This is a genomic window from Polynucleobacter necessarius (genome assembly GCF_900095215.1).
Taxonomy (GTDB): Bacteria; Pseudomonadota; Gammaproteobacteria; order Burkholderiales; family Burkholderiaceae; genus Polynucleobacter; species Polynucleobacter necessarius_H.
Genome location: NZ_LT606949.1, coordinates 791,645 through 906,987 on the forward strand (window position 1 = coordinate 791,645; position 115,343 = coordinate 906,987).

99 protein-coding genes, 8 tRNA genes and 19 pseudogenes (1 of these 126 cut by a window edge) are annotated in these 115,343 nt (G+C 46.0%); 61 read left to right on the forward strand and 65 right to left on the reverse strand.

All coding sequences use genetic code 11. From position 1 onward, the window contains the following. The 6 genes and pseudogenes from DXE35_RS04335 to DXE35_RS04360 all read left to right on the forward strand — a co-directional run. Positions 1 to 456: pseudogene (locus DXE35_RS04335) on the forward strand (acyl-CoA carboxylase subunit beta) (its annotated part extends 450 nt beyond the left edge of the window); the annotation flags it as partial. 94 nt (positions 457 to 550) lie between these two features. Next, a complete protein-coding gene (locus tag DXE35_RS04340) occupies positions 551 to 742 on the forward strand; it encodes a biotin/lipoyl-containing protein (RefSeq protein ID WP_231970003.1) in 192 nt (63 codons plus the stop codon). A 14-nt stretch (positions 743 to 756) separates the two neighbouring features. Continuing rightward, positions 757 to 1,224, forward strand: coding sequence for a VOC family protein (locus DXE35_RS04345; RefSeq protein ID WP_114689681.1), 468 nt, complete (start codon positions 757 to 759; stop codon positions 1,222 to 1,224). 33 nt (positions 1,225 to 1,257) lie between these two features. Further along, complete coding sequence (gene tsaB, locus DXE35_RS04350) at positions 1,258 to 1,962, forward strand: tRNA (adenosine(37)-N6)-threonylcarbamoyltransferase complex dimerization subunit type 1 TsaB (protein WP_231970004.1); 705 nt, start codon at positions 1,258 to 1,260, stop codon at positions 1,960 to 1,962. Further along, complete coding sequence (locus DXE35_RS04355; protein ID WP_114689683.1) at positions 1,962 to 2,495, forward strand: GNAT family N-acetyltransferase; 534 nt, start codon at positions 1,962 to 1,964, stop codon at positions 2,493 to 2,495. Before tsaB ends, DXE35_RS04355 begins: the two co-directional genes overlap by 1 nt. Continuing rightward, positions 2,492 to 3,016: a uracil-DNA glycosylase family protein gene (locus tag DXE35_RS04360; protein WP_114689684.1), complete on the forward strand. Its 525-nt coding sequence runs from the start codon at positions 2,492 to 2,494 to the stop codon at positions 3,014 to 3,016. Before DXE35_RS04355 ends, DXE35_RS04360 begins: the two co-directional genes overlap by 4 nt. Before the next feature lie 19 nt (positions 3,017 to 3,035). On the opposite strand, the gene lplT is transcribed toward DXE35_RS04360, so the two are convergent. Continuing rightward, positions 3,036 to 4,355, reverse strand: a complete 1,320-nt coding sequence (lplT, locus tag DXE35_RS04365) for a lysophospholipid transporter LplT (protein WP_114689685.1) — start codon at positions 4,353 to 4,355, stop codon at positions 3,036 to 3,038. A gap of 74 nt (positions 4,356 to 4,429) precedes the next feature. On the opposite strand from lplT, the gene alr reads away from it, so the two are divergent. After that, complete coding sequence (alr, locus tag DXE35_RS04370) at positions 4,430 to 5,524, forward strand: alanine racemase (protein WP_162785016.1); 1,095 nt, start codon at positions 4,430 to 4,432, stop codon at positions 5,522 to 5,524. Between the two features lie 77 nt (positions 5,525 to 5,601). Here alr and DXE35_RS04375 read toward each other — a convergent pair whose 3' ends face one another. Then, positions 5,602 to 6,489 (reverse strand): outer membrane protein assembly factor BamD, encoded by an 888-nt coding sequence (locus DXE35_RS04375; protein WP_114689686.1) that lies wholly within the window; start codon positions 6,487 to 6,489, stop codon positions 5,602 to 5,604. 20 nt (positions 6,490 to 6,509) lie between these two features. Between DXE35_RS04375 and DXE35_RS04380 the strand changes: the two genes are divergently transcribed. The 9 genes and pseudogenes from DXE35_RS04380 to DXE35_RS04410 all read left to right on the forward strand — a co-directional run bounded on the left by DXE35_RS04380 (position 6,510) and on the right by DXE35_RS04410 (position 13,982). Then, positions 6,510 to 7,556 carry an RluA family pseudouridine synthase gene (locus DXE35_RS04380; RefSeq protein ID WP_197713967.1) on the forward strand — a complete coding sequence of 349 codons (1,047 nt, stop codon included), beginning with the start codon at positions 6,510 to 6,512 and terminating at the stop codon, positions 7,554 to 7,556. Positions 7,557 to 7,597: 41 nt separating this feature from the next. Beyond that, the gene (gene pgeF, locus DXE35_RS04385) at positions 7,598 to 8,308 is read left to right on the forward strand and encodes a peptidoglycan editing factor PgeF (RefSeq protein WP_231970005.1); all 711 of its coding nucleotides are present in this window, start codon (positions 7,598 to 7,600) and stop codon (positions 8,306 to 8,308) included. 167 nt (positions 8,309 to 8,475) lie between these two features. Then, positions 8,476 to 9,011 (forward strand): annotated as a pseudogene (locus tag DXE35_RS10355) (class I poly(R)-hydroxyalkanoic acid synthase); the annotation flags it as partial. A 57-nt stretch (positions 9,012 to 9,068) separates the two neighbouring features. Beyond that, positions 9,069 to 9,812, forward strand: coding sequence for an alpha/beta fold hydrolase (locus DXE35_RS10360; protein WP_231970150.1), 744 nt, complete (start codon positions 9,069 to 9,071; stop codon positions 9,810 to 9,812). Continuing rightward, positions 9,809 to 10,066: a hypothetical protein gene (locus tag DXE35_RS10365; RefSeq protein ID WP_231970006.1), complete on the forward strand. Its 258-nt coding sequence runs from the start codon at positions 9,809 to 9,811 to the stop codon at positions 10,064 to 10,066. The genes DXE35_RS10360 and DXE35_RS10365 overlap by 4 nt, the downstream gene beginning before the upstream one ends. A 25-nt stretch (positions 10,067 to 10,091) precedes the next feature. Further along, a pseudogene (gene phbB / locus DXE35_RS04395) lies at positions 10,092 to 10,832 on the forward strand (acetoacetyl-CoA reductase). A gap of 116 nt (positions 10,833 to 10,948) precedes the next feature. Further along, on the forward strand, positions 10,949 to 11,509 hold the full coding sequence (gene phaR, locus DXE35_RS04400; protein WP_114689688.1) for a polyhydroxyalkanoate synthesis repressor PhaR: 561 nt from the start codon (positions 10,949 to 10,951) through the stop codon (positions 11,507 to 11,509). 2 nt (positions 11,510 to 11,511) lie between these two features. Further along, on the forward strand, positions 11,512 to 12,870 hold the full coding sequence (gene rimO / locus DXE35_RS04405; RefSeq protein WP_114689689.1) for a 30S ribosomal protein S12 methylthiotransferase RimO: 1,359 nt from the start codon (positions 11,512 to 11,514) through the stop codon (positions 12,868 to 12,870). 80 nt (positions 12,871 to 12,950) lie between these two features. After that, positions 12,951 to 13,982: pseudogene (locus DXE35_RS04410) on the forward strand (acetyl-CoA C-acyltransferase). A 29-nt stretch (positions 13,983 to 14,011) separates the two neighbouring features. Here the strand turns inward: DXE35_RS04410 and serB are convergent. Further along, positions 14,012 to 14,902, reverse strand: a complete 891-nt coding sequence (gene serB / locus DXE35_RS04415; protein WP_114689690.1) for a phosphoserine phosphatase SerB — start codon at positions 14,900 to 14,902, stop codon at positions 14,012 to 14,014. Positions 14,903 to 14,923: 21 nt separating this feature from the next. Further along, positions 14,924 to 18,466: a transcription-repair coupling factor gene (gene mfd, locus DXE35_RS04420; protein ID WP_114689691.1), complete on the reverse strand. Its 3,543-nt coding sequence runs from the start codon at positions 18,464 to 18,466 to the stop codon at positions 14,924 to 14,926. Between the two features lie 23 nt (positions 18,467 to 18,489). Between mfd and ispD the strand changes: the two genes are divergently transcribed. The 9 genes from ispD (at position 18,490) to DXE35_RS04465 (ending at position 27,746) form a co-directional block, all read left to right on the forward strand. Beyond that, entirely contained in the window at positions 18,490 to 19,248 is a 759-nt protein-coding gene (gene ispD / locus DXE35_RS04425; protein ID WP_114690377.1) for a 2-C-methyl-D-erythritol 4-phosphate cytidylyltransferase, read from the forward strand. Between the two features lie 12 nt (positions 19,249 to 19,260). Further along, positions 19,261 to 19,764, forward strand: a complete 504-nt coding sequence (gene ispF / locus DXE35_RS04430; RefSeq protein ID WP_114689692.1) for a 2-C-methyl-D-erythritol 2,4-cyclodiphosphate synthase — start codon at positions 19,261 to 19,263, stop codon at positions 19,762 to 19,764. A gap of 78 nt (positions 19,765 to 19,842) precedes the next feature. Next, positions 19,843 to 19,929, forward strand: a tRNA-Leu gene (locus DXE35_RS04435). A 57-nt stretch (positions 19,930 to 19,986) separates the two neighbouring features. After that, the gene (gene tig, locus DXE35_RS04440; protein ID WP_114689693.1) at positions 19,987 to 21,324 is read left to right on the forward strand and encodes a trigger factor; all 1,338 of its coding nucleotides are present in this window, start codon (positions 19,987 to 19,989) and stop codon (positions 21,322 to 21,324) included. 31 nt (positions 21,325 to 21,355) lie between these two features. Continuing rightward, positions 21,356 to 21,985, forward strand: a complete 630-nt coding sequence (gene clpP / locus DXE35_RS04445; protein ID WP_114689694.1) for an ATP-dependent Clp endopeptidase proteolytic subunit ClpP — start codon at positions 21,356 to 21,358, stop codon at positions 21,983 to 21,985. Between the two features lie 30 nt (positions 21,986 to 22,015). Then, on the forward strand, positions 22,016 to 23,377 hold the full coding sequence (clpX, locus tag DXE35_RS04450; protein WP_114689695.1) for an ATP-dependent Clp protease ATP-binding subunit ClpX: 1,362 nt from the start codon (positions 22,016 to 22,018) through the stop codon (positions 23,375 to 23,377). A 271-nt stretch (positions 23,378 to 23,648) separates the two neighbouring features. Continuing rightward, positions 23,649 to 26,000 carry an endopeptidase La gene (gene lon, locus DXE35_RS04455; protein WP_415070290.1) on the forward strand — a complete coding sequence of 784 codons (2,352 nt, stop codon included), beginning with the start codon at positions 23,649 to 23,651 and terminating at the stop codon, positions 25,998 to 26,000. 106 nt (positions 26,001 to 26,106) lie between these two features. After that, positions 26,107 to 26,182: transfer RNA gene (locus DXE35_RS04460), tRNA-Val, on the forward strand. Positions 26,183 to 26,282: 100 nt separating this feature from the next. Further along, on the forward strand, positions 26,283 to 27,746 hold the full coding sequence (locus tag DXE35_RS04465; protein WP_114689697.1) for a peptidylprolyl isomerase: 1,464 nt from the start codon (positions 26,283 to 26,285) through the stop codon (positions 27,744 to 27,746). Between the two features lies 1 nt (position 27,747). Here the strand turns inward: DXE35_RS04465 and DXE35_RS10370 are convergent, their stop codons facing one another. Continuing rightward, positions 27,748 to 27,984, reverse strand: a complete 237-nt coding sequence (locus tag DXE35_RS10370) for an SGNH/GDSL hydrolase family protein (RefSeq protein WP_231970007.1) — start codon at positions 27,982 to 27,984, stop codon at positions 27,748 to 27,750. Between the two features lie 53 nt (positions 27,985 to 28,037). Further along, complete coding sequence (locus tag DXE35_RS10375; RefSeq protein WP_231970008.1) at positions 28,038 to 28,418, reverse strand: GDSL-type esterase/lipase family protein; 381 nt, start codon at positions 28,416 to 28,418, stop codon at positions 28,038 to 28,040. Positions 28,419 to 28,420: 2 nt separating this feature from the next. Between DXE35_RS10375 and DXE35_RS04475 the strand changes: the two are divergent. The 4 genes and pseudogenes from DXE35_RS04475 to DXE35_RS10385 all read left to right on the forward strand — a co-directional run bounded on the left by DXE35_RS04475 (position 28,421) and on the right by DXE35_RS10385 (position 33,926). Further along, positions 28,421 to 29,095 (forward strand): annotated as a pseudogene (locus DXE35_RS04475) (ABC transporter ATP-binding protein). 21 nt (positions 29,096 to 29,116) lie between these two features. Further along, entirely contained in the window at positions 29,117 to 33,154 is a 4,038-nt protein-coding gene (purL, locus tag DXE35_RS04480; protein WP_114689698.1) for a phosphoribosylformylglycinamidine synthase, read from the forward strand. A 1-nt stretch (position 33,155) separates the two neighbouring features. Beyond that, a complete protein-coding gene (locus DXE35_RS10380; protein ID WP_231970009.1) occupies positions 33,156 to 33,569 on the forward strand; it encodes a class I SAM-dependent methyltransferase in 414 nt (137 codons plus the stop codon). 84 nt (positions 33,570 to 33,653) lie between these two features. Further along, entirely contained in the window at positions 33,654 to 33,926 is a 273-nt protein-coding gene (locus tag DXE35_RS10385) for a class I SAM-dependent methyltransferase (protein WP_231970010.1), read from the forward strand. A gap of 87 nt (positions 33,927 to 34,013) precedes the next feature. Here the strand turns inward: DXE35_RS10385 and DXE35_RS04490 are convergent, their stop codons facing one another. Together DXE35_RS04490 and DXE35_RS11360 are read right to left on the reverse strand one after the other, a co-directional pair. Next, positions 34,014 to 36,599 carry a bifunctional aconitate hydratase 2/2-methylisocitrate dehydratase gene (locus tag DXE35_RS04490; protein WP_114689699.1) on the reverse strand — a complete coding sequence of 862 codons (2,586 nt, stop codon included), beginning with the start codon at positions 36,597 to 36,599 and terminating at the stop codon, positions 34,014 to 34,016. 89 nt (positions 36,600 to 36,688) lie between these two features. After that, on the reverse strand, positions 36,689 to 36,964 hold the full coding sequence (locus tag DXE35_RS11360) for a superinfection immunity protein (RefSeq protein WP_415069975.1): 276 nt from the start codon (positions 36,962 to 36,964) through the stop codon (positions 36,689 to 36,691). A gap of 104 nt (positions 36,965 to 37,068) precedes the next feature. On the opposite strand from DXE35_RS11360, the gene DXE35_RS04500 reads away from it, so the two are divergent. Genes DXE35_RS04500 through ftsB form a run of 4 tightly spaced genes read left to right on the forward strand, consistent with a single transcriptional unit; the run spans position 37,069 to position 41,256 of the window. After that, positions 37,069 to 38,730 (forward strand): CTP synthase, encoded by a 1,662-nt coding sequence (locus DXE35_RS04500; RefSeq protein ID WP_114689701.1) that lies wholly within the window; start codon positions 37,069 to 37,071, stop codon positions 38,728 to 38,730. Positions 38,731 to 38,739: 9 nt separating this feature from the next. Further along, the gene (gene kdsA / locus DXE35_RS04505; protein WP_114689702.1) at positions 38,740 to 39,603 is read left to right on the forward strand and encodes a 3-deoxy-8-phosphooctulonate synthase; all 864 of its coding nucleotides are present in this window, start codon (positions 38,740 to 38,742) and stop codon (positions 39,601 to 39,603) included. A 40-nt stretch (positions 39,604 to 39,643) separates the two neighbouring features. Beyond that, positions 39,644 to 40,930 (forward strand): phosphopyruvate hydratase, encoded by a 1,287-nt coding sequence (gene eno / locus DXE35_RS04510; protein WP_114689703.1) that lies wholly within the window; start codon positions 39,644 to 39,646, stop codon positions 40,928 to 40,930. Between the two features lie 20 nt (positions 40,931 to 40,950). Continuing rightward, entirely contained in the window at positions 40,951 to 41,256 is a 306-nt protein-coding gene (gene ftsB, locus DXE35_RS04515; protein ID WP_114689704.1) for a cell division protein FtsB, read from the forward strand. Positions 41,257 to 41,270: 14 nt separating this feature from the next. On the opposite strand, the gene hslO is transcribed toward ftsB, so the two are convergent. Beyond that, on the reverse strand, positions 41,271 to 42,236 hold the full coding sequence (gene hslO, locus DXE35_RS04520) for an Hsp33 family molecular chaperone HslO (protein WP_114689705.1): 966 nt from the start codon (positions 42,234 to 42,236) through the stop codon (positions 41,271 to 41,273). Positions 42,237 to 42,301: 65 nt separating this feature from the next. Between hslO and gltX the strand changes: the two genes are divergently transcribed. The 7 genes and pseudogenes from gltX (at position 42,302) to DXE35_RS10390 (ending at position 45,447) form a co-directional block, all read left to right on the forward strand. Then, on the forward strand, positions 42,302 to 43,699 hold the full coding sequence (gltX, locus tag DXE35_RS04525; protein WP_114689706.1) for a glutamate--tRNA ligase: 1,398 nt from the start codon (positions 42,302 to 42,304) through the stop codon (positions 43,697 to 43,699). 69 nt (positions 43,700 to 43,768) lie between these two features. Continuing rightward, positions 43,769 to 43,844 (forward strand) — tRNA-Ala (locus DXE35_RS04530). Between the two features lie 33 nt (positions 43,845 to 43,877). After that, a tRNA-Glu gene (locus DXE35_RS04535) sits at positions 43,878 to 43,953 on the forward strand. A 53-nt stretch (positions 43,954 to 44,006) separates the two neighbouring features. Further along, positions 44,007 to 44,083: transfer RNA gene (locus DXE35_RS04540), tRNA-Asp, on the forward strand. Positions 44,084 to 44,233: 150 nt separating this feature from the next. Further along, positions 44,234 to 44,413, forward strand: coding sequence for an acyl carrier protein (locus DXE35_RS04545; RefSeq protein WP_162784959.1), 180 nt, complete (start codon positions 44,234 to 44,236; stop codon positions 44,411 to 44,413). A gap of 5 nt (positions 44,414 to 44,418) precedes the next feature. Further along, positions 44,419 to 45,156, forward strand: a pseudogene (locus DXE35_RS04550) (beta-ketoacyl synthase N-terminal-like domain-containing protein); the annotation flags it as partial. 21 nt (positions 45,157 to 45,177) lie between these two features. Continuing rightward, positions 45,178 to 45,447, forward strand: coding sequence for a hypothetical protein (locus DXE35_RS10390; protein WP_231970151.1), 270 nt, complete (start codon positions 45,178 to 45,180; stop codon positions 45,445 to 45,447). A gap of 209 nt (positions 45,448 to 45,656) precedes the next feature. Here DXE35_RS10390 and DXE35_RS04565 read toward each other — a convergent pair whose 3' ends face one another. The 6 genes from DXE35_RS04565 to mltG form a co-directional block, all read right to left on the reverse strand. Then, a complete protein-coding gene (locus DXE35_RS04565; RefSeq protein ID WP_114689711.1) occupies positions 45,657 to 45,947 on the reverse strand; it encodes a hypothetical protein in 291 nt (96 codons plus the stop codon). A 74-nt stretch (positions 45,948 to 46,021) separates the two neighbouring features. Further along, the gene (locus DXE35_RS04570) at positions 46,022 to 46,696 is read right to left on the reverse strand and encodes an ankyrin repeat domain-containing protein (RefSeq protein WP_231970011.1); all 675 of its coding nucleotides are present in this window, start codon (positions 46,694 to 46,696) and stop codon (positions 46,022 to 46,024) included. A gap of 35 nt (positions 46,697 to 46,731) precedes the next feature. Then, complete coding sequence (locus tag DXE35_RS04575; protein ID WP_114689713.1) at positions 46,732 to 47,517, reverse strand: TatD family hydrolase; 786 nt, start codon at positions 47,515 to 47,517, stop codon at positions 46,732 to 46,734. A gap of 30 nt (positions 47,518 to 47,547) precedes the next feature. Further along, the gene (locus tag DXE35_RS04580) at positions 47,548 to 48,669 is read right to left on the reverse strand and encodes a DNA polymerase III subunit delta' (RefSeq protein WP_114689714.1); all 1,122 of its coding nucleotides are present in this window, start codon (positions 48,667 to 48,669) and stop codon (positions 47,548 to 47,550) included. Next, positions 48,666 to 49,307 (reverse strand): dTMP kinase, encoded by a 642-nt coding sequence (gene tmk, locus DXE35_RS04585; protein ID WP_114689715.1) that lies wholly within the window; start codon positions 49,305 to 49,307, stop codon positions 48,666 to 48,668. Before tmk ends, DXE35_RS04580 begins: the two co-directional genes overlap by 4 nt. After that, positions 49,304 to 50,383, reverse strand: a complete 1,080-nt coding sequence (gene mltG, locus DXE35_RS04590) for an endolytic transglycosylase MltG (RefSeq protein WP_114689716.1) — start codon at positions 50,381 to 50,383, stop codon at positions 49,304 to 49,306. The genes tmk and mltG overlap by 4 nt, the downstream gene beginning before the upstream one ends. Before the next feature lie 20 nt (positions 50,384 to 50,403). Here mltG and ygfZ point away from each other — a divergent pair, with 20 nt between their 5' ends. After that, complete coding sequence (ygfZ, locus tag DXE35_RS04595; RefSeq protein ID WP_114689717.1) at positions 50,404 to 51,411, forward strand: CAF17-like 4Fe-4S cluster assembly/insertion protein YgfZ; 1,008 nt, start codon at positions 50,404 to 50,406, stop codon at positions 51,409 to 51,411. A 9-nt stretch (positions 51,412 to 51,420) separates the two neighbouring features. Continuing rightward, a pseudogene (locus tag DXE35_RS11365) lies at positions 51,421 to 52,307 on the forward strand (NRDE family protein). A gap of 39 nt (positions 52,308 to 52,346) precedes the next feature. On the opposite strand, the gene DXE35_RS11200 reads toward DXE35_RS11365, so the two are convergent. After that, positions 52,347 to 52,655, reverse strand: coding sequence for a PaaI family thioesterase (locus tag DXE35_RS11200; RefSeq protein WP_197713968.1), 309 nt, complete (start codon positions 52,653 to 52,655; stop codon positions 52,347 to 52,349). Positions 52,656 to 52,818: 163 nt separating this feature from the next. Here DXE35_RS11200 and DXE35_RS10400 point away from each other — a divergent pair. From DXE35_RS10400 to DXE35_RS04630, 5 genes and pseudogenes are all read left to right on the forward strand, one after another. Further along, positions 52,819 to 54,045, forward strand: a pseudogene (locus DXE35_RS10400) (protein adenylyltransferase SelO family protein). Between the two features lie 189 nt (positions 54,046 to 54,234). Continuing rightward, positions 54,235 to 54,657, forward strand: a complete 423-nt coding sequence (msrB, locus tag DXE35_RS04615; RefSeq protein WP_174220958.1) for a peptide-methionine (R)-S-oxide reductase MsrB — start codon at positions 54,235 to 54,237, stop codon at positions 54,655 to 54,657. Between the two features lie 23 nt (positions 54,658 to 54,680). Further along, positions 54,681 to 55,229: a septation protein A gene (locus DXE35_RS04620; protein ID WP_114689719.1), complete on the forward strand. Its 549-nt coding sequence runs from the start codon at positions 54,681 to 54,683 to the stop codon at positions 55,227 to 55,229. After that, positions 55,226 to 55,510: a BolA family protein gene (locus DXE35_RS04625; protein WP_114689720.1), complete on the forward strand. Its 285-nt coding sequence runs from the start codon at positions 55,226 to 55,228 to the stop codon at positions 55,508 to 55,510. Before DXE35_RS04620 ends, DXE35_RS04625 begins: the two co-directional genes overlap by 4 nt. A gap of 197 nt (positions 55,511 to 55,707) precedes the next feature. Next, positions 55,708 to 56,319, forward strand: a complete 612-nt coding sequence (locus DXE35_RS04630) for a peptidylprolyl isomerase (RefSeq protein ID WP_231970012.1) — start codon at positions 55,708 to 55,710, stop codon at positions 56,317 to 56,319. Here the strand turns inward: DXE35_RS04630 and DXE35_RS10405 are convergent. From DXE35_RS10405 to DXE35_RS09660, 6 genes and pseudogenes are all read right to left on the reverse strand, one after another. Beyond that, positions 56,267 to 57,038 (reverse strand): annotated as a pseudogene (locus tag DXE35_RS10405) (MFS transporter). The gene DXE35_RS04630 and the pseudogene DXE35_RS10405 sit on opposite strands and share 53 nt — an antisense overlap. 166 nt (positions 57,039 to 57,204) lie before the next feature. Next, the gene (locus DXE35_RS11205) at positions 57,205 to 57,399 is read right to left on the reverse strand and encodes an MFS transporter (protein ID WP_331851935.1); all 195 of its coding nucleotides are present in this window, start codon (positions 57,397 to 57,399) and stop codon (positions 57,205 to 57,207) included. Between the two features lie 92 nt (positions 57,400 to 57,491). Then, the gene (aroC, locus tag DXE35_RS04640; protein ID WP_114689722.1) at positions 57,492 to 58,607 is read right to left on the reverse strand and encodes a chorismate synthase; all 1,116 of its coding nucleotides are present in this window, start codon (positions 58,605 to 58,607) and stop codon (positions 57,492 to 57,494) included. Positions 58,608 to 58,650: 43 nt separating this feature from the next. Further along, entirely contained in the window at positions 58,651 to 59,106 is a 456-nt protein-coding gene (locus tag DXE35_RS04645) for a CBS domain-containing protein (RefSeq protein WP_114689723.1), read from the reverse strand. Positions 59,107 to 59,185: 79 nt separating this feature from the next. Further along, the gene (locus tag DXE35_RS11210) at positions 59,186 to 59,287 is read right to left on the reverse strand and encodes a hypothetical protein (RefSeq protein WP_331851954.1); all 102 of its coding nucleotides are present in this window, start codon (positions 59,285 to 59,287) and stop codon (positions 59,186 to 59,188) included. 61 nt (positions 59,288 to 59,348) lie between these two features. Continuing rightward, on the reverse strand, positions 59,349 to 59,819 hold the full coding sequence (locus DXE35_RS09660) for a YihY/virulence factor BrkB family protein (RefSeq protein ID WP_197713972.1): 471 nt from the start codon (positions 59,817 to 59,819) through the stop codon (positions 59,349 to 59,351). Positions 59,820 to 60,061: 242 nt separating this feature from the next. On the opposite strand from DXE35_RS09660, the pseudogene wrbA reads away from it, so the two are divergent. From wrbA to DXE35_RS04665, 3 genes and pseudogenes are all read left to right on the forward strand, one after another. Beyond that, positions 60,062 to 60,678: pseudogene (gene wrbA / locus DXE35_RS04655) on the forward strand (NAD(P)H:quinone oxidoreductase). 16 nt (positions 60,679 to 60,694) lie between these two features. Continuing rightward, positions 60,695 to 61,093 (forward strand): DUF2069 domain-containing protein, encoded by a 399-nt coding sequence (locus tag DXE35_RS04660; RefSeq protein WP_114689724.1) that lies wholly within the window; start codon positions 60,695 to 60,697, stop codon positions 61,091 to 61,093. Between the two features lie 187 nt (positions 61,094 to 61,280). Then, positions 61,281 to 61,454, forward strand: coding sequence for a hypothetical protein (locus DXE35_RS04665; protein ID WP_162784961.1), 174 nt, complete (start codon positions 61,281 to 61,283; stop codon positions 61,452 to 61,454). 56 nt (positions 61,455 to 61,510) lie between these two features. Here the strand turns inward: DXE35_RS04665 and DXE35_RS04670 are convergent. The 6 genes and pseudogenes from DXE35_RS04670 to DXE35_RS04695 all read right to left on the reverse strand — a co-directional run bounded on the left by DXE35_RS04670 (position 61,511) and on the right by DXE35_RS04695 (position 64,065). After that, positions 61,511 to 62,416, reverse strand: a pseudogene (locus DXE35_RS04670) (alpha/beta hydrolase). Between the two features lie 52 nt (positions 62,417 to 62,468). Further along, positions 62,469 to 62,729: an EF-hand domain-containing protein gene (locus tag DXE35_RS04675; RefSeq protein ID WP_114689726.1), complete on the reverse strand. Its 261-nt coding sequence runs from the start codon at positions 62,727 to 62,729 to the stop codon at positions 62,469 to 62,471. 9 nt (positions 62,730 to 62,738) lie between these two features. Beyond that, positions 62,739 to 63,473: a DUF3313 domain-containing protein gene (locus DXE35_RS04680; protein ID WP_231970015.1), complete on the reverse strand. Its 735-nt coding sequence runs from the start codon at positions 63,471 to 63,473 to the stop codon at positions 62,739 to 62,741. A 12-nt stretch (positions 63,474 to 63,485) separates the two neighbouring features. Then, on the reverse strand, positions 63,486 to 63,617 hold the full coding sequence (locus DXE35_RS10965) for a hypothetical protein (protein ID WP_269459863.1): 132 nt from the start codon (positions 63,615 to 63,617) through the stop codon (positions 63,486 to 63,488). A 260-nt stretch (positions 63,618 to 63,877) separates the two neighbouring features. Next, a tRNA-Arg gene (locus DXE35_RS04690) sits at positions 63,878 to 63,954 on the reverse strand. Between the two features lie 34 nt (positions 63,955 to 63,988). Further along, a tRNA-Pro gene (locus DXE35_RS04695) sits at positions 63,989 to 64,065 on the reverse strand. Between the two features lie 496 nt (positions 64,066 to 64,561). Between DXE35_RS04695 and DXE35_RS09665 the strand changes: the two genes are divergently transcribed. Together DXE35_RS09665 and DXE35_RS10415 are read left to right on the forward strand one after the other, a co-directional pair. After that, a complete protein-coding gene (locus DXE35_RS09665) occupies positions 64,562 to 65,677 on the forward strand; it encodes a TonB-dependent receptor plug domain-containing protein (protein ID WP_197713973.1) in 1,116 nt (371 codons plus the stop codon). 7 nt (positions 65,678 to 65,684) lie between these two features. Beyond that, positions 65,685 to 66,434: pseudogene (locus tag DXE35_RS10415) on the forward strand (TonB-dependent receptor domain-containing protein). A gap of 219 nt (positions 66,435 to 66,653) precedes the next feature. Here the strand turns inward: DXE35_RS10415 and glmM are convergent. The 4 genes from glmM to DXE35_RS04725 form a co-directional block, all read right to left on the reverse strand. After that, positions 66,654 to 67,997, reverse strand: coding sequence for a phosphoglucosamine mutase (gene glmM, locus DXE35_RS04710; protein ID WP_114690379.1), 1,344 nt, complete (start codon positions 67,995 to 67,997; stop codon positions 66,654 to 66,656). A 17-nt stretch (positions 67,998 to 68,014) separates the two neighbouring features. Next, positions 68,015 to 68,890: a dihydropteroate synthase gene (gene folP, locus DXE35_RS04715; protein ID WP_114689729.1), complete on the reverse strand. Its 876-nt coding sequence runs from the start codon at positions 68,888 to 68,890 to the stop codon at positions 68,015 to 68,017. Positions 68,891 to 68,914: 24 nt separating this feature from the next. Continuing rightward, positions 68,915 to 70,792 (reverse strand): ATP-dependent zinc metalloprotease FtsH, encoded by a 1,878-nt coding sequence (ftsH, locus tag DXE35_RS04720; protein ID WP_174220941.1) that lies wholly within the window; start codon positions 70,790 to 70,792, stop codon positions 68,915 to 68,917. Between the two features lie 144 nt (positions 70,793 to 70,936). Then, positions 70,937 to 71,611, reverse strand: a complete 675-nt coding sequence (locus tag DXE35_RS04725; protein WP_114689731.1) for an RlmE family RNA methyltransferase — start codon at positions 71,609 to 71,611, stop codon at positions 70,937 to 70,939. A 126-nt stretch (positions 71,612 to 71,737) separates the two neighbouring features. Between DXE35_RS04725 and DXE35_RS11215 the strand changes: the two genes are divergently transcribed. Continuing rightward, a complete protein-coding gene (locus DXE35_RS11215; protein ID WP_114689732.1) occupies positions 71,738 to 72,364 on the forward strand; it encodes a YhbY family RNA-binding protein in 627 nt (208 codons plus the stop codon). 24 nt (positions 72,365 to 72,388) lie between these two features. Here DXE35_RS11215 and DXE35_RS04735 read toward each other — a convergent pair whose 3' ends face one another. From DXE35_RS04735 to gloB, 7 genes and pseudogenes are all read right to left on the reverse strand, one after another. Further along, positions 72,389 to 72,862, reverse strand: coding sequence for a DUF4149 domain-containing protein (locus tag DXE35_RS04735; protein WP_114689733.1), 474 nt, complete (start codon positions 72,860 to 72,862; stop codon positions 72,389 to 72,391). Next, on the reverse strand, positions 72,862 to 73,338 hold the full coding sequence (gene greA / locus DXE35_RS04740; protein ID WP_114689734.1) for a transcription elongation factor GreA: 477 nt from the start codon (positions 73,336 to 73,338) through the stop codon (positions 72,862 to 72,864). The genes DXE35_RS04735 and greA overlap by 1 nt, the downstream gene beginning before the upstream one ends. Positions 73,339 to 73,397: 59 nt before the next feature. Continuing rightward, on the reverse strand, positions 73,398 to 76,661 hold the full coding sequence (gene carB / locus DXE35_RS04745; RefSeq protein ID WP_114689735.1) for a carbamoyl-phosphate synthase large subunit: 3,264 nt from the start codon (positions 76,659 to 76,661) through the stop codon (positions 73,398 to 73,400). Then, positions 76,661 to 77,848, reverse strand: coding sequence for a glutamine-hydrolyzing carbamoyl-phosphate synthase small subunit (carA, locus tag DXE35_RS04750; protein ID WP_114690380.1), 1,188 nt, complete (start codon positions 77,846 to 77,848; stop codon positions 76,661 to 76,663). Before carA ends, carB begins: the two co-directional genes overlap by 1 nt. A gap of 244 nt (positions 77,849 to 78,092) precedes the next feature. After that, positions 78,093 to 79,948 (reverse strand): annotated as a pseudogene (locus DXE35_RS04755) (propionate--CoA ligase). A gap of 65 nt (positions 79,949 to 80,013) precedes the next feature. Then, positions 80,014 to 81,468, reverse strand: a complete 1,455-nt coding sequence (locus DXE35_RS04760; protein WP_231970016.1) for a transglycosylase SLT domain-containing protein — start codon at positions 81,466 to 81,468, stop codon at positions 80,014 to 80,016. After that, positions 81,450 to 82,253, reverse strand: a complete 804-nt coding sequence (gene gloB / locus DXE35_RS04765) for a hydroxyacylglutathione hydrolase (protein WP_114689737.1) — start codon at positions 82,251 to 82,253, stop codon at positions 81,450 to 81,452. The genes DXE35_RS04760 and gloB overlap by 19 nt, the downstream gene beginning before the upstream one ends. Positions 82,254 to 82,457: 204 nt before the next feature. Here gloB and DXE35_RS04770 point away from each other — a divergent pair, with 204 nt between their 5' ends. From DXE35_RS04770 to dnaQ, 6 genes and pseudogenes are all read left to right on the forward strand, one after another. Further along, the gene (locus tag DXE35_RS04770) at positions 82,458 to 83,078 is read left to right on the forward strand and encodes a class I SAM-dependent methyltransferase (RefSeq protein ID WP_231970017.1); all 621 of its coding nucleotides are present in this window, start codon (positions 82,458 to 82,460) and stop codon (positions 83,076 to 83,078) included. Between the two features lie 9 nt (positions 83,079 to 83,087). After that, entirely contained in the window at positions 83,088 to 83,540 is a 453-nt protein-coding gene (rnhA, locus tag DXE35_RS04775) for a ribonuclease HI (RefSeq protein WP_114689739.1), read from the forward strand. 235 nt (positions 83,541 to 83,775) lie between these two features. Beyond that, complete coding sequence (locus DXE35_RS09680) at positions 83,776 to 84,168, forward strand: efflux RND transporter periplasmic adaptor subunit (protein WP_197713974.1); 393 nt, start codon at positions 83,776 to 83,778, stop codon at positions 84,166 to 84,168. Further along, positions 84,162 to 84,563, forward strand: a complete 402-nt coding sequence (locus tag DXE35_RS09685) for an efflux RND transporter periplasmic adaptor subunit (RefSeq protein WP_197713975.1) — start codon at positions 84,162 to 84,164, stop codon at positions 84,561 to 84,563. The genes DXE35_RS09680 and DXE35_RS09685 overlap by 7 nt, the downstream gene beginning before the upstream one ends. Next, positions 84,560 to 87,538 (forward strand): annotated as a pseudogene (locus tag DXE35_RS04785) (efflux RND transporter permease subunit); the annotation flags it as partial. The gene DXE35_RS09685 and the pseudogene DXE35_RS04785, both read left to right, overlap by 4 nt. A 57-nt stretch (positions 87,539 to 87,595) precedes the next feature. After that, positions 87,596 to 88,306 (forward strand): DNA polymerase III subunit epsilon, encoded by a 711-nt coding sequence (gene dnaQ / locus DXE35_RS04790; protein WP_114689740.1) that lies wholly within the window; start codon positions 87,596 to 87,598, stop codon positions 88,304 to 88,306. Between the two features lie 5 nt (positions 88,307 to 88,311). Here dnaQ and DXE35_RS04795 read toward each other — a convergent pair. After that, positions 88,312 to 89,034, reverse strand: a pseudogene (locus tag DXE35_RS04795) (isocitrate/isopropylmalate family dehydrogenase); the annotation flags it as partial. Continuing rightward, positions 89,021 to 89,176: a hypothetical protein gene (locus tag DXE35_RS04800; RefSeq protein WP_197713976.1), complete on the reverse strand. Its 156-nt coding sequence runs from the start codon at positions 89,174 to 89,176 to the stop codon at positions 89,021 to 89,023. The gene DXE35_RS04800 and the pseudogene DXE35_RS04795, both read right to left, overlap by 14 nt. 229 nt (positions 89,177 to 89,405) lie before the next feature. On the opposite strand from DXE35_RS04800, the pseudogene DXE35_RS04810 reads away from it, so the two are divergent. Further along, positions 89,406 to 90,137, forward strand: a pseudogene (locus tag DXE35_RS04810) (amidase family protein); the annotation flags it as partial. A gap of 421 nt (positions 90,138 to 90,558) precedes the next feature. Here DXE35_RS04810 and DXE35_RS04820 read toward each other — a convergent pair. Continuing rightward, positions 90,559 to 91,517, reverse strand: a pseudogene (locus DXE35_RS04820) (Bug family tripartite tricarboxylate transporter substrate binding protein). A gap of 47 nt (positions 91,518 to 91,564) precedes the next feature. Beyond that, positions 91,565 to 92,482 (reverse strand): annotated as a pseudogene (locus tag DXE35_RS04825) (oxidoreductase). 198 nt (positions 92,483 to 92,680) lie between these two features. Between DXE35_RS04825 and DXE35_RS04830 the strand changes: the two are divergent. After that, positions 92,681 to 94,163 (forward strand): annotated as a pseudogene (locus DXE35_RS04830) (CoA-acylating methylmalonate-semialdehyde dehydrogenase). A 65-nt stretch (positions 94,164 to 94,228) separates the two neighbouring features. On the opposite strand, the gene DXE35_RS04835 reads toward DXE35_RS04830, so the two are convergent. From DXE35_RS04835 to rpsO, 22 genes are all read right to left on the reverse strand, one after another. Continuing rightward, the gene (locus DXE35_RS04835; RefSeq protein ID WP_114689744.1) at positions 94,229 to 94,720 is read right to left on the reverse strand and encodes a DUF1178 family protein; all 492 of its coding nucleotides are present in this window, start codon (positions 94,718 to 94,720) and stop codon (positions 94,229 to 94,231) included. Positions 94,721 to 94,786: 66 nt separating this feature from the next. Beyond that, positions 94,787 to 95,383 (reverse strand): NUDIX domain-containing protein, encoded by a 597-nt coding sequence (locus tag DXE35_RS04840; protein ID WP_114689745.1) that lies wholly within the window; start codon positions 95,381 to 95,383, stop codon positions 94,787 to 94,789. Between the two features lie 124 nt (positions 95,384 to 95,507). Further along, positions 95,508 to 97,007, reverse strand: coding sequence for an NADH-quinone oxidoreductase subunit NuoN (nuoN, locus tag DXE35_RS04845; protein ID WP_114689746.1), 1,500 nt, complete (start codon positions 97,005 to 97,007; stop codon positions 95,508 to 95,510). Positions 97,008 to 97,017: 10 nt separating this feature from the next. Continuing rightward, positions 97,018 to 98,484 (reverse strand): NADH-quinone oxidoreductase subunit M, encoded by a 1,467-nt coding sequence (locus DXE35_RS04850; protein WP_114689747.1) that lies wholly within the window; start codon positions 98,482 to 98,484, stop codon positions 97,018 to 97,020. 24 nt (positions 98,485 to 98,508) lie between these two features. Further along, entirely contained in the window at positions 98,509 to 100,569 is a 2,061-nt protein-coding gene (nuoL, locus tag DXE35_RS04855; RefSeq protein ID WP_114689748.1) for an NADH-quinone oxidoreductase subunit L, read from the reverse strand. A gap of 2 nt (positions 100,570 to 100,571) precedes the next feature. Continuing rightward, the gene (gene nuoK / locus DXE35_RS04860; RefSeq protein WP_114689749.1) at positions 100,572 to 100,880 is read right to left on the reverse strand and encodes an NADH-quinone oxidoreductase subunit NuoK; all 309 of its coding nucleotides are present in this window, start codon (positions 100,878 to 100,880) and stop codon (positions 100,572 to 100,574) included. Further along, positions 100,877 to 101,524 (reverse strand): NADH-quinone oxidoreductase subunit J, encoded by a 648-nt coding sequence (locus DXE35_RS04865; protein ID WP_114689750.1) that lies wholly within the window; start codon positions 101,522 to 101,524, stop codon positions 100,877 to 100,879. The genes nuoK and DXE35_RS04865 overlap by 4 nt, the downstream gene beginning before the upstream one ends. A 21-nt stretch (positions 101,525 to 101,545) precedes the next feature. Then, entirely contained in the window at positions 101,546 to 102,037 is a 492-nt protein-coding gene (gene nuoI / locus DXE35_RS04870) for an NADH-quinone oxidoreductase subunit NuoI (protein WP_114689751.1), read from the reverse strand. A gap of 11 nt (positions 102,038 to 102,048) precedes the next feature. Next, a complete protein-coding gene (gene nuoH, locus DXE35_RS04875) occupies positions 102,049 to 103,122 on the reverse strand; it encodes an NADH-quinone oxidoreductase subunit NuoH (protein ID WP_114689752.1) in 1,074 nt (357 codons plus the stop codon). Positions 103,123 to 103,130: 8 nt separating this feature from the next. After that, entirely contained in the window at positions 103,131 to 105,446 is a 2,316-nt protein-coding gene (nuoG, locus tag DXE35_RS04880) for an NADH-quinone oxidoreductase subunit NuoG (RefSeq protein ID WP_114689753.1), read from the reverse strand. A gap of 32 nt (positions 105,447 to 105,478) precedes the next feature. Continuing rightward, positions 105,479 to 106,777, reverse strand: a complete 1,299-nt coding sequence (nuoF, locus tag DXE35_RS04885; protein ID WP_114689754.1) for an NADH-quinone oxidoreductase subunit NuoF — start codon at positions 106,775 to 106,777, stop codon at positions 105,479 to 105,481. Continuing rightward, a complete protein-coding gene (gene nuoE, locus DXE35_RS04890; RefSeq protein ID WP_114689755.1) occupies positions 106,774 to 107,280 on the reverse strand; it encodes an NADH-quinone oxidoreductase subunit NuoE in 507 nt (168 codons plus the stop codon). Before nuoE ends, nuoF begins: the two co-directional genes overlap by 4 nt. A 25-nt stretch (positions 107,281 to 107,305) precedes the next feature. After that, on the reverse strand, positions 107,306 to 108,559 hold the full coding sequence (locus DXE35_RS04895) for an NADH-quinone oxidoreductase subunit D (RefSeq protein WP_114689756.1): 1,254 nt from the start codon (positions 108,557 to 108,559) through the stop codon (positions 107,306 to 107,308). A gap of 3 nt (positions 108,560 to 108,562) precedes the next feature. Continuing rightward, positions 108,563 to 109,162 carry an NADH-quinone oxidoreductase subunit C gene (locus DXE35_RS04900; protein ID WP_114689757.1) on the reverse strand — a complete coding sequence of 200 codons (600 nt, stop codon included), beginning with the start codon at positions 109,160 to 109,162 and terminating at the stop codon, positions 108,563 to 108,565. A 3-nt stretch (positions 109,163 to 109,165) separates the two neighbouring features. Next, positions 109,166 to 109,648, reverse strand: a complete 483-nt coding sequence (locus DXE35_RS04905) for a NuoB/complex I 20 kDa subunit family protein (protein ID WP_114690381.1) — start codon at positions 109,646 to 109,648, stop codon at positions 109,166 to 109,168. Between the two features lie 5 nt (positions 109,649 to 109,653). Further along, positions 109,654 to 110,016, reverse strand: coding sequence for an NADH-quinone oxidoreductase subunit A (locus tag DXE35_RS04910; RefSeq protein ID WP_114689758.1), 363 nt, complete (start codon positions 110,014 to 110,016; stop codon positions 109,654 to 109,656). A 107-nt stretch (positions 110,017 to 110,123) separates the two neighbouring features. Then, positions 110,124 to 110,208 (reverse strand) — tRNA-Leu (locus DXE35_RS04915). A gap of 86 nt (positions 110,209 to 110,294) precedes the next feature. Next, entirely contained in the window at positions 110,295 to 110,639 is a 345-nt protein-coding gene (gene secG / locus DXE35_RS04920) for a preprotein translocase subunit SecG (protein ID WP_114689759.1), read from the reverse strand. Positions 110,640 to 110,661: 22 nt separating this feature from the next. Then, positions 110,662 to 111,420: a triose-phosphate isomerase gene (tpiA, locus tag DXE35_RS04925; RefSeq protein WP_114689760.1), complete on the reverse strand. Its 759-nt coding sequence runs from the start codon at positions 111,418 to 111,420 to the stop codon at positions 110,662 to 110,664. A 17-nt stretch (positions 111,421 to 111,437) separates the two neighbouring features. Beyond that, positions 111,438 to 112,436: an NAD(P)H-quinone oxidoreductase gene (locus DXE35_RS04930; RefSeq protein WP_114689761.1), complete on the reverse strand. Its 999-nt coding sequence runs from the start codon at positions 112,434 to 112,436 to the stop codon at positions 111,438 to 111,440. Between the two features lie 24 nt (positions 112,437 to 112,460). After that, entirely contained in the window at positions 112,461 to 114,629 is a 2,169-nt protein-coding gene (gene pnp, locus DXE35_RS04935) for a polyribonucleotide nucleotidyltransferase (protein ID WP_114689762.1), read from the reverse strand. Positions 114,630 to 114,896: 267 nt separating this feature from the next. Further along, positions 114,897 to 115,166, reverse strand: coding sequence for a 30S ribosomal protein S15 (gene rpsO, locus DXE35_RS04940; protein WP_114689763.1), 270 nt, complete (start codon positions 115,164 to 115,166; stop codon positions 114,897 to 114,899). Positions 115,167 to 115,343: the final 177 nt, after the last annotated feature.

Genomic DNA, 115,343 nt, shown 5'->3' on the forward strand with positions numbered 1-115,343 from the left:
GTGACTGCTTCTGGCGTCATTCCACAAATTTCTTTGCTCATGGGTCCATCAGCTGGCGGCGCGGTTTACTCGCCAGCCCTGACAGACTTTATTTTCATGGTGAAAGACAGCTCTTACATGTTTGTAACAGGCCCAGAAGTGGTGAAAACCGTTACTCATGAAGATGTGACCGCTGAAGAGTTGGGTGGTGCAGTTACCCATTCAACAGTGTCTGGTGTTTGTGATTTGGCATTTGACAATGATGTTGATGCGATCATGATGTTGCGTCGTTTCTTTAATTACTTGCCACTCTCCAATCGTGAAAAACCACCCTTGATTAAAGGTGCCAATCGCACGGAAGAGCCTGATTTCTCATTGGATACATTAGCGCCATCTAACCCCAATCAACCTTATAACATGAAAGAGTTGATTGAAAAAATTGTCGACGATCGCGAATGCTTTGAGTTACAGCCTGATCGAATGTATGGTTTTGAGTCCGCTAGGCGCGGAACTACAACGTCGTATGTCTGTCAAACTAACACCAGATACCTCCAAATTGGTCGTGTCGCCAATGCCTGGTCTTTTAACGAAGATTGCCGTTAAGGTGGGTGAGGCTGTGACTGCTGGACAGAAGTTGGCGTCCATTGCGGCAATGAAGATGGAGAACACTTTATCCGCAATGCAAGATGGTGTAGTTGCTGAAATTTGTGCCAAAGAGGGTGATAGCTTGGCGGTTGAGCAACTGATTATTCGTTTTGAGTAAAAGGGTTAATGTCTATGAGCGCTAAGCCATTTAAGATTTTAGGTATTCAGCAAATTGCCATTGGTGGCAAAAACAAAGATCGACTTAAGAAATTATGGGTTGATATGTTGGGTTTTGAGTACAAGAGCACTTTTGTTTCTGAGCGTGAAAACGTAGATGAAGATATCTGCGCAATCGGTTCTGGTGCACATGAGATTGAAGTTGATCTCATGCAACCATTTGATATCGCAAAGAAACCGGCGGTTCACCAAATACCTTTAAACCACATAGGCCTATGGGTGGATGATTTGCCTAAGGCGGTTGAATGGCTTTCGGACAATGGTTTGCGTTTTGCCCCTGGCGGCATTCGTAAAGGCGCGGCAGGCTACGACATTACTTTTGTCCATCCTAATGGAAATGATGAATTTCCAATTAGTGGTGAAGGTGTCCTCATAGAGCTCGTTCAGGCTCCCCCAGAAGTTATCGCTGGATTGAGTTCATAATTTGGGCTATTACTAAGACAAATAGGGCTCAAATTGGCAAATATATTAGCCATAGACACCTCATCAGCCTGGTGCTCGGTGGCTTTATCTTTAGGTGATCAGGCGCCGCTGCTAAAGCATGAGGCTGTCTCAGCTGGTGCTATCCAATTGCTGCTGCCTCGGATTGCGTCGCTTTTAAGTGAGGCTCATCTGAATTTAAAAGATCTAGATGTAATCGCCATTGGGATTGGGCCAGGTGCATTTACTGGGGTGAGATTGGGTGTTGCGGTAGCGCAAGGATTAGCAATTTCTAAAAACATACCCGTAATTCCAGTGTGTAGTTTGGATGCGATAGCCGCCCAACTAACATCAGCCGACACATTTCGCAATCTCAATCTACAGCGATTCATGGTAGCTATTGATGCGCGGATGGAGGAGGTTTATTGGGCTTCCTATGAAATGTCGGAATATCCAATGCCAAAGCGTATAGGCAAGATTCATCTGACAAAGCCGGAGCAGTTAAATTTTGATGGCATACAACTTCTTGCGGGTAGCGCAATGAGTGCCTATGGCCAACATTTACCTGACTTTACTGGTGCACTTGAGTCAGAAATTTCGATATCGGCATTGGGGATTTTGAAATGTGCTCAGAATTTCATGCAGAAAGGTTTGCAATGCGATGTACGGGAGCTCGAGCCCTTGTATGTAAGGGATAAAGTGGCCTTTACCACTGCGGAACGTGAAGAAGCTAAAAAATAATGCCCACTAATTCATTATCGGTTAATGAGGTGGATGAGCTTTCGTTTATGCCAATGCAAGTTGTAGACCTGGATGAAGTGCTCGCAATTGAATCTGTCTCACATGTTCATCCCTGGACTAAAGGCAACTTCTCCGATTCGCTAGCTGCGGGACATTGGGCTTATTGCATTCGACCCCAAGTAGAGCAAGGGGTGCAGGGCATCTATCTTGATCCGGCTGTGCTTTGGGCTTACTGCATCTTATTCCCAGCGTTAGATGAGTTACATCTTTTGAATATTACAGTTTCACCTTACTTACGTCAGCTTGGGCTTGGAAAAAAAATGATGTTGGCGATTGAAGGTGTAGCTTTCCAGCAAAAAATGCCACGCATTATCTTGGAAGTTAGGCCAACGAATACCGCGGCTTTAGCGCTTTATCAGAAGTTGGGATATGAGCAAATTGGCGTACGCAAGAATTACTATCCGGCGAGTCCTGAGACGGGAAGTCGTGAAGATGCGCTGGTATTGGCTAAATCGATTAAGCTAGAGCCATGACCAATACGCATTCCACCTTCTTAAAAGAAATGGGCATTACCGAGTGGACTTCTCGTGATGCAATTCAGCCTACCCATGAGGTAACTGCTACGATGAGCCCGCAGGGAACCTCTCAAAAGGAGCAGTCTTCGCAAAAAGTAGCCCGTGGAATATGGTGGTTTTTTGGTAGCGAACCACAAGGTGATGCCAAAATCTTATTTCAAAATCTCATTCGAGTGCTCGGACTGTCTAAGAATGAATGGTCTTGGAAAAATGTCTCAGATAATTTGGGGCAGCTTTCGAGCCCTGAAACACCTATTGTTGCCTTTGCATTTGGTGTGTCGGTAGCGCAGAAAATTACCGGTGAAAGAGATCCGTTGGCACAATTGCGAGAAACAGTACTCGCATTAAATGCGGGTAACGAGGAGGAAATCCCAGTGATTGCCTCTTTTGAGTTAAATCATGTGCTGACGAAGCCAAAAGAGAAGGCTTTACTCTGGCAGGATTTATTAATGGCGCGATCGGTGTTGCAAAACATCTAAAGCAATTGGGCGAGCTAGTTTAGTGCTTGTGTTCGCCTATCAAATGCATAGAGTCATATTCCGCCTGATTTCTGGCGTGACGCTTAATAACGAGCCACATAATTAGACTTACAGTCACGCCAAATCCAATGATCACCGCTTGAATAGGAACATCTAGCCAAATTAGCAGTGAATAGATTAACAGCATCATCAAAACAGAAATGTTTTCATTAAAGTTTTGTACCGCAATCGAGTGACCAGCAGACATCAGAACATGGCCTCGGTGTTGTAAGAGCGCGTTCATGGGCACTACAAAATAGCCAGCTAGCCAACCAACCAAAATTAATAAGCAATATGCGGGCGGTAGGTTCAGCGAAACTTGTAGTTTGCCAATGGTCAAAATACTGGTATTTGGTAGTAGATCGGAGTTGTATATAGCCATGACACAAACTATCAGGCCCATAGCAATGCCGTATGGCAAGACATTCAAGGATTTGCGCAGAGGGATGCGCCAAGCGGCATAGACTGCGCCGCCAGCAACGCCCACCGCTGAAATGGCTTGCAGAATCGCCCCTTGGGATAGATTCATGTGCAGCGCAATTTGTGCCCACTTAATCACAATGAATTGCAGTGTGATACCAGCACCCCAGAACAAAGTGGTAACCGCCAGGGAAATTTGACCTAGGCGATCATTCCAAAGCGCTTTAAAGCAAATAACAAAGTCTTTTACCAGCTCGATGGGATTGGTTGTTTGGGAAACATAACGAGCGCCTGTATCAGGGATCTTTAAGTTAATGAGTGCGGCAACTACATAGATCATCATGATAATCAGAATGGCTGATTCCGCAGGCGTGTCGATGCCGATATCAAATGTCGGGAGATCTAACGCCAATAAACTTTGAGAAACGGTGCTGCTGATAAGGACGCCCCCCAATACAGTGCCTAGAATGATGGAGCAAACCGTTAGGCCTTCAACCCAGCCGTTGGCTGCAACAAGTTTTTCGGGGGGGAGTAGTTCGGTCAAAATGCCGTACTTTGCCGGTGAATAAGCGGCGGCGCCTAGGCCAACAATGGCATAAGACATTAATGGGTGACCGCCAAATAGCATTGCCACGCAGCCTATGAACTTAATCGTGTTCGTGATGAACATGACATTGCCTTTAGGCCTGGAATCAGCAAAGGCGCCAACAAAGGCGGCCAGCAGTACATAGGAAAGTACAAAGAATAATTTGAGCAAAGGAGTCATCCAGGCCGGAGCATGAAGCTGGGCCAGAAGGGCTATTGCCGCGATTAGGAGAGCATTATCAGCAAGCGAGGAAAAAAATTGCGCCGCCATAATGATGTAAAAGCTACGGTTCATTCGTACAATCTAGTCATTACTACAATTAAAACATGAAAGGAGAAGTGATTATGGGTGATTCAGCTAAGGGTCTGATTAATAGGCCAATTTTGGCATCCATTCATACGGCCGCCTTTCAGCATAATTTAGGTCGAGTCCGGGAGATGGCACCCAAATCCAAAATCTGGTCTGTGATCAAGGCCCGTGCCTATGGGCATGGCTTTGAGGCCGCCCTTAAGGGTTTGGCATCCACCGATGGTTTTGCTTTATTGGATATAGAGGATGCAGCATGGTTGCGTGAGCATGGATGGAAAGGTCGAATTTTGCTCTTGGAGGGTTTTTTTCATGAAAATGAATTAAGCCGGGCGGCAGAATTTGCTTGCGATTTAGTGGTCCATTGCGATGCTCAGGTGGACTGGTTGGAGGGTTTTAAATGGAAATACCATCAACCTTTTAATGTCTTTTTAAAGATGAACACCGGGATGAATCGTCTTGGGTTTAAACCCGAGGCATATCGCACTGCATTTCATCGCCTTCATGCTGCTGGTTATCACATGCATCACATGACCCATTTTTCAAACGCCGATCAAGTCGATCGATTGCCATCGGTTGCTAGTCAACAAGAATTATTTAACAAAACAATAGTCGGTTTAGAGGGCGTCACTTCATTGGCAAACTCGGCGGCCATTATGTGGCATCGAAATGCATTGGGTGATTGGGTGCGCCCAGGAATTATGCTGTATGGCGCCTCTCCAACCGGTCTTTATGCCGATATCCAGCATGCCAATCTTCAGGCGGTAATGCAGCTCGAAAGCGAAGTTATTGATGTTCAGGAGCTTGAAAAGGGTGATCGCATTGGTTACGGAGGGCGTTTTGAAGCGACAGGGCCTATGCGAGTAGGGATCGTCGCCTGTGGTTATGCCGATGGATATCCGCGTCATGCCAAGGACGGCACTCCTGTCTGGGTGGCCAACAACAAACAAGGTGTTATCTGCCCGCTGGTAGGTAGAGTTTCTATGAATATGTTGGCGATCGATTTGCGCAATGCGCCGGAGGCGGGCGTAGGTACTTCTGTGCAACTATGGGGTGACAAAGTGCCGGTTGATGATGTGGCAATGATGAGCGATACGATTGGCTATGAATTGCTATGTGCTATACGCCACGAGTACCTGTTGCTATTAAGTAATTGATAGCTGACAAGAGCAGCAAAGAGCTGCAAGTAAAAAATCCTCCGCTCTGGAGGATTGTTTATTAAATGTACATCAGTTTATTTATTCCAGAACTGCCACCAGCGACGTTCTTTTTTAACGCGTTGACCAGTAACCATCATCTCGCTATCCGGAAAGTTCAATTTAAATACGCGCGCAGAATCATTGCTTAACTGAACCATGTCTAACTTTTCATATGACTTAGTTAGGATATAGAGTGCTTCCTCAACAGCGGGAGCACGATCATAGTCGCGAATAACTAGTTGCGCGCGGTTTGCTGCGGCTAAATAGGCGCCGCGTTGATAGTAAAAGCGCGCTACGATGACATCCGCTTCTGCAAGCGAATTGACGATATAGCGCATACGGTCTAAGGAGTCTGACGCATACTTGCTATTAGGGAATCGCTCAACAACTACCTTGAAAGATTCAAAGGCTTCTTTAGCCGCTTTGGGATCGCGCTCACTTAAATCTTGACCGGTAAATTTACCCAACCAACCCAAGTCATCATTGAACGTAATGAGGCCCTTTAAGTAATAGGCATAGTCCAAGCTTGGACTACCTTGGTGTAATTTAATGAAGCGATCAATTGCTACCAATGCTTGAGTTTGTTCCTGGGCTTTCCAATAGCAATAGGCTGAATTAATTTGCGCCTGTTGAGAATAGGGGCTAAATGGAAAGCGCGCCTCTAACTTTTCAAAATATTTACCGCACTTAGCAAAGTCGGCATCATTCAGTTTGTCGGTGGCCTCTGAGTAGAGTTTTACTTCAGACAAAATGTCAGTGTCGTCTTTGGTGCCGTCACTACCAGCGCATCCACCTAAGAGCATTAATGCAATGATTATTGCCAAAAGCAAGGCAAATTGTGTGCCATTCAAAAAACGAGTCTTTTTTTTTGTGGAAGAATTCCCAGCAAGCCTTAAACTGGCGTCTGATATTACGTCGGACATAACTGAAAGGCTCTCTAAGCGTGGCATTGCCGCAAACTCCTGAATCGAATCCCATTGATTATATCGATGATGAGGATTTCATCTCCCTGGATATCCCCTTGGAGATGGCTGACGAACGCTTGGACAAGGTGCTAGCGGGCTCTTTGCCAGATTATTCGCGTAATCGTCTTAAGGCGTGGGTTGAAGCTGGGGCTGTAATAGTTGATGGAAAAGTCACAAAAGCCCGTTATTTGCTGCGCGGAGGGGAAAACATTAAGGTATTTCCTCAGGCAATGCCCGAACAATTTGCTTTTAGTTCTGAAGATATTCCATTGGATGTGGTTTATGAGGATGCCGATTTGATCGTTATTAATAAACCACCGGGCTTGGTGGTTCATCCGGCGGCAGGCAACTGGTCTGGAACCTTATTAAATGGGCTCTTATTTCGCTTTCCTGAGCTCAAAATGCTTCCGAGAGCCGGAATTGTGCATCGTCTAGATAAGGACACTTCGGGGTTGATGGTGGTGGCTAGAACATCTCACGCGCAAACCTTGTTAGTGCGCCAGCTTCAAGACAGAACCGTAGGTCGTCGCTATTTGGCTTTTGTTTGGGGTGATGCACCAAGTCAGGGCAAAGTTTTGGCTTCTGTTGGTCGAGATCAGCGTGACCGCCTAAAAATGACTGCAGGCAGCCCTCAAGGCAAGCCTGCTGCTACTTTATTTAGGCGGTTGACTAGAGGTCTGATTGGCGCATCTCCTGTTGCACTTCTTGAGTGCCGCCTGGAAACGGGGCGCACGCATCAAATTCGAGTGCATTTGGAATCCCTTGGCTTTCCCTTGATTGGAGATCCGGTGTATCGCAAGAAAACACCTGGCGCTGCCAAAAACTTGGAATTTCATCGTCAAGCTTTGCATGCCTATGCGTTAAGCCTTCAACACCCAAGCAAGAACGGGCTCATGACTTGGTTTCGCGTTCCCCCGCAGGATATATTGGATTTATTGCCCCAACTAGGAATGAGTGAAGAAGTGCTTCCTAATGAGGCGACGGTTCTAGCTTCTATGCAAAATGAATCGCAGACATGCACTTGATTAGACCAAATTGGCCATGCCCGCCATCCATAGGCTCATTAGTGAGTACGCGCGCAAATGGTGTGAGTAAAGCGCCATTTGATTCCCTGAATTTAGGGGATCATGTGGGAGATCAAATTGAAGATGTATTGGTCAACAGAGCCATCTTCACAAAGGCTTTGCCAGCGGAACCTTTATGGTTAAAGCAAACACACAGCACTATAGTGAGTACACCAGAAAGTCGCAGATTCACGCGGAATGTTCATATTGAGGCGGATGCCTCGGTAAGCAATATTCCTGGGGAGGTATTGGTCATCATGACGGCTGATTGTTTGCCTGTGCTATTCACCAATACACAAGGGACTGTTGTTGGCGCGGCCCATGCTGGCTGGAGGGGGCTTTGCTCCGGAGTTTTGGAGAACGCCATTGCTGAAATGCTCGCCATTTCTAACGAAACCTCCCCGGCGGAATTGATGTCTTGGTTTGGTCCCGCAATTGGGCCTCACTCATTTGAAGTTTGTGAAAATGTCGTTTGTGCTTTGAAAGAGGCGGACTTACCTTATTCGCCAGATGCATTTAAGCCGATACAACACAAGCCTAAAAAATTTATGGCTGATATATATCAGTTGGCAAAAGGGCGTCTTCAGGCTTGCGGACTACACTTAATATTTGGCGGTGAATATTGCACCGTGAGAGATCAAGGACAATTTTTTTCTTATCGTCGCGATGGGGAAACCGGAAGATTCGGTTCGGCTATCTGGATTTCAAAATAGTAGACGTATAAAAATATGAGGGTAATCACTAGATTGCCCTTAAGTCTAGGGTTATTGCGTATAACTCTATAGTGCTTAAGGGCGGAGAATGTCTCTAACTAAATGAAGGGAGTCTTATGTTTGCAGACATGAATACCGGTGCAACGCCATCCTTGGCGCCGCATCACATGGCGTTAATTCCGCCAGAGCGTTTATCTGAAATTCAAAAAGAATATTTCACGGAACTAGCCCACCTCGCGACCAATCCAGAGGCGATTGAGGTTAAAGATCGTCGCTTTTCTGGAAAGGCTTGGCACTCTTCATGGAGCAAAGTCATTGCTGCAACCTACTTGCTAAATTCCAAGCATTTAATGGCTTTGGCTAAGGCTGTTGAAACAGATGAAAGGTATAAGCAGAAAATTCTGTTTACAACTGAGCAGATAATTGACGCGCTATCGCCATCTAATTGCATCGCGACCAATCCAGAGGTTGTGGAAAGCATTATTAGCACTCAAGGCCAATCCATTCAAAAAGGGATTGTGAACTTACTGGGTGATATGAAAAAAGCAAGGTCTCGCAACCAGATGAATCCACCTTGGAGGTGGGAAAAAATATTGCAACCACGGAAGGTCATGTGGTATTGCGCAATGAGCTCTTTGAGTTAATTCAGTACACGCCACTAACAGAGCAAGTATTTGAGCGTCCTTATTTAAGGGTGCCGCCTTGCATCAATAAATATTACATTTTGGATTTGCAGCCAGACAATTCTGTAGTGCGCCATATGGTGAGCCAAGGTCATACCGTTTTCTTGGTATATTGGAAAAATCCCGACGCTTCTATGGCGCAAGTCAGCTGGGATGATTATGTTGGTAATGGTGTCATTAAAGCGATAGAAGTGGTTAAGGATATCGGTGACACTAAGCAAATTAATATTTTGGGATTTTGCGTGGGCGGCACATTAACAACCTCCGCGTTAGCTGTATTGGCGACAAGAGATAAGCATCCAGCCGCAAGTCTGACCTTATTCACCACGTTATTAGACTTCACCAATACTAGCATTCTTGATGTCTTCATAGATGAAGGCATGGTTGAAATGCGGGAGAACACCATTGGCGGCAAGGGTGGTAAGTACGGCATGATGTCTGGCTTGGATTTGGGAAATACTTTTTCTTTCCTGCGACCCAATGACCTTGTCTGGAATTACGTGGTCGAGAACTATCTCAAAGGTAATTCACCGCCTCCATTTGATTTGCTGTATTGGAACGGTGATTCCACTAATCTCCCTGGCGCGATGTATTGTTGGTACTTGCGCCATACCTATTTGCAAAATGATTTGGTTAAGTCGGGTAAAGTCAAAATTTGCGGCGAGAAGATCGATCTTGGCAAAATTAAGTGCCCAGCTTACTGTATGCTTCACAAAAGGATCACATCGTTCCTTGGCAATCCGCCTATGAGTCAACGCATATTCTTCAAAGCAAGAACCGTTTTGTGTTGGGTGCGTCTGGCCACATTGCAGGAGTTATGAATCCACCAGCAAAAAACAAACACTACTACTTTGAAAATAACAAGATTGCTCCAACGGCAGAGGAATGGTTGGAGGGTGCAAAGCAAATTCCGGGAAGTTGGTGGCCTGATTACACCAAGTGGCTAGAACAATTTGGTGGCGAGAAAAAGGCGGCAAGAATCACCTTTGGAAATTCCAAGTACAAAAAAAAATGGAAGCTGCTCCCGGCGTGTATGTCAAAGAAAAAGCAACACCTGAGCTCAATAAATAATTAACGAACGTTTTTAAAATGGGAAAGTAATGTCTCAAAAAGTCGCATATGTAACTGGGGGTATGGGTGGTATTGGTACCGCCATCTGTCAACGTCTTGCTAAAGATGGTTTTAAGGTGATTGCTGGCTGCGGTCCAAATTCACCACGTAAAGATCGCTGGATTGCTGAGCAAAAAGCGTTGGTATATGACTTTATCGCTTCCGAAGGCAACGTTTCCGATTGGGATCGTACGGTTGCCGCCTTTGATAAAGTGAAAGCTGAGGTCGGTCGTGTGGGTGTGTTGGTGAATAACGCTGGCATTACACGGGACAGTGTTTTCCGCAAAATGACTCCAGATGCTTGGAAAGCGGTTATTGATACCAATCTCAATTCTTTATTCAATGTAACAAAGCAAGTTATTGATGTCATGGTTGGTAATAATTGGGGTCGCATCATCAATATTTCATCAGTCAACTGACAAAAGGGTCAATTTGGTCAGGGCAACTACTCGACTACTAAAGCTGGTTTGCACGGTTTCACAATGGCTTTGGCTCAAGAGGTGGCAACCAAGGGTGTAACGGTAAATACGGTCTCTCCGGGCTATATCGGTACTAACATGGTGAAAGCGATTCGCGAGGATGTTCTCGAAAAGATTGTTGCAGGCATTCCGGTTAAACGTTTAGACACCCCAGAAGAGATTGCTTCTATTTGTTGTTGGATAGCGTCTGATGATGGTGGCTACGCTACGGGTGCGGATTTCTCATTGAATGGCGGCATCCATACTGGTTAATATTGCAATGCAGCAATTTAGCTGCATTTGCAGTGCGCAACACAGCGTATTTACCTTTAGATCAAACTAGAGATAAACTACGTTGATGTTGCGTTGCAGTAAAGAGTAAGGAAAAAATGGTTACCCGTACTAAACGAGCAGGTGAAGATCGGCTCATCAAGAAGTATCCAAATCGTCGTCTATACGATACACAGACAAGCACTTATGTCACGTTGTCTGATATTAAAAATCTCGTCATGGCGAATGAAGTATTCAAAGTGGTTGATGCTAAAACGGATGAGGATTTAACACGTAATATTTTGTTGCAAATTATTCTTGAAGAAGAGGCTGGTGGTGCGCCAGTATTTTCTTCGCAAATGCTTTCTCACATTATTCGTTTTTATGGAAACTCCATGCAAGGTTTGATGGGTAACTACCTTGAAAAGACCATGCAATCATTTGTGGATATTCATAACAAGCTGGGAGATCAAACTAAAGGTTTGGGCGCCGGCAGCACTCCTGAAGCCTGGTCGCAAATGATGAATTTGCAGAACCCCATCATGCAAGGTTTGATGGGTAACTACATGGAGCAAAGCAAGGACCTCTTCATCAAAATGCAGGAGCAACTGCAGGGTTCACAAAACATTTTTGGAAATTTCCCATTTACGCCTCAGCCTACTAAGACCGAAAAAGAATAGTTGTGGCTGGAAAAATTGGATTTGTATCCTTAGGATGCCCTAAGGCGCTAGTAGATTCTGAGCTAATTCTCACGCAACTCAGTGCCGAAGGGTATGAAACTGCCAACGATTATTCTGGCGCCGATCTTGTTGTAGTGAATACATGTGGTTTTATTGACTCCGCTGTTGAGGAAAGCCTTTCCGCAATCGGTGAGGCGCTAGCTGAAAATGGCCAGGTCATTGTGACTGGTTGTCTAGGCGCTAGAAAAAATGCTGACGGCTCTGATTTGATTCAGAGCATTCATCCTAAAGTCCTTGCTGTTACGGGGCCTCACGCTACCGATGAGGTGATGCAAGCAATTCATTTGCATCTACCTAAGCCACATGATCCTTTTACCGATTTGCTGCCTCCGGCTGGCGTCAAATTAACTCCGAAGCATTACGCATACCTCAAAATTAGTGAGGGCTGCAATCATCGTTGTACTTTTTGCATCATTCCCAATCTGCGCGGCGATTTAGTTTCAAGACCTATTTGCGAAGTTTTGCTTGAGGCTAAGCGTTTATTTGAATCAGGCGTCAAAGAGTTGCTCGTGGTATCGCAAGACACCAGCGCCTACGGCGTAGACATTCAATATCGCACTGGATTTTGGGATGGCAAGCCAATTAAAACCAAGATTTTTGATTTGGTGCACGCCTTAAATCAAATTGCTCGAGAGCATCAAGCATGGGTTAGGTTGCATTATGTTTACCCATATCCACACGTTGATGATGTTTTGCCGTTGATGGCGGAATTCTCTGAGCATGGTTATGGCGTTTTGCCTTATTTGGATATTCCATTGCAGCATGCTCATCCTGATGTTCTAAAACGAATGAAGCGTCCCGCTAGTGGCGAGAAGAATCTTGAGCGAATATTAGCCTGGAGAGAGGCGTGCCCTGAATTGGTTATTCGCAGCACCTTTATTGCGGGCTTCCCAGGCGAAACTGAAGAAGAGTTCGAATACTTGCTTAATTTCCTAGACGAGGCGCAAATTGATCGAGCTGGTTGTTTCGCCTATTCTCCTGTTGAAGGTGCTACTGCCAATCAGTTGGATAACCCAATTCCGGATGATGTTCTGGAGGATCGACGCGCTCGATTTATGGCAAAAGCCGAAGAAATCTCGATTAAACGAATTGCCAAAAAAATAGGCAAACGCGTCCAAATCATCATTGATCGAGTCGATGAATCAGGGGGAATTGGCAGAACAATTGGTGATGCCCCTGAAATTGATGGTCTGGCGAGGGTTTTGCCTCCCAGCAAACCCTCCAAGCGTTATCGCGTCGGGGAAATCATCAAGGCAACGGTGATTAGCTCCAAATGGCATGACCTAATAGCAGAAACTTGACGAATCGAATAAAACTGATCATTGGATTACTTTTTAGTACAAAGTTAGCCTAATAACTAGGCCTAGCAAAGAGGATTGATATGAGTCGTGATGTCGTTGTCTTAAGTGCAGTTCGTTCCGCAATTGGCGCCTTTCATGGTTCCCTGAGCAGATTTGAGCCTTCTGAGCTCGGCGGCCTTGTAATGAAGGAGGCGGTTGCACGCTCTGGTGTTGATCCAGCGTTAATTAATTAAGTCACTGTTAATACCATTCCAACAGATAGTCGCTATGGTGGTGTTGAAGTGATGTCACGCGGTATGTATGGTTCACCAGCAATGCGCAGCGGCGCACGTATGGGCGACACCAAAATGCTCGACTTGATGGTTTCTGTATTGGCTGATCCATTCGGCGTTGGTCATATGGGCGTCACAGCGGAAAACCTCGTTGCGAAATGGAAATTTACTCGCGAAGAGCAAGATGCTCCTGCGGTCGAATCCCATCGTCGCGCCGCTAATTCTATTAAAGAAGGTCGCTTTAAATCTCAAATCGTTCCAATCACTATCAAAACTCGCAATGGCGATGTGGTGTTTGATACTGATGAGCATTGCAAGCCTGACACTACGATGGAAACGCTTGCCAAAATGAAGGCAGTGTTCAAAAAAGAAGGTGGCTCCGTTACTGCTGGTAACGCCTCAGGCATTAACGATGGCGCTGCATTCTTTGTATTGGCTGATGCTGAAAGCGCCAAGAAGGCTGGGCATAAGCCGATCGCCCGTTTAGTGTCTTATGCGGTTGCTGGTGTACCGAACCACATCATGGGCGAAGGTCCAATTCCAGCAACTAAGCTCGCTCTTGAACGTGCCGGCCTCAAGCTAAATCAAATGGATGTCATTGAATCGAATGAAGCTTTTGCTGCTCAAGCATTGGCTGTTACTAAAGGCTTTGGTCTCGATCCAGCCAAGCCCAATGTAAATGGTGGCGCAATTGCATTAGGGCATCCAATTGGATGTTCTGGCGCTGCAATTGCAACGAAAGCGATTCATGAACGCCAACGCGTTCAGGGTAAATACGCTTTGGTAACGATGTGTATCGGCGGTGGTCAAGGTATTGCGACCATTTTTGAGCGCCTCTAATCGTATTGCGCTGATCCCTTAGGAAAGACTTAGGGGATTAGCAGTAAAGCAGCATCTAAGCCGACCTGGTCAAAAGCCGCGTCGGCTTTTTCTTTGACTACCGGCTTTGCTTGATAGGCAACACTGATGCCTGAGCCATTCATCATGATTAAATCATTGGCGCCATCGCCCATCGTAATGGCATTGGCTTTAGTGCAGCCAAGCTTTGCGCAGGTTGCGTCTAGGTAAGCTGCTTTTGCAGCGCCATCAACAATATCGCCCAGCACTTTGCCGGTGAGTTTGCCATCAATGATTTCAAGAGTATTGGCTTGAGTTTGTCTAAAACCCAATTCTTGGCGTAATTTTTCAGTGAAGAAAGTAAAGCCGCCGGATACCAAAAGTGTATATAGGCTGCGCTCCTGAGCACCAGCCAATAGCTGAACTGCGCCGGGGTTAGGGCGTAAGCGCTCACGATAAACCGATTCAAGCGCATCTGCATGGACACCTTCAAGTAAGGCAACACGTCTTCTCAAGCTTTCTTTAAAATCTTTGATCTCACCGCGCATAGTGGCTTCGGTAATTTCAGCGACGGCAGACTTTTGCCCTGTGAAATCTGCAATCTCATCAATACACTCAATGTTGATGAGTGTTGAGTCCATGTCCATTGCCAGTACACGAATATTTTGTGGCAATAGATCAGATTTTATGAAACAGAGGTCAGAGTTGAAGTTTCCCGCAAGCGTACGCAGTTGTTCGCGTTGCGCGGTTTCAATATGAGTGCTGGACTCAAATCGTTGAGAATAATAACGGCCGTTACTTGTTTGGCCGCCTGTTGAATGGAGTGTGATGCCAAATTGCAGTGCTTGGTCTTTTAGGGAAAAAACTAGCTTCTCAGAAATGGGTTCTCTAGAGAGAATCACAAGGGTTTGATGATTGGTCATAGCTTAGTCATAATTAGATTGCTAGCTTACTTTTGCAGAGTTCAGTACGGCTGACTCATTGAGGCGTCTCAGGATATTGCGAATGGCATCAAGGCGTTGTTCTAGTTTCTCAAATTCACGGTCTTTTTGGGGCAGAACCTTTAATTTATCTTGCCCGTTGAGTTGGATGTGTTTTGAAGATTGAATGAGTTGAAGAATCTTCATCGGATCAATGGGCGGATTCGGGATAAATTGAATTTGTATGGATGCGAGTGTCGCATCAATCTTTTTAATACCAAAACCTGTCATTTCGAGTCGTAAGCGATGGGTTTCATAAAAGGACTTCGCCTGATCTGGAAGGTCGCCGAAGCGATCAACCAACTCCTCACGCAAGCCCATCAATTCAGAAAAGTCATGAGTTCCAGCAAAGCGTTTATATAGAGAGAGGCGTTCATGAACATCGGGACAATAATCTTCTGGCAGTAGGGCGGGGACACCTAGATTGACGTCGGTGGTGGCCTGGAGTGGTGAAAGTAGATCTGGCTCTTTGCCGCTGCGTAAGGATTTCACGGCCCGATTGAGCATCTCGGTGTATAGCTGAAAGCCAATTTCATGAATTTCGCCAGATTGTTTGTCACCCAAAACTTCACCGGCACCTCGAATTTCCAAATCATGCATGGCCAAGTAGAATCCTGAGCCCAACTCTTCCATAGCTTGAATCGCATTTAGTCGTAACTGCGCTTGTTTGCTCAGCGCCTCAGGATCGGGTACCAATAAGTAGGCGTAAGCCTGATGATGGGAGCGTCCCACCCGGCCGCGCAATTGATGCAGTTGAGCTAGGCCAAACTTATCTGCGCGATGCATGATGATGGTATTGGCTGTGGGAACGTCAATCCCGGTTTCGATAATCGTAGTGCACAATAAAATATTAGTCCGCTGTGTCACGAATTCACGCATCACAGCCTCTAGCTCGCGCTCATGCATTTGTCCATGGGCAACGCTAATGCGCGCCTCGGGAATTAATTCTTGTAGCGCGTGCTTGCGGTTCTGAATGGTTTCTACTTCATTGTGCAAGAAATAGACTTGGCCTCCACGTTTCACTTCACGTAGAACAGCCTCGCGCATCACTCCATCACCTTCGCGACGGACAAAGGTCTTAATCGCTAGGCGTTTCTGTGGTGCGGTGGCGATAATGGAGAACTCGCGCAAACCTTCCATCGCCATACCCAAGGTTCTCGGTATCGGCGTGGCTGTTAGAGTCAGAATATCAACCTCGGCACGCAGGGCCTTAAGAGCATCTTTTTGTCGCACTCCAAAGCGATGCTCCTCATCAACGATGACTAAGCCCAAATTGGCAAATTGGGTTTCTTTGGAAAGTAGCTTGTGGGTGCCAATAATAATGTCAGCCTCACCTTTGGCTATGGCTTCTAGCGCGACATTGATTTCTTTAGTGGTTTTAAAACGCGAAAGCTCAACAATGCGGACTGGCCAATCCGCAAAGCGATCTTTCCAAGTGGCGACGTGCTGTTCGGCCAGTAGGGTGGTGGGGGCCAAAATAGCCACTTGTTTGCCGCCCATTACCGCTACAAAGCTCGCACGTAATGCCACCTCTGTTTTGCCAAAACCAACATCACCGCAAACTAATCGATCCATGGGCGTACCGCTAGTCATATCACCAATCACTGCTGCAATAGCGTTCGCCTGATCAGGCGTTTCTTCAAAACCAAAACTTTCCGCAAAGGCAGCGTAGTCATGAGCGGAAAACTCGAAAGCGTGACCTTTGCGAATCGCTCTAGCAGCATACAGGCCAAGTAATTCAGCGGCAGTATCTCGAATTTGTTGTGCAGCTTTGCGCTTGGCTTTATCCCATTGACCGGAGCCTAGTTGGTGAAGTGGGGCTGAATCAGGGTCTGAGCCCGCGTAGCGAGTCACCATTTGTAATTGCTGAACAGGCACATACAGGATAGCTTGTCCTGCATATTGCAAGTGGAGGAACTCCTCAAAGATGGGCGCTTCTTTTGGTGGAGCTAAATTGAGTAACACTAAGCCTTGATAGCGTCCAATACCATGCTCTGCGTGAACTACAGGATCTCCGATTTTGAGCTCGGACAAATCCTTGAACAACATGTCGGAGTCCGCGCTCTCACTTGCCTTGCCTTTGCGGCGTTGCCTTGCCGTTGTTGTAAATAATTCTGCTTCGGTAATGACAAGCAGATTTTCTGAAGGCCATGAAAATCCATTAAAAAGGGGTGCGGTAACCAAGCCAAATAAAGAGTTGTTCTTCACAAAGTCAGCAATGGTTTCAAAGCCTTCGGGCTTTAGATGGTATAGCGGTTTCCCATCCAGCCCTGCAACAGAATTACTTTCTTCAAAAAGCTGTCGAATGGATTCCTTGCGACCAGCGCTATCGGCGCAAACCAAAACACGTATTTTTTCAGAGGCAACCAGGCTTCGTAAGCGACTAATGGGATCGGCATCTCGTCGATGTACGGCGATATCAGGCACTGCCAAAAATTGATTCCGCTCTTTGCCATCCGTTTCAAGCGATAAGCGTGCATACGATTTAGAGGTTGAGAAAAATTCATCGACATCTAAAAATAATTCTTTAGGCGGGAGAATCGGCCAATCTAAATCATGCTTGAGGAATTCATAGCGAGAAAGGGTGTCTTTCCAAAACCCCTTGATGGTTTCTTCTGCATCACCAATGTTGACAAGCCAAACGGGATCGCCAGATCTAGGAAAGTAATCAAATAGATTAGATTGCTCTTCAAAAAAGAGTGGTAAATACGATTCAATACCAGCGCTTGGTATACCCAAATTAGCATCTTTGTATATGGCACAGCGACTTGGATCGCCTTCAAATACTTCCCTCCAGCGCCCCCTAAAGGCCGTGCGGGAGGTATCATCAAATGGGAATTCATGTCCCGGGAGTAGTCGAACTTCTTTAACAGGGTAAAGACTGCGTTGAGTATCTGGATCAAACGCCCGTATTTGTTCAATTTCATCACCGAACAAATCCAAGCGGTAGGGCAGGTTCGATCCCATGGGAAACAAGTCAAATAGACCGCCACGAATACTATATTCACCTGGGCGCATAACAGCGCTCACAGGGTCATAGCCAGCTTGTTGTAGTTGTAGCTTTAAAGCTGTCTCATCAAGCCTGTCACCTTGCCTAAAAAAGAAAGTGTGCCCAGATAAAAAATTTGGAGGTCCCAGTCTTTGTAGTGCGGTAGTAACCGGGACTAAAACAATGTCGCAACTGCCATTCAGTAATTCATAAAGAGTGGCCAGTCGTTCAGATACCAAATCTTGATGCGGCGAAAAATGGTCGTAGGGAAGAATCTCCCAGTCTGGCAGAAGTCGCGTTTTCAGCTGTGGAGCAAAAGCAGGAATTTCCTCAAGGAGTCTCTGCGCTTCCTGGGCGTGCGCGCAAAAAATCACCATGACGGAGAATTGATTGCGATATTGAAGGGCCGTTTGAGCCAATAAAGCCGCATCTGCTGACCCTACCAGCCCTGAAAAGGTAAAGCGCTGCCCAGCCCGGGGTGCGGGTATGGGGGGTGCTAGATTTAATGCATCAGACATCTGAGCTCATTATAGAATCAGGCATGGGCTCAGGAAATCATTTAAACAAGAAATGTCATGTACTTTTGCCGACCGCAGGCACGGGATCTCGACTTGGCGGTGAGCTGCCTAAGCAATTTCAACGGCTAGCTGGAAGGCCCATGCTTTCTTATGCGGTGGAGGCGTTTTGCAACTCTCCTCAAATCGAGTCTATCTGGGTAGGGGTGAGCTCGGGGTTTGTTGATAATCCGATTCTGCAGATCATTTCTGAGTGCTCAAAAAACTACAAAGAAATTCGAGTTTTACCAACTGGTGGCCCAACTCGACAAGAAACAGTCCGCAATACTTTGGCCACGATGCGTAAGGCTGGCATCTCTGAAGATGATTGGGTGTTAGTTCACGACGCAGCAAGACCGGGGATTACACCCGCATTAATTGATAAGTTAATTAGTGCAGTAAAAGAATCAAATAGCGGTGGAATACTGGCCGTTCCTTTGGCGGACACCTTAAAGCAAGCTGATTTAGATTCGGTTATCGCTGGAAATATTCCACACTCCGAGCGAACCATCCCAAGAGACCATCTTTGGCAGGCGCAGACTCCGCAGATGTTTGGATTAAAACAATTGCATGATGCTTTTGAGAGCACCATTCGCCTTGAGGCTGACGTTACCGATGAGGCTGGTGCAATTGAGTTAAGTGGCAAGAAGCCCTTACTGATTGAAGGTGCCGCGCGCAACTTTAAGGTAACCTATCCTGCTGATTGGGAGCTAATGCAGCTGTTATTAAGCGCAGACTCTAAATAAAGATTTATTAATATGACTCAAAATAATCTCCATATTCCACAATTTCGTATTGGGCAAGGTTACGACGTTCACGCCTTGGTTGGCGATAGAAAGCTCATTTTGGGTGGGGTGCACGTACCTTATGAGAGGGGTTTATTAGGGTACTCAGATGCAGACGTGCTCTTGCATGCTCTAACCGATGCCTTATTGGGGGCGGCCGGTTTAAATGATATTGGGCAATTATTTCCAGAGACTGACCCTCAATTTAAAGATATGGATAGCCGCATTTTGCTTAGGGCAGCCCTGCAAAAGGTTCAAGCAGCCGGTTTTCAGGTTGGCAATGTGGATGCCACAATCATTTGCCAGAAACCCAAATTAGCGGAATTTTTACCAGACATGGTCAAGAATATTGCTGCTGATTTAGCTGTGACCCCCAGCCACCTTAACCTTAAAGCCAAGACTAATGAATCGCTGGGTCATTTAGGTAGGGGCGATGGCGTAGCTGTCCATGCGGTTGCTTTGCTCTATCAGGCCTAAAACAAGCTCTTAAAGCCTAGGCATTGTAGAATTACGGTCTTTAGAGTGAAGTCTCAGCTTGGCAGTTTACGGATATTCGCGAGGATGGCGAAATTGGTAGACGCACCAGGTTTAGGTCCTGACGCCAGAAATGGTGTGGGGGTTCGAGTCCCCCTCCTCGCACCACAAGATTGCTACTTGGCTTGGACTTCACATTTCCAGATCTTCAATTAAGAGACGAGAATGGCTGTGCAGATAGAAAATTTAGGTTCACTAGACCGCAAAATGACTTTGGAATTCGCTCGTGCCGATTTGACAAAAGCGCGTGAAGCCCGATTGGCAAAAGTTGGTAAGACCATGAAAATGGCGGGCTTTCGTCCAGGCAAAGTTCCAAAGAATCTCGTTGAAAAACAACATGGCATACAGGTGGACTTTGAACTCCAATTTGATAAAGCTGCCGAACTTTTTTATGAGCAAGCTAAAAAAGAGGGTGTAGCTTTAGCGGGTCAGCCTCGCCTAGAGCCTAAGAGTGAGCTTGATGCTGAGAAAGTGGTGTTTGATGCCTTCTTTGAAGTATTATCGGAAGTAAAGATTGGTGATTTTGCTAAGGCAGAAGTTACCAAGTACACCACTGATATCGGCGAAGCTGAAATCGATCGCGCTCTAGAGGTATTGCGTAAACAGCAAGTGCATTACCACCCGCGTGGCGAGGCTGGTGCTCATGGCGATGGTGGCTCTAATACTGCCGCACAAAATGGTGACCAAGTCGTGATTGACTTTGTAGGCAAGATTGATGGGGTTGAGTTCGCCGGTGGCAAGGCGGAGAACTTTGAATACGTATTGGGCGAAGGTCGCATGCTACCTGAGTTTGAAGCAGCGACTCTAGGGCTCAAAGCGGGTGAAAGCAAATCATTCCCATTGAGCTTCCCAGCGGATTACCACGGCAAAGATGTTGCAGGCAAAACATCTGAGTTCACTATTACTGTGAAATCCGTTAACTGGCCACATTTACCAGCGGTAGATGATGCATTTGCATTGTCATTGGGCGTTGCTGAAGGCGGAGTTGCAAAGATGCGCGCTGAAGTAAAGGAAAACTTAGATCGCGAAGTAAAGCGTCGCATTACCTCATTATTGAAAAATGAAGTAATGGATAAGTTGAATGACTTATGTGAACTCGATGTTCCTAAATCTTTGGTTGCTTCAGAGCAAGAGCGTTTGGTAGAAACCACCCGTCAAGATTTAATGCAGCGCGGTGTTCGTAACGCCAAAGATGCGCCAATTCCAGCGGAGATTTTTTCTGAGCAAGCCACTAAACGCGTTCGCCTTGGTCTGATCTTGAGTGAGTTAGTTAAAAAGCAAAACTTGGCAGCTACGGCCGATCAAATTAAGGCAGAAATTGATGAGCAGGCAGCCACTTATGAAGATCCAAAAGAGGTTGTGCGTTGGTTCTACAGCAATCCCATCCGTTTAAAGGATATTGAGAACCTTGTTTTGGAAGATAATGTCATTAAGTACTTCACATCCCAGGCTAAGGTAAGCGATAAGGCCGTAAGCTTTGAAGAACTCAGCAAACTAAACTAAGCCACCCATTTACCTTATAAGAGGTTTTAAAATGATCCACAACCATTCACAGTCTGAAAATCTAGAACCAAAAGGCTTGGGCTTGGTGCCTATGGTGATTGAAACCTCTGGTAGGGGCGAGCGTGCGTATGACATTTATTCAAGATTGTTGCGTGAGCGCGTGGTTTTCTTAGTTGGTGAAGTGAATGATCAAACTGCTAACTTAGTGATTGCGCAATTACTATTTCTTGAGAGCGAAAATCCAGATAAAGAAATATCTCTTTACATCAACTCTCCAGGTGGTTCAGTTTCAGCTGGTCTAGCGATCTACGATACGATGCAATTTATCAAACCCCATGTAAGCACTTTATGCATGGGCATGGCTGCCAGTATGGGCGCTTTCCTGTTATGCGCCGGCGAAAAAGGTAAGCGCTATGCGTTGCCTAACTCACGCGTCATGATTCATCAGCCTTTGGGTGGTGCGCGTGGCCAAGCCTCAGATATTGAGATTCACGCTCGTGAAATTTTGTACCTCCGTGAACGCTTAAATAAAATTTTGGCCGATCGTACTGGTCAATCTATAGAAACGATCGCTAAAGACACGGACCGAGATAACTTCATGTCCGCAGAGCAAGCCCGCGAGTATGGCTTGATCGATACAGTGATCGAGAAGCGCCCTTAATTTTCTTATTCAATCATTGCAGAGCCCATTTTGAGCGATACCAACATCACTAATTCATCGGATAAAGTTCTGTATTGTTCTTTCTGCGGTAAAAGTCAGCATGAAGTTAAAAAACTGATCGCTGGACCCTCCGTATTTATTTGCGATGAGTGCATAGATCTTTGCACCGATATTATTCAAGAAGAAATCGCCAAGCTTCCCAGGGAGGAGGGTGATGACTCCTTACCAACCCCTCACCAAATTCGTGAGAACTTGGATCAATATGTTATTGGCCAAGATCACGCCAAGAAAACGCTAGCGGTTGCTGTATACAACCATTACAAACGCTTGCAGTATTTGCCGAAGCCGAAAAAAGAGACGTTGGACAAAGATGGCAAGCCAGTAGAGGCGGCGGACAAGAAAGAGTCAAAAGTACCAGCTAAAGCAATGGTTGATGGCGTAGAGCTTGCAAAGAGCAATATTCTGTTAATCGGACTCACTGGCTCCGGCAAGACGCTTTTAGCTCAAACGCTTGCTCGCATGTTGGATGTTCCATTTGTAATGGCTGACGCAACGACACTCACTGAGGCTGGTTATGTTGGTGAAGACGTTGAAAACATCATTCAAAAATTGTTGCAAGCTTGCGATTACAACGTAGAAAAAGCCCAGCGTGGCATTGTCTATATTGATGAAATTGATAAGATTGCTCGTAAGTCAGATAACCCCTCAATTACTCGCGATGTATCGGGTGAGGGTGTTCAACAGGCATTGTTAAAGCTGGTTGATGGCACTATGGCTTCTGTGCCGCGACAAGGTGGTCGGAAGCACCCCAATCAAGACTTCTTTCAAGTAGACACTACGAATATTTTATTTATCTGTGGCGGCGCATTTGATGGTCTCGAGAAGATCATTCAACGGCGCACCGCTAAAACCGGTATTGGTTTTAATGCGGCCGTTCCAGGTAAAGATGATCGCGGTGTAAGCGATCTCTTTATTGAGGTTGAGCCAGAAGATCTTATCAAGTTCGGCTTAATCCCTGAATTAATAGGGCGATTGCCAGTGGTTGCCACTTTGGCTCAATTGGATGAAACGGCATTAATTCAGATTTTGACCGAGCCAAAAAATGCCTTGGTTAAGCAATATCAAGCACTGCTCACTATGGAAGGCTCCGAGCTTGAGGTGCGTCGCGAGGCCTTGTCAGCTATCGCCAAAAAGGCTATTGCCCGTAAAACAGGTGCTCGTGGCCTCAGATCTATTCTTGAGGGCTCATTGCTGGATGTAATGTACGATTTGCCATCCCTCAAGAACGTCCAAAAAGTTGTTATTGACGAAAATAGCATTGCTGAAGGTGGAAAGCCACTTTTGGTCTATAAACAGGATGCTGAGCAGACGGAAATAAGCAAAAAGGCTTAAATTCTGAGGGTTTTCGCTATTTTTTTGGCATTGTTGCCCCTTTTTTTACATTTTTACCCATTGTTTTTCTCTAATGTCCACCCATATAGGTAGTATGCTACTCATGAATAATGTCTCTATTTAGTGGCTATAGGATTAATTACCACTATTAGGGGCTTTTGAGGTTTGATTACTTTGGAGGATTTGCCCCATGCCTGACCACTTATTACTCCCCTCTGAACCAATTCAACTACCTTTGCTCCCATTAAGGGATGTAGTTGTGTTTCCTCATATGGTGATCCCATTGTTTGTGGGTCGCCCTAAATCCATTAAAGCCCTAGAGGCTGCCATGGAAACTGGCAAAAATGTTCTTTTAGTAGCTCAAAAAGCGGCCGCCAAGGATGAGCCTGTGATTGAGGACCTTTATGAGGTCGGTTGCATTGCTAATATTTTGCAAATGCTGAAGTTGCCTGATGGTACTGTAAAGGTGCTTGTTGAGGGCGTGCAACGTGCCGAGGTCAGTCAGATTGAAGATAGCCTTGGCTATTTCAATTGCGAGGCTACTCAAACAGCCAATAATGCAATTGACGCTCATGAGACTGAAGCCCTGCGTCGTGCCATCATGGCGCAGTTCGATCAATATGTAAAAGTCAATAAAAAAGTACCTCAAGAAATATTGTCTTCATTGGGTGACATTGATGACCCCAGTCGCTTGGCGGATACTATCTGCGCTCATTTACCGGTGAAGCTTGAGCAGAAACAACGCTTACTGGAAATGACGGATGTGGTTCAGCGTTTAGAAAGCTTGCTTGCTGATCTCGAAAGTGAAATTGATATTCTGCAAGTGGAAAAGCGCATTCGTGGACGTGTGAAGCGTCAAATGGAAAAGAGTCAGCGCGAGTACTACTTAAATGAACAAGTAAAAGCCATTCAGAAAGAATTGGGCGAAGGCGAAGAGGGTGCTGATCTAGAAGAGTTAGAGAAGCGCATTAAAGCTGCGCGTATGCCTAAAGAAGCGTTGAAAAAGACGGAGTCAGAACTCAAGAAGCTGAAGCTAATGTCGCCGATGTCTGCTGAGGCAACGGTTATTCGTAACTTTATTGATACCTTAGTAAATCTGCCTTGGAAGAAAAAAACCAAGATCAACAACGACCTCACTCATGCTGAAAAAGTATTGGATGAAGACCACTATGGCTTAGATAAAGTCAAAGAGCGTATACTGGAATACCTCGCGGTTCAACAGCGAGTTGATCGCGTAAAGGCCACGATTCTTTGTTTGGTTGGACCTCCTGGCGTTGGTAAAACATCGCTTGGACAATCCATCGCACGTGCTACCAATAGAAAATTTGTTCGTATGGCCTTAGGTGGTGTGCGTGATGAGTCCGAGATTCGTGGGCATCGCCGCACCTATATTGGCTCGATGCCGGGCAAGATTTTGACTAGTTTGACCAAGGTAGGGGTTCGCAATCCTTTATTCCTCTTGGATGAAGTTGACAAGATGGGTATGGATTTCCGCGGAGATCCAGCTAGCGCCTTGCTGGAGGTTCTGGATCCAGAGCAAAATCATACTTTCCAAGATCATTACGTTGAGGTCGATTTTGATCTGTCCGACGTCATGTTTGTTGCGACTTCGAATTCTTTGAATATTCCTGGTCCATTATTGGATCGTCTTGAGATCATTCGTTTGGCTGGCTATACAGACGATGAAAAAACCAGTATTGCCGTTAATTACTTGATTCCCAAGCAAGTCAAAAATAATGGTTTGAAAAAAGACGAACTCAAGATTGAAGATAGCGCAGTACGCAACATGATTCGCTATTACACGCGTGAGGCTGGTGTCCGATCTTTAGAGCGTGAAATTAGTAAGATTTGCCGTAAGGTGGTCAAGCTTTTGCTTCTGAAGAAGGAGGCTGCTCCTGTTGTTGTTAATGCAGAAAATTTAGAGAAGTTCCTCGCTGTGCGCATGTATGACTTTGGTTTGGCTGGCAAAGAAAATCAAGTGGGCCAAGTAACTGGTTTGGCGTGGACGGAAGTTGGCGGCGATCTACTGACTATTGAGGCTGCCGTGATGCCCGGTAAAGGCGTCATCACCCGAACTGGTTCTATCGGCGATGTTATGAAGGAATCCGTAGAGGCTGCTCGCACCGTAGTGCGATCAAGAGCAAAGCGTCTAGGTATCGCCGACGAGTCATTTGAGAAAAAGGATATTCATATTCACTTTCCAGATGGAGCCACCCCTAAGGATGGGCCGTCGGCTGGTATCGCCATTACAACTGCTTTGGTCTCTGTATTCACTGGCATTCCAATTCGCTCAGATGTAGCCATGACAGGTGAAATTACCTTGCGCGGTGAAGTGCTGCCTATTGGTGGATTGAAAGAGAAGTTATTGGCTGCTCATCGTGGCGGAATAAAGTTAGCCTTAATTCCAGAAGAGAATGTAAAGGATCTGATAGATATTCCTGACAACGTCAAAAATGCGATTGAGATAATTCCAGTGCGCTGGATTGATAAAGTGTTGGAATTGTCGCTAGAACGCATACCAGAAGCTTTACCCGACACAACGCCTGAAGAGTTGGCCAAAAAGGCGGCTGAGGCGAGTAAGGCAAGCGAAAAAAGTGCTTCGGCAGACGTACTGAAGCACTGAAAATAGGGCGATTTTTCGTAATATAGAGTTCCTCTTAAAGGGGCTGTATTGCGGAAAATCTACCTGAAACCTACGTTTAGGTTAAAATTTCACCTGTAATATTTTGGGGCGCTTAGCTCAGTGGGTAGAGCGTCTGCCTTACACGCAGAATGTCGGGAGTTCGAGCCTCTCAGCGCCCACCAAATTATTGCCATTCCTATAAAGGCTACTCGGGCATTTCAATACCTTTCCGCTTCACCCATGTAAACTCCTAGTATTCATTTTTTTACTAGCGAACTTTTCATGTTTGATACCGTCCGTAAGCACCAGCGAATTTTGCAGTTTGTATTAATGCTTCTAATCGTGCCATCTTTCGCATTTTTTGGCATTTCAAGCTATTCCAGTTTTTTGGACAAAGAAACTGATCTTGTCACAATTAATGGCAAGCCAATTACTGCGCAAGAAGTGGATTCTGCTGCCAAGCGTCAAGCGGAGCGTGTTGGCGGTAATGCGCAAATAGTGCAAAGCCTCCAATTTAGACAGGCCATTCTGAATGAGTTATTACAGCAACGTATTTTGGGATTCGCGGTTAGCGATCTGCGTTTGCAAGTTGGCAAGGAAGCTTTGGTAAAAAGCTTGCAAAATATTTCACAAATTCGCGCTTTATATAAACAAGATGGAAGTTTTGATGATGCTCGCTTCAAGCAATTATTGGCGAGCAATGGATTAAATGAAGAGCAGTTTTACGCCAGCCAAGCATTTGATTTGAAAATTGGACAGCTTGTTAACTCGGTAGCTCGTACTGAAATTGGTAGCCCAAAACTGTCAGAAATTGTTTCAACCCTGTATGAGACTGAGCGACAAGTACAGGCTATGTCGTTTGATGCAAAAGATTATTTATCTCAGGTCAATCCAACACAAGAGGAGCTTCAGGCTTTCTATAACGCGAATGCCAAGCTTTTTGAGAGTCCTGAATATGTTGACGTTGAGTACATCGTCCTCAAAGCTGATCCTAAAGAGGATGCAAAGGTTTTCAGTGAGAAAGCCGACCAGTTTGCGCATATGACTTATGACCAGTCAGATAGCCTCAAGCCTACCGCTAATAAATTAAAACTCAATGTTCAAACCCAGAAGGGTGTTACTCGCTCCGGTGTTGCTGGAGTTGCTAAAGATCATCCTCTGGCCAATCCAAAAGTAGTCCAATCTCTTTTTGGCGATGAGGCTGTTAAGAACAAGCGGAATACTGAAGCAGTTCAAACAGCTCCTGGTGTATTTGTTTCTGCGCGGGTGGTGACTTTTCATCCCGCCCAGATCTTGCCGTACAAAGATGTTGCTACAGAGGTAAGGCGTCACGTGAGTCAGCGCATGGCTGAAAAGTTGGCGACTAGTGCTGCTGCTGATCGCTACGCCGTGTTGCAAAAGGATCCTAAGGGTGCGACTGGATTTGCCAATCCAATTTGGGTCTCCAGGAATAAGCCTGGCAATTTAGTCGGCGACGCGCTTGACCAAGTTATGTCAGTTAACCCAGATCAATTCCCTGCATTAGTTTCTGTCAGCAATCCCGGGGTTGAAACTATCCTGTATCGCGTTAATCAAGTACGCCAGCCTACGGGTGTTGATGCTAAAGTGCAAAAGGCGCAATCCCAACAAATCCAAGCTCTAGCGGCTCAATCTGAGTTTGCTGGCTTTATGGCTTATTGGCGTGATGTAGCTGGGGTAAAGGTGATTAATCCGCTGAAACCAATGTCCTCCGGCCCTGGAAGCTAAGCTATTTACTCTTCAGTAGCGTTTGATATGGGGTCATAGCGCCCCATACATTTTTGTACAGAATGATTTGCGCTTTTTCATTTGGGTGAATACGATCTGTTTGAAATAAGGTGATGTCAGAGGCAACGCCGTTCAAAAAGAAGGGTAGTAATTGCACATTCTCTTGAATTGCCAGTTTTGCATAAAGATCCTTAAACTGTTTGGTGTATTCCTGCCCATAGTGAGATGGGATTTGCATTCCAAATAAAAGTACTTTTGCTCAAGTACTTTTGCTCAATTGAATCATCTTGCTTAAATTTTTTCTGTTTCTTGAATGGATAGACCGCGTAAAGCATCATTTTCTCCAAGCTCCAAAAGGACTATTCCAGGCCTCTTTTGTTCGAAGAGTTTCGGCAACCTTGTTAGGCCTCCAGAACTTGTTTCACCGCTGATGCTTGCATTCAATACTCTCCATGAACTAGCTTCCTTACGAAGTTGATCTTCTAGAAGTCTTACCCAGCCAGTTCCACGCGCCAAGCCATATTCTGCCGATAGGCTGTCGCCCATTAACAAAATGGTGGGGTTTGTTTGCGCATAGGCGCCAAAGGGAATTAGCAGGCAAAATAGGGCAAACGCCATGGATATGGCTGATCGTTTTTTACTCAAGAAGTTCAACCCAATCATTTGATTCATTGATGAGTATTCCAGTAAAGGTTCTTAAAGCGATACAACTAGGCAAGCAAGTTTTTTCTAGTGATGGATCGTTAACTATTTTGCACGACATTAGCTTTGATGTCCGTGAGGGTGAGAGCGTTGCCATAACAGGGGCATCAGGCTATGGAAAAAGTATCTTACTTGGACTTCTGGCTGGTTTAGATACGCCTACCAGTGGGCATGTTGAGCTAGCTTCGCATCACTTGAGTCAGCTAGACGGAGATGGAAGAGCCAAGATAAGAAGGCAAAAGGTTGGATGTGTATTTCAATCCTTTCAGTTGCTACCCCATTTAACAGCCATTGAAAATGTCATGCTTCCAGCGGAATTAAACGGCCTAAGCACCCCTAAAGAAAATGCTCTGATTTGCCTTGAGCAAGTGGGCTTGGCTGCTCGAGCCAACGATTTCCCTAAAACGCTTTCCGGGGGTGAACAACAGCGGGTGGCGTTAGCTAGAGCCTTCATCATGAAGCCTGCAATCTGATTTTCCGATGAGCCCACTGGCAGCTTGGATGAGATTAGCGGAAACCGGGTTATTGAGCTCCTTTTTGAGCTAAATAGGGAAAATAATTAGACCCTTATTCTTGTGACCAATGACCAAGCCTTGGCTGATCGATGTCAGCGGCAATTGCACCTTCCAGGCGGTCGCTTGCTGTAGGCAAAACCTTATAATCTAGAGATGTCTTTTTTCCACTTTTTGCCCGGCGCTGATGCGCTTTCCCCCTTCCGCCAACAGCGACTTTTAGCTACTTTGGCAGCTCAAGGGGTTGATCTTGAGTCCATCGAAGCTCAGTACCTTCATTTCATTTGGTCGACGACTGAACCTAGCCCAAAAAACCAAGAGGTCATGGCAAGCCTATTGACCTATGGCCAGCCATTTAGATCCAAAATCAATCAAGGTAAATCTTGGTTCGGCAATGGCAAGGCAGATACTCAAGGCGCGATTGTTATCCCAAGATTTGGAACGGTTTCTCCTTGGGCTAGTAAGGCAACGGATATCGCCCGTCAATGTGGATTAAATGTTTTGCGTCTTGAGCGCGGAGTTCAGTTTGCATGGAAGAGTAAAAAGCCGCTAACTCCAGCACCAGCACAATTGGTGCTTGCTGCTGTCCATGACAGAATGACAGAAGCGGTTATTGATTCAACAGATGCTGCCAATAGCTTATATCAATCGTTAGAGGATAAGCCTTTGGCGCGTATCCCCGTAATGACAGAAGGTAGGGTGGCTCTTGATAAAGCCAACCAAGATTTAGGTCTTGCCTTGTCTGATGATGAAGTGGCATATCTCGCTGATAACTTTACTAAGCTTAAGCGTAACCCCTCTGATGTTGAATTGATCATGTTTGCCCAGGCGAACAGCGAGCACTGTCGCCATAAGATATTTAATTCCAGCTGGACCATTGATGGTGATGATCAAGAGCGTTCTTTATTCGCCATGATTCGCAATACTCATCAATTGCAGCCACATGGAACGATTGTTGCCTACTCAGATAACTCTGCGGTGATGGTTGGTTGTGAAGCAGAAACTTGGGTGCCTCAAGGCGATAATCATCGTTACGAAAAAGAGACACGCTTAGTACATACCTTAATGAAGGTGGAGACTCATAATCATCCAACAGCGATTGCACCATTTCCTGGTGCATCTACCGGTGCTGGTGGTGAGATTCGTGATGAGGGTGCCACCGGTATTGGCGGTCGCCCTAGGGCGGGTCTGACGGGCTTCTCTGTTTCTAACCTCAATATCCCTGGTACGGATCTTCCATGGGAGGCTGAGAAATACGGCAAGCCTGAGCGTATCGCAACATCTTTGCAAATCATGATTGATGGCCCACTAGGTGGCGCTGCATTTAATAACGAATTCGGTAGGCCTATTCTTGGCGGATATTTCCGCGTCTTTGAACAAACCCTAGATGGCACTCGTCGTGGTTATCACAAGCCCATCATGATCGCTGGTGGTATTGGCAGCATTGATTCGATTCACACTGAGAAGAAGCCCATTCAAGCAGGACATCTGTTGATTCAACTGGGTGGCCCTGGAATGCGTATTGGTATGGGTGGTGCTACTGGCAGCTCTGTTGCAACTGGTACGAATACCGCTGATCTTGACTTTGACTCCGTTCAACGTGGTAATCCAGAAATGGAACGTCGCGCGCAAGAAGTGATAAACGCTTGCCGTGCGCTTGGTGAACACAATCCGATCGTTTCTATTCATGATGTCGGCGCAGGTGGCCTATCGAATGCATTCCCTGAGTTGGCTGATGGTGCTGGTTTGGGGGCTGCTTTTAAATTGCGTAGCGTACCGCTTGAAGAAAGCGGTATGAGTCCTGCAGAAATTTGGTGCAATGAATCTCAAGAGCGTTATGTATTGGCAATCGATAAAAAGGATTTAGAGCTCTTTAAATCGTTTTGTGAACGCGAGCGCTGTCCATTCGCCGTGGTTGGTGAGGCTACAGCAGAGCGCCAGCTTAAATTGAGTGATACCAAGCAAGCTCCTGGTGCTGATGACTCCTCGCCTATTGATATGCCGATGGAAGTTCTTTTCGGCAAGCCTCCTAAAATGCATCGCAATGTCACGAGAGTGACTCAAGAATTTAAAGAACTAGATGTTACCGATGCCGATCTCGCGCAATCGATTGCTTGGGTATTGCAGCAGCCTACCGTAGCAAGCAAAGCGTTCTTAATTACGATTGGCGATAGAACGGTTGGCGGTCTAAATGCACGCGATCAATTCGTGGGTCCATGGCAAGTTCCTGTGGCTGACTGCGCAGTCACGATGATGGATTACAAAGGCTACCGCGGCGAAGCTATGTCTATGGGCGAAAGAACCCCATTGGCAGTGATTGATGCACCTGCGGCTGCACGTATGGCAGTCGGCGAGGCAATTACGAATCTATTGGCTGCTGATATTGCCAGCCTTGATAGTGTAAAACTCTCCGCTAACTGGATGGCAGCCTGTGGCGCACCAGGCGAAGATGCAAAGTTATATGACTCTGTAAAAGCGATTGGCATGGAGCTCTGTCCTGCACTCGGAATTTCTATTCCAGTCGGCAAGGATTCTTTGTCTATGTCCACTGCGTGGCAAGACGGCGCTGAATCTAAAAAGGTGGTTGCTCCCGTTTCTTTGATCATTTCCGCCTTTGCTTCCGTAACAGATGTACGCAAAACATTAACGCCACTACTAAAACTTAAAAACCAGTCCGGATCCGCTTTTGATAGCGAGCTGCTTTTGATTGATTTAGGTCTAGGCAAAAATCGTATGGCGGGAAGCATCTTGGCTCAGGTTCTCGATCAATCAGGCAAAACTGCGCCAGATATTGATCACCCAGAAGATCTTAAAGCTTTGGCTGCAGCCATTATTGAGCTGCGCAAAGATCACAAGTTGTTGGCTTATCACGACCGTTCGGATGGCGGCTTGTTTGCTTGCGTTGCTGAAATGGCTTTTGCTTCTCATTGCGGTATTTCTATGAACGTCGATATGATTGCCATGGATGCAGGTCAAGAACCGGATTATGGGGATGCTAAGAATTGGGCGCAGCAAATTTCTGGTCGACGTCATGAGCAAACAATGCGCGCCTTATTCAATGAAGAGCTTGGTGCTGTAATTCAGATTCGTAAAGAAGATCGAGATGCTGTATTTGCAGTACTCAGAAATCTAGGTTTGAGTGCCTATAGTCATGTCATTGGTAAACCAAACAACAATGGACGCATTGAGATCTGGCGTGACGCAAAAAATATTTTTTCTGAACCTCGTGAAGTTCTGCAAAAAATGTGGGCCAACACTAGCTACCAGATTGCACGCCTACGTGATAATCCCGCTTGTGCGGACAGGGAGTTCGCTCTCTTGGATAACCCCGCTGATCCAGGCATGAGCCCAAAACTCATGTTTGATGCATCCGAAGATATTGCTGCCCCTTACATTGCTAAAAATGCGCGTCCTAAGGTTGCGATCTTGCGAGAGCAGGGCGTTAACTCCCACGTTGAAATGGCTTATTCAGTGAACTGGGCTGGGTTTGATAGTTATGACGTTCATATGTCGGATCTATTGAGCGGTAAAGCTAAGTTAGATGATTTCAGGGGCTTAATAGCCTGCGGTGGTTTTAGTTATGGCGATGTTTTAGGTGCCGGTGAAGGATGGGCCAAAACAATTCTATTTAATCAACAACTCCGCGATCAATTCTCCACATTCTTTAATCGTCAAGACAGCTTCGCCCTTGGCGTCTGTAATGGTTGTCAAATGATGGGCAATCTTTCAGGCATCATTCCTGGCGCAGAAGCTTGGCCTAAATTTACACGCAATCAATCCGAGCAATATGAGGCTCGATTGGTTATGGCCGAAGTAATGGCTTCACCATCGATATTCACGCAAGGCATGGAAGGTAGCCAGATTCCAATTGCGGTTGCGCACGGTGAAGGGTTTGCCAACTTCAGTCAGCAAGGCAATTTAGAGCAGATTCAAAAGCAGGGCTTAGCCGCATTCCGTTTTGTAGATCATCACGGTATGCCAACAGCAACTTATCCCATGAATCCCAATGGATCGCCAGACGGCTTAACAGGTGTGACTACACCGGATGGTCGCTTTATGGTGATGATGCCTCATCCAGAGCGAGTCTTTAGGGCTGCCCAGATGAGCTGGTGTCCACCAGAATGGTTGAATACACCAGATGGCGCAAGCCCATGGTTGCGTCTATTCCGAAACGCGCGTCGCTGGGCAAATTAAGTTGTCAACTACACACTTAATGGAGCCAGTCACTTTTTCAGAGAGTGGTGGCATTCCCTATCTTCATTTTGGAACAGAATTGATCCAGGGTGCGATGCGTATACGTGACCCTGATGAGATTTATCTTGAATACAACCAACAGATGATGGCTTGGCTACTGTTCTTAGAGACCAAACCAGAAATGCGTGTTGCTCAACTTGGCTTGGGCACTTGCGCCTTGACTAAATTTCAGCATCATTATTGTCCGGCCGTTAAAACAACTGTGGTTGAACTCAATCCCGCCGTCATAGTGTCTTCTCGATCTATGTTTTTCACTCCAGATGATGATCGCAAATTAGAAACACTGCAAACTGATACAAAACAGTTTGTGAAAGATAAAAAACAAGATAAATTTGATGCTGTCCCAGTAGATTGATATGATGCCATCTGCGATGGCCCTGCGGCAAGTTCATTGGATTTCTATAAGGGCTGCTTCAATATTCTTAAGGGGCCTGGCGCCATGACGGTAAATTTATTCTCACGTCATAAGAGCTTTGAGGTGAATTTAAAAAAGATCTGCGAAGCTTTTGGGAATAGGGTGCTCTTATTTCCAGAGTCTCATGATTGCAATGTGGTGGCTATTGCTTTTAAAGGCCCTAAGCTCAAGGCTGAATGGAAAGCTGTCTCCAAGCGCGCCAAATTGATTCTTGAGAAGACGGGATTGTCTACTAATAAATGGGTTTCCGGAATCAGTCGTGAAAATGCAAGGCAAGAGTTAAGACTTGCTATCTAATATGAGATGAGTTTTGAGATAACAAAAAAAGGTGATCAAATGATCGCCTTTTTTGCTTCTTAGTCCTTATTCAAGACTCTGGTCTTATTAAACCGTCACAGTATCTGCAACATCGCTAAATGACTTAAGTTTGTCAAAGCTCATGTACTTATAAACATCACCAGCTTTAGCATCGAGCGTCTTCACTTGCTCCAGGTACTCCGCAGGAGTAGGTAAGCGACCCAAGAGGGCTGCTACAGAAGCTAATTCAGCAGAAGCTAAATAAACGCGTGTATCAATGCCTAAACGGTTAGGGAAGTTTCTTGTAGAGGTTGATACTGCAGTTGAACCCTTTCGGATCTGAGCTTGGTTACCCATGCAAAGCGAGCAGCCAGGGCTTTCCATACGAGCACCAGCAGCGCCTAACATACCGTAGTAGCCTTCTTCCATCAATACCATGGCGTCCATCTTGGTTGGCGGAGCTACCCATAAACGAGTTGGCATATCTTTCTTGCCTTGCAATACCTGACCAGCTGCGCGGAAGTGACCGATATTGGTCATGCATGAACCAATAAATACTTCGTCAATCTTGTCACCAGCAACTTCAGACAATACTTTGACATCATCTGGATCGTTAGGGCATGCAAGAATTGGTTCTTTTATTTCATCGATATTGATTTCGATGATCTCTGCATAGTCAGCATTTGCATCAGCCTTGAGGAGTTGCGGATTAGCAATCCAGGCTTCCATGGCTTTAATGCGGCGACCAAGGGTACGCTTATCTTCATAACCATTGGCAATCATCCACTTCATCAAAGTGATATTGGATTGCATGTACTCAATGATCGGCTCTTTGTTCAAGTGAACAGTGCAGCCACCAGCGGAACGCTCAGCTGAAGCATCAGACAGCTCAAATGCTTGCTCAACCTTAAGGTCAGGCAGACCCTCGATTTCTAGAATGCGACCTGAGAAAATATTTTTCTTACCTTGTTTCTCGACGGTTAACAAACCCTTCTTAATTGCATACAAAGGAATCGCATTAACCAAGTCACGCAAGGTGATGCCAGGCTGCATCTTGCCTTTGAAGCGAACCAATACAGACTCAGGCATATCCAATGGCATCACGCCAGTAGCTGCCGCAAAAGCAACCAAGCCTGAACCGGCCGGGAATGAAATGCCGATTGGGAAACGAGTGTGACTGTCACCACCAGTACCGCAGGTATCTGGGAGGAGCAAACGATTTAACCAGCTGTGGATCACGCCATCACCTGGACGCAAGGCAACGCCACAACGATTGGTCATGAATGGTGGTAATTCATGTTGAGTGCGAATATCAACAGGCTTCGGATAGGCAGAAGTGTGGCAGAAGGACTGCATCACGAGATCGGATGAGAAACCAAGGCAAGCCAAGTCTTTCAATTCATCGCGAGTCATCGGGCCAGTAGTGTCTTGTGAGCCAACAGTAGTCATATGTGGCTCGCAGTATGCACCAGGGCGAACGCCTTGGCCTTCTGGCAAGCCGCATGCGCGACCAACGATCTTTTGAGCCAAACTGAAGCCCTTTTTGTTGTCCACTGGATTGACTGGCAGGCGGAACTCTGTAGAAGCAGGCAAGTCAAGCGCTGCACGCGCTTTAGCAGTTAAGCCGCGACCAATAATCAAAGGAATACGACCGCCAGCACGAACCTCATCCAGAATCACGGGCGACTTTAGTGAAAAGCTAGTGATTTCACTACCATTTTTGAATACTTTTCCTTCGTATGGGCGCAGCTCAATCTCATCACTCATGTTCATTTGAGAAACATCCAATTCAATTGGTAATGCGCCTGAATCTTCCATCGTATTGAAGAAGATAGGAGCAATGTTCCCACCAAGACAAACGCCACCAAAACGTTTGTTTGGAACAAATGGAATATCTTGGCCTGTCCACCAGAGAACAGAGTTTGTGGCAGATTTACGTGAAGAACCAGTACCTACAACGTCACCTACATAAGCAATTTGCTTGCCTGTTTTCTGTAGTGCTGCAATTTGTTTCATTGGGCCGCGAACACCAGCCTCATCAGGCTCAATGCCTGGACGTGGGTTCTTCAGCATGATCGTGGCATGCAATGGAATATCTGGACGACTCCATGCATCTGGCGCAGGGGAGAGGTCATCGGTATTAGTTTCGCCCGTTACTTTGAAGACTGTAAGCTTCATGCTTTCTGGAACAGCAGGGCGGCTAGTAAACCACTCGGCATTCGCCCAGCTTTGCATTACTGCTTTAGCGTTTGCATTGCCTTTTTCTGCCAACTCTTGAACATCATTGAAGTAATCAAACATCAAGAGTGTTTTCTTAAGTGCCTCCGCTGCTGCTGCGCCACATTCGGTGTCAGCAAGTAACTCTACTAATGGTTTGATGTTGTAGCCACCAAGCATGGTGCCCAATAATTCAGTGGCGCGTATGCGAGAAATTAAAAGGGATTCTTCTGTGCCTTTAGCGATCGCATCTAAAAATTCAGCTTTTACTTTTGCTGCCTCATCTACACCCGCAGGTACGCGATTCGTAATTAACTCTACAAGTTCAGCCTCTTTTCCAGCAGGTGGATTTTTTAACAATTGAACCAATTCAGCGGTTTGATCTTTGGTCAAAGGTAGGGCTGGGATGCCAAGGGCTGCGCGTTCGGCAACTTGGGCGTTATAGGCTTCTAACATTGTGTTTCCTATAAGGTAAAAGTGGTCAATAGAAAGGCCAAAATGGAATTTTCTCCCGATTGAGTCAATTATAGTTACTTATTTAAGTCTTATATAAGAGTTGAAATGCCCAATTTCGGCTTGAAATGGCTAAACAACTGAAAAATATGGGTTTTTACTCTGATATCTCTCAGTGAGGGGGACTGGAGCTGGGTTGATATTAAAGCAACCACCCAGCCTATGAGCGACCACCCCAGGAAGACATTAAGGGCAAAAATGGCGCCTGAATTAGCACTTTTTTTGTTGAATGCAATAGCAAAGGGCAGGAAGTAAAAAGAGCGAGAGAATGCTGAGGATGGCGGCAAAAAGAAGGCGCATAGGATCAATAAATGTGGTTGTGTGATGTAAGCAGCATCATATTAATGATTTTTAGTTTTGTAGGGGTTGATCCTCTATCGTTATAATTACTTTTTCCAACAGAGCTTAAGCGATGACCAAATACGTTTTTGTCACTGGTGGTGTGGTTTCTTCTTTAGGGAAAGGAATCGCAGCTGCCTCGCTTGCCGCGATTCTCGAATCCCGCGGCCTGAAAGCCACTCTCCTAAAATTAGACCCCTATATCAACGTTGACCCGGGCACTATGAGTCCGCTTCAACACGGTGAGGTTTTTGTAACTGAAGATGGCGCAGAGACCGACTTGGATTTGGGGCACTATGAGCGCTTCGTATCCGCGAAGATGCGTAAAAGCAATCACTTCACTACCGGTCAGATTTATGAGTCTGTTATTAGTAAAGAACGTCGCGGTGAATACCTAGGAAAAACGGTTCAAGTTATTCCGCATATTACGAATGAAATTCAGGCATTCGTGGAACGTGGCGCCAAAGCAAGTCATGACGGCAAAGCAGATGTTGCTATTTGCGAAATTGGCGGCACCGTGGGTGACATCGAATCACTCCCATTCTTGGAGGCTGCTAGGCAGATGAGTTTGCGTTTTCCAGCTCATGACTGCGCATTCGTTCATTTGACATTAGTGCCTTATATCAATAGTGCTGGAGAGTTGAAAACCAAACCTACTCAACACTCCGTTCAAAAGCTGCGTGAAATTGGCATCATGCCAACCGTATTGCTTTGTCGCGCTGATAGGCCAATCCCAGAGGATGAGCGTGCAAAGATTTCACTCTTTTCTAATGTTCGTGAAGAAGCAGTTATTTCAGTTTGGGATGTAGACACCATCTATAAGATTCCTGAAATGCTACATGCACAAGGAATGGATGATTTAATTTGCCGAGAGCTTGAGCTGAAGGCTAAGCCCGCAGATCTTTCCGTTTGGGCAAATTTAGTTTACGAAATGGCAAATCCGCAACATGAAGTGACTCTTGGGATGGTCGGCAAGTATGTCGAGCTAACAGAGTCCTACAAGTCGCTGATTGAAGCATTGCGTCATGCAGGCATTCACACGCATACGCGTGTGAACATTAACTACATTGACTCTGAAGACATTGAGAAAGATGGCATTGCTTGCTTGCAGGATTTGGATGCCATATTGGTTCCCGGGGGATTTGGTAAGCGCGGTACAGAAGGAAAGATTGCCGCTATTCGTTATGCTCGCGAAAACAATGTGCCGTACCTAGGTATTTGTTTGGGTATGCAATTGGCTGTAATTGAATTCGCACGCCATGTTGCCAATTTAAGCAAAGCAAATAGCACTGAATTTGATGCGCAGGCTGAACAGCCTGTCGTAGCCATGATTACCGAATGGCTCGATAGAGAAGGGCGTGTTGAGAAGCGTACAAATGATTCTGATCTTGGCGGAACTATGCGTCTAGGATCACAGCGCTGTCCTGTAAAAGCGGGCACGTTGGCGCATCGTATATATGGACCAGAGGTAAATGAGCGCCATCGCCATCGCTATGAAGTAAACAATACCTACGTTCCTCAGCTAGAGCAGTCTGGACTGATTATTTCGGCCCGCACTCCAAATGAAGAGTTGCCTGAGATGATGGAGTTACCTTCTTCAATGCACCCATGGTTCTTTGGTGTGCAGTTTCATCCAGAATTTACTTCTACCCCACGAGATGGTCATCCATTGTTCTCTGCCTTCATCAGTGCTGCGCTTGAACATCAAAAGCTTGCTGAAAAGCAAGCTGCATAGAGGATAAATATGAGCGCATTTAAGCTGTGTGGTTTTGATGTAGGTTTAGACCGCCGTTTCTTTTTGATTGCTGGCCCTTGCGTGATTGAGTCTGAGCAATCAGCGATTGACATTGCAGGTCAATTGCAAGAAATTACCTCTGCATTAAAGATCCCATTTATCTACAAATCCTCATTCGATAAAGCCAATCGCTCATCCGGAACCTCTTTCCGTGGTCTAGGAATGGAAAAGGGTTTGGAGATTTTGTCTGAAGTCAAAAAACAGGTAGGCGTTTCAGTGCTTACGGATGTCCATGACATCAGTGAGATTGCTGACGTAGCTAGCGTTGTGGATGTTCTGCAAACCCCGGCATTTCTATGTAGACAAACTGATTTTATTCGCGCTTGTGCGCAAAGTGGCAAGCCCGTGAATTTTAAGAAGGGTCAATTTCTCTCGCCGCATGAGATGCTGAATGTAATTGAAAAAGCTCGTGCTGCCGCATTAGAAAAAAATCTACCCGATCAATTTATGGTCTGTGAACGTGGCGCCTCTTTTGGCTATAACAATCTTGTTTCTGATATGCGTAGCTTGTCTATCCTGCGTGAATCCAAAGCGCCTGTGGTTTTTGATGCGACTCATTCAGTTCAATTGCCTGGTGGTCAAGGTAGCTCGAGCGGGGGTCAGCGTGAATTTGTGCCGGTGTTGGCGCGTTCAGCAGTAGCGGTGGGTATCAGCGGCCTATTTATGGAAACTCATTCAGACCCTGCTAAGGCTTTGTCTGACGGGCCTAATGCAGTGCCCTTAAATCGCATGAAGGATTTGCTCGCATCGCTAGGTGCAATTGATGATGTTGTCAAAACAGGCGGAACATTTTTAGAAGACAGTTTTAAGTAATTATTTCAACCCATTTCATATTGTTTTAAGGAGAAGGTGCATGAGCGCCATTGTTGACATCATCGGAAGAGAAGTTCTAGATTCACGCGGCAACCCAACGGTTGAATGCGATGTTTTGCTTGAATCTGGCGTCATGGGTCGAGCAGCGGTTCCTTCGGGCGCCTCCACAGGATCACGCGAAGCGATTGAATTGCGTGATGGCGACAAAGCGCGTTACTTAGGCAAGGGCGTCCTCAAAGCAGTTCAAAACATTAATATTGAAATTGCTGAATCTATTCTGGGGCTAGATGCAAGCGAACAGGCTTTTTTGGATCGCACCCTAATTGAATTGGATGGTACGCATAACAAAGCACGCTTAGGCGCTAACGCTACATTGGCTGTTTCTATGGCTGTTGCTAGAGCTGCGGCTGAAGAAGCGGGCTTGCCTTTGTATCGTTACTTTGGTGGGTCAGGCGGCATGCAATTACCTGTCCAGATGATGAATATTGTTAATGGCGGGGCGCATGCCAACAACAGCCTAGACATTCAAGAGTTCATGGTGATGCCGGTTGGCGCTGAAAACTTCCGCGATGCATTGCGCTGTGGCGCCGAGATCTTCCATGAGTTAAAAAAAATTTTGGGTGCGCAAGGTATGCCAACCACTGTTGGTGATGAGGGCGGTTTTGCACCAAACTTTAAGAGCAATCATGAGTGCTTGCAGACTATTATGAAAGCCATTGAAGGCGCAGGTTATCAGGCTGGAGAAGATGTTCTCTTGGCGCTTGATTGCGCTGCTAGCGAGTTTTACAAAGATGGTAAATATCATCTATCCGGCGAAGGATTGCAGTTGAGCGCAAGCGAGTTCTCCGATTACCTTGGCAACCTGGCAGATCAATTCCCAATCGTATCGATTGAGGATGGCATACACGAAGGCGATTGGGATGGCTGGGCTGATATCACCAAGAAGCTTGGCAAAAAAATTCAGTTGGTTGGCGATGATTTATTTGTTACCAATACACGCATTCTGCAAGAAGGTATTGATAAGGGTATTGCCAATTCAATCCTGATTAAGATTAATCAGATTGGCACCCTGACAGAAACATTTGCTGCAATTGAAATGGCAAAACGCGCCAACTATACGGCTATAATTTCGCATCGCTCTGGTGAAACTGAAGATAGTACGATTGCTGATATCGCCGTCGGCACAAATGCAGGTCAAATCAAGACTGGCTCCTTATCGCGCTCAGATCGTATAGCTAAATACAACCAACTCCTGCGTATTGAGGAAGATTTGGGTGATGTTGCTACTTACCCAGGTAAGTCGGTCTTCTACAATCTCAAGCGTTAATACTGATAATTCGCTAAGGCATGCGTATCGTCATCTACTCCATGCTGGTATTGCTCATTGCAATCCAGTACCCGCTTTGGCTGGGGAAGGGCGGATGGCTAAAAGTTTACGAGATGGAACGGCAAGTAGAGCTCCAAGAGGCTAAAAATAGCCTCTTGGCTCTTCGCAACGCCAAGTTATCAGGTGACGTAAAAGATCTCAAGGATGGCACTCGCGCCATTGAAGAACGTGCCCGCGTAGAGCACGGCATGATTAAAGAAGGTGAGTTTTATGTCCAAATCTTGCAGACTGATAAAGCACCTGAAGCGCAAGCTATAAAGCAGTAATCAATAACAAAAGTCTAATGGCCGCTAGACGGGGGTCTGGTGGCATCGCTTACTAAATCAGTTTTAAAAACTTGCAGGCAATCCACTGCATCAAAGCGGTAGGGCTTTTCGCAGAAATCACAAACAGTCTCCACAGCACCCTGTTCCTCAAGAATACTCTGAACCTCTTCTTCGCCGAGCATACGCAAAATATCAGCTACCTTTGCTCGTGAGCAACGACAGGAGAAGCGAATGGGGCGCGTAGGAAAGCTGCGGACACCGTTTTCAGTCGACTCTTCTAAAAATAAGCGCCTCAAAATAGTCTCTGGTGGAAGTGTTAATAATTCCTCGTTGGTAATAGTTGCACCAAGAGTTTGTATGCGAGACCAGCCTTCTTCGGCAATCTGGGGATCAATGTGAGCATGCCCTACTGAATTCGGTAGACGCTGCAACAATAGTCCGCCAACCTGCGTGTCGCTCGATGCAAGCCAAATGCGGGTATCCAATTGCTCTGAATTTTGCATATACAAGGCGATAGCTTCTGCAGCGCTGGAGATGGGTTTAATTACAGTGCCTTGGTGATCTTGTAATGCAACAATTCCTTGGTAGGGAGCTTGACCAGGCTCTCGATCGGATTGGTCTAAGGTGATGACCAATCTTCCGCTTTCACTAGCATCCAGAAGCTCAGCTAGAGTGGCTTCAGGCGAGATTTCTGAAGGGTCGACCGATAGCTTTACAGTGGCCCTCATGGATAGATCAGATTTACATTCTACCACCAGAAGTTGAATTGGCCCTTTGCTTTGGGCCTGAATTATTAATGTGCCATCAAACTTAAGGCTGACACTCACAAGGGTGGCTGCGCCAACAAAATCCCCCAAAATACGACGTACGGCCGGAAGATCATTGCGGCGCTCTAAAACGGCCTGCCAAGCGCTCCCAATAGAGACAATTTCGCCCCTAACTGGCGCTCCATCACACATAAAAACGAGTAATTCATTCATAGACTAAAGTATCCCTGTTTTTTCGGAATTAGTCACACTAAGCTCGACCTGAGATAATAGGGCTTATGCATATTCGTACACGTTTCGCCCCTAGTCCAACGGGCTTTATTCATCTTGGAAATCTTCGCAGCGCGCTCTACCCATGGGCTTTTGCGCGTCACAATAAAGGTGACTTCATTCTTCGGATTGAAGATACTGACCTAGAACGTTCAACGCAAGAAGCGGTCGATGTGATTATTGAGGGTATGTCATGGTTGGGATTAGATTGGGACGAAGGTCCAATCTATCAAATGCAAAGAATTGATCGTTATCGCGAAGTAGTCAAGCAAATGCTTGATGCCGGCTTGGCTTATCCATGCTACATGAGTGAAGCGGAACTGAATAAGCTCCGTGACGAGCAAATGGCCAATAAAGAAAAGGCACGCTATAAGGGTCTTTGGCGGCCGGAGCCCGGCAAAGCATTGCCGCCTGTCCCTGAGGGCGTGAACCCAGTTATTCGTTTTAAGAATCCGATTGGTGGCTCCGTTATTTGGAATGATGCAGTAAAGGGTCAAATTGAAATCAGCAATGATGAATTGGACGACTTGGTCATTGCTAGACCAGATGGAACGCCTACCTATAACTTTTGTGTAGTGATTGATGATATGGATATGAAAATTACCCATGTCATTCGGGGGGACGACCATGTGAACAATACCCCAAGGCAAATCAATATCATGAAAGCGTTAGGCGGCACGCCTCCTGTCTACGCTCATTTACCAACAGTATTCAATGATGCTGGTGAAAAAATGAGCAAGCGTAATGGCGCCATGAGTGTAAGAGACTACCAAAAGGCTGGATATCTGCCTGAGGCGATCCTGAATTACCTCGCGCGCCTGGGTTGGTCTCACGGTGATGCTGAGGTATTTACTAAAGAGCAGTTTGTGGATTGGTTTGATTTGGAAAGCTTAGGTCGCTCACCCGTGCAACATAATCCAGACAAATTGCTTTGGTTAAATCATCAATACATCCAAAATGCGGATCCAGCTAACTTGGCTATAGCAACAAAACGATTTGCGCATGAGCTTGGCATTAACACTGAAGCTGGGCCAGATTTTGTTCAGGTAGTGGGCTTATTAAAAGATCGCGCCAATACTTTGATAGAAATAGCGAAAGGGGCGAAGCTTTTTTATTTGCCTGCACCCAATTTAAGCTCTGATCAAATAAAAGAAAATATTCCCAAAGCGATCATTCCCGCATTAAAAGATTTGGTGGATGCCATTGTTACATCGGAGTCAACAAAAGAGGCTTATGCCGCCGCGTTTAAGCAGGTGCTAGCCAAACATCAAATTAAGATGCCGACCCTGGCAATGCCTGTTAGATATGCTTTATTTGCCACTACGCAGACTCCAGCCATTGATTCAGTGCTAGTTGTGCTGGGTAGGGAGGAGGCCGTCAAAAGGCTCTCCAAGGTAATCCAATAGAGAATTTGCGCACCTGCACAAAAATAGGATAAAATATTTGAGTGTTTTTTAGTTTTATCGCGAGATTTCGGGGATATAGCTCATCTGGGAGAGCGCTTGCATGGCATGCAAGAGGTCAGCGGTTCGATCCCGCTTATCTCCACCAAGCATTTAAAATGGTAGTTTGTTGTAGGTCCAGGTCCCCATCGTCTAGAGGCCTAGGACATCACCCTTTCACGGTGAGTACGGGGGTTCGAATCCCCCTGGGGACGCCAGATTCTTCTGGTTACACTAAAGATGTATGACGTTGCGTTACTCGATGTATTTTGGAGCGGTAGTTCAGTTGGTTAGAATATCGGCCTGTCACGCCGAGGGTCGCGGGTTCGAGTCCCGTCCGTTCCGCCAAGACAATTAAAAAGCCCCCTAACCTGGGTGGCTTTTTAATTCTATCTATACTTGATTTTGCTGCACCGTGATAATCGATTATTAAACCAATTCAGGAGAAATCAACAATGACTACGATATCAGCCTTGCTGGAGCTAGTATCTGAAAAGTTTGACAAAAAATATTGACGACCTTAGCGCTGACACCACGCTTGAAAGCTTGGGAATCGATTCGCTTGGTAAGATCGAACTCATTTTCGATCTAGAAGACCACTGTAGGGTTCGCATTCCCAATGAAGATGCAAAAGTGGATACCTTGGGGCGAAGTTGCGGCCTTACTAGATTCGGCTAAGTAAATTGTCTAACGCCCAACACCGCGTAGTCATTACAGGATTGGGTGCTGTTTCTGTATTGGGGGTTGGGGCGGACGCTCAATTTCAAAAAACATCGGCGTGTATTTCTGGTGTTACATCATTCAAAGGATCTACCGCTATACCAGTTGATCTTGCCTGCGCTGCTGCAATAACTGATCCTTATGCGCTTAAGCTTGAGGCTTCTACATTGGATATGTTTGATCGAGTGGCACATTTATCATGGCTCGTAGCAAATGAAGCGCTTGAGCATGCCGGCATTAATAATCTCCCACCAGATGAATTGGAAGCCTCTGGAATCTTCTGGGGTACCGGATTTGGTGGATCCAGCACACTGGATGTTGCATATCAAAATATTTATCTTGATGACAAAGATCGAGCTAGACCATTCACCATTATTGGTGTAATGGCAAACGGCTCTGCTGGCCTCATATCTATGCAATCTGGGTTTAAAGGACCTTCTTCAACCTACTCAACGGCATACGCTTCATCTGCTCATGCAATTGGTGAGGCTTATCGAAATATTAAGCATGGTTATTGAAAACGTGCTATCGTTGGGGGTGCCGAGATCGTATTGAATGCCGGCCCGATCAAAACATGGGAGGCATTAAGAACTCTGGCAACTCCAGATACCGACGATATATCAACTTCGTGCAAGCCTTTTTCAAAAGATAGAAGTGGCTTTGTGTTGGGGGAGGGTCCAGCCGCTCTCGTTCTAGAGTCTTTGGATGATGCCAAAAAGCGCATGGCAAATATTCTTGCTGAAAGTGTAGGTTATGGCGCTAGTTCAAATGCTATACACATTACCAAGCCTGACGCTATCGGACAGGCCAGGGCAATGAGACTGAGCATTAAAGATGCTCAAGTGAATCCTGACCAAATCGTTTATTTAAATGCCCATGGAACAGCTACTGGTGTCGGGGATATTGCCGAAACCAATTCAATCAAATCCGCATTTGGAAGTGAACTGGCGAATAATTTGCGCATCAGCTCTAGGCTTTTCATTTGCTCTTGATTGAGTAACGATGTTGGTTTCTACTTTTGAGCGAATACCATCACTCTTCGTTTTAATCAACTCAATAGCAACTGCCAATTCATAATTTACATTGACACGATCGCCCTTTTTAATCTCGTCAAAATTAGTGAGTCTTGTATACCATGCAATCAACGCAATGGCAATCGAACACCGGAACAAGCTAACATGGGTTTATTGTATACGCCTTATCAACCAAGTCTCTTGGTTGGAAATACTTTCAGGGCTACGCAGATATAGGCCCACATCACGATTTCGGTCAAATGGATCGCAATCACCAACAGGATAGCTATAAAGTAGGAAAGAAAACTAGCGCCGAATATTCTGCGTCTAGTCATCACATCGTCAACGGCGTGAATTGCAAGCATTAGGCAAGCGGCAACCACCATTACCCAAATCTGCCCATTCCCCATATCCGCATTGATTGCTGTGAAGAGGGTTGTAAAACTTGGAAGGTCTGCAGTGCTTAGTAGATTAAACATAGTGAAGTTTGTGTGGCATTAATTACAAAGATATTTTATTTGACATAATAATGATTATACGCAGATAAAGTGAATCAGGACTTAGGCTGAGTAAGGCTCTTTGGGGCTATGTATGGCTTCTTATAAAGCGTCTGCCAGCGTGAGCTTAGTCCATCCACAATCCAGGGTTTGTCGTAAATAACCGCAATATCAATCGCAGATAATCCTACAGCATTACGTATTTGTAAGTCGGCACCTTTATCCAGCAATAACTTCACCAAGGCCTCATTGCCCGATTGAACCGCCATCATTAATGGCGTGGTATTGCCAGGACTTAAGGAATCCACTGATGCTCCATTGAGCAGCAAGTACTGTGCAACATCCAGATGGCCTTTTGCAGACGCATAATGCAGCGCTGTCCACCCGATATGGTCAACTTGAGCGTTTCTTTGTTGAACCAAGGCTTTGACTGCAGGAAGATTGCCTTCAATTGAGGCAATCATCAAAGGCGTTTCACCATTCGTATTGGAAATATCAACATCAACTGATTTATTGGCTATCAAGTAATTAATAACATCTCCAGACTTGTCCTTGATGGCCAAATTGAGCATAGGTTCGCCTTTGGAATCAGTAGCGTTTGGGTTAACGCCCTTGGAAATCAGAGACTTAACGGTCGAAATGTCATTAAATTTTGCTGCTTTTGCAAAATCAGTGATTTGCTCGTCAGTTTGAGCAAATGTTAGGCTGTTAAATGCAAAAGAGAAAAACAATACGCTACCAATTTTATTAAGACTATTTATCATTTTTAGTTTATATCTATATGAAAACATTGATAAAAATTATCAGATGTTGTCTTAGCCAATAGTTCTACAGGAATGCCTTTTAGATCGGCTACATATTGACCAACATTGGACACCCAGGCGGGCTCATTTGTCTTTCCGCGATAAGGAATTGGGGTCAAATAAGGAGAATCAGTTTCAATTAGCATCCGATCTAAAGGCATTAATTTGCAAGTTGCTTGTAGTGCTTTAGCGCTTTTGAAGGTCACAATTCCAGAAAAGGAGATATAAAAACCCATTTCCATGGCTGCCTTTGCCACTTCGTAGGATTCAGTAAAGCAGTGCATCACACCGCCAATTCTTTCTGCGCCCTCTTCTTTGAGAATCTGGATTGTGTCTTCCGATGCCGAGCGCGTATGAATGATTAATGACTTTCCAGCAGCGATCGCCGCCCTAATGTGAGTTCTAAAACGCGCTCTTTGCCACTCCATGGACTCATAGCTCCGCTCACCCATGCGGTAGTAGTCAAGACCTGTCTCGCCAATGGCAACTATTTTAGGGTGCTTTATAGCTGTTTCAACAAGAAATTCCAGGCTTGGATCAGGGGTATCCTCGTAGTCTGGATGGACGCCAACAGAAGCATAGAGATTCGAGTGCTCTTGGGCTAGCTTTAATACATTTGGAAAGTCGGGCAAATCGACTGACACACATAAAGCATGAGTAACCCCAGACTGCTGCATATTGGCCAACACCTCTGGTAATCGAGATTTAAATTCGGGAAAATCGAGATGGCAATGAGAGTCTATAAACATGACCCTTATTTTAGACCGCCTAGGGTAGCATTAAGCCCCAAATATTTGCTGGTACTTAGAAAGCAATGCTTCTATCTGAACTCTGCTGGCTAAAGGGTGATTCTCATGCCGACGCGCTTGTACAAGTAATTTCCAAAAATGGTGAAGCTTTTGTACATTCGCCATTTTAGAAAGCCCCTGAAGAGTGGCCAAGTGCTTTGGGTAATAACGTGGACTGCCGCCCTGCGCCACTAATTGCAGATCCGAAGACCATCGCTGCATACTTGCCAATAAGAACCCATACTGCGCTTTATGGGTCTTTTCTGCCGTATCAAGCCAGTTAATCCTAGCCCCTTGAGACATCGATTGCAGTAAGTACCGAGATGCTTGAATGGCAATCGTAAGCTCGTCTTTTTCATTCTTATTGTGTCTCGCAACAAGAGAGTTAAAAACTGAAAAGGGTGCGCCCCCCTGCTCGTCATAAATAGCTTCTATATCGCCATCATTGACTTGCAATCCACTGATAGAGTTCAGCTCTTCTTTAAGCCAGGCCAAACCTTGCTCGCGACTTGGTCGTGGCGCGGCCAAGAGACGGCAACGCGAGCGAATGGTAGGCAAAACTCGATCCAATCGATCGGCGAGCAGAATAAAAATGGTGTTTGCAGGCGGCTCTTCTAGGGACTTTAATAGCGTATTAGCAGAATCGGAACGGAGCATTTCTAATGGGTAAATCAGTATTACCCGATTGCCACCACGATGAGAGCCAATCGAAAGGTTTTCTATGGCACTGCGCGTTTCTTCAATCGAGATATTCTTCTTTTCCCTCTTCTCGCTTGGCGCGCCATCATCATCCCGAGAGACTTTTCCTTTCTTGATGGATTCGTCACCCTCATACTCAGCGTGGGGCAAGAACTTACGGTGCGTCTCGGGAACCAGGGAGATAAAGTCTGGGTGATTACCCGTGTCAAACCAATGACAAGCTTCACATTGGTTGCAAGACTTATCGCTGATATCAGCACTCTCGCATAGTAGAGCCTTAGCAAGTTCAACTGAAAAAGCAAACTTACCAATTCCTGATTGGCCATGTAACAAAATCGCATTGGGGAAGTTGTTAAATTCCAAGCCCTCCCAAAGGGTGTGAAGCCATGGAGCGATTGAAGTCTGATGAGTCACTTAAACCCAATCTGCATGAGTTTCAAGTCATCCCAGATAGCTTCCGGGGTCTGAGTAGCATCAACCAAATGAAAGCGGCCGGGGTCATTTTTTGCGCGTCGCAAATATTCCTGGCGGACCTTTTCAAAAAAATTCAAATCCATCTTTTCAAATTTATCAGGAGCCCTAACCTTTGAGCGACGAGCTTCAGCCACCTCACCAGGCAAATCAAATAAGATGGTTAAGTCAGGTTGCAAAAGTGATCCATTTGGAAGCGTTTGCACCCAACGCTCCAATTCATTTAATTTTTCTAAAATCAAGCCCCGCCCTCCTCCTTGATAAGCGAAGCTGGCATCGGTAAAGCGATCAGATATAACGATTTTCCCAGCAGCAAGAGCAGGCTCAACAACTTGAGCAATATGCTCGCGACGAGCAGCAAACATTAGCAGGGCTTCGGTCTCGATATTCATTGGAGAATCTAGGAGCAACTTACGCAATTGTTCGCCAAGTGGTGTTCCACCCGGCTCTCGAGTCATCACGATCTCTTTAGCTGGATAGCGCTCTTGCATCATCCTTCGAAATGCATCGATATGCGTGCTCTTGCCAGCGCCATCGATGCCTTCGAAGCTAATAAAATAACCTGGGAGTATTGCTGTCATCTTGAGTTGGCGCCGCTCTTAGGCGTAATTTTGCGTTGATATTGATCCACCGCGGACTCATGCTCTTTTAGGCTCTCAGAAAAGTGGCTGCTGCCATCACCTTTTGCTACAAAAAATAGGGCATTACTTTTCGCAGGATGAGCGCCTGCGAAAATAGATTCCTTGCTAGGCATCGCGATTGGCGTGGGCGGTAAACCTTTATGCATATAGGTATTGTAGGCAGTGTCTTTGCGCAAGTCCGTTTTCCGCAAATTTCCGTCAAATTTAGGCCCTATCCCGTATATCACCGTAGGATCTGTTTGCAGTGGCATACCCTTATTTAAGCGATTCATAAAGACAGCTGAAATCATCTCTCTATCGCTAAGTCGACCCGTTTCCTTCTCAATAATAGAGGCCAATATGATGAGCTCATAAGGCGTCTTAAGTGGCAGGTTGGCCTCTCTTTGATCCCATATCTGTGTGAGCTGTTTGTGCATTGCCTGAGCAGCTCGGCGATATACATTAAGATCAGACTCCTCTGTGTCGAATATATAAGTGTCAGGAAAAAAAATCCCTTCATCACTAGGATAACTCAGATTTAGATTTTGCAAAAGCTCCTTATTACTCATTTTTGTTGTTTGGTGAGTAATGGCTGGATGAGAGTTGATTAAATTCCGGAGTTGCCAAATAGTCATTCCAGGAATTATGGCGACACTCTCTCTAACGCGATCGCCTTTTGCTATCTGCAAAAGGATTTGTCCTAGGCTCGCACCCATTGGAAACAAATAAGTCCCGGGCTTTAATTTCGAGCTAAGCAATAAACTCCTAGCGGCGACATGCAAGACAAAAGGGTTGATTGATAAACCCTGCTCTTTTAACTGCCCTGCAATGCCAGCAAGACTCGAGTGCGGACTAATCTTAGCTCTATAAACGGCTGCCTCCTCACCGGTTGACTTGCCAGGAACAACCGGAATTAAAAAAATCCCGCCATATAAAAAGCACAAAAGAGTCCCCAGCAAGATCAGCCAGTATTTAAACCCGCCGTTTGACGACCTCTTTTTTGCAAATAAGGACCTGTTCTGAATTTTTCTACGCATCGGGTTATGATAAAAGGGTCATGACAAATACCTCTCAAATTCAACAACACTGGTTCGATAATCCCTCATCCCAGCCCTGTGAGCTACCTGATTGGGGTCTTATCCTGGTTGAAGGGGGCGATGCCACGAGTTTTTTGCAAAATCAATTAACTAATTCTGTTTTGGGTATAAATAAAACCTTGGCCGGACAGATGGCTAGCGGTTTTTCTGGTACCCGCTTGGTGGGTTATTGCAGTCCAAAAGGTAGATTATTGGCTAGCGCTTGGCTTGGCCTATTTCCATCCGCCGACTCTACCGAAGAGCGCTTTGCGTTGTTTGTGTCAAGAGATATAGCGGCTAGCATAGCCAAACGACTATCCATGTATATGCTGCGCTCCAAAGTGAAAGTGACAGATCTCTCCAATGACTGGCTTGTATCAGGTCTCTATGGATCGGATGCGCAGATTGCTGACTTTAAGATTGGGGCCGAATATTTTGCCCTGCGAATGCCAGATGTGTTGGTTGATCAACAATCGGTTGGCCGCCTTTTAATGGCTTGCCCTAGAAAAAATTCCTTATATATTCACAATTCTGTTGAGCGCTTGGCCGCCTGGAATGAGCTTGAGGTATTGAGCGCCATCCCAAGAATCGTTCAAGCAACGCAAGAACAATTTGTTCCGCAGATGATTAACTTGGAATCGGTAGCAGGTGTGGACTTTAAAAAGGGATGTTATCCGGGCCAAGAGATCGTTGCTCGCAGCCAATATCGCGGCGCTATAAAGCGTAGGCTGCAATTAGCGCACACGATGCATCACGAAATGAATGTCACTCCAATATTGCCGGGCATGGAGCTTTTTCAAGCGGATGATCCGGGGCAGCCTGCTGGAATGGTGGTGTTATCAGCCAAGCATCCGAATGAGTCAGAACGTACCGACCTGCAAATTGAGTGCAAACTAGATGCGCTCGATGCCGGGGAAATTCATCTAGGAAGCCCCGATGGACCTGTGTTAAAAATAGATTCATTGCCCTATCCACTGCTCGAAATTTGACCATTCATTATATGCCTCATTCTCTTTTCCTGGCACTCCCATCCAGACTACTCATTGGTAATTTGCGGCGAATCGTGATGAGTTTTATGAACGCGATACCGATGGGGTTGCATGGTGTCCAGAGCATCCCCATATCCTTGCTGTCAGAGATCGCGCAGATGTTTTAGGAAGTCCTGGTACTTGGCTTGGATTTACCAAGACCGGTAAATTCGCAGCCATCACAAACATTAGGGCGCCCAGCGACAAAAATCTGGATGCCAGAACCCGCGGCGAACTATCTCTGCAGTACCTCACCGGCAAGGATCGCCCAACTGAATTTATTCAAAGTCATTCAAAACGCTTTCAGCTGTACAACGGATTTAATTTGCTAATGGCAGATCTGAGTGATCCCGCCAATGCTGAAATGCATTGGGTGATTAATCCCATGATGATGGGGCAAAGAATTCGTCCACGCAAGGTATTCCCAGCAAGCCTTAGAGCCGGGCGTATATGGTTTATCTAATGCGATGTTCGATACCCAATGGCCCAAGGTCAATCACCGCGTAGCTGCATTCGCCCAAGCTTTAGCAATGGCCCAAGGTCAACTCAAAAATGCTGATCAGTATTTGAAGTTATTGGCCGATACACATCATGCTAGCGATCATGAGTTGCCAAATATCGGAGTAAGCAAAGATTGGGAAAAGGCGCTTTCCCATGCCTTTATCAAAACTCCTGCTTACGGCACGCGTTCAAGCACAGTTCTCAGAATACGGAAAGATGGTCAATTTGAATTGGTTGAACGTCGCTTTGATGCCTCTGGCACCGTCGGTCATGATGTAGTGACGGGCGCACTTAGCCCTTCATCCGACTCTAATTTGTCGGTGTATAAGCTTATTCAGCACGACCGTCGTCGTTAATAACGCGCTCACCATCAGCTCCTCGAGTTGCTAAGCGCTTCAAGTACTGAAATGTCCCTGTAGCCATGCAACAGATTTCACCTTGGTCGTTGTAAAGCTTAGCCTCACAAAAGGCCATTGTTGCAGTTCTGCGTACAGTATCCGCTTTAACTCGCAGCACACCGGCGCAGCTTGCATGAAATTATTTTTCATCTCAATAGTCACCACACTACGGTCGCCGGGATCACTAGACCTGGCGGCAACAGCCATGACTACATCCATTAGTGTTAGTAGAACTCCCCCGTGAGCAACTTCCCAGGTGTTGTTATTCTCAGGTTTAAGAGCGAGCAAAATTTCACCCTTCCCCATTTCAGCGCTTCAACAACGTACACCCAGCAGCTTTAAAAAAGGAACATTTAATTCCTCCCCTAAATTGGCCAATTGGGTCTGTGGATTAATTTGGACTTGTTTATTCATAGGGTAATTTTAGGGTCATGCACACAGTTTGGTAAATCCCCATAGAATAGATCACATGGCTTTTATTTTAAGTGGCGATGATGCCTGTCAGGCAACCCCACCAACTCCAATACCAAATCCATATTGGGTTGCATTTTCTCCATCTGCAGCCCATTTGGCAGATATCAATCTCAATGCTAATACTCTACCAGCGGATCAGTTTTGGCTTGGGGTGCTGTCAGGCAATTCATTGATTACCGATACCCATCAGTTTTTAAACCCAATTTCAACAGCCTATAGCGGCCATCAGTTCGGCGTTTGGGCCGGCCAACTCGGCGATGGTCGTTCCGTGCTTCGCTCATCCATTCGGGAATTTCTGTGTAGCGAGGCAATGCATGCGTTAGGTATACCGACCACAAGAGCGCTATCGGTCGTTGGCTCTGAATTGCCAGTTAGAAGAGAAACGGTAGAAACGGTGGCAGTTTGCGCTCGACTAGCACCTCGCTGTTTACGCATAGGTCATTTCGAACATTTCGCGGCGCTACAAAACCACTCACGATTAACAGAACTTGCTGAGTATTTAATCGAAAACCACTACCCTGAGTCTCTAAGCGCCACAAACCCATATCTTGATTTATTTGCACGAATTTGGGAGCGCAACGCTACATTGGTCGCGCAGTGGCAAGCACTTGGTTTTTGCCATGGGGTATTAAATAGCGACAATATCAGCGTGCTAGGCCTAACGATGGACTATGGCCTATGGCCCATTTAGATTCATGGACCAGTGTCAAATTGCTCATATTTGCAACCACAGTGATCAAGGCGGTAGAGATATGCATACCATCGCCAACCGCAAATTATCCATTGGAATATGGCCTGTCTCGCCAGCGCCATGATTCCTCTGCTTGCTGAAAATTCTGATGAAAAGCAAGCGCAAAATAAATTACGTAATGCGCTGGAGAAGTTTCCAGTTATCTATGCTGAAGCCTGGCAGTCCTTATTTCGCAAGCAGTTGGGATTCACCACGGCCCAGGATGCTGACATTGCGTTAATTGAAAGACTTTTACAAGCAATGCATGATTCAAAAGTGGACTTTACAAATTTTTTCCGTAATCTTTGGCAGGTCAATATCCATGCATCGGTTAGTCAGATTCTCTTAAGAGATGAATTTATCGATCGGACGTTGATTGATCGGTGGCTTGCTGATTACCTAAATCGTCTTCAATCAGAATCAAGCAATGATTCCGCGAGAAAGGAAGCAATGAACCGAGTGAACCCGAAATACGTGCTTCGCAATCACTGAGCTCAACGCGCCATCGAGCTTACACAAGACAGGGACTTTTTCTGAAGTCAAGAAGCGTCTAAAGATATTGGCAAATCTCTTTGACGAACAACCAGACTATGAATCTTATTCCCTTCCCCCTCCAGCAAATGTACAGTCGATCGAAGTAAGCTGCTCTTCCTAATCAATGTGATAACAACTCGCTTTTATCTGAGTCATTATGAAAAAACTGATCAAGAATATAAACAATCTTTGAGCGATATCGAGTATCGAGTGACGCGTGAAGCGGCGACTGAAAGACCATTTTCAGGTAGATATTTGGACCACTGGGATAAAGGGCGCTATCGGTGCGCGTGCTGCGGCACCCCGCTCTTTTTATCTGAGACTAAATTTGATGCGGGCTGCGGTTGGCCTAGTTATAGCTCACCCGAAGAGCCTTCCTCCATCAAGGAAATCCGAGATACCACCCATGGGATGGTCCGCACCGAAGTTCGCTGCACAAACTGTGATGCCCATTTAGGCCATGTTTTTGATGATGGGCCTACGCCAACTGGATTGCGCTACTGCATTAACTCCGCATCACTCAGTTTCGAGCCAAGCACAAACGCAGCCCACTCAATTGCCGAGAAATAAGAAAATAACTGGATAATCCTGGTATGAAATTTTTATTTGACCTCTTCCCCATCATTCTCTTCTTTGTCGCCTTCAAATGTGGTGACATTTACACAGCAACAATAGTCGCCATGGTGGCTACTATTGGGCAAATTCTTTGGGTCTACTACCGGCATCGCAAAATTGACGCAATGCAATGGGTAAGTTTGGCGATGATTTTGGTCTTTGGCAGCTTGACCATCTGTTGGCATGACAAAACATTTATACAACTTAAGCCAACCGCTTTGTATTGGCTTTTTTCTGGCGCTCTTTTTGTGAGTGCTCAGTTTTTTCAAAAAAATTGGATTCAGGTATTAATGGGCAAGCAGGTCACATTAAAGGAAAAGACTGCGCATTCCGTTTGGCATCGACTCAACATAGCATGGGCTCTGTTCTTTTTTGCAATGGGGGCGCTGAATTTATATATAGCCTTTGAATACTCCGAGGAAACCTGGGTTAACTTTAAATTGTTTGGTAGCACTGCGTTCCTGTTGGTTTTCGTCATACTTCAGGGCGTTTGGCTCGCACGACATATGGAGCAACCTGTCGCATGAAGGTAAATCAACGGCGCATTGCCGATTTTGAAGAGGATCTTCGCAAAGCATTTCAGGTGAAGTCTCTAACAATTGAAGATGAAAGCCATCTCCACACGGGTCACGCTGGAGCGGCCAGTGGAGGCGGTCACTTTAAGCTGGAAATTGTCGCGCCTGAATTCAAGGGTTTAAATCCAGTTGCACGCCATAGAGCCGTATATTCAGCCTTAAGTTGTCATATTCCCAGAGAAATTCATGCGCTGACTATTTCAGCCTTATCCCCGGATGAAGTAAGTCCCTAGGGCTACTTTAGAATAGTGCAACTCCTTTGTGTTTAACCATCCAAATATTATGTGCAATACACGTCAATTAATCTAATTTAGCCTTCTTGGCACTGCCCTGCTGGCTTCAAATGCATTCGCACAAAACGCAGCTCGACAAATTAGTGCAGCGCTCTGGCCAACCTGATAATCCACAGGTCCGCGATCAGGCTCGTGCAATGCTAGTTACCCTCGAATTAATTTTGCAAGAGGCGGATAAACGCGGCGTTATCCAAAATGAACTTGTGCGCGAACAGTTGGAGAAAGCACGCATTGGTGTATTGGTATCTGCTGTATTTGAAGACTTTGTTGAAAAAGAAGGTGTTGCTGAGTCCGACCTTAAGGCTGCTTATGAATCAGTGAAGACGCAATACATCGGCAAGGAATATCACGTTGAGCACATTCTCGTAGAAAAAGAATCTGATGCAAAAGCCATCATCACCCAACTAAATACTGGTGGAAATTTTGAGGAGATTACCAAAGTCAAGTCGATCGATCCGGGCTCAGCTAAAAATGGTGGCGATCTTGGCTGGGTGAGCGATAAGGCGCTAGTACCTGAATTTTCCAAAGCGATGGTTCAGCTAAAAAACGGTCAAATCACTGATAAACCAGTTAAATCTCAGTTTGGTTGGCACGTTATCAAGATGATTGATTCTCGGGATGTAAAAGCACCAAGTATGGAAGAAATGAAGGATCAGCGAAAGCAAATGATCATGTCCGATAAAAATTGGCAGACAGCTAAGTGTTCAGAGATGATGCAAAAACTGCGCACCAAAGCGAAGATTCAGTAAAAAATAGTTTTCTCTGGCGGGATAACGTCGTGGTCTGAGTTTTCGGATCGCCATACCCGCCAGCCCATATGCAAACGCGGACATCACACACATATCTTGGTTGTGATGCCTCCCAAATCCAGCCTGCACATAAACCGCCTAGCGTTCCGCCTAGGCGATATGAGATCGTGGCCATGAGTGCCTGCCCCCTTGCCTGCACTGGTCCGGTAAACCAACGTTGCAATAGCTTTGTGGCGGCGCTATGGTGCGCAGCAAAAGTCCCGGCATGCATCAACTGAGCCACAATCAACACAGAAGTAATCGGCAAAAATGCAATTAAGACAAAGCGAATCACGCCTATTCCAAAAGCGGCTTTGAGTATGACCTCTGCATCGAGCCTACTCAACACCTTGCTGTGAAAGTAAAAGAAAATAACCTCGGCCGCCACGCCAAGAGCCCAGAAGAGCCCTATCTGAAATTTGTCGTGAAAGATAGAGTGAATAAAACACATATAAGGAGGCGTGCGCAAAGATCATAAAAAACCCAGACAAAAAGAACCAACGGACATCCGGATTGAAGAGCACCACCATTAACTCTCCTTTTACCATCTTACGACGTTCTATTTTTGGCTCGTGCAGGCAAAAAGTAACCGCGGCCAATGAAAACAGAACAACTGTTCCGACCATGTGGTAAAGCCCGATAGAGTAGCGTTGGAATAATTCCCCAGCTGCAAGCACCATTGCAATAAACCCAATAGAGCCCCACAAACGTAAGCGCCCATAACGCTTTTATCAAATGAATTATCTTTATATACGGCGTGTATCTTGGCTGACTCACCCAGGGGCAGCAAACTACTTAGGAGGGTGTGCAATACGAACATCCAGATAAAAAAGTCAATGTATGCATTTAAAAAGTAGATGAATAACAAAACGATTGCGGCGAGACAAGCGCAAAATCGAATAATGCCAATTCGATTGGAGAGAGATAGTCAGATAACCATCCCCAGGAGAATGAGCCAACTATTCTAGTGATTTGCAGCATAGACATTAGGGCTGCAATTTCAATAACACTAAATCCGCGCTCTAAAAAAAAGACTTGCATATGGTGACACTAGCCCAACGTAAGCGAAATATAAAAAAAAGAACAAGGACCCGAATGCCCAACGAAGCGAAGGCGTCATTTAGCGAGCCAAATTAATCGCGGGCGGACCCTGGTTGGGCCGCTGGAATGACTGCGTTTGACACTGAAACATCCGCATTTTGACCGCGATGACGAAGTGCGTGATCCATTACAACTAAAGCAAGCATTGCTTCGGCTATTGGCGTGGCTCGAATACCTACGCAAGGGTCATGTCTACCCTTGGTTTGAACTGTAATCGGCTTACCCTCTAAATCGACTGATTGTTTGGGACTCATAATGCTAGAGGTGGGCTTGATAGCGATGGAGACACGCAAATCCTGTCCACTGCTAATGCCGCCCAAAGTGCCACCAGAATTATTGCTTGCAAATCCATCTGGGTGAAGCTCGTCGCCATGTTCGCTGCCGCGCTGACTAACGGCTTTAAAACCCGCCCCAATTTCAACGCCTTTAACGGCATTAATCCCCATCATCGCATGCGCAATATCCGCATCCAATTTATCGAATAAAGGCTCTCCAAGTCCGGCCGGTACATTGCGCGCGCGAACTTCGATGCGTGCACCACAAGAGTCCCCTGCTTTGCGCAATTCGTCCATATAGGTCGCGAGCTGAGGAATTATTTCAGCATTAGCCGCAAAGAAAGGATTCTTTTCAATTTCAGCATCATTTTTAAATGGAATTTCAATCCCACCTAATTGACTCATATAGCCATAAAACTCAGTGCCATACTTTTCGTGCAACCATTTTTTTGCAATCGCTGCAGCAGCAACTACTGGGGCTGTTAAGCGCGCCGATGATCTTCCACCACCGCGTGGATCGCGAATGCCGTACTTGTGCTGATATGCGTAGTCTGCATGGCCCGGTCGAAAGGTCTGCAATATATCGCCATAATCTTGACTGCGTTGATCGGTATTGCGAAGTAAAAGTGCAATAGGGGTACCTGTAGTTTTACCCTCAAATACGCCAGAAAGAATCTCAACCCTATCTTCTTCTTTTCGCTGAGCAACATGCCTGGAAGTACCGGGTTTTCGGCGATCTAAATCATGTTGGATATCAGGCTCAGAAAGCAGCATACCCGGAGGGCAACCATCCACCACCGCCCCAATTGCGAGACCGTGGGATTCACCAAAAGTGGTAACAGTAAAATGAAGGCCTAAAGTATTTCCTGACATACCGACATTATGTCATTTGTCAGCAAATATTGGCTAGAAAGCCTTAGGAAGCGGCTTTTTCGGTGTCTTCTGGCCAATCGCGAATATATGCCTTGAGCATCGTATTCTCAAAGTCCTTGGCCTCAACTACCGATTTTGCGACATCGTAAAAAGAGATTACGCCCATCAACATTTTTTGATCAACCACGGGTAAATAGCGGGCATGGCCAACCAACATCATGCGACGCACTTCATCGAGCTCGGTTTCCATATTGCATGTCAAAGGCTTTTGATTCATAACGGTACTAACCTGAAGACCTTCAAGTTTGCCATGATGTTTTGCTAATGCAGCAATCACCTCGCGGAAAGTCAGAAGGCCAACTAGCTTGTCGTATTCCATTACTACCAGGGAGCCAATATCATGCTCGCTCATAACCAGCACAGCTGTTTGCAGTGCCGTATCCGGAGCCACAGTAAAAAGAGTGCTTCCTTTAACGCGTAAGATGTCGTGAACTTTCATTTAGTCTCCGAAAACGGTGCTTGCTATAACCTCAATATAGACTCAAGACCCATTTGAATCAAGAGCTGAGATACCAGTTTTAGTAATGCATAACCCTAATGAAGCCATTCCGAATATCAGGCAAATTGGCTATCAATACCGCACCCGTTAAGGTGATCCACCAGGTCATATAGATCCACATGAGACCAAGCGGGAAGATGGCAAAAGCGCCATAAACCGTCTTATAAAAAAGGCGGTATGGCTCAAAAAAAAATGGCAAAGCCAAATTTCATCAACTCAAAAGCGAGGGCCGCTACAAAAGCGCCAGTAAAGGCGTCGCGCCACAAAATCTTGGCATAGGGAAGAATTTTGTAAACAACTGCGTAAACCAGAATGGCTAGGCAGACAGGAGCTATTGTGGCTACCAATTGAAAACCAACAGATATTGCGCTGATCCAACCCTCGGATGCACTAAATAAAACACCGCTCAGGTAAATCCAAAAGCCCAGGAGTATTGGCACCAAAACTGTAGCCGCGCCGTATATGGCGATTTTTTTATATAAAGGACGACTCTGGGTGACTTTGAATATTTGATTAAAAGCACCCTCAATCACCGCCAAGGTCATGATTGTTGTAATAATTAAGCCAGCTAAACCAACATAGGCCAGACCCCTCGCCTGATAAGAAAATTGATCTAAGTAAATGAATACTTGCTGGTTTACTCCTCCGGGCAATATAGGTATCTAAAATCCAGACTTTAAAAGCATTTTTAATTTGAATAACGCTGGGTAAATACCAAATCAAGATTGTGGCTATGGTGACCATGGGAACCACCGATAATGTCGTTGTACAGGCTAGACTGGCTGTGGTTTTTTTAAATTTTGGCCACGATTACGCTCCCAGATCTCTTTTTCCAAGAGAGAGCCATAATTGGGGGTTACGAATAATGCGCATCGCCGTATCATAAGAGATCACCATGAGCCAACCTGCAATTTTAGTTTTGTACTACTCCAGCTATGGCGCGACCAAGGCCTTGGCGCGCCTAATTGCCGAAGGGATCGAAAGCGTTCCTGGGGTAAGCGCTCGACTAAGAACGGTGCCGGCAATATCAACCGTTTGTGAAGCTACAGAAGGCTCCATCCCTCAAGAGGGCGCACCGTATGTGGAATATTCCGACTTACGAGAATGTATTGGACTGGCCTTAGGCTCGACAACACGATTTGGCAATATGGCGGCACCCATGAAGTACTTTTGGGATGACAGCTCTTCCGAGTGGCTCAACGGCGCTTTTAAGAGGCAAACCAGCCTGTGTTTTTACTAGTACAGGTAGCATGCATCATGCATAGCGGACAAGAGAGCACCCTCTTAACAATGATGATCCCACTTCTACACCGCGGCATGTTATTGATGGGTATCCCCTATAGCGAACCTGATTTGATGTCATCCAATACTGGTGGCATCCATTATGGCGCTACCCATCTCGCCCATGCTGATGGACGAGCGCCTATCAGCCCAGAGGAACAACGTTTAGCCAAAGCTCAAGGAAAACGCCTTGCTGAGAGCGCCTTACTGCTACACCTCAATAAACAGTAAGGCATTCAAGCTCATCGTGATTAAAAATATTCTCAATAAGAACCCCTATCAACTGATCGCTACGGCCGCATTTATCGATTTATTTATTCTCTGTGTGCGTTGGGAATGGTTTCTTTCGCCCTTGCGACCCTGTGGATCTTGGTTAATTCTCAAAGGAATTCCTCTGTTATTTGCCATTCCCGGCCTCTGGAAGGGCAAGGTTTACACCATGCAATGGGCATCCATGTTGATCTTGTTGTATGTAACAGAAGGCCTAGTTCGCATTCTGGAAACGGGGCTCAACTTTTGGCTTGCGCTTCTTGAGACCATACTCGCAACAGTTGGATTTGTTTGTCTACTCATTTATCTGAAGCCCATTAAAAAAGAGGCAAAAGACTTGAAGAGAAAACTTCAATCAGAGCGCTCTGGGAAGTAGTCATGCCGGATTTTGTGGCGGCACAATTCCTGATAAAGCCATTGAAAGGCTCTAGACGCAGAAAATACCCCTCATTACCCTGAAGCGCTATCGATTGAAGAAAAACGAAGCTTTTTGTGAAATATTTTGTAATTCATGTCATCTTGAGGCGTTTTTCGTGCGTTGTATGGCCATGGAGGTGACAAATATGTCAACAAGACTCAAACGTTGGGCCCGCGCAAACTTGTCCAAAAGGACGCCTGAGGTCGCTATTGGCTATCTGGATAGCCAATATCGCGATATTGCTTGGCGCTATATTCGCATCCTGGGCTTTGAGCGCACCAGCAGCTTCATGGCGAGCAATAATTTTCATCCAGAGTAAGAATTCAATCCATAAATAACTGATTTATTTGGGGATTTTTGTTTTATATGCTCAATCTAGATGTTCTTTCCAAAGAATGCTCTTGATTCAGCCAATAAAAGACCTGGAATCTCCTCTGGAATGTAATGTCCGCTCGGAACAGGCTTTCCAGCGATTTCTGAAGCAGCCACCCGCCTACAGTCCTCCACAGGCTGATAGCACTGATTTACTAACCCATGCGCGCCCCAAAGCACCATTAAGGGCATCTGAAATAGCTTGCCGGATGTACGATCTTCCCGATCATGAATTAAATAAATAGAGGCAGCAGCTCGGTAGTCCTCGCACATCGTATGCAGGCTTTCCGGATTGCTGGCGCCTGCTAGATATTCCATCCATCTATCCGGGGAGAATATTCCTGTTCCCGCATGTCGTCCCATATGATTTTTGAGCCAATACTCTGGATTAGCCCCAATTATTGTTTCAGGAACTGGCTCGGGCTGAATCAAGAAAAACCAATGCCAATAGCCCTTGGCAAAAGCCATTGTTGTACTTTCATACATTGCCAATGTTGGAGAAATGTCCAGAATCATTAAACACAGAACGCTTTGTGGAAAATCCATGGCCAACCTGTGGGATACACGTCCACCTCGATCATGACCAAGCAAGAAGAACTACTCGTATCCCAATGCCTTCATTAATGCGTGCTGGTCAGCTGCAATTGATCTTTTGGAATAGGTTGAGTGATCTGCTTTGCCATACGGCTTTGATGAAGCGCCATACCCCCTTAGATCAGATGCAATCACTGTAAAGTCTTTCGCCAATTCAGGAGCAACCTGACTCCAAATTGCTTTGGTTTCCGGGAAGCCATGAAGCAACAATAAAGGTGATCCGCTACCGCCAATCAGATAAGCAATATCAATAGAACCATCATCAGATGGGATAGTAACTTTATTTTCTTTAAAGCCAGGAAAAGAAACGGACATGATTTACCCAATAAAAAAGAGCCTCTTTGCAGAGGCTCTTAAAGTTTTAGCATTACTTACTGGCCATCGCCTGAATTTCAGCAACAGTGACATACCCTTTGTTGCCTGAGTCAATATAACTAAAGTTACTGTAAATGCGGGGCATGCAACCCTTTGCCTCATCTAAAGTGAGTTTGCCATCTTGATTGGCATCGCACTTGGCAAAACGCTCAGCAATTGCTTGATTGCGTGATGAATCAGCTTGAGCAGTCAAAGGCAAACCGATCGCAATGCTTGCAGTCAGGATAAAAAATGATTTGATTACAAAATTCATGGTCGAGACTTATTTGCGAGTTGGCATAGGGTTTGCTGAAGTTTCCATGGCAGATCGAACCACTTTCTTAGCCATCGCAATAAAGGAGTCTGCAGAGCCAAAATTGGTTCTGAATGATTCACCTTGAACGGTAATCAAGCCCTCGCCCAACAATTGCTTTGATTGGCTATCAGTGATTTTGCTATCCACCAAAAGAGCGGGGATTTTAGAGTTCACGCCACCTGCATAAGCAGCCGCATTCATCGCCAAACCAATTGGCGTGAAATTCCATGGCTGCAAACTATCTGCTGAGCTTTCAGCACCAGTAATGCCAACAGATACACGAGCAACCCCAGGTCCTGGGTGAGTAACAATCCGAATATTCCCGCGCGAATTTACCGCCTCCACCATGGATGCCTGCAATGCAGCCGTAGCTTTATTAATAACATCTAAACTAACTTCTTTGGTGGCACTTTGATTTAAGTAAATTGGATCCAAAATCACTGCTGTATATGCGCCTGGGTTTACACTTGAAACACGATATCTCCAAACTCGAGTATCTGTTTCATTTGTTGCCATTGGAACTAAAAGATTGTAGTCAGGCAAGAATCCCGACTGAGGCATTGGCTGCGTTGCCAATTTAGGTGCATTGCTACAAGCAGTTAAAGCAACTGCGGCTACAAAAGAAGCGAGTGCTACATTTATTTTTTCATGCTGGGTCCAAGGTGAGTAAATTGCGTTATGAATTCTAATAAAGCACATCATACCTATTTCAATTTAATCTGGGGCTGGGCAAGGCAATGCGCTGCCAGTCTTTTGGTGAACCTGTGGTTTGCAATCAAATTGCCGCCCCGCTACTTCGCCCGATTGAGCAGATTTGTTCACTTCCGGCGCTTTTGCTGAAGCCAAACCAAACTCCCTGTAAAAAGCCTTATCCGTGCCCTGGCATGGCATTAATGCACCCGATTTTGAGTTCGATACATCTTTACACCGAGGGTTTGCATCAAGCCGAGCCTCTAATTTAGCGGTAGAGCAAGCTGATAACAAAACAGTGCAAAACAGTAAGAATCTAGATAGGCGAGTTTTCAGTGGGCCATTCTAAGGCGTGGTAGTCTGGGAAACAGACTAATTAGCTGCTTTTTGGGACATGCCGAGAAAATGAGAAGAAGTGGCCTGCCCAGCACGATTCGAACGTGCGACCTACGCCTTAGAAGGGCGTTGCTCTATCCAGCTGAGCTATAGGCAGCGTGTACTGGGACTGAATTAAGACTAAAAGAAAGTGGTCGGAGTACAAGGATTCGAACCTTGGACCCCCTGCTCCCAAAGCAGGTGCGCTACCAGGCTGCGCTACACTCCGACGCAATCAATATTCTACACCGAGAGGCCCATTAGAGGCAAATCCTGTAATATTCGTCCCATGTCTGCCTATTTTTCGAGCAAATTCAAAAAGCAATTTCAAGCTGCATTTGGCGCGATCTTGCTAGTATTTTGCTTGCTTGGCACGCATTGTACCGGCCTTTCTCATAGCATCTCTCATGCTGGCTTTCAAAGCCAAACGCTGGAGGCTGGCGGAGCAAGCAATGCTGATAATAGCTTTACCCACAGCCTAGAAGTTTGCCATTGATTTGACGCGCTTTCATTAGCCGGATTTATTCCAAGCACACAAAACGATATTTCAGCAATTCATCTAAGCTTGTTAGATCAATATAATGTCGATCTTGCATTTTTAAGAAGTCCAAACAATAGCGCTTATCAATCACGCGCTCCACCTTCCTTAATCCTTTAAAACATTAGCGCAGTATTGCGCACCATCGTTTTCATTAATCACCATAGTCTGGTGAGCTTGGATGAATATGAATTACCACTTTAAACTATTTTCTTACACTCATTTATTTGCTTTAACTCTGCTCTTATTGACGAGTCCAGCAAGGTCACAAACTCAAGCTGAGTCATTACCTCAATTGGATGTGACTGGTGTGCGAGAGAGCGGACAGGGCTTCCTATCTCCCAATAAAGTTTTAGCTGGAGATGAGCTCCAAAACAAATTATCGGGAACACTAGGCGCAACGTTAGCGAATGAAGTAGGTGTCGCCGCTACCGGCTATGGCGCCGGCACCTCAAGGCCAGTGCTTCGCGGCTTGGAGGGTGCGCGTGTACAAATCCTGCAGAATGGCCTGTCTGTAGGAGATGTTTCCAGCATTTCACCGGATCACGCTGTCGCTAGTCCTATGCAAAACACCCATCAAATTGAGATTTTGCGAGGCGCCTCCGCCCTACTTTATGGCTCTGGTTCAAGTGGTGGTTTAGTGAACGTTGTAAATGATCGCATTGTGACAAGCATGCCAGATGAAATATCAGGCGCAATGAATACAAGCTATGAAACTGTCAATCAAGGCAAGACGGTCAATATCGAGCTTGACGCACCAGCCGGCCCTCTGGCTTTACATTTCGATGCATCAATCAGCAATTCAAATAACTATCGCATTCCTGGATTTGCCGAACAAGGCGGTCCTAATGCGAACTGGGCCATTAATCCCGGAGAGCCAGTTAATATCCCCTACAGCGGCAAACTCCCCTTCTCCTTTAGCAATCAAAATAGTTTGGGACTAGGAGCTAGTTATGTGCGCACAGATGGCTATACCGGCATATCCTTAGAGCGCATGAATCATAGCTACGGAATTTCCACTCCCGATTGTGGATTTATTGAGCAGTCGCAAAATCGATATGATTTCGCCCACCAGACAAACGATCCTTTTGCAGGATTTAGCTCAGTCAAAATTAGCGCGGCCAATACTAATTACCAACATACCGAATTTACCAACAATGGAGTTGCCTCAACCCAATGGAATAACACCGCAACAGAAGCTAGGTTGGAACTAGCTCACAAAGAGTTTCTGGGATCAAAAGGAATTTATTGGCACTCAAATCACAGGCGCAACCCTGAACGCAACCGATTTATCAACCAATAGCTATGCCATTGTTCCGCAGACCAAGGCCAACTCGACCGCGCTCTTCTTGGTTGAAGAAGGAAGGTATGGACCGGTCAAAACCAGCATAGGAGCGCGTTATAACTATGCCACTCAAAACCCAACTTCAGGAACACAGTTTCCGAGTGCAGCTAGCCAGGATTTCGTACCAAATTCTTATAATCCGCCATTACTACAAAGTCGACAATTTAATCTGGTGTCTTACTCTGTTGGTGGGCTTCTGGATATTGCCAAAGGCTATGGCCTGGGTCTTGCATACACAGTTTCGCAAAGAGCACCTTCCGCCCAAGAGCTTTACTCTTATGGACCCCATGACTCAACGGCGACATTTGATATTGGCAATTCCAACTGAGGAAGAGAAACTTCTCATAATCTAGAGCTAAGTTTTCAAAAGACGCTTGGAATTATCCGTAGCAAGGCTAGCATTTATAACAATCAATTTAGCAATTTCATATACGGTTACTACACGGGCTCATACAGCAAGGCGAATGAAAACTTTTCAGTTGTCCAAGCATCACAAGCCAATGCCTCAATACAGGGTGCGGAAGGCGAGCTGAGTTATAACTGGAATGAAACCGGTATTGGTACTCGAGTATTTGGAGATGTGTCGCGCGGAACATTTGCATCAGGGGGCAACCTTCCATTACAGCCCGCTCCTCGCCTAGGAGCGGAATTAGGATATCAACTCAATGGCTGGCAGGCGGGCGCTACTTCTACAGCTACCAGCAAAATAAATTAGCCAGTTGGGAAATCGGACCAACGCCAAGCTATAACCTGGTCAATGCCAACCTCTCCTACACAGAACGCATTGGAAAAGTGAATTGGAGCGGCTATTTAATGTTAAAAAATCTCCTAAATGAGGAGATGCGCTATACGACTTCTCAAATGGCTGTGAGGCTATATGCGCCCCAGCCTGGCAGAAGTTTATTGGTGGGAGTGAGAGCTGCGTTCTAAGTGTCTATGCGGTAGGTATTAAATCGGCAATACTCTTTGCAGCGCTCATTGAGACTTCACCGTCTTGTGTCTCAACCATGACTCGCAACAAAGGCTCGGTTCCCGAGGAGCGAATCAGAACCCTACCAACACCTTTAAGCTCACTTTCAACTTGAGCAATTTTCTTCGTTAACTTTTCATCTAACTTCCACTCATAGCCGGGTTTAAATTTCACATTTAAGAGCACCTGAGGAAACAGAGTTACCGCATCCAACAATTGCGCAAGAGTCTTTTTAGACTGACTCATCACAGCTAATATTTGCAAGGCGGCAATAGTGCCATCACCCGTAGAGTGGCGATCCAGACAGAGTAAATGTCCAGAACCTTCCCCGCCTACATCCCAACCATTCTTTTTAAGAAGCTCCAAAACATAACGGTCACCAACGTTTGCGCGCTCAAAGCTGATGCCCAGTGCTTTTATGGCGTTTTCAACGGCAAAGTTCGTCATCAATGTACCTACGACACCACCAATGTTCAGGACACGATCCACGCGATCTTTGGCCAGCACATAAAGCAACTCATCACCATTAAATAATCTGCCAGTAGCATCGACCATTTGCAGGCGGTCAGCATCGCCATCCAAGGCAATGCCAATATCCGCCTTGACCTCTTGGACCTTTGCAATCAAAGCATCAAGAGCGGTTGCTCCACAGCCATCATTAATATTACGACCATCAGGGTGCACGCCAATAGAAATCACTTCCGCACCCAGCTCATGAAATACATGCGGCGCGGTGTGATATGCGGCACCATTCGCGCAATCTACAACAATCTTCAGACCCTTAAGATTAAGACTGCCTGGAGCTGTAGATTTACAAAATTCAATGTATCTACCAGCAGCGTCATCCAACCGATAGGCCTTCCCCAAATCTTTTGAACTTACGCACCCTATTGGGTCTTCCAATTCTTTTTCAATAGCCAATTCAAAATCATCAGAAAACTTATCGCCATCCGCGGAAAAGAATTTGATACCGTTATCTTGATATGGATTATGAGAGGCGGAGATAACCAATCCAGCGGAGAGACGGAGTGCTCTTGTGAGATAAGCCACACCAGGCGTTGGAATGGGCCCACATAACATGACGTCAACGCCAGCGGCAGCAAAGCCAGCCTCTAAAGATGCCTCTAGCAAATAGCCCGAAACGCGGGTATCTTTGCCAATTAATATTTGGCAACGCTCTCCTGGTTTGGCAGCGCGAGACAATACGTTGCCAGCCGCATAACCTAAGCGAGTCATAAATTCCGGGACGATTGGAAATTTTCCAACCTCACCACGAATTCCGTCAGTACCAAAGTATTGTTTTTTCATGCTTTTCATTATAAAACTTAGACCGATCCCATTGTTTCAATAGCCTCGCAGAGCTTTAGGGCATCAACCGTCTCAGCAACGTCATGGACTCGGACAATTTTGGCGCCACGATCTGCGGCCATAACGGCTTCGGCTATGCTGGGAGCAACTCGCTCATTAGTGTCTTTGCCGGTAATTTTCCCGATCATCGATTTTCGGGAGATGCCAGCCAATACCGGAAACCCTAGAGAAGAAAAATCTGCAAAGTTTCTGAGCATGTTGGGGTTATGCTCCAAGCTCTTTCCAAAACTAAATCCCAGATCAATGGCGATACGTTCAATGGCGCTCCCCATGGAAATCAATAGATCAGCACGCTCTTTTAGAAATTGATTTACTTCTGCAATAACATTCTTGTATTCAGGATTAAATTGCATACTCACGGGATCGCGTTGCATATGCATTAATACAATGCCACAGTTGTGACTTTCTGAAACGGAATGTACAGAGCCCATCTGTCTCAATGCCCACATATCATTTACGCAATCTACGCCAGCAAGTAAAGCCCGGCGCATTGTTTCTGATTTATAGGTATCAATGGAAAGCGGAACGCCGCAATTTTTGAGCCCCTCAATCACTGGGCGCACCCTATCCAACTCTTCTTGAAGCCGTACCGGATCTGCCCCCGGTCTTGTAGATTCTCCGCCAATATCAATAAGATCAACACCATCGGCAATCATCACCTCTGCCCTGGCGATAGCATCCTTCGCGGTGCTGAATTTTCCGCAATCAGAGAATGAATCGGGAGTCGCATTGCGAATGCCCATCACGATTGGGCGCTTACGTTTTGTGAAATCAAAAAGAAAACGCCCAAAACGCCAAGTTGTGGACCTCTCTTGCTGACCTTGATAACGCATCAACGATCGAACTTATTGCTTTACTTATGCGGTAGCGGGAGCGCTACCAGCTGCCGGGCCAGGCGTCCCAGCGGAATTGCCAAACTGAGTTGCTGGCGGCGGTTTTGGCGCACGTGGTGGGCGACCTTCCATGATGTCGTTGATTTGCTCGGCATCAATAGTTTCCCACTCTAGTAAAGCAGCAACCATTGCCTCAACCTTGTCGCGATTTTGCTCCAATATTGATCTTGCCAGCGCATACTGACTATCAATCAAAGTGCGAATTTCCGCATCTACTTTTTGTTGAGTCAACTCAGAAACAGTTTTAGTGCTGTTGCGCCCAAACATGCTTTCAGGTTCTGTATCGACATACACCATGATGCCCAAGCTATCACTCATGCCATAGCGAGTTACCATATCGCGAGCCATCTTCGTGGCACGTTCAAAGTCATTGGATGCGCCAGTACTCATGGAATGCATGAAGACTTCTTCTGCCGCACGACCACCAAATAAGATTGCCAACTCTCCCAACATGCGATCTTTATATAGATTCACACGATCAAATTCCGGTAATTGCCAAGTCACACCTAACGCCATGCCGCGCGGCATGATTGTCACTTTATGAACAGGGTCCGCTTTTGGCAGCACCTTAGCGACAACCGCATGTCCAGACTCGTGATAAGCCGTATTGCGACGCTCTTCTTCGCGCATTACCGCAGACTTACGCTCAGGGCCCATGTAGATCTTATCTTTAGCATCTTCAAAGTCTTTCATATCAACGGAGCGCTTGTTGCGACGAGCGGCGAACAAAGCCGCTTCATTTACTAGGTTTGCTAAATCAGCGCCAGAGAATCCAGGAGTACCACGAGCCAAGACCGCAGCATTCACATCTGGATCAATGGGAACCTTACGTATGTGAACTTGCAGAATCTGTTCACGACCACGAATATCAGGCAAACCAACATGAACCTGACGGTCAAATCGACCCGGTCTGAGCAATGCCTTATCCAATACATCGGAACGGTTTGTTGCGGCGACCACGATCACGCCACTATTGCTTTCAAAGCCATCCATTTCAACCAGCATTTGGTTTAAGGTCTGTTCGCGCTCATCATTACCGCCGCCCATACCAGCGCCACGATGACGGCCAACCGCATCGATCTCATCGATAAAAATGATGCAAGGGGAATTCTTTTTGGCATTCTCAAACATGTCTCGAACACGTGAAGCGCCAACACCTACAAACATTTCCACAAAATCAGAGCCGGAGATGGAGAAGAAAGGAACTTTAGCTTCGCCCGCAATCGCACGCGCTAAAAGGGTCTTACCGGTACCCGGAGGACCAACAAGTAAAACGCCATGAGGTATGCGACCGCCTAGTTTTTGAAACTTTTGTGAATCCTTTAAGAAGTCTACTAATTCAAACACCTCTTCTTTAGCTTCATCGCATCCAGCAACGTCTGCGAAGGTTACGGTATTGCTATTCTCATCAATTAAGCGCGCTTTAGATTTACCAAAGGAGAATGCGCCGCCTTTGCCGCCACCTTGCATTTGGCGCATCATGAAAAACCAAAAGCCAATAATCAATAGCGTTGGTCCAAGATAGTACAAAGCTGAAACCAGCATATTAGGCTCGTCTTCCGCTTTGCCAGTCACTTGAACGCCATACTTCATCAAATCACCGACCATCCAGATATCGCCTGGAGAAATAATCGAATACCTATTGCCGTCAGCAGGCGTAACCTGCAATGTGCGCCCTTGAACATCGACACGCTTTACTTTTCCTGCTTTCGCGTCATCCATGAATTGGGAATAGGTAACCTGATTCTGGTCCTTGGGCTTATCAAACTGTTTAAAAACAGTAAAAAGCACCAAGCCCACAATGAGCCACACACCGATTTTTTGGAACATATTGCTGTTCAAAATGAGTCCTTTTCTGGATTGGTCCAGGAGTTAAAGCGAATCGCTACCAAAGTATTTGATTCTACTACCACCCTGTTTCAAGAGCTAATGGCGTATTTATTTAATAAACCCCTATAAAACGGGGTTATTGATGGCATTTAAGATCTATTTCGGCGGTTTTAGGTTTCGCCCCAGAAGAAATATCTCCGCAGAGCGTGCTCGGGATGCCTTTGGCTTTCTAGAGACAACCGTTTTGAAGACCTTTTTAAAAGACTCAACAATCTGGCTATAGCCGCTGCCGTTAAAGCACTTTATTAACAATGCGCCTTCGGGCTTTAGATGTGCGACAGCAAAATCGAGTGCAATTTCCGCCAAAAAGGCCATTCTGGCTGCATCAGATACACCAACACCCGATAAGTTTGGGGCCATGTCTGACAATACCAAGTCCACTTTGCCTTCCGCATCCTTAGGCAGCAAAGCCTCCAATGCGGCAAGCCCCTCATCCTCACGGACATCGCCTTGAATAAAACTAACATCCGCAATAGCTTCCATAGGCAAAATATCAATAGCGATGATTTGCCCGTCTGGTTTTCCTGACTCTATCTTGGGATTGCTTTTGCCTAGCTCCGTTAAACGGTTGCGAGCGTACTGAGACCAGCTTCCCGGGGCGCTCCCAAGGTCAACAATAGTCATGCCTGCTTTGATGAGGTGATCCTGCCCGTCAATTTCACTGAGCTTATAAGCCGCCCTTGCACGATAGTCCTCTTTCTGAGCCATCTTCACATAGGGATCAGTTAAATGATCCTGCAACCAACTTTTATTCAATTTATTCTTTGCCACAACTTACCAACTTTCAACTAGCATTTTCTTGGTTTCTGCCGCCTAAAGCAAAAGGAATTAAAGGAAAATCGCTACATTCACTCTAATGTGACGGATTTTGACAATGAATGCTCTATCATCAAGCCCATGACTTCTCTGATTCTTACCCCCGCACAACGCAAATCTCTTAAAGCTGACGCACATGACTTAAGTCCTGTTGTTATGGTCGGCGGAGATGGCTTAACTCCAGCCGTAGTTAAAGAGGCGAAGCTAGCTATTAATCACCATGGCTTAATCAAGATCCACGTTTTTGGTGATGATCGTAAAGTTCGCGTCGCAATTTATGAAGAGCTATGCGATACATTAGATGCGGCACCAGTTCAGCATATCGGTAAATTGCTTGTACTCTGGAAACCAAAGGACGCTGTTGAAGAAGCGTTCAGTAATCTTGTGCGCTCAAGCAAGCAAACCAAAAAATCCTTACAAGCGCCGCGCACAAAACGTCAGCCTAATCGCGCAGCCCCCAAAGCTGGAGTACGCACAAGCACTTCCGAGCGCTCAGACCGCCGTTCTGCCTCTAACGCATCTCCATTTGCGCGCGCTGCAGCCGTTAAGTCTGCAACACCCAAGAAAAGGGTTGTGCGTTCAGAGGCCGCTGAGTCAAAAATTGGCTGGTCCTCCCCTGGCTACAGAAAAGCTGCTGCAGCACCAGCACCGATTAAGAAACGCAAAGTCAGCATGAGTAGCACCAAAAATAAATCATTGGGCTCTTGATTAAAGATCTCAAACAAAACGCCGCTAGTCGGCGTTTTTTGTTGCGTGCCACACCAGCACCAGACCCAATAATGATTGGATCATAAATAACACATTAGAGACTCCATGAAGTCGACAAAATAAATTCGCATTACTTGATTCTCGTACCGATAAACCCAAGTACAAGGCCTGATCTCTTAAGGAATTCATCCACGGTATGAGAATAAATGCAGCACCAACAGTACAAGTCAACATCCCAAGCAATAGCCAGCGTGCAATACGAAACTGAGAGTTGCCAAGTCGAACCAAGTGGTTAGCCATCACCATCAGTATCACGCTAATGAGAACGCCAATGTAGGCAGTTGATTTGAATAGGGATGCCGCAATCATTCCTGAAACCTGTCTGTCGCCAAAGCTGGAAAAAAGAACTGGCACCACTAAAAATCCAATAGAAATCAAGCTACCAACCCAGAGACCTGACATCAGGCGAAAGATTCTCTGGGTCTGCTGTTGATGCATTAGACGTAACGCACAGCCAAGATTTCTACCTCTCGATTTCCACCAGAGGCCTGGACTCCCACAACATCGCCCTCTTCTTTGCTGATTAAGGCACGGGCAATTGGTGAGCTAATAGAGATTTTGTTTGAAGCAATATCAGCCTCATCATCGCCGACGATTTGATAGGTGAACTTAGTGCCATCTTCAAGATCTTCGAGATCCACGGTGGCGCCAAATACCACTCGGCCAGTCACATCAAGTGATGCAGGATCAATAATTTGAGCGGCCGAGAGCTTACCTTCTAGCTCTTGAATGCGCCCTTCAATAAAGCCTTGCTTTTCTTTGGCGGCATCATATTCAGCATTCTCAGAAAGATCGCCTTGAGCGCGAGCCTCGGCAATTGCATTAATCACTGCAGGACGTTCAACGTGCTTAAGGCGCTGCAACTCCTCTTTGAGGAGTTCCGCACCACGCTTAGTAATCGGAATTGTGCTCATACAACCAACCTAACTTAAAATTCTTGCGCAAAATTACGCATACAAAAGTCAATTTTAGATTAAATAAGCGCCCGATGTAAGCCCTGCAAGGAATAGACCTCAAGCGACTCTAGCTTTCCATTCTGGGATGCTAACAAGCCATCCATGACGGCACGTGCCGCACTGATAGTTGTGTAATACGTCACGCCATTGGCTTGGGCGCTGGTGCGAATGGATCTAGAGTCAGCAATGGCGGTACGAGTTTCATCCACCGTAGTAAATACCAATGAGATCTCGCCATTCTTAATGAAATCCACAATATGCGGACGACCATCTTTCACCTTATTCACTACTCGAACTGGTAAACCAGCTGCCTCAATTGCGGCGGCCGTTCCATTGGTAGCCACCATTGGAAAGCCAAGCTGATGCAATAACTTAGCCACTTCAACCGCTTTAGGCTTATCACTATCTTTTACGGTCAGAAGAGCTGTGCCGCCCTTCGGCAGCTTAATACCCGCACCCAACTGAGACTTAAACAAAGCTTCACCGAAGGTTTTGCCAACACCCATCACCTCACCGGTAGAGCGCATCTCAGGCCCCAGAATTGGATCAATACCAGGGAATTTGTTAAATGGGAAGACTGCTTCCTTGACTGAAAAATAAGGAGGCTTCACTTCAGCTTTGATACCTTGCTGCGCCAGCTTCTGACCGACCATACAACGGGCGGCAATTTTTGCTAGTTGCAGACCAGAAGCCTTAGATACAAATGGCACAGTACGGGACGCACGTGGATTAACCTCAAGAACATAGATCACATCTTTGCCATCCACATTTTGGATAGCAAACTGAACGTTCATCAAACCAACCACATTCAATCCCTTAGCCATTGCCGCTGTTTGACGTTTAATTTCTTCAACCGTAGCATCCGATAAGGAGTATGGAGGCAGAGAACACGCTGAATCACCAGAGTGAACGCCAGCCTGCTCAATATGCTCCATAACACCGCCAATAAACACGGTCCCACCATCGCTAATGCAATCCACATCACACTCAATTGCATCGTTAAGGAAGCGATCTAAGAGCACTGGGGAGTCATGCGACACTTTTACTGCTTCGCGCATATAACGCTCTAAGTCACGTCCATCATGAACCATTTCCATTGCACGACCACCTAAAACATAGGATGGGCGAACAACTAATGGGTAACCAATTTCTTCAGCTAACTTAAGAGCCTCTTCCTCGGTGCGCGCAGTTCGGTTAGGCGGCTGACGCAGACCAAGGTCTTGCAATAGCTTTTGGAAACGTTCGCGATCTTCTGCAGCGTCAATCATATCTGGTGAAGTGCCGATAATTGGCACGCCATTGCGCTCAAGATCTAAAGCCAATTTCAAAGGTGTTTGGCCTCCATACTGAACGATGACGCCCTTTGGCTTTTCTTTAGCCACAATTTCTAATACGTCTTCAAGAGTCAGCGGCTCAAAGTAGAGGCGATCGGACGTGTCATAGTCGGTTGAAACTGTTTCAGGGTTGCAGTTAACCATGATGGTTTCATAGCCATCATCGCGCATTGCTAGGGCAGCATGTACGCAGCAATAGTCAAACTCAATACCTTGACCAATACGATTCGGGCCTCCGCCCAAAACCATGATCTTTTCTTTATTGGTTGGCTGTGACTCGCACTCGCCATGCTCTGCTTCATACGTTGAATACAGGTAGGCAGTGTTTGTGGAGAATTCCGCTGCGCAGGTATCTACACGCTTATACACAGGGACCACTTTTAAGCGATGACGTGCAGCGCGAACTGAAGCGGCATCAATGCCCAATAACTTTGCTAAGCGACGATCAGAAAAGCCTTTTTGCTTTACAAAGCGTAATTCTGGAGCAGTCAGGCTATCAATCTTGCGCTGTTTAAGTTCAGCCTCAATGGTGATGAGCTCTTCGATTTGCTCTAAGAACCAAGGATCCACTTTCGTCTCGCTATAGATCTCATCAAGACCCATACCCATACGGAATGCATCTGCCAGATACCAAATACGATCTGGACCCGGTTCATTAATTTCATTGATGATGTCATCAAGGTCTGTAGATACTTCATCAAGACCATCAACCCCAACCTCAAGACCACGAAGCGCTTTGTGGAAAGACTCTTGGAAAGTGCGGCCAATCGCCATCACCTCACCAACAGATTTCATTTGAGTTGTTAAACGAGAATCTGCTTGTGGGAATTTCTCAAAGGCAAAGCGTGGAATCTTAGTAACCACGTAATCAATTGAAGGCTCAAAGGATGCTGGTGTAGCGCCACCAGTAATGTCATTCTTCAATTCATCCAATGTGTAGCCTACCGCTAATTTGGCGGCAATCTTTGCAATTGGGAAGCCAGTTGCTTTTGAAGCCAATGCGGATGAACGCGATACGCGTGGGTTCATTTCAATGACAATCATGCGGCCATCGACTGGATTAATAGAGAACTGCACGTTAGACCCGCCAGTATCAACACCAATTTCCCTGAGAACCGCAATCGATGCATTACGCATGATTTGATACTCTTTGTCTGTCAAAGTCTGCGCAGGAGCAACCGTAATGGAGTCTCCAGTATGCACACCCATTGGGTCTAAGTTTTCAATAGAGCAAACAATGATGCAATTGTCGTTGCGATCACGCACCACTTCCATCTCGAACTCTTTCCAGCCCAAAAGAGACTCTTCAATCAAGAGCTCGCGCGTTGGCGATAAATCAAGACCGCGTTTGCAAATCTCTTCAAATTCTTCTCGGTTATAAGCAATACCACCGCCAGACCCACCCATAGTGAAGGAAGGTCGAATGACCACAGGGAAGCCTGAGCTGCCGGTTTCCTTTTGAATGCGCTGCTGCACTTCATAAGCCTCATCCATTGAATGGGCAATACCGGAGTTCGCAGAGCCCAAACCAATTTTGGTCATGGCTTCTTTAAATTTCTGGCGATCTTCTGCTTTATCAATTGCTTCTGGAGACGCGCCAATAAGTTCACAACCGTATTTTGCTAAAACACCGTGACGATGTAAATCGAGTGCGCAATTGAGCGCTGTTTGGCCACCCATGGTTGGGAGAATCGCATCAGGCTTCTCGGTAGAAATAATACGCTCAACTACCTCCCAAGTAATAGGCTCAATGTAAGTCACAGCAGCCATTTCCGGGTCGGTCATGATGGTTGCAGGATTGCTGTTTACCAAAATCACTTTGTAACCTTCATCACGCAAAGCTTTACAAGCTTGCGCGCCGGAGTAGTCAAACTCACAGGCCTGACCAATGACAATGGGGCCAGCACCAATAATTAAGATGCTCTTAATGTCGCTACGCTTAGGCATTATTTACCCTCCTTCTTGCTGGCAGCATTCATGAGCTCCACAAAACGATCAAATAAATAGGCAATGTCATGGGGGCCTGGTGAGGCTTCAGGATGCCCCTGGAAGCAAAGTGCCGGTTTATATTTCCAAGCTAACCCTTGCAACGATCCGTCAAACAAAGAAACATGGGTAACACGAATATTGGTTGGCAATGTATTAGCGTCAACAGCAAAACCATGATTCTGCGAAGTAATTGCCACTCGGCCAGTATCCAAATCTTTAACGGGATGGTTTGCGCCATGGTGGCCAAACTTCATCTTCAAAGTCTTGGCGCCGGCGGCAATGCCCATAATTTGATGACCCAAACAGATACCAAATGTTGGAACACCCTTTTCAATAATTTCTTTTGCGGCAGCAATTGCGTAATCACATGGACCAGGATCTCCAGGACCATTTGAAAAGAAGACGCCATCCGGATTCATGGCCAAAACTTCTGCTGCGCTAGTTTGTGCGGGGACCACCGTTAACTCGCAACCGCGCTCGGTGAGCATACGCAAAATATTGCGTTTCACGCCAAAGTCATAAGCAACTACTTTGTTAACTTGCTTGCTTGTATCTAAAGTTCTGTAAGCTGGTTTGCCATTAGGGCTGTGCAGATCCCATTCAGCTTCACGCCACTCATATGATTTTTTAGTAGTAACAACTTTTGCCAAGTCTAATCCAGCCATGCCAGCGAAAGTCTTTGCAAGCTCAAGCGCCTTATTGCCTAAAGTTTCGTAGCTATCGCCCACCTTGCCAGCAACAATTGCGCTTGATTGAGCGGCCTTGTCTCGAAGAATTCTGGTGAGCTTACGAGTATCAATACCGGAGATTCCTAGAACCCCCGCTTTAGATAAATAATCATCAAGAGAGCCTTCTGAGCGGAAGTTGGATACCCGTTTTGGCAGATCTTTTACAACCAGACCTGCCGCATGAATCCGATCAGATTCCGCATCCTGAGCATTTACACCGACATTACCAATGTGAGGGTAAGTCAAAGTAACGATTTGGCGTGAATAGCTAGGATCAGTAATGATCTCTTGGTATCCAGTCAAAGCGGTATTGAAAACAACTTCGCCGGTAGTTTCGCCTGGGACGCCAATACTAAATCCGGGAAATAGAGTGCCGTCGGCTAGAGCCAACACGGCGGGGGAAAAAGAAGGAAGCAAGGGTGACAAACCATCTCCAGTCCCTGCTCCATCCGACGCTCAAAACCCTCAAAAAAACCAACCCGAGGATGTTTTTGCGGGAGGTGAGTGTCTTTAAGCGCTAGGGTATTTAATTAGTTTCGAACCCTTAAATCATACCATTTTTACTCGTAAACCCTTGACTCCCCAGCCCAATGGGCTCTAAAAGGAAAAAGCTCCCCCAGCCATTGGGCAGGAGGAGCAATTTGTCCAAAATTACCGGTTTTTAAGCATTGGCACTTTGCTCGATGACGGTCTTAATTTGAGCCAAAACAGACTGGTCGTCCATGGTACTGATATCGCCAGGATCACGACCTTCAGCAACCGCCTGAAGAGCGCGACGCACAATCTTGCCAGAGCGAGTCTTAGGCAAGGCTGTAACTACATACACCCGTCCAGGGCGAGCAATCGCGCCCAACGTGCTGTCTACAGTCTTCATGCACTCCGACTCCAAAGTGGCGGTATTGGAAGCATCTTTTGGAATAACAAACGCAATAGCCGCCTGGCCTTTAAGCTTGTCCTCAATACCCACCACCGCTACCTCGGAAATATTCGGATGACTCGAGATGCTCTCTTCGATTTCGCGAGTGCCAAGACGATGGCCAGCAACGTTGATCACATCATCAGTACGGCCCAGAATAAAGAAGTAGCCATCCTTATCTTTAATACCCCAGTCAAACGTTGAGTCAATTAACTTGACAGGAATAGTTTCCCAATAGGTGCTAATGAAGCGCTTATCGTCACCCCACACAGTTTGCATACAGCGCGGAGGCAATGGACCTTCAATGGCAATCACACCCCCTTCTGATCTGGACCCAATTCGTCCGAGGTCGCATCGTCCAGCAACTTCATGTTGCAACCAAAGGATGGCACTCCTGGTGAGCCAAATTTGTGCGGCATTACTTCTAATCCACGCTGGATTGCCAACATGGGCCAGCCAGTTTCTGTTTGCCAATAGTTAGCCACAATCGGCTTATTAATCGCGCCATGAATCCAGCTTGCGGTTTGTTCGTCCAAAGGCTCGCCAGCCAAGAACAATGCGCGTAATTTAGAAAGATCGTACTTAGTTAAGAATGCGGGGTCCTGTTTTTTCAGAACACGAACAGCTGTTGGCGCCGAGAACATGACAGATACTTTGTATTTATCTACCAGCTCCCACCAAATGCCAGCATCAGGACGCAATGGTGTTCCTTAATACATGATGGTAGCCATGCCTGAGAGTAATGGCGCATAAATAATGTATCTATGTCCAACAACCCATCCACTGTCTGATGTACAGAACATGGTTTCACCGGCATTACCAGTGAATATATGTTTCATTGAAGCGGCAAGCGCTACCGCATAACCACCAGTGTCACGTTGCACACCCTTCGGTTTGTCGGTAGTACCAGAGCTATACACAATATAAGAAGGATGTGTGGCATCAACCCACTCAACAGGCACTACATCCTTCAGATGTTTTTGACGTTCTGTTGCATAGTCCAAATCGCGGCCAGCCACAGTTGTACATTCAGTCAAACCACGATTCACAATCAATACTTTTGCAGGCTTATATTCAGCAAGAGAGATTGCCTCGTCAAGCAAGGGCTTATATGGCACGGCCTTGCCGCCACGCGCACCTGCTTCAGCAGTCACAATCCGTGTTGGTTTCGCATCATCAATACGCGATGCCAAGCTATGAGATGCAAATCCACTAAACACTACGGAATGAATGGCGCCAATACGGGCGCAAGCAAGTATTGCAAAACAAGCTTCAGCGATCATCGGCATATAGATAAGTACGCGATCGCCCTTTTGAATACTATTTGCTTTATAGATTGCAGCCATACGCTTGACTTCTTCGTATAGCTCTTTGAATGTATATGCTTTTTCTCGGTTTGTTTTCTATTGAAACAGCAACCAGCGCAATTTGATCTGGACGATCTGTTAGGTGACGATCTACAGCGTTGTAGCAAAGATTGGTTAAGCCGCCCTCGGACCACTTCGCAAACGGAGGATTGTCGTAATTCAGCACTATATTAAACGGTTTTTCCCAATGGATTAATTGCGCTTGCCCCCAAAAAATCCATCCTGGTCTTTAATTGAGCGTTCATGATGTGCTTTATATAGGACATGGTCAACCTAATTTCTTAAAAAAGTTACTCAAATTACTGGCTTTTATTCACCCATTTACTAGCGTTATTGCTGGCAGAGATTGGTGAATTACCATTTTTCGCAGATTTTACAAGCCCTGTCGATGCGGATTTATGCTGAGATGCAGCATTTTTTCCGGAAGAATTACCCTTAGAACCCGGTTTGTCAGCTGTTTTTGTTGTGACTGGGGGTGCGCATTTAGCAGATTTCCCGCCCTTTGAACCCTTAACGGTTTTGGGACATTTAGGCGCTGGGGGTGCTGGCTTTTCTAGACTTAATCTGGCATTTTCCGCGATTGCAGTAGATACATCCCCCAGACGACGTCTGGTTTTTGGAATTAATACTGTGGAGCCCGCTTTGATGCGCATACCTTTCGGTATCCCATTGACCTCCCTCAGCGCATCAACATCGACCCCTAAAGTTTTAGCCGCTTGGTCCACACTCTCAGTTTTAGATACCTGAACTGCTGTCCATGTCGACAGTGGTTTGGTGTATTGCTTTAGATTTGCTTGGAAGATTTCAGCGTGTGCGAATGGCAATAGGATTTGCTGATTCGCATTACTCAAGATCACAGGTTTATTAAATGAAGGATTGAGACTATGAAATTCATCAGCAGGAATTTCAGCTAACCTAATCGCCAAAGCAACATCAATATCGCCACCCACATCAAGCGCCACAAAGTATGGATGGTTCTCAAGCTCTGGCAAAACAATTCCATATGACTGTGGATCTAGCACGATTTGACGATAGGCCATTAACTTCGGAACGTAATTTCGCGTTTCACGCGGTAAAGTCAAGCTCTCGTAATTCGTTGGCAATCCCGCCGCAGCATTGCGCTTCTGAGCTTTGGCAATATTGCCAGCACCCCAGTTGTATGCCGCCAGTGCCAACTCCCAGCTACCGAATTGATTATTCAAGCGCTGCAGGTAATCTAAGGCCGCATCCGTAGACTGCAGCACATCGCGACGTTCATCTCTAAATACATTTTGCGTTAGACGAAAATCCTTGCCGGTAGCCGGCATGAACTGCCATAAACCCACTGCTTTTGCACTGGACTTAGCATTGGTAACAAAAGCGCTTTCCACAAATGGGAGCAGCGCAATCTCCGTTGGCATATTGCGTGCGTTTACTTCCTGGACGATATAAAACAAATACCGTGATGAGCGCGTCATTGAACGATTAACGTAATCGGGCCTGGCAGCTAACCAACGCACTTGCTCTATCTCCAGAGGAGTGTTCATTGGCTTCATTTGGAATCCATCCCGAATGCGCAGCCACAGATTGTATGACGGCGCATAGAATTTGCTAACGGATTGATTTTTAAGATTTACGCGCGCAGCTCTAGATGCTTTGGCGCTCGCCTTTGTCGGCGCATCAGAAGACCAATCGCCAGTACCCGCACAACCACTTAGGAAACCGGCAAACAGTATTGCCACATACATCATGCGCATCAGAAACGATCTTTCCAAGCACGTATCACCCCCAGAACATGGGCCGGGGTTGGAAACTCCTTCTGCCCAGAAACTTTTTTAGCCATGAAGATGACCTCTGGCTGATCGCAACGCATGAAAGGATTGACTTGCAGCTCTTGACCAATTGTTGTTGGGAGTGTTGGTAGACCCTGTTTACGCAGCGACTGAGCCCGCTCTGCCCACGAAAGTAAATTCAGATTATTGGGCTCTACTGCTAAAGCAAAGCGAATATTCGATACGGTGTATTCATGAGCGCAGTAAACCAAAGTATTTTTTGGAAGTAAGGAAAACTTTCCCAGTGACTCGCTCATCTGCGTCGGCGTACCCTCAAATAACCTTCCACATCCAGAAGCGAATAAAGTATCCCCACAGAACAACATCGGCTCAACAACGTTGGCCTGCATATTTGCAAAATAGGCAATGTGGCTCAGAGTATGCCCAGGCACCTCAAGCACTTTAAAGCTAATGCGAGGAGCGGCAATTTCAAGTTTGTCATCTTGCATCACAGCCACAGTACGGCCAGGAATGTTATCGCCCACTGGTCCGTACACTGGGATATTCACATCTTGCAATAACTTGAGGATGCCCCCCGTATGATCCGGATGATGATGAGTAATCAATATTCCCTTGAGAATTAATGAATTCACCATCAGATACTCTAAAACAGGTTGCGCGTCTCCCGGATCCACCACTAAAGCAGAGATGCCATCGTGAATGCACCAGATATAGTTATCATCAAAGGCCGGTATGGGCCAGACCTGCAATACAGTATTCTTATCCATAGACCGATGATACCAACCCCACCCATCCCCTCTCAGATGCCTGCGCCTCCTTGGAGCTCCTGGGAAAAATGGCTGCAATCTCCTCCCGGTCAATATGTACTAAAATGGGAGCAGCAGTGTTTTAACCAAATCGTTGCCGATGTCTTTGGTTTTCATGCGGTTCAAATCGGCATGCCCCAAATAAACACGCTCAGTGAAAATCGGATGCCACTCCATGCCCTTTTGGTTCACGCAAACGACAATCTGATTGATGCTAGACACCACCAATGGCACTTCATTGAAGGCAACTCGAGTGAGCTCCCTTTTGCCAACGAGAGCCTAGATTTAATTGTCCTCCCCCATGTTCTGGAATTTGCGCCAGACCCACATCAAATATTGCGTGAAGTAGATCGAGTTCTTCGACCCGAGGGGCGCTTGATTATCTCTGGCTTCAATCCAGCAAGCTTATGGGGGATGAGGCAGTACCTCAGCAGATTAATCGGCAACCCTTATTTGCCTAGAGATGGTCAGTTTATTAGCCTCATTCGCATCAAAGACTGGTTGGAATTACTTAACTTTTCCATTGATCGCGGCCACTTTGGTTACTATAAATTTCCCCTGCAGGGAGAGTCCGTCATGCGGAAGATGAATTTCCTTGAAAAAATGGGTAATCGTTGGTGGCCTATATTTGGCGCAGTCTTCTTGGTCTCAGCCATTAAACGTCAACAGGGTATCCGCCTAATTGGCACTGCCTCACGAGTACGCATGCCAGCAATAAAACAGCTAAGCCCGGCAACCGAGCGTCGGAATATCCAAAAAAGCCTTAAGAACAGCAATACCAAGTAAATTATTGCTATGCCACATACCAAATACCCTCACATTATTATTTATACCGATGGCGCCTGCAAAGGCAATCCTGGTCCAGGTGGCTGGGGTGCGGTTTTGCGCTCAGGAGGTCACGAAAAGCGCATTCATGGCGGCGAAAAGCTGACTACCAACAACCGCATGGAGATTTGTGCGGTGATATTCGCCTTAACGGCCCTAAAACAGCGCAGCACTGTGGAGCTTTGGACTGACTCGCAATATGTACAAAAAGGCGTTACAGAATGGCTCGAGGGTTGGAAGAAAAGGGGCTGGAAAACCGCCAGTAAAGATCCCGTTAAAAACGCCGATCTATGGCAAGCACTGGACGCCCTGCTTCCAGATCATGAAATCTCATGGCATTGGGTTAGGGGGCACAACGGCCAGCCTGGGAATGAGCTGGCTGATCAGCTCGCAAATAAGGGCGTCGAAGAATTCTTGCCCTAGGGCGGACACCCCATCCTAGACGCATTTTAGCCATCTTATGAGAGAATGAATCCGCTCTAAAAATAGCCTTAAACAGCCTATAAACCCCATAAAAATACGAAAAACGAGACTGTGTCAACCAGTGAAGGCTGGTGACTGACTGTCCACCCTGGATGATCGCAATGACAAAGCGAATTATGAAAAACTCAAAGCGCTTGCTGATGATGCGCAAAAGCAATATCAGCGCGCTCAGGAGTTGGTAGCCAAAAACTTTATTTCCAAGGCGGGTTTAGAGACTAGTTTTGCAAACGCGAAATCTGCTCAAGCGGCAGCTCGAGCAGCTGAGGTTCAACTTTCTTTCGATTACATCAAGTCCCCAATTGACAGTCGCACTGGAATTGTGAATGTATTTCCAGGCTCTCTTGTGCAGGCTAGCAATATTGTTTCCACCGCTACAAGCTCTACCGCGACTTCAAGTGTCGGCTCTATGGTGACCATTACACAATTGACCCCCATCAATGTTCAGTTTGTTATCCCCGAAAAAGACATCCCCATCATGCTCGAAAATCAGCTAGATGGAGAGGCAATGACGGTCAAGGTAACGATTGGAGATAGTGGGAAAAAACGTATGAAGGAAAAGTCTTGGTAATTGATAACCAAGTAGACCCTTCAATTGCAGCTGTTCGTGTGAAAGCGCAGATTCCAAATGATGACAAGACTTTATTGCCAGGCCAGTTTGCCCGTGTCTCATTAGTAGCTAACACCCTAAAAGATGCTTTGGCAATTCCGTCTCAAGCCGTAGTAATCAATGCACGCGGCAAAATGGTTTACGTAATAGATAAAGATGGTAAGGCGGTATCCAAGCCTATCAAAGTAGTATACGAATACCAAGGATCCACCGTAGTCACTGGCATTGAACCGGGTGACAGGGTTGTGGTTGAAGGCAAGCAAAACTTGCGTCCAGGCAGCAAAGTGCGCGAAGCTAAAAACACAGCGTCTACCGCACCAGCTGCGGCCGATCCTCCAACTACGGATAAGAAATGACGCTCTCCGAATTATGTATTCGGCGACCCGTAATGACGGTGTTGCTCTCGATAGCGACAGTCATTGCAGGATCAGTTGCCTATCTCAAGATTCCGGTAGCCGCCCTTCCAAGCTTTAATACGCCGGTTATTTCGGTCAGTGCTTCGCTGCCTGGCGCTTCTCCGGAAAATATGGCCTCGGCTGTTGCACTTCCCCTTGAAAAAGAGTTCTCGACCATTGATGGCATTAATGTCATTAGCTCAACGAATTCATTAGGCAGCACCAGCATCACTCTGGAATTCAATAACGATAGAGATATCGATAAAGCAGCTGTTGATGTACAAGCCGCTTTATTGCGGGCACAAAAGCGTCTTCCAATTGAAATGGCGGTGCCACCATCCTATCGAAAAATTAATCCCGCGGATACACCGGTATTAGTGGTGCGTATGAGCTCACCATCGATTAGCCTATCCGATATCAATCAGTACGCAGAAAATCTGGTCTCTCCAAACCTATCGACCATTAGCGGCGTCGCTCAGGTGTTGGTCTATGGAGCAAAACGTTATGCGGTGCCCGTATGAGTGCATCCAGACGCGTTGGCAAACCGAAACTTAACGGTAGATGACATTGCACTAGCTATCAATAAGGCGAACTCCAATAGCCCCGTCGGCGTTCTAGATGGTCCACGTCAAGCAATCACTATCTATGCAAATCCACAGTTAGTTAGACCTGAGGAATTTGCCAACCTGATTGTGAGCCAAAAAAAAAAAATGGTTTGCCGATTTACTTAAAAGATGTAGCCGATGTAATCGAAAGCTATGAGGATGTGAAAACCCTTGCGAGCTCTAATGGCGAACGCTCGATTGCGGTTGCCATTTTAAGACAGCCTGGCGCTAACACCGTGGAGGTTGTGAAGGCCGTTAAAGCGTTGCTACCTCAGCTACACAAGCAAATGCCTGAGTCCATAAGGATACAACTTTTGAATGATCGATCCCTCTCAATTATCGAAGCGATTCATGACGTTAATCTCACGCTAGCACTTACCGTCTTACTTGTGATTTTGGTGATCTTTTTATTCTTAAAACATATCTCAGCAACCATTATTTCCTCGATCAGCCTCCGCATCTCGCTGATTGGCGCCTTCTTCTTGCTGTATTTTTTTAGGTTACAGCTTAGACAATAGCTCCTTGCTTGGTATTACCCTCGCCGTTGGTCTGGTGGTCGATGATACCATTGTTGTGCTTGAAAATATCATGCGCTATGTGTTGAAGAAGGCATAGACCCACTGAAGGCCTCACTTAAGGGTAGCAAAGAGGTTGGGTTCACCACCATCTCCATATCGATCTTTCTAGTGGCGGTATTTATTCCCCTCTTCTTTTATGGCCGGTCCAATCGGGCTGCTATTTAGAGAGTTTGCCGTAGTAGTGTCACTATTCATCATTGTATCAGCCGTAGTTTCACTGACCGTAGTGCCCATGCTTTGTAGCCGCTTTTTGCCAACGCCAGGACAACATGCCAAAGACTATGCAATCAATAAAAAGTTCGATCGTCTGTTTGATTGGATGCTTAAGACCTATATTCACTATCTTGATCTAGCCTTGAAAAATCGCAAAGTGGTTTTGTGGGGTGCTGTTTCCACTTTCGCTATTACTGTTGTCCTGTTTATCAATAGCCCCAAAGGCTTCTTCCCGGAAGAAGACATCGGTCAAATTCTGGCAACCACCGAAGCGGCCGAAGATATTTCTTGTAGGGCGATGCTTGCCTTACAAGATCAAGCAGCGGAATTGGTCAATCACGATCCTAATGTGGAGAGCTCTATTTCAGTAATTGGTGGTGGCGCCAGCTCAGGCTACAATACAGGTCGAATATTTATCATCCTCAAACCCAAAAGTGATCGAGCAAAAATGGCCAATATTATGGAAGGCCTGCGCAATAAATTTAAAGAAATCCCAGGACTTCAGGTCTACATACGCCCCGTGCAACATTTACAGCTTGGCGGCAAGAGCAGCAAGAGTCGCTATCAGTTCACATTGCAGCGCGTTGGTTTTGAAGGTGTCAACGAGTGGGCTGATAAGCTCATGCAAAAAATGCGCGCAGACCCCATGTTTAGAGATGTCACAAGTGACTCCCAAATGAAGGGGCTTAATGTCAAGATTGATATTGATCGGAAAAAAGCGGCTAGCGCTGGAGTTAATATCGCAGACATACGCTCAGCCCTTTACAACGGATTTGGTGAGCAGCAGGTTTCCACTATCTATACACCCGTCAATACTTATTACGTCATTCTCGAGGCTGCCGTTGAGGACCGTCAATACGAAACCGATCTCAATAAAATTTTCGTAAGAGGTCGCGCCACCGACAAACTCATCCCGCTGTCCAGCTTAGCCACTTTTAAGGGCACTGTTGGACCGACCGCTGTTAACCACAAAGGTCAGATTCCTGCGGTTACCCTCTCCTTCACTTTAGCACCCGATGTTTTCTTGGGAAATGCGACAAAACAAATCGAGTCATTTACTAAAGCGATTGACCTGCCACCATCCATCATTACCAGTTATGGCGGTGATGCGGCAGTCTTTAAAAGCAACCAATCGGGTCAGCTCATTCTGATATTTTCAGCCTTGGGTGTGATTTATATTCTGCTTGGTGTTTTGTATGAAAGCTACATCCATCCACTCACGATTCTGGCGGGCTTGCCTTCAGCAGCCATCGGCGCAATCCTGGCCTTGCGTATCTTTGGCTTTGAATTCACCATCATCGCCTCTATTGGCATCCTACTTCTGATTGGTATCGTGAAGAAGAATGCGATTCTGATGATCGACTGTGCATTAGATGCACAACGCAATCAAGGCATGTCGCCAGAAAAAGCGATTCGCGAAGCCTGTATTTTGCGTTGCCGCCCGATCATGATGACAACCTTTGCGGAACTTATGGGGGGCGCCATTCCTATTGCGTTTGGTTTGGGTGCTGGCGCTGAATTACGTCAACCAATAGGAATCTAAGTATGCGGGTAATGGGCCAATGGAAATTCCGTCCGCTATATTGAAAGGCACCTAATGCGTCAAGTTATCCTCGATACTGAAACAACCGGTTTAAATCCAGCCACTGGTGACCGTATTATTGAAATTGGCTGCGTTGAGATGGTTGGCCGCCGCTTAACAGATAGAACTTTTCATTACTACATCAATCCAGAGCGCGACATTGATGCTGGTGCATTTGCTGTTCACGGTTTATCAAGAGAGTTCTTGTCGGATAAACCCATCTTTGCGAATATTGTTGAGCAATTAATTGAGTTTGTTGATGGTGCTGAAATCGTGATTCACAATGCAGCCTTCGACTTGGGATTCTTAGATAACGAGTTCGCTTTATTGAAGCGCCCTCCCTTCCGTAACTTAGCCTCTAAAGTGACGGATACCCTGCTTGATGCTCGCCAAATGTTTCCTGGCAAGCGAAATTCATTAGACGCCTTATGCGAACGTTTTTCGATTAGCAATAAACATCGAACTTTGCACGGCGCTTTATTGGATGCGCAATTACTAGCGGAAGTCTATGTAGCAATGACGAGGGGTCAAGAAGATCTCTCAATCGATTTAATTGACTACACCGTAGGCGCTGACCCCACTGGCCACACCAAAGCTTTACCCACAAACTTAAAAGTCTTGGTAGCCTCAAACGACGACTTGAGTAGTCATGAAAAGGTCTTGGCGGAGATTGCAAAAGCAAGCAAAAAGGACTCCGTTTGGAGTCCTTTGGGTGTAGCTAGCTAAAAAACTTAGATTGCGGCTGCAATCGCCTTACCTAAATCGTCAGTCTTAGCGGTACCACCTAGATCAGGTGTTAGTGGCGAATTTCCCGGGCCAGAGGCTAATACTTTCTCAATCGCTGAGAATATCGCTTTACCAGCTTCTGGATAACCTAGGTGATCTAACATCATCGCCCCACTCCAAATCTAACCGATCGGATTGGCAATCATTGTTCCGTAAATATCATGAGCAGATCCATGGACAGGCTCAAATAGGGATGGGAATTTCCCTTCGGGATTAATGCTTCCAGATGGTGCGACTGCGATCGTGCCCGTACAAGCAGGCCCTAAATCGGAAAGAATATCGCCGAACAAATTACTTGCGACAACCACATCGAAACGATCAGGATTCATCACAAAATGGGCCGCCAAAATATCAATGTGATATTTATCAGCGCTCACATCCGCAAATTTCTTGGACATCGCCTCAACACGTTCATCCCAAGCTGGCATTGTGATGGCGATACCATTCGATTTAGTGGTAGATGTAAGGTGCTTTTTAGGGCGACTTTGCGCTAAGTCAAATGCGTACTACAAAATTCGATCAACGCCCTGTCTGGTAAATACAGACTCTTGAATCACAATCTCGCGGTCTGTATCGGGGAACATTTTTCCGCCAACACTCGAATATTCGTCTTCTGTATTTTCACGCACAACGAAGAAGTCAATATCGCCAGGCTTACGATTGGCCAAGAGTCGTTCTAGGACTACTGCAGGCTGGAAAGCCGCAAGAAACCCTTAAAGGAGGAATTGCGTAGCCCGCCTTTGGAAATACCGGCTCTAAATGTCTAACCGCATCCTCAAGCCATGCCTCACGTACCGTATGTTGCTTCATTGAACTCAATTTCTATCGAATTTCTTGTACAAAAACCTTAAATTGCGATCATACGCCGCCATCAGTAGAATGATTCAATGAAAGATCTTGAAAGCCTGAGTGCTACCCAAGCTATAAAAGCCCTTTCCAGAAGAGAAATTAAGGCAACTGATCTACTGCGTTCTTGCCTAGACCGCATAGGACAGCAAGAGAGTCTTGTCAGAGCTTGGACTAGCTTAACGCCCTCTCAAGAGCCAAACAGCTTGATAAAGGGGCTTTTCAGGGGAGTTTTCATGGGCTTCCTATAGGGGTTAAGAATCTTTACGACACCTATGATTTACCAACCTCCTACGGATCGCCTATTTACGCCAACCATTACCCGAGTGCGGATGCGGTTTCGGTAGCCCTAATGCGTCAAGCTGGTGGAATTATCTTAGGAAAAACAGTCACCACTGAATTTGCATCTTTCAAGAGTGGCCACACCACCAATCCACATCATTCCAAGCATACCCCCGGAGGGTCTTCCAGTGGGTCAGCCGCAGCCGTTGCGGACTTTATGGTGTCACTAGCCACCGGCAGTCAAACAGTCGGCTCAATCATTCGACCTGCCTCGTTTTGCGGGGTGGTAGGGTTCAAGCCCAGCCCAGGCAAAATTAGTATTGCCGGCATTAAAAGCCTTGCGATCTCTCTGGATACCATGGGCTGCTTTGGCAGAACCATTGAAAATGTAGGCTTGGGGGTTGCCGCTATGAGTGGAGATCACCGCCTAGCGAAAATTGAACTCTTGCACAACAAGCTTCGCATTGCCATTTGCAAAACAACGGACTGGTCTAGCGCACAAAAAGAAACAGCAAGTGCTTTAGCTATAGCGCGTCATGCTGCGGAATCCCTATCCAAAGGAGTGGTTGGAAATCTTACATTACCCAAAGCGTGTGACGACATTACTCAAGTACAGACTCGCGTCATGCTCTCTGCAATATAGCGTAGCTTAGCGTTTGAACGAATACAGTACCCGAAGAAATTAAGTCAACAGCTCACCAAACAACTATCCGATGGGGCTGCAATTAGCTATGAGCAATACGCCAACGACTTGGGGTTCGCGAGTAAAGCGAAAGCCTCTATCAGCGATTTATTCACCGATGAAATTGATATAGGCATTGCCCCAAGTGCCGTTGGAGAGGCGCCTAGCACCAAGGATGGCACAGGAGATCCTATTTTTTTGCCGTGGACGCTACTAGGTTTGCCATGCATCAATATCAATATGACTAGCGACCTAATTGCTTGCCCGTAGGTATACAACTCATAGCTTGGCCTGGAAAAGATCACCTCTTACTCAGTGCGGCTAGAGTATTTGTATTGGCGTTACCCGATCCCGCATTGTGAGATCAGGCCTAACTCGCCAATCAGTCGAGAGTGATGTTTGAGGCTTTAATTGCTTTTGCCCAAAATGGCAGTTCTTTTTTCACCCATGCATCCGTTTGCGTTGGGTTCAGATAGCGCAGTTCTACACCTGCAGCATCGGAGCGCTCTTTAATTTCTGGCAATGCCAAACTTTGCTTTACAGCGTTAGTTAGTTTTGCAATCACGGGCGCGGGAGTGCCTGCAGGCGCATATAAAGCAACCCATGACTCCAGTTGAAATGATGGCAAACCAGCTTCGGCGGTAGTTGGGAGATTAGGCATTCCTGGATGACGATTTTTTCCTGTTACAGTTAAGCCCTTAAGCTTGCCACTTTGCACGTGCTGCATTACTGATGGTGGGGTACTGATAAATACTTGAACCTGGCCTGCCAATACATCCTGAATCGCTGGTCCAGATCCCTTATATATGGAACATGAACCATCTCTATTCCGGTGATTTGTTTAAAGATCTCCGTACCAATGTGAGATACAGAACCATTGCCTTGGGATGCGTAATTTAATTTACCGGGATTTGCTTTGGCATACGCAATGAATTCCTTTAGATTATTCACGGGCACAGATGGATGCACCGCAATAACGTTAGTTGAAACTGTCAGCAAAGCAACTGGAGAAAAATCTTTTATTGGATCCCGCGATAATTTTTTAAATAAAGCGGGGTTGTCAACGTGATACCCCGAATAGGAAATCAGCAAGGTATAGCCATCCGGTTTAGCCTTGGCAACATATTGATAAGCCGTGTTACCGCTGGCCCCCGGCTTGTTATCGACAATTACCGGCTGACCAATCACTCGCGTCAAGGGTTCGCTCAATAATCTGGCGGAGGTATCTACAAGACCACCCGGAGGATTTGGCACAACCAAGGTAATTGAGCGATCCGGAAATGATTGCGCCACTACTAAACTTGAAATGCCTAAGCCCAATATCGCAAAGGCACTGGGGATTACTAAACGATTTTTAATTGTTAACTCCAACTGGATGTTTTTATAAATTACCTTTGCCCAACTTGCACATTGCCGAATACCGCCTGCGCCTCCCGTGGCAAGCAACGCCAGTAACGTGCATTCGCGGTTACCGTGCCTTGCAAGGATGCAGCAGCTTCCCAGGCCCAACGTGGCTTATATAAGAAGGCTCTTGCCAATGTGATTAAATCCGCGGCGCCCGCCTGCAAAATTGCTTCCGCTTGCTCGGGCTCGGTAATTAAACCCACCGTCATCGTTGGCAAACCCGATTCCTCTTTCACAATTTTTGCAAATGGCACTTGATAGTTCGGGCCAATAGCAATTTTCTGTGGTGGCGCAATCCCGCACGAAGAGATATGCACAAAATCACAGCCCATGGTCTTCAGGCATTTAGCGAAATCTGCAGTTTCAGACGGTGTCCAACCGCCCTAAATCCAATCGCTAGCTGAAATTCGGATACCAAGCACGCCTGCATAAGCCGCGCTTACTGCGGCGAATAACTACAACGGAAAACGAATTCGATTTTCAAATGTACCGCCATATTCATCAGTGCGTTTGTTGGCGATCGGTGATAAAAATTGATGCAATAAATAGCCGTGAGCCGCTAGATGCTTTGCGACCAGCATGGGCTAGCTGGATAAATACAGGCATTGCTGGAGCCAAAGCACGCGCACGGCTCAACTTATCTTTTAAGGCTGCTTCCGTACGGTCATCCCATAACCATAAGCAAGCTGGCGTAATTCGGGCTTCTGGACTAACGCCCGTAGCTTCGACAATGAATAAGGCAGCCCCACTATTTAGCAAATTACCCCAGTGCATGAGGTGCCAGTCTGTCGCCTCGCGATTATTGGCCGAATATTGGCAATTGGGGCGATCACAATTCGATTAGCCAAAGCCAATGGGCAACGGGGTGAGTTAAGCGTGTAACTGGAAAACAAAAGACTCATGGAATGCCTTAAAAAGCCTAAAAAATTGATCAAATATACGAAAATTGCCGTAAAACGATAGAATACTTAAAAAGCAGAATAAACGAGACAGCCAAGTCGTGCAGACCATACGGTTGGGCGACTTTTTATTAAAAACTTTACAAATACCCACTACAAGAGACTATAAACGCACCTCGAGCCTTTGAATCAAAAGAAGATATTGGCCACTTTGTTTGCGGCAATGTAGTTAAAAAAAGACGGACGTTTTGGGGACGTGTACAACCCAGCCAAGGGGGCTGTTGCTCGCCGTGTTGCCTTAGCTAGCCGCAAGGAGGTATACGCGGCAGTCGCTGTCGCGCAAAAAGCATTTGAAACATGGAGCCAAACAAGCCCCCTGCGTCGTTCACGAATTCTATTTAAGTATTTAGAGCTCTTAAACGCCAATCGCGATGAATTGGCAGCCATCATTACAGCTGAGCACGGCAAAGTATTTACCGATGCTCAAGGCGAAGTTACCCGCGGAATTGAAATTGTGGAATTTGCCACAGGCATTCCAGAATTACTCAAAGGCGACTACACAGCACAAGTCTCTACCGATATCGATAATTGGGTCATGCAACAACCATTAGGTGTAGTCGCTGGCATCACCCCATTTAACTTCCTAGTAATGGTTCCGATGTGGATGTTCCCTATGGCTATCGCTTGTGGCAACACATGCATTCTGAAGCTGAGCCCAACAGATCCTTCAGCTTCCTTGTTTATGGCTAGACTGCTTAAAGAAGCAGGTCTTCCTGAGGGCGTATTCAATGTGGTTCAAGGCGATAAAGAGGCTGTTGATGCCTTAATTGAAGACCCAGACATCAAAGCGGTCAGCTTTGTAGGCTCTACGCCGATCGCGAATTACATTTACGAACGCTGCGCCCACTTTGGCAAGCGCTCACAAGTTTTGGGCGGCGCTAAGAATCACATGGTGATCATGCCTGATGCAGATATCGATAAAGCAAGTGACGCCTTGGTTGGTGCCGCATATGGCTCTGCTGGTGAGCGCTGCATGGCAATCTCCGTAGCGGTATTGGTTGGTGATGTTGCCGAGAAAATTATGCCTAAACTCATTGAGCGCACTAAAACGCTGAAGGTGAAGAATGGCATGGAGCTTGATGCGGAGATGGGCCTTATCGTTACCAAAGCAGCCCTTGAACGTATTACCGGCTACATTGACAGTGGCGTAGCCTCTGGCGCTACGGTTCTAGTTGATGGTCGTGGACTCAAAGTTCCTGGCAACGAAAATGGCTTCTTCATTGGCGGCACACTCTTTAACAATGTAACGCCGGATATGAAGATTTATTTAGAAGAAATTTTTTGGCCAGTTTTATCCTGCCTGCGTGTCGCGAACTTTACAGATGCGCTGCATTTGGTCAACTCTTGCGAGTTTGGTAATGGTGTAGCGTGCTTTACTAGCGATGGCAATATTGCCTGTGAATTTGCGCGTCGCGTGCAAGTTGGCATGGTTGGCATTAACGTACCTATTCCAGTTCCAATGGCTTTGCATGGTTTTGGCGGCTGGAAGAAATCTATCTTTGGCAATATGCATGCATACGGCAAAGAAGGTGTTCGTTTCTACACCAAGCAAAAGAGCGTGATGCAACGCTGGCCAGAGAGTATTGCCAATGGTGCTGAGTTTGTGATGCCTACTTCTAAGTAACCCTTAGAAGTAATAACAAAAAAGCGATTTTCGGATCGCTTTTTTAATTTTAGGGAATGTCTTTGCTATTGCAGCGTATTTTTTAAAGCAGGAATCATCGGCATTGATAAAACATCAATACCCTCTTCTCTCAAAGCCTCTGCCTCATCAAACGTTGTCTGACCACGAATACTTCTTTCAGGGGATTCTTTATAATGAATCTTTCTGGCCTCATCAGCAAAAGAATCGCCCACATCCTCCGAGCGCCCCATCAATTCACGCATCCCTTTTAAGAAAGCAGCCTGAACTTGCGCCTCAAGCTGAGAATGATCGCTACCAGTAAGAGCAACAACACCACTGCTAATTTCCTCAGTTTCAGTGTTGGATTTTGGAGCAATCAAATCTGTGGGGGAGGCTTTTCCAATATGCGGGGCAGATGGCATGCGAACAATTTCAGTGCTATCACACACTGGGCACGCAAGAATACCCTTAGCCTGCTGCGCAAGACAATCCTCTTCCGAGGAAAACCATCCCTCAAATCGATGGTCGAGTGGGCAAGCTAAGTTATAGACTTTCATACAACGTATATAAGGGCAAAAAATATTAAATTCAATACCCTTATTTTAATCGGGTTTAAGAATGCCCTATTCGATTCGAATTGGCTGGACCAGGCCCATACGGTAACGATCCAACCAATAGGCCGATATGGTCGTCTTCACGTCCGTAATCTCCCCATCCTCGCAACCTATCAATTGATCTAATGGCGCGGCAAAGACATCCAAAAACTCTTCTTCATCCAGATGGCTTTTGCCGGGCATCAGCCCTGCAGCTAAATAAGTATCAATAAACTCTGTTGAATAAGAACTTACCGGATGAATACGGCGGATGTAACTCCATTTTTTTGCGGTATACCCCGTTTCTTCTTCAAGCTCACGCTTCGCGCACAAAAGATGGTCTTCGCCTACCTCAAGTTTTCCTGCGGGGATTTCTAGGCAGGCTTTTGCAATCGGGTAGCGATATTGACGCTCTAAAAGCACCCTGCCATCATCTAAGATGGCCACAATAGCGACGGCACCTAGATAGGTACGATATTCACGCACAGCCTCTACGCCGTCAGGCAAGGAAACTTTGTCTCGTTTCATTTGCAAAAAGATTCCTCCGTAAATATCCTCACCTGAAATACGCTCTTCACGTAAATGGGAGTCACCATGCGGCAAATCTTCAAATGTTTTTTCAGTCATATCGGGAATTAAAAATGAATTGTGAAGGGGTAATCAAATCATCTTACAAAAACAAAATGTCAGTCTGATAGCTCAGAAATAATAAAGGCCCCTTGCGGAGCCTTTATTGAATTAAGATTATCAATCAGGAACCTAGCAAGGTGCGGCGCATCTCGTCCAAACACAGACTCATCAAGCCTGCGGGAACAACACCAATAACCAAAACTAAGATGCAATTTAGGCTCAAAATACCTTTAGCAAAACCAGACCCAGAAACGGTGATGTCATGTTGAGGCTCATCAAAGTACATCACCTTAACGACTCTTAAGTAGTAGAAGGCGCCGATGAGTGAAGTAATCACGGCAATCACCGCCAAGAATGTGTGTTCTGCATCCACCAGAGCCTCTAAAACACCCAATTTCGCCGCAAAACCTACTGTTGGCGGAATGCCCGCTAAAGAGAACATCATGACAAGTCCAATAAAGGCAAACCACGGGTGCTTCTTATTCAAACCTTTTAAGCCATCTAAGGTTTCACAGTCATACCCTTTGCGTGACAACGCCATTAACAGACCGAAAGTACCGAGCGTAGTTAAAACGTAAGTAATCGCATAGAACATGGCTGCACTAAATGCATGATCATCAAACACCGAAAGCATACCCAATAGCACGAAGCCCTTTTGCGCAATAGCTGAATAGGCCAGCATCCGCTTTACATTGGTCTGCGCAATCGCAGTCACGTTTCCAACAACTAACGATAAAACCGCCAATAAAACCAACATTGGCTGCCAATCACCTAGCAATGGCAATAAGGTGTTGACCAACAGGCGGAATAGCAAGGCAAAGGCAGCTAACTGAGGGGCTGCAGCAATCATAAGCGTTACAGCTGTTGGGGCGCCTTGATAAACATCGGGAACCCACATATGAAATGGCACTACGCCCAACTTAAATGCAAGACCAGCAACAACGAACACCAAACCACAAGCCATTACCAGGTGATTCACACGTGGATCAGCAACAACCTTGAAGATCTCGATGAGATCCAACGAGCCTGTAACACCATAGAGCATAGACATGCCGTAGAGCAAGAAACCAGAGGCCAATGCCCCTAAGATGAAATACTTAATACCGGCCTCAACACTCTTTTCGCTACTGTGACGCATGGCAACTAATGCGTAAGTCGGCAAAGCCATGAGTTCTAAACCGAGATACAGGGTCAAGAGATTGTCGCCAGAGATCAATACAAATTGACCGAGCAGAGCAAGCAAAGCCAAAACAATAAAGTCAGGACGGAATAGCGCCCTATCCATCAAGTACTGCTTAGAATAAATCAGGCTTACTAAAACGGCAACACAAGAACAGGCCTTGAGCAAGTTTGAAAATGGGTCGGACTGAAATAATCCATTCATTGCCACCAGCGCTGGATCACCCATGCGGCCGATGAACGCAAAAATGAGATAAACCAAGAGAATGATCGAGAAGAAATAAACAAATCCCGCGCCACGCGGCGTGTGGAAAATATCTTGCTCTACACCGGGTATTGATACAACTTTCTCACGAACATAAACGCTAGCAACCAATAGCAAACAGGTTGCAACGAGTAAAACAAGTTCCGGCAGGATGGCGTATAGATCAAATGCTTGCATTTGCGCTTACTCAGAGTTTGCTTACAGCAACATGCTGCAGCAGATTAATCACGGCTGGATGAATGATGTCGGTGAAAGGCTTTGGATATACACCCATACCGATGACGCAGATCGATAGAACCGCCATCAAGAAATACTCACGACAATTCAGGTCTTTAAGATCTTCAACATGAGCATTATTAATAGCACCGAAAAATACCCGCTTGACCATCCATAGGGAATAGGCGGCACCCAAAATTAATGCGGTAGCTGCCAAGATTCCAATCACAAAATCATAATCAACGGCAGCCAATATCACCATGAACTCACCCACAAAGCCAGAGGTTGCAGGTAGGCCGCAATTAGCCATCGCCATCAACACTGCGAATGCGGTAAATGCAGGCATGCGATGTACTACGCCGCCGTAATCGGCGATCTGACGTGTATGCATACGGTCGTAGAGTACACCGATGGAAAGGAACATAGCGCCAGCCACAAAGCCGTGAGAAATCATCTGAACAATGCCGCCCTCAATACCCAATGGGCTAAAGAGGAAGAATCCTAGCGTTACAAAACCCATATGCGCCACTGACGAATATGCAACCAGCTTTTTCATATCCTTTTGGACTAGAGCAACAGCACCAACATAGATCACAGCCACCAAGGACAGGAAGATCACAAAAGGGCCTAGATACTGGCTTGCATCAGGAGCGATAGGTAATGAGAAGCGAAGGAAGCCATAAGCACCTAACTTCAACATAATTGCAGCCAACACCACTGAACCACCAGTTGGTGCTTCAACGTGCACGTCTGGCAACCAAGTGTGCAGAGGCCACATTGGCACTTTCACGGCAAATGCCATGAAGAATGCGGCAAACAACATGATCTGCTCAACAATATCCAAACGGGCATTTTGCCAAGTCAAGATCTCAAAAGTATTCGTAACGTTGTACAGATAAAGCATGGCGATCAAAGTCAGCAATGAGCCAAGCAAGGTGTACAGGAAGAACTTGAATGCGGCATAAATACGGTTACGACCGCCCCATACACCAATAATGATGTACATCGGAATCAGAGTTGCCTCAAAGAAAACATAAAACAATAAGGCATCAAGCGCACAAAACATACCAATCATGAATCCAGATAGGATCATGAATGAAGCCATGTATTGCGATACCTTGGTTTCAACCACCTCCCAAGCGGCGATGACCACAATAATGTTGATGAAAGCCGTCAGTACGATGAACCAAACGGAGATACCATCAATACCTAAGTAGTAATTAATGTCATAGCGCGGAATCCAGCTAATTTTTTCCACGAACTGCATTCCAGGGTTCGCGATATCGAAATTAAGTGCTAGCGGCAATGTTGCAACAAAGCCGAGCACAGCACCGATAAGCGCTAACCAGCGCACTCCAGCAGTTGTCTTGTCCGACCCATAAAACAAAATAAAAAGTCCACAGACAATCGGTGTCCAAATGGCGTAAGAAAGAATCATAGTGACTACTTAAGTAACAAAGGCCTAGCGAACAAAAGGCAGGTAAGCATACAAAACCCAAGCTAACAACACCGCAAGACCCACAATCATTGCGAATGCATAGTGGTAGAGATAGCCGGATTGCAAATGGCGAATTACTCCAGCAAAACGCCCTACTGTATGCGCACTGCCGTTAACAAAGAAACCATCGATGACCTTTTGATCACCGCGATGCCATAAGAAGCTGCCGATCCAAATGAGACCTTTAGCAAAAACAGCTTGATTGATTTCGTCGAGATAGTATTTGTTATCAAATAATTTCTTAATAGGCGCAAATGCCTGAGCAACTTTTCCAGGCAACTTTGGAGCCCATAAGTAACCAATCGCAGCAGTCAATACACCTAACACTACCAAGAGCAATACAGGTGATGTGAATGCATGCATCGCCATCGCAACTGGGCCGTGGCATTCATCTTCCAATTCTTGCATTACTGGATGGCGAGCCAAATCAATAAAGATGGAGTCTCCAAAGTAAGTACCGAACAACAATGGAGAGATCGTGTAGAAGCCAATGATTACCGATGGGATTGCAAGCAGGATCAAAGGCAATGTCACAACAAATGGTGATTCATGCGGTTTTTGGCCTGGCGCTAAACGATGGTGTGCATGATCATCGCCCTGCTCTGCATGTTCGTGATGATGGTCATGCGCACGCGCATCATCATGACCCCAGCGGGCCTTACCGTGGAACACATAGAAATACAGGCGGAATGAATACAAAGCAGTCACGAATACACTCGCCATTACTGCAAAGTAAGCAAATACAGAACCCGGAATATGGCTGGCAGCTATCGCCTCAATAATAGAATCTTTGGAGTAGAAGCCAGAGAAAAATGGCGTGCCGACGAGAGAGAGATTACCCAACAACATCATCAAACAAGTGATAGGCATGTATTTCCAGAGACCACCCATCTTGCGCATATCTTGCTCGTGATGCATACTAAGAATAACGCTACCAGAGGCAAGGAACAACAGCGCTTTAAAGAAAGCATGAGTCATCAAGTGGAAGATAGCAACAGGATATGCGGATACACCCAGAGCAACAGTCATGTAACCCAGTTGTGACAAAGTCGAATAAGCAACCACCCGCTTAATGTCATTTTGGACAATGCCTAGGAAGCCCATAAAGAGCGCAGTGATGGAACCAATAACCAAGATGAAGCTCAATGTGGCATCTGAAAGCTCAAATAATGGTGACATACGAGACACCATAAAGATGCCCGAAGTAACCATCGTTGCAGCATGAATCAAGGCGGAAATTGGAGTCGGGCCTTCCATTGAGTCAGGCAACCAAACATGCAATGGGAATTGAGCAGATTTACCCATCGCGCCAATGAATAAGCAGATGCAGGCAACCGTCATCAGATTCCAGTTTGTTCCTGGCAATGTTTGCGCAGCCAATACGGAGTTCTGAGAAAAAATCACGTCATATTGCATGGAGCCAGTGCTGGCCAGCAAGATACCGATACCGAGAATGAAACCAAAGTCACCTACGCGGTTGACCAAGAACGCTTTCATATTGGCAAATACAGCAGACTGGCGCTCAAAGTAGAAACCAATCAGTAAGTATGAAACAACACCCACTGCTTCCCAACCGAAGAAGAGCTGCAATAGGTTGTTACTCATAACCAGCATCAACATGGCGAAAGTAAATAAAGAGATGTAAGAGAAGAAGCGGTTGTAGCCCTCTTCACCATGCATATAACCAATGGTATAGATGTGAACCATGAGCGAAACAAAGGTCACAACGCACATCATCGTGGCGGTTAGAGGATCTATCAGGAAGCCGATATCCAAATTAAGCTCACCCAACTGCATCCAGCGGTAAACGGTTCCATTGAAATAGAAACCATCCATTACTTGCACTAAAACATTGCAGGACAAAACAAACGCAATTGTCACACCTAGGATAGTCACAAATTGACTTGCGCCATGACCAATGCGATTGCCACCTAATTTAGTGCCGAAGAAGCCAGCGATGATGGAGCCTACCAAAGGCGCCAGAGGAATGGCACAAAGTACAGGAATATTTAAGGTCAATTGCATGACTAGCCTTTTAGGTGGTCAAGATCTTCGGCATTAATGGTGTCTACCTTACGGAAGAGCACAACCAATATTGCCAAGCCGATAGCCGCTTCAGCAGCTGCCACAGTCAAAATAAAGAATACGAATACTTGACCAGCCATATCCCCCAAATAATGAGAGAAGGCTACAAAGTTCATATTGACCGCAAGCAGCATGAGTTCAATTGCCATTAGCAACACAATCACATTCTTACGATTTAAGAAAATTCCAATCACGCTAGTCGCAAATAAAATCGCGCTAAGCACTAAATAGTGAGCGAGAGTGATATTCATTTTTTCTCCCCTCTTACATCTTGCTTGGCAGCCATATCCGAACCCATCTTCACAATGCGCATACGATCTGCGGCAACCACATTGACCTGCTCATGGATATTTTGAGATTTAGAGTCTTTGCGGTTACGCAATGTCAAAGCAACAGCGGCAATAATTGCAACCAACAAGATCACACCAGCAACTTCAAACGCATATACATAGTCGACAAAAATCAACATGCCTAAGGCCTGGGTATTGTTTGCCATGATTTCTTCCGGCATTGGCTTCACTGGAGCATTAGTACCGATAAAGCTACGAATGATCACAATCGATAACTCGAGCACGATTACCGCACCCATGAAGAAGGCGACTGGTAAAAACTTTTTGAAATCACGACGTAAGTGCTCTAGATCCAAATCCAGCATCATCACCACAAACAGGAACAAGACCATCACCGCACCAACGTAAACCAACATGAGGGCCAAGCTCAAGAACTCGGCCTTTAGCAGCATCCAAAGACCAGATGCGCAGAAGAAGGCCAGCACCAGAAATAAAGCGGCATGGACTGGGTTACGATCTGTAATCACGCGTAACGCAGCAATAACCAACAAGCCCGCAAAGCCGTAGAAGAAAACAGCAAATAAAGTGGATGGATCGAATGTCATATTCAGTTCAGCTCGATTCGATTAACGGTAAGGTGCATCAATTGCACGGTTAGCAGCAATATCTTTTTCATATCTATCGCCGACAGCAAGAAGCATTGCTTTTGTGAAGTACAAATCGCCACGCTTGTCGCCAAAATATTCAAAAATATTAGTTTCAACAATCGCATCAACTGGGCACGCTTCTTCACAGAAACCACAGAAAATACATTTGGTTAAATCAATGTCATAACGACTAGTTCGACGCGTACCATCATCACGTTCAGCAGTTTCAATAGTGATGGCATATGCTGGACATACAGCCTCACAGAGTTTGCAACCAATACAACGCTCTTCGCCATTCTCATAACGACGCAGCGCATGCAAACCACGGAAGCGATTGGACAATGGAGTCTTTTCATCTGGATACTGAACAGTAATCTTTGGCTTGAAAAGATAACGACCGGTAATGAATATGCCAGTCAAGATGTCTTTCAACATCAAACTATCGAGGAATTGGGAAAGTTTCTTAAACATGATTGATCAACTTATTTCCAAATATTCCATGGGGAAACAACCCACGCGCCGATAACAACCACCCAAAATACAGAGATGGGAATAAATATCTTCCAGCCCAAACGCATGATTTGGTCATAGCGATAACGCGGCAATGTGGCACGCAGCCAGATAACGCAAGATAACAAGAAGAAGGTTTTACCGAACAACCAGAAGAATCCTGGAATATCTCGCAGAATTGGCAAATCAACAATAGGCAACCAACCGCCCAAGAACATGATTGAGGCAACAGAAGCAATCAAAATCATGTTGGCGTACTCAGCCAAGAAGAACATCGCAAAAGACATCCCCGAGTACTCAACCATGTGTCCAGCCACAATTTCAGATTCGCCCTCAACCACGTCAAATGGATGACGGTTGGTTTCGGCTAGACCAGAAATAAAGTAGATCAAGAACATTGGCAACAATGGAAGCCAATTCCAGGACAAGAAATTAAGTCCCATTCCAGCAAAGTAGCCCTGGTCCTGCGATGCCACAATTGCACTTAGATTTAAAGAGCCCGAAGTCAGCAAGACGGTGACTAAAGCAAAACCCATGGCGATCTCATAAGAAATCATCTGTTCTGAAGCACGCATTGCGCCCAAGAATGGGTATTTAGAATTAGAAGACCAGCCTGCCAAAATCACGCCGTACACACCAATGGATGAAATTGCCATGATGTATAGAAGGCCCGCATTGACATCGGCCAATACCATATTTGCTTGGAATGGAATCACTGCCCATGCCGCAAACGCAGACATAATCACCATAATTGGCGCTATGAAATAGAGAACTTTGCTAGCTTGCGCAGGAGCAATGATCTCTTTCATCAAGAGTTTCAAAGCATCCGCAATTGGCTGCAATAAACCGAAAGGGCCAACACGGTTAGGTCCAAGACGAATATGCATCCAGCCAATGAGTTTTCTTTCCCAAAGAGTTAGGTAAGCGACACAGCCGAACATTGGCAATACGATGATCACGATACGTATTAACGCCCATACCAATGGCCATAATGAACCAAAGATGACTTCGCCTTGAGTGGTAATGAGGTTCACGAAATTATCCATCTCTGACCTTATGCCTTACTAACGGTTACAAGGCCAAACATGGAGCCCAATTTCGAACTAGCCATAGTGCCAGCAGATATTCTGACGACACCTGGCGCCAGATTTACTTCTAAAGTTGCTGGCATATCTACCGACTGACTACCTTGGGTAACGCGTACCGCATCACCTTCCTTTAAGCCCAATTCGGTAAATGTTTTTTGATTCAAGCCGGCTTGATTGCCACGCTTCGCATCACGAGTAAGTTGCAGCGCCGATGAACGACGAACAATTTGATCGCCAGCATAAATGTTGATGTCAGCCAAGCGCTCAAGACCATTCACTGGAGCCGCACTTCCATTAGCAACAGCAGTAGCAGAAGCCTTATTGCTCAGGCGAGTGCAATAGTTTTCCGGTAACGCCTCTCCCAAGACTTCTTCAGGAAGATTAAATAAGAAACCATCAAGACCCAAAAGACCACCGAGTACGCGAATGACTTTCCATGCTGGACGCGAATCACCTAATGGCTTCACTGAAGGCTGAACCGTTTGCGCTTTACCTTCAAGATTTACAAAAGTAGAAACCGTTTCAGAGAATGTTGAAATTGGCAGAATGACGTCAGCAACTTCTAGCAAATCCGCACTCTTATAGGCACTCAAGGCGATCACGGTATTTGCCTTAGCCAAAGCAGCGCGTGCTGCTGTTGGATTAGGAAGATCTAAATCAGGCTCGATATTCATCAAGATCACTGCACGGCGCTCACCAGATAAAACTGAATCAACACCAGCACCGTTTGCATTGACCAAAGAGGCGCCCACAGCATTTCCGCCAACAGGCAAGAAGCCTAGGGTAGCGCCAGCCTGCTCCGCAATAAATTGAGCAAGCACATGCAGATCAGATGCTTGTGGGTGTGCAGCAGCAGCAGAACCAAAGAGTATAGAAGTTGATTCTCCAGAGATTAAGCTGTCAGCAATTTTTTGAGCGGCAGGAGAAATCGCCAAATTAACTACGCCAGCAGGCACGCTCACTGATTTTGCTTTAGCAACAGCCAGAGCCACTTCGCTTAATGCATTCAACCAAGCGCTTGGTGTCGCAGCAATACCGCTACTAGAGATTAACCAATCATCACCACCAGCATCTAGACGCATAACTTGTAAACCGCGTTTACTAGCAGTGCGAATGCGCGCAGCCAACACTGGTTGGTCTTTACGCAAGAAGCTACCAATGATCAATACATGATCTAATTCGTTAATTTTGGCGATCGGCATACCGAGCCATGGTGCAACTGCAGAACTCTTCACATCAGTTTGACGTAAACGGGTTTCTACTTGATTTGAACCCAATCCACGAACCATTTTTTGCAAGAGATGCAATTCTTCTGTGCTGGAGATTGGATGCGCTAAGGCACCAATAGATTCTGCGCCACTTTCGGATGCAATTGCCTTCAGTGAGTGAGCAAGATAATCCAACGCGGACTGCCAGTCTGTCTCTAACCATTGGCCGCCCTGCTTAACCATTGGCGTTGTCACACGGTCAGCGCTATTTAAACCTTCATAAGAAAAGCGATCACGATCGCTAATCCAGCATTCATTGATTGCTTCATTTTCTAAAGCGACTACACGCATCACTTTATTAGCTTTAGTTTGAACGGTAGTGTTTGCACCCAAGCTATCGTGTGGGCTTACTGAGCGCTTGCGGCCTAGCTCCCATGTGCGAGCTGCGTAACGGAAAGGCTTGCTGGTTAATGCGCCTACCGGGCATAGATCAATCATGTTTCCAGACAGCTCTGAATCAATGGTCTGACCAACAAAGGTAGTGATCTCTGAATGCTCACCTCGGTTAATCATACCCAATTCCATAACGCCGGCAACTTCTTGTCCAAAACGAACACAACGCGTGCAGTGAATGCAGCGAGTCATCTCCTGCATGGAGATCAATGGGCCAACATTCTTATGGAATACAACACGCTTCTCTTCGTCGTAGCGTGAATTAGATTTACCGTAACCCACCGCCAAATCTTGTAACTGGCACTCACCACCTTGATCGCAAATCGGGCAATCTAATGGATGGTTAATGAGCAAGAATTCCATCACCGAGCGCTGAGCTTCAACCGCTTTAGCTGAATGAGTGAAAACTTTCATGCCTTGGGTGACAGGAGTTGCACAAGCTGGCAAAGGCTTTGGAGCCTTCTCCACTTCCACTAGACACATACGGCAATTAGCGGCGATAGATAATTTCTTGTGATAGCAGAAGTGCGGAACGTAGGTGCCGAGTTTGTTCGCGGCGTGCATCACCATCGAACCTTGCGGAACTTCTACTGCCTTGCCATCTAATTCGATTTCTACCATGCTCACTTTTAGATATCCCGCGCTCTAAATCTTTATAAACGTTTCGCAGAATCTAAGCAGCGCTTATGCTCTACGTGATACGCAAATTCATCCATGTAATGCTTCAACATGCCGCGCACAGGCATCGCTGCCGCATCGCCTAAAGCGCAAATCGTACGACCCCGAATGTTGGCAGCCACATCGTTGAGCAAATCCAAATCCTCAGGACGCCCTTGACCATGTTCAATACGGTGAACGATGCGCCACAACCAGCCAGTACCCTCACGACATGGGGTGCACTGACCACATGATTCTTCGTAATAAAAATAAGATAAACGCTCCAAAGCGCGCACCATACAACGTGTTTCGTTCATCACAATCACGGCGCCAGAACCCAGCATTGAGCCAGCCTTAGCAATACTGTCGTAATCCATGGTGAGCTCCATAATTTGAGCGCCAGGCACAACAGGAGAAGAAGATCCACCAGGAATAACTGCCTTTAAAGCTTTGCCATCACGCATACCACCAGCAAGCTTTAATAGCTCTGGAAATGGAGTGCCCAATGGAATCTCATAGTTACCTGGATGCACTACGTCACCCGATACAGAGAAAATCTTTGTACCACCATTGTTTGGCTTGCCGAGCTCTAGATAAGCTTGTCCACCAATTGCCAAGATGAATGGCACAGCAGCAAATGTCTCAGTATTGTTAATGGTTGTTGGCTTGCCGTACAAACCAAAGCTTGCTGGGAATGGTGGTTTGAAGCGTGGTTGACCTTTCTTACCTTCCAAGGACTCCAACAACGCGGTTTCTTCACCGCAAATATAAGCACCCCAACCTGGAGCAGCATGCAATTGAAAGAAGAAATCACTTCCTAAAATCTTGTCGCCAAAATAACCAGCGGCACGAGCCTCTTCCAAAGCCTCTTCAAAGCGTGAATACACTTCAAAGATTTCACCGTGAATATAGTTGTAGCCAGTGCCAATACCCATGGTGTATGCACCAATAATCATGCCCTCGATCAAAGCATGTGGGTTGTAACGCATGATGTCGCGGTCTTTAAATGTACCTGGCTCACCTTCGTCGCTATTGCAAACTAAATATTTTTGACCAGGGAATTGACGTGGCATAAAACTCCACTTCAAACCTGTCGGGAAGCCCGCGCCACCACGACCACGGAGTGAGGAAGCTTTTAATTCGGCAATGATGGCATCCGGGGCAACCTTATCATTTAATAAACGACGAAGTTGCTGATAACCACCGCGACTCTCGTAATCTTTTAAACGCCAGTTATCGCCATTTAATCCAGCAAGAATCAAAGGCTTGATGTGACGACCGTGCAAGCTGGTCATACTGCCTTCCCTTCTGCACGTAATTCACTTAACAACGCATCAATCTTTTCTTTGCGCATAAAACTACACATACGCTTATCATTCACCAGCATGACAGGTGAATCACCACATACGCCCATGCACTCACCCTCTTTCAAGGTGAAAGTTCCACAGGGAGTGGTTTCGTTGTAGCCAATACCAAGAGTCTCTTTTAAATAAGTCGCGGCAGTTTCGCCATGAGTTAACTGGCAAGGCAAATTAGTACAAATAACCAATTTATATTGACCAATTGGCTTGGTGTTGTACATGTTATAGAAAGTGGCCACTTCATCAACTGCAATACTTGGCATTTCTAAAATCTGCGCAACAGTTTCGATGACTTCTGGAGAAACCCAACCCACCTCTGTTTGGGCTGCAATTAAGCAAGCGATCACTGCAGATTGCTTGTGTGCTGGCGGGTACTTAGCAATATTGCGATGAATATCAGCTAATGTTTTATCGGATAGTTGAAGAGTTGTAGTCATTAAAAATAATCCTTGGCACGCTTCATTAGCGGTCAATCTCCCCAAACACAATATCTTGGGTACCGATAATCGTTACCGCATCAGCCAACATATGGCCACGTGACATTTCATCCATTGCAGATAAATGCACAAAGCCTGGAGCGCGACTCTTGATGCGATATGGCTTATTGACGCCATCAGAAATCAAGTAAATACCAAACTCACCTTTTGGATGCTCAACTGCCGAGTAAGCCTCACCATCGGGAACGTGAATTCCCTCGGTAAAGAGTTTGAAATGGTGAATCAATTCTTCCATATTGGTTTTCATATCCACGCGCTTCGGTGGAGAAACCTTATGGTTATCAGTCATCACAGGACCTGGGTTTGCTTTCAACCAAGCCACACATTGTTTGATGATGCGATTGGATTGGCGCATTTCTTCCATACGCACTAAGTAGCGATCATAAGAATCGCCATTGACACCCACCGGAATATCAAAGTTGAGTCGGTCATAGACCTCATATGGCTGCTTCTTACGCAAATCCCACTCAATACCAGAACCGCGCAGCATTGGTCCAGTAAAGCCGAGCTGCAATGCGCGCTCAGGAGTCACGATACCGATATTGACCAAACGTTGTTTCCAGATACGATTATCCGTCAACAAGTTGCAGTACTCATCCACATGTGCATCGAAGCCATTAGCAAATTGCTCAATGAAATCCAACAATGTGCCACTGCGGTTTTCATTCAGGCGCTTGATGGCGGACGCGCTACGGATTTTGTTTTTGGTGTACTGAGCCATTTGATCTGGCAAGTCGCGATACACTCCACCTGGGCGGTAGTAGGCAGCATGCATGCGCGCGCCAGATACCGCTTCATACATATCAAAAATATCTTCACGATCACGGAAGGCGTACAGGAATACCGCCATAGCGCCAACGTCAAGCCCATGGCAACCAATCCAGAGTAAGTGATTCAATAGACGAGTTAATTCGTCATACATCACACGGATGTATTGAGCACGCAATGGAACATCAACCTGTAATAACTTTTCAATCGCTAAAACATAAGCATGCTCATTGGACATCATGGAAACGTAATCCAAGCGATCCATGTATGGAACGTTTTGAATCCAGGTGCGTGTTTCAGCTAATTTTTCTGTCGCGCGATGCAATAGACCTATATGCGGGTCGGCACGCTGAATGACTTCGCCATCCAGCTCTAGCACTAAACGCAATACACCATGCGCCGCAGGATGCTGAGGGCCAAAATTGAGTGTGTAGTTCTTAATTTGTGCCATGTCTTAAACCGGACCTCCATACTGCTCTTCACGAATAATGCGTGGGATAATTTCTCGAGCCTCAATCGTGACTGGCTGATAGACAACGCGCTTCAACTCTGGGTCATAACGCATTTCAACATTACCGCTGATTGGGAAATCTTTTCTAAATGGATGACCAATAAAGCCGTAGTCAGTCAAAATGCGACGCAAATCATCATGACCTTCAAACAAGATGCCATACAGATCAAATGCCTCACGCTCAAACCAGTTAGCAGAATTCCAAACCGGGGTAATAGAAGCAACCAATGGATAACTATCGTCAGGCGCAAAGACGCGTACACGCAAACGCCAGTTGTGCTCTAAGGACAATAAGTGACTTACAACACCAAAGCGCTGACCAGCCCATGCACCATCACGAAAATCTTGGTAATCGACACCGCATAGATCAATCAATTGCTCAAAGGCAAGTGATGGATCGTCGCGCAATAACATGGCTGATTCAAAATAAGTATCCGCATTCACCACCACGGTAACTTCACCCAAAGCAATCTCAACGGAATGAATGCGCTTACCGAGAACTTTCTCAAGGTTATCGGCTAGTTGTACCAAACGGTCTGACATTGATTAAGCCTTCCGCGCAATAGTGCTAATGCGAGCGATCTTCGATTGCAACTGAATAATTCCGTAGATCAACGCTTCTGCGGTTGGAGGACAACCAGGAACATAAATATCCACTGGCACGATGCGGTCACAACCGCGGACAACTGAGTAGGAATTATGGTAATAACCACCACCATTGGCACAAGACCCCATAGAGATTACCCAGCGTGGCTCAGGCATTTGGTCATAAACCTTGCGCAAGGCAGGAGCCATTTTGTTGCATAAAGTACCAGCCACAATCATCAAATCGGATTGACGTGGCGATGGGCGAAACACAATGCCAAAGCGATCTAAGTCATAGCGAGATGCGCCGGCATGCATCATTTCAACCGCGCAACAGGCCAATCCAAAAGTCATGGGCCATAAAGATCCATTGCGAATCCAGTTGATTAACTGATCCGCAGTGGTAGTAACAAATCCCTCTTTGAGAACACCTTCTAATGCCATATCGATCACTCCCAGTCGAGAGCGCCCTTTTTCCAGATATACACAAATCCCACAATGAATTCCAATAGGAAGATCACCGTAGAGGCGTAACCAAGCCATCCAATATCGCGTAGCGCCACACCCCACGGGAACAAGAACGCGGTTTCTAAATCAAATAAGATGAAAAGAATGGCTATTAAGTAGTAACGCACGTCAAACTTCATACGCGCATCTTCAAAAGCTTCAAAGCCGCACTCATAGGGAGAGAGTTTTTCAGCGTCAGGCTTCGAGGGAGCCAAAATTTTTCCGAGGAACATGGGGACTAATCCCACCCCAATACCTACGAGGATAAAAAGCAGAACAGGAAAGTAATTATTAGCGATATTCAAAATAGCCCTGATTCGTTTTTCTGGTAAATCCTAAAGCAGCAAATTATTAATTATTCCACTACATAAGGCATTGATTGAGAGCAAAAACCCTTATCAAAACCTTTTTTTGGTGCCGACGGCGAGACTCGAACTCGCACAGCCTAAGCCACTACCCCCTCAAGATAGCGTGTCTACCAATTTCACCACGTCGGCATCTTGCAAAACCCATCAATTCTACTGCATTGCACAAGTGCACTACCCCAAAAACTGGGCTAGAAAATACGTAAAAACCTACTTTTTTACTTAGGAACCGCTGGTTTACTTGGATTGTGCACTGGAGCAACCGGAGCGGTTGGAGCTGCCGTAGGGGCTACAGTTCCAGACAAGACGCCTGGGCTCACTTCTTTCTTATTACCAATCCAAGTGATGCTTAAGGTGCACACAAAGAAAACAGCAGCAAAAATAGCGGTTGCATGCGATAGAAAGTTAGCAGAGCCACTGGCGCCAAAGAGGCTGCCAGAAGAGCCTGAACTAAAAGCTGCGCCCATATCAGCGCCCTTACCCTGTTGCAACAGCACCAAAAGAATCACAGCCAGAGCTGAAATTATCTGCAATACGATCAATAAAGTCTTAAACCATTCCACAACTTATCTCCAAATAAAAAATCTAAGCCTGACAGATGGCCAGAAAGTCTTGGGGATTTAATGAAGCACCCCCCACCAGCCCACCATCAATATCCAGCATGGCAAATAATTCAACGGCATTATCGGGCTTGACACTGCCACCATACAAAATGCCTACATGAGAGGCTAAATCCTCATCAAATTCAGCCAATTGCAATCGAATTGCGCGGTGCATGTCTTGAGCAACTTGAGCGCTAGCTACTTTTCCAGTGCCGATTGCCCACACAGGCTCGTAGGCAATTAAACAGTCGGCTAGACGGTCCTGAAGTACATTCACTTGCTTGGCAACCTGGGCACAGACAATCTCTTCCGCGCGACCGGAGTTTCGCTCATCGGCAGTTTCGCCAACGCAAATGACCGGCGTCATGTCGCTATCAAGAACCTGAAGCGCTTTGGCGGAAACTATCTCATCTACCTCTTGATGCATTTGACGTCGCTCTGAGTGACCAACGATGACATAGGAGCAGCCCAGCTCTTTTAGCATTGAGGCCGCTACATCACCAGTGTAGGCGCCCGATTTATACGCTGAGGCATCTTGCGCGCCAAGACTGAGGAATGTCAATGAATGACTTTTAACTAAGTCAGCACACTGCTGTAAATACGGAAATGGGGGGCAAACCGCATATTTGCGTCCAGATGGCATACCACTTTCCATGCCTCTAGCTACAGTCTTAATCCAGTCTTGGTTGCTGCCAAGACTGCCATTCATTTTCCAGTTGCCGATGACGATGAGTGGTCGCATATGGGATTAACGGATTTTTAAACGGTTAACACAATCTTGCCAATGTGCTCAGATGACTCCATTAATGCATGAGCATCTGCCGCTTGATCCAGCGTAAATGTTTTGTAAATTACAGGCTTCAAAGTGCCCACATTCAGCAAAGGCCAAACGTTTTCAAATAGTTGCTTGGTAATTTGTTTCTTAAATGAAACTGGACGCGGACGCAAAGTGGAGCCAGTAATCGTTAAACGACGACGCAAAATTTGACCAGTATTCACTTCTGCTTTAGAGCCGCCCATGATGGCAATAATCACAATGCGGCCATCATCCGCTAAGCAATCAATTTCCTTCTGGACATAAGCACCAGTGACCATATCCAAGATAACGTTGACGCCTTTGCCGTCGGTAGCCTGCTTTACCTCTTCGACGAAATATTGTGTCTTATAGTTAATCGCAAGGTCAGCGCCTAAGGCAACGCAGGCAGCGCACTTTTCATCGGTACCTGCCGTTACAAATACCTTATGACCCAATGCTTTAGCGATCAAGATAGCCGTTACGCCAATACCGCTAGATCCACCTTGAACCAGCAAAGTTTCGCCTTCAGACAACTCTCCGCGCATGAAAACATTACTCCATACGGTATAGAAAGTTTCAGGCAAAGCTGCCGCCTCTTGGTCAGTAAATCCCTTTGGGTAAGGTAGGCACTGCGCAATTTGGGCGGTACACAATTCAGCATAACCACCGCCTTGCAAAAGCGCGCATACTTTATCGCCCAATTTCAAACCAAATAGATTGTCGACATGAGCCAAATCTCCGCCCACAATTTCGCCAGCCACTTCAAGACCAGGGATATCGGATGCGCCTGCTGGAACAGGATAGTGACCCTTACGTTGCAAAACGTCTGGGCGATTAATTCCAGCAGCTAAAACTTTGATCAAAATTTCACCAGTACCAGCAGCAGGAGCCGCTGGATCAGGGCGATTGGTTGGCACCAGCATCTCTGGTGCGCCAAGCTCTTTGATTTCAATTACGCGCATAACTATTTCAGCTCGCTAAAGAATTTAAGCTGACTCGCTAGGCGCTGCCGCTGCCTCAACTACAGCCTCAGTTGCACCTGCGAGAGGAGCGATTGTGCCACCCTCATCAGCCATCGCAGCCTTCAACGACAAACGCAAACGACCACGCTCATCAGCAGCCAACAATTTCACACGAACAACCTGACCTTCAGCGAGGTAATCTTTCACTTCTTTTACACGCTCATTGGAGATTTCAGAGATGTGCAAGAGCCCATCTTTGCCTGGAAGAATATTTACCAAAGCGCCGAACTCAAGCAACTTTACAACTGGACCCTCATAGATCTTGCCTACTTCAGCTTCAGCAGTGATGCTTTCGATACGGACTTTAGCTTCAGCCATGCCTTCAGCAGAAGTGGAGGCAATCGTTACAGTACCGTCATCTTTAATATCGATGCTGCAACCAGTTTCCTTAGTCAACGCTTGAATTGTTGCGCCGCCCTTACCGATTACTTCACGAATCTTGTCTGGATGAATCTTGAAAGAAACCATACGTGGAGCATGAGCAGACAATTCTGCACGAACTGAACCCATCGCCTCTTGCATTTTGCTCAAGATGTGCAAGCGACCTTCTTTGGCTTGCGCTAAAGCTACTTGCATAATTTCTTTGGTAATACCTTGAACTTTAATGTCCATCTGGAGTGCAGTAATGCCATTAGCAGTACCCGCTACTTTGAAGTCCATGTCGCCCAAGTGATCTTCATCACCCAAGATGTCTGTCAACACAGCAAAACGGTTGCCATCCAAAATCAAGCCCATTGCTACGCCAGCAACGTGCGCTTTCACTGGAACACCAGCATCCATCATTGCCAAACAGCCGCCGCAAACAGAAGCCATTGAAGATGAGCCGTTGGACTCAGTGATCTCTGAAACAACACGAATACTGTATGCGAAATCTTCTGGGCTCGGTAACACTGGAATCAATGTGCGTTTAGCCAAACGACCATGACCAATTTCACGACGCTTAGGGCTACCTACGCGACCAGTTTCACCAGTAGCAAATGGAGGCATGTTGTAATGGAACATGAAACGATCGCGGTATTCACCTTCGAGCGCATCAATAATTTGCTCGTCACGTGCAGTACCCAATGTTACAACAACTAATGCTTGAGTTTCACCACGAGTAAACAAAACAGAGCCGTGTGTACGTGGCAATACTCCGTTACGAATTTCGATTGGACGTACAGTACGTGTATCGCGACCGTCAATGCGTGGCTCACCATTCAAAATCTGGCTACGAACAATCTTCGCTTCGATTTCAAACATAATGTCGCTCACAGCAACCGCATCAACATCACCCTCTTCGGATAACTTAGCCAAAACTTCTTTAGAAATTTCTTTCAACTTGTCTGAGCGAGCGCCCTTTTGACGAATCTGATAAGCCTCACGCAATGGCGCCTCCGCCAATGCAGTTACCTTAGCGATCAATGGTTCATCCTTAGGAGCAGCAGTCCAATCCCACTCAGGCTTGCCAGCTTCACGTACTAAATCATTGATAGCGTTGATTGCTGTTTGCATTTGGTCATGACCATACACAACAGCGCCAAGCATCACTTCTTCAGACAATTGCTTTGCTTCAGACTCAACCATCAATACAGCTGCTTGCGTACCAGCAACGATCAAATCGAGTTCGCTAGCAACTTGCTCTGTGCGAGTTGGGTTCAATAAATATTGGCCGTTAGCGTAGCCAACGCGCGCAGCGCCAACTGGACCGGCAAACGGGATTCCTGAAATTGCTAAAGCTGCAGAAGCAGCGAGCAAAGCAGGAATATCTGCAGGAACATCTGGGTTGATAGACAACACGTGTACTACAATCTGAACTTCATTCAAGAAACCTTCTGGGAACAAAGGACGCAATGGACGGTCGATCAAACGGGAGATCAAAGTCTCGCCTTCTGATGGGCGACCTTCACGACGGAAGAAGCCACCAGGGATCTTGCCTGCTGCGTAAGTTTTTTCTAGGTAATCAACAGTCAATGGGAAAAAGGATTGGCCTGGCTTTGTAGACTTAGAAGCAACTACTGTGCCCATGACTACTGTGTCATCGACGTTAACGATCACAGCACCGCCAGATTGGCGAGCGATTTCGCCTGTTTCCATTGTTACTTGATGGTTGCCCCATTGAAAACTTTTAACTGCTTTTTTAAACATTGTCATTCTGATCTTCTCCAAATTGTTCACGCAAAACTCACATGAGCCTTACGCTTGTCGCGGGATAAAGCAGTGTCGCGACAACACTGGAGCGATTTAAGATCACAAGGGATGCCATTCCAGGGAGGCTCTGAATCTGTTTCCGAAACTCATTGGAATGACACAATCCCCTACACAAATGATCTTGAAGCGCCCAAAAAACATGCCATCTGCTTAAGACTGATTCCGCGAAGAAACAACCCTAAGATAGATGGCATTGCATACCAATAAGAATTACTTACGGAGACCTAATTTCTGAATCAATGCGCGATAGCGATCCAAGTCTTTGCCTTTGAGGTAATCCAAGAGGCGACGGCGACGTGAAACCATCCTCAACAAACCACGACGGCTGTGATGATCTTTAGCGTTAGCCTTGAAATGGGGGGTTAATTCATTAATGCGGGCTGTAAGCAATGAAACTTGAACTTCAGGGCTACCCGTATCATTTGCGCTGCGCGCGTTTTCTTTGATGATTTCCGCCGTTTTAATATCAGAAACTGCCATTTTTAATGCTCCTTACTTGCGAACACCTGAGCTTTCACCCAATTTGTGTCGTGCGATTAACAAAATAAAATAAAAAAAAGCTTTAAAAATCAAATCCATCGAATTGTAGCAGAGCCCACTCTTTTTTACAGCATACAAGCCTATTTAACTGGCGTAATATGTCATCATATTTATTCA

What these genes read in the sequence shown, in the direction of transcription:
- DXE35_RS04340 (WP_231970003.1), top strand. Translation starts at nt 551, where the DNA reads ATGCCTGGTCTTTTAACGAAGATTGCCGTTAAGGTGGGTGAGGCTGTG.
- DXE35_RS04345 (WP_114689681.1), top strand. Translation starts at nt 757, where the DNA reads ATGAGCGCTAAGCCATTTAAGATTTTAGGTATTCAGCAAATTGCCATT.
- DXE35_RS04355 (WP_114689683.1), top strand. Translation starts at nt 1,962, where the DNA reads ATGCCCACTAATTCATTATCGGTTAATGAGGTGGATGAGCTTTCGTTT.
- DXE35_RS04360 (WP_114689684.1), top strand. Translation starts at nt 2,492, where the DNA reads ATGACCAATACGCATTCCACCTTCTTAAAAGAAATGGGCATTACCGAG.
- lplT (WP_114689685.1), bottom strand. Translation starts at nt 4,355, where the DNA reads ATGAACCGTAGCTTTTACATCATTATGGCGGCGCAATTTTTTTCCTCG.
- DXE35_RS04375 (WP_114689686.1), bottom strand. Translation starts at nt 6,489, where the DNA reads ATGTCCGACGTAATATCAGACGCCAGTTTAAGGCTTGCTGGGAATTCT.
- DXE35_RS10360 (WP_231970150.1), top strand. Translation starts at nt 9,069, where the DNA reads ATGGTGAGCCAAGGTCATACCGTTTTCTTGGTATATTGGAAAAATCCC.
- DXE35_RS10365 (WP_231970006.1), top strand. Translation starts at nt 9,809, where the DNA reads ATGAATCCACCAGCAAAAAACAAACACTACTACTTTGAAAATAACAAG.
- phaR (WP_114689688.1), top strand. Translation starts at nt 10,949, where the DNA reads ATGGTTACCCGTACTAAACGAGCAGGTGAAGATCGGCTCATCAAGAAG.
- serB (WP_114689690.1), bottom strand. Translation starts at nt 14,902, where the DNA reads ATGACCAATCATCAAACCCTTGTGATTCTCTCTAGAGAACCCATTTCT.
- mfd (WP_114689691.1), bottom strand. Translation starts at nt 18,466, where the DNA reads ATGTCTGATGCATTAAATCTAGCACCCCCCATACCCGCACCCCGGGCT.
- ispD (WP_114690377.1), top strand. Translation starts at nt 18,490, where the DNA reads ATGGGCTCAGGAAATCATTTAAACAAGAAATGTCATGTACTTTTGCCG.
- ispF (WP_114689692.1), top strand. Translation starts at nt 19,261, where the DNA reads ATGACTCAAAATAATCTCCATATTCCACAATTTCGTATTGGGCAAGGT.
- tig (WP_114689693.1), top strand. Translation starts at nt 19,987, where the DNA reads ATGGCTGTGCAGATAGAAAATTTAGGTTCACTAGACCGCAAAATGACT.
- clpP (WP_114689694.1), top strand. Translation starts at nt 21,356, where the DNA reads ATGATCCACAACCATTCACAGTCTGAAAATCTAGAACCAAAAGGCTTG.
- lon (WP_415070290.1), top strand. Translation starts at nt 23,649, where the DNA reads ATGGTGATCCCATTGTTTGTGGGTCGCCCTAAATCCATTAAAGCCCTA.
- DXE35_RS04465 (WP_114689697.1), top strand. Translation starts at nt 26,283, where the DNA reads ATGTTTGATACCGTCCGTAAGCACCAGCGAATTTTGCAGTTTGTATTA.
- DXE35_RS10370 (WP_231970007.1), bottom strand. Translation starts at nt 27,984, where the DNA reads ATGCAAATCCCATCTCACTATGGGCAGGAATACACCAAACAGTTTAAG.
- DXE35_RS10375 (WP_231970008.1), bottom strand. Translation starts at nt 28,418, where the DNA reads ATGAATCAAATGATTGGGTTGAACTTCTTGAGTAAAAAACGATCAGCC.
- purL (WP_114689698.1), top strand. Translation starts at nt 29,117, where the DNA reads ATGTCTTTTTTCCACTTTTTGCCCGGCGCTGATGCGCTTTCCCCCTTC.
- DXE35_RS10385 (WP_231970010.1), top strand. Translation starts at nt 33,654, where the DNA reads ATGACGGTAAATTTATTCTCACGTCATAAGAGCTTTGAGGTGAATTTA.
- DXE35_RS04490 (WP_114689699.1), bottom strand. Translation starts at nt 36,599, where the DNA reads ATGTTAGAAGCCTATAACGCCCAAGTTGCCGAACGCGCAGCCCTTGGC.
- DXE35_RS04500 (WP_114689701.1), top strand. Translation starts at nt 37,069, where the DNA reads ATGACCAAATACGTTTTTGTCACTGGTGGTGTGGTTTCTTCTTTAGGG.
- kdsA (WP_114689702.1), top strand. Translation starts at nt 38,740, where the DNA reads ATGAGCGCATTTAAGCTGTGTGGTTTTGATGTAGGTTTAGACCGCCGT.
- eno (WP_114689703.1), top strand. Translation starts at nt 39,644, where the DNA reads ATGAGCGCCATTGTTGACATCATCGGAAGAGAAGTTCTAGATTCACGC.
- ftsB (WP_114689704.1), top strand. Translation starts at nt 40,951, where the DNA reads ATGCGTATCGTCATCTACTCCATGCTGGTATTGCTCATTGCAATCCAG.
- hslO (WP_114689705.1), bottom strand. Translation starts at nt 42,236, where the DNA reads ATGAATGAATTACTCGTTTTTATGTGTGATGGAGCGCCAGTTAGGGGC.
- gltX (WP_114689706.1), top strand. Translation starts at nt 42,302, where the DNA reads ATGCATATTCGTACACGTTTCGCCCCTAGTCCAACGGGCTTTATTCAT.
- DXE35_RS10390 (WP_231970151.1), top strand. Translation starts at nt 45,178, where the DNA reads ATGGCAAATATTCTTGCTGAAAGTGTAGGTTATGGCGCTAGTTCAAAT.
- DXE35_RS04565 (WP_114689711.1), bottom strand. Translation starts at nt 45,947, where the DNA reads ATGTTTAATCTACTAAGCACTGCAGACCTTCCAAGTTTTACAACCCTC.
- DXE35_RS04575 (WP_114689713.1), bottom strand. Translation starts at nt 47,517, where the DNA reads ATGTTTATAGACTCTCATTGCCATCTCGATTTTCCCGAATTTAAATCT.
- tmk (WP_114689715.1), bottom strand. Translation starts at nt 49,307, where the DNA reads ATGACAGCAATACTCCCAGGTTATTTTATTAGCTTCGAAGGCATCGAT.
- mltG (WP_114689716.1), bottom strand. Translation starts at nt 50,383, where the DNA reads ATGCGTAGAAAAATTCAGAACAGGTCCTTATTTGCAAAAAAGAGGTCG.
- ygfZ (WP_114689717.1), top strand. Translation starts at nt 50,404, where the DNA reads ATGACAAATACCTCTCAAATTCAACAACACTGGTTCGATAATCCCTCA.
- DXE35_RS11200 (WP_197713968.1), bottom strand. Translation starts at nt 52,655, where the DNA reads ATGGGGAAGGGTGAAATTTTGCTCGCTCTTAAACCTGAGAATAACAAC.
- DXE35_RS04620 (WP_114689719.1), top strand. Translation starts at nt 54,681, where the DNA reads ATGAAATTTTTATTTGACCTCTTCCCCATCATTCTCTTCTTTGTCGCC.
- DXE35_RS04625 (WP_114689720.1), top strand. Translation starts at nt 55,226, where the DNA reads ATGAAGGTAAATCAACGGCGCATTGCCGATTTTGAAGAGGATCTTCGC.
- DXE35_RS04630 (WP_231970012.1), top strand. Translation starts at nt 55,708, where the DNA reads ATGCTAGTTACCCTCGAATTAATTTTGCAAGAGGCGGATAAACGCGGC.
- DXE35_RS11205 (WP_331851935.1), bottom strand. Translation starts at nt 57,399, where the DNA reads ATGCAAGTCTTTTTTTTAGAGCGCGGATTTAGTGTTATTGAAATTGCA.
- aroC (WP_114689722.1), bottom strand. Translation starts at nt 58,607, where the DNA reads ATGTCAGGAAATACTTTAGGCCTTCATTTTACTGTTACCACTTTTGGT.
- DXE35_RS04645 (WP_114689723.1), bottom strand. Translation starts at nt 59,106, where the DNA reads ATGAAAGTTCACGACATCTTACGCGTTAAAGGAAGCACTCTTTTTACT.
- DXE35_RS11210 (WP_331851954.1), bottom strand. Translation starts at nt 59,287, where the DNA reads ATGTGGATCTATATGACCTGGTGGATCACCTTAACGGGTGCGGTATTG.
- DXE35_RS04665 (WP_162784961.1), top strand. Translation starts at nt 61,281, where the DNA reads ATGTCAACAAGACTCAAACGTTGGGCCCGCGCAAACTTGTCCAAAAGG.
- DXE35_RS04675 (WP_114689726.1), bottom strand. Translation starts at nt 62,729, where the DNA reads ATGAATTTTGTAATCAAATCATTTTTTATCCTGACTGCAAGCATTGCG.
- DXE35_RS04680 (WP_231970015.1), bottom strand. Translation starts at nt 63,473, where the DNA reads ATGATGTGCTTTATTAGAATTCATAACGCAATTTACTCACCTTGGACC.
- DXE35_RS09665 (WP_197713973.1), top strand. Translation starts at nt 64,562, where the DNA reads ATGAATTACCACTTTAAACTATTTTCTTACACTCATTTATTTGCTTTA.
- glmM (WP_114690379.1), bottom strand. Translation starts at nt 67,997, where the DNA reads ATGAAAAAACAATACTTTGGTACTGACGGAATTCGTGGTGAGGTTGGA.
- folP (WP_114689729.1), bottom strand. Translation starts at nt 68,890, where the DNA reads ATGCGTTATCAAGGTCAGCAAGAGAGGTCCACAACTTGGCGTTTTGGG.
- DXE35_RS11215 (WP_114689732.1), top strand. Translation starts at nt 71,738, where the DNA reads ATGACTTCTCTGATTCTTACCCCCGCACAACGCAAATCTCTTAAAGCT.
- DXE35_RS04735 (WP_114689733.1), bottom strand. Translation starts at nt 72,862, where the DNA reads ATGCATCAACAGCAGACCCAGAGAATCTTTCGCCTGATGTCAGGTCTC.
- greA (WP_114689734.1), bottom strand. Translation starts at nt 73,338, where the DNA reads ATGAGCACAATTCCGATTACTAAGCGTGGTGCGGAACTCCTCAAAGAG.
- carB (WP_114689735.1), bottom strand. Translation starts at nt 76,661, where the DNA reads ATGCCTAAGCGTAGCGACATTAAGAGCATCTTAATTATTGGTGCTGGC.
- gloB (WP_114689737.1), bottom strand. Translation starts at nt 82,253, where the DNA reads ATGGATAAGAATACTGTATTGCAGGTCTGGCCCATACCGGCCTTTGAT.
- DXE35_RS04770 (WP_231970017.1), top strand. Translation starts at nt 82,458, where the DNA reads ATGCCACTCCATGCCCTTTTGGTTCACGCAAACGACAATCTGATTGAT.
- rnhA (WP_114689739.1), top strand. Translation starts at nt 83,088, where the DNA reads ATGCCACATACCAAATACCCTCACATTATTATTTATACCGATGGCGCC.
- dnaQ (WP_114689740.1), top strand. Translation starts at nt 87,596, where the DNA reads ATGCGTCAAGTTATCCTCGATACTGAAACAACCGGTTTAAATCCAGCC.
- DXE35_RS04800 (WP_197713976.1), bottom strand. Translation starts at nt 89,176, where the DNA reads ATGAAGCAACATACGGTACGTGAGGCATGGCTTGAGGATGCGGTTAGA.
- DXE35_RS04835 (WP_114689744.1), bottom strand. Translation starts at nt 94,720, where the DNA reads ATGAAAGTCTATAACTTAGCTTGCCCACTCGACCATCGATTTGAGGGA.
- DXE35_RS04840 (WP_114689745.1), bottom strand. Translation starts at nt 95,383, where the DNA reads ATGACTGAAAAAACATTTGAAGATTTGCCGCATGGTGACTCCCATTTA.
- nuoN (WP_114689746.1), bottom strand. Translation starts at nt 97,007, where the DNA reads ATGCAAGCATTTGATCTATACGCCATCCTGCCGGAACTTGTTTTACTC.
- DXE35_RS04850 (WP_114689747.1), bottom strand. Translation starts at nt 98,484, where the DNA reads ATGATTCTTTCTTACGCCATTTGGACACCGATTGTCTGTGGACTTTTT.
- nuoL (WP_114689748.1), bottom strand. Translation starts at nt 100,569, where the DNA reads ATGCAATTGACCTTAAATATTCCTGTACTTTGTGCCATTCCTCTGGCG.
- nuoK (WP_114689749.1), bottom strand. Translation starts at nt 100,880, where the DNA reads ATGAATATCACTCTCGCTCACTATTTAGTGCTTAGCGCGATTTTATTT.
- DXE35_RS04865 (WP_114689750.1), bottom strand. Translation starts at nt 101,524, where the DNA reads ATGACATTCGATCCATCCACTTTATTTGCTGTTTTCTTCTACGGCTTT.
- nuoI (WP_114689751.1), bottom strand. Translation starts at nt 102,037, where the DNA reads ATGTTTAAGAAACTTTCCCAATTCCTCGATAGTTTGATGTTGAAAGAC.
- nuoH (WP_114689752.1), bottom strand. Translation starts at nt 103,122, where the DNA reads ATGGATAATTTCGTGAACCTCATTACCACTCAAGGCGAAGTCATCTTT.
- nuoG (WP_114689753.1), bottom strand. Translation starts at nt 105,446, where the DNA reads ATGGTAGAAATCGAATTAGATGGCAAGGCAGTAGAAGTTCCGCAAGGT.
- nuoF (WP_114689754.1), bottom strand. Translation starts at nt 106,777, where the DNA reads ATGACCAGCTTGCACGGTCGTCACATCAAGCCTTTGATTCTTGCTGGA.
- nuoE (WP_114689755.1), bottom strand. Translation starts at nt 107,280, where the DNA reads ATGACTACAACTCTTCAACTATCCGATAAAACATTAGCTGATATTCAT.
- DXE35_RS04895 (WP_114689756.1), bottom strand. Translation starts at nt 108,559, where the DNA reads ATGGCACAAATTAAGAACTACACACTCAATTTTGGCCCTCAGCATCCT.
- DXE35_RS04900 (WP_114689757.1), bottom strand. Translation starts at nt 109,162, where the DNA reads ATGTCAGACCGTTTGGTACAACTAGCCGATAACCTTGAGAAAGTTCTC.
- DXE35_RS04905 (WP_114690381.1), bottom strand. Translation starts at nt 109,648, where the DNA reads ATGGCATTAGAAGGTGTTCTCAAAGAGGGATTTGTTACTACCACTGCG.
- tpiA (WP_114689760.1), bottom strand. Translation starts at nt 111,420, where the DNA reads ATGCGACCACTCATCGTCATCGGCAACTGGAAAATGAATGGCAGTCTT.
- DXE35_RS04930 (WP_114689761.1), bottom strand. Translation starts at nt 112,436, where the DNA reads ATGCGCGTAATTGAAATCAAAGAGCTTGGCGCACCAGAGATGCTGGTG.
- pnp (WP_114689762.1), bottom strand. Translation starts at nt 114,629, where the DNA reads ATGACAATGTTTAAAAAAGCAGTTAAAAGTTTTCAATGGGGCAACCAT.
- rpsO (WP_114689763.1), bottom strand. Translation starts at nt 115,166, where the DNA reads ATGGCAGTTTCTGATATTAAAACGGCGGAAATCATCAAAGAAAACGCG.